Below are 114,829 nucleotides of genomic sequence, written 5' to 3'. Positions count from 1 at the left end.
CAAGGTTTTTGGTGGCTGGCAAAAGCAATATACCCACCCGTCTGCGGTGCTGGGCTGCGATATGCGCTTTGCGATCTTTTTGCCACCGCAAGCTGGCAACGGCACCAAGGTCCCGGTCATGTACTGGCTGTCGGGGCTGACATGCACCGATGAAAACTTCATGCAGAAGGCCGGTGCGTTTCGCATTGCCGCCGAACTGGGCATTGCCATCGTTGCCCCGGACACCAGCCCGCGCGGCGACCATGTGCCCGATGACGAAAACGAAGCCTATGATTTCGGCAAGGGGGCGGGCTTTTACGTCAACGCCACCCAAGAACCGTGGGCACGCAATTATCGCATGTATGATTACGTGACCAAGGAACTGCCCGACCTGATCAAGGATCACTTCCCGGTCAATGGTGACGCGGTGATTTCCGGTCATTCGATGGGGGGGCACGGCGCACTGATGATTGCACTGCGCAATCCCGGTACGTTTAAATCTGTGACCGCCTTTTCACCGATCACCAACCCGGTCAATTGCCCATGGGGCCAAAAGGCACTGGGGAATTATCTGGGTGATGACAAATCAGCCTGGAAAGACTGGGACAGTTCGGAATTGATGAAGGCCGCAACATCGGCTGATGTTCAAACCCCGGCACTGGTCGACCAGGGTGCGGCTGATGGCTTTTTGGCCGAACAACTTAAACCCGAAGTGCTTGAAGCTGCGGCCAAGACATCGGGTTATCCACTGACTTTGCGGATGCAGGATGGCTATGACCATAGCTACTACTTCATCTCAACCTTCATCGAAGATCATATCCGCTTCCATGCCAAACATCTTGGCCTGTAGTTGATTGCACCACGATCTTCGACTTCCCCGGCGCGCCGCCACCTCCCCCCCCTTAGGCGTGCCGGGGCTTTTCTTTTGAAAGCTCATTGGCGTTCGGGGCTAATCAAAACTACGCGCATCAATCGCATCGGCGACATCATCCGCCATTTTAAGCGTGCGGATGATCAGCGGCACCACCATCGCGACAATGGATCGATCAAGGCCGCGTGCGCGTTGGGCATCACGAATTTCCGATGCCACGGTGGCAATCACCGGGATAAAGCGCAGCACCATGGAAATCGCCAGACTGACCTTTTCAGGGTTCACGCCAATCGGGCGCAGGGGCAGCATGGCGCGTTCAAGCGCGGCCAGAAGATCGGATGTTTTGGTGGTCAGGGTCACAAGCGATGCAAACATCACAATCGCCGCAATCCGGGTGACGACCAACACCGCCGCCTGCCAGTCATTCAGCCACATCTGAACGGCAAAAAAGATCACCAGCAACCACAGGATCGGTTTGATCTGTGCCCAGATGATGCGTGGGCCAAATCCCGATACCGGATACAGCAGCACAACCGTCGCCAGAACGAATGCCACCACCGGCCAATCGGGGATCAGGAAAACCCCGGTCCCAAGGGCGATCATGGCAAGGATCTTTGCCCCGGCTGCTGCGCGATGCAGGGCGGATGTGCCATCAATATAAAGGCCCGCGATCACGCCATCATCTCCCGATATTTCGGAAGTACGTCACTTGGCTCACCATCCAGCACGACCTTGCCGTCCTCAAACGCCAGTATGCGGTCGTAATCGGCAATCAGATCAAGATCATGCGATACCGTGATCACGGTTTGATCCAATTCGGCAATGGCACGCGCCACACGGTTGCGATTGCGCAAATCCAGAAGCGTGGTTGGCTCGTCAAATACGATATAGCGCGGCGCCATCACCAACACGCCCGAAATCGCAAGCAACTGCTTTTGCCCACCGCTCAGCAAATGGCTTGGGTGGGTTTTAAAATCGCTCAGATCATAACGCGCCAAAATCTCGTCAATTCGGCGGGTGGCCTCATCCTTTGGCAGCTTCAGGGCTTTCAGGCCAAAGGCGATGTCTTCCTCGACCACCGGATAAACAATCTGGTTATCGGGATTTTGAAACACGAACCCGACATGCCGCCGAAGTTTCCGACCATCCTTTGCCGCGTCCAAATCATCGACAAGAACCCGGCCCGATGTCGCGGCTTGAAGCCCGTTAAGCAACCGCACGAACGTGCTTTTGCCCGATCCGTTGGCCCCGACAATCCCGATCCGCTTTTCGCTCAGCGTCAGGTCAATGTCTGACAGCGCGCGTCGCTGATCAAATTCGACCGAAACATTTTCAATGCGGATCATGGGGTGTTTGTCCGGGGTTCTATCGCGGGATCAGGATTAAGCGCGGCATTTGGGCATAAAACGGGCGCAAGCACTTGAGCGCTTGCGCCCATAAGACGTTAGCCCGCCTTGGAAATCAAGGGGTAGGCGCGCCGAACCGCAAGGCACACAGCAGTCGCAATCGCAACCTTGATCGCATCACCGATCAGGAAGGGTGCTGCACCGACAGTTGCCTGCCAATAGCTGATTTCGGCCACGACCGCGACCCAGGCATTGCCAATGGCATAGAGCACGACAATTCCGCCAAACGCAATGGAAAGCGCAGCATTGATGACGTTAAGCCGGTTCCAGAACTTTTCAATCAAAAGCCCAATGACAAAGGCCGAAATGGCCCAGCCAAAAATAAACCCGCCGGTCACACCGATCATCACGCCAAAGCCACCGCGCCCGCCGGACAAAAGCGGCAAGCCAACAGCAACCAGCACAAGGAACAGAACAATCGAAAGCCCGCCGCGTCGCGCCCCTAAAATGGCCCCGGCCAGCATCGGGCCAAGCGATTGTGCCGTCACCGGCACACCGGTTACCGGAAGTGTGATTGGCGGAAACAAGCCCAGAACGGCGGTCAAGGCCGCGAACAGGGCGATATAGACAATATCTTTGGTCTTCATGTAACGGTTTCCCATTCCCGTTATAAGGCAGGCCCGCAATCAACCCCTTGCGCAGGACTTGCCTTTCGTTAACCGGTCCGCCCGACCGGCTCAACGCGATATGGGATAACCGCAAATGTCATCAACGCCAAGCAAAATGACATGGCTTTGACGACATCAAATGCGGCAGCCTTACTAATATGCGAGGAGTTTCAACATCTTACTCCTCGTCATCTTCGACAAAGGACTTAAGCCGCATCAGGGCAGATTCCCAACGTCCCGCGACCTGATCAAGATAGGCGCGTGCCTGTGCCAACTGATCGGGGCAAAAGGCATATTGGCTTTCGCGCCCGACCCGATGGTTTTGCACGAGGCCTGCGGCCTCCAGCACACGCAAATGCTTGGTCACGGCCTGACGGGTCATGTCTGCATCATCGGACAGGGTGGAAATCGACCGCGGCCGACCATCGGCCAGCCGATCAAAGATCGCCAGACGGGTGGGATCGCCCAAGGCGGCAAACATGGCAGAGAAATCATCGCCATGTTTGCCAATATCCGGAATGTTTTCAGTTTTCGACATGTTTCTTGATGTTTTCAAGCTGGAAGCCCCAGCCGTTTGTATTGGCCCGCAGCGCATCAGCAATGCGATGGGGTGGTAGATTATCAAATCCGGTTTCCCGCACCTTTACCGATGTCGTACCGGACGTTTCTTCCAGCCAGAATTCGACAAGGGTTTCGGGTTCCCCACTGTAATCGACTTCGGGGTCCACAGCATAGGGATGCCATGTATAGGCAAAGTAAGCTGGCTCCTCCATGGCCTTGATTGTGGAGTTCCACGGCACATGGGTGAAACCTTCGATGGTCATCATGCCCCTGGATACCTCGCCAACGGCAAACGGGGCCTTGATATCAATCCCGAACCATGTGCCAAACTCCTGATGGTCTGTCAGGGCCTGCCAGACACGTGAACGGGACGCTTTGATTTCAATCGACTTCTCAATTGTATTTGACATAATGCAACCTCCTGGTTGCGCTTAATCTGCCAGAAGATATTTCATTATGCAACTAAAAAGTTGCACTTTATATTTCTGCTCCAAAAACACAAACGCCCGGCCATTCGGCCGGGCGATGCGTGCTCCCGTCATCCTTGGGTCAATGCCGCTACTCATGTCGCTGGCAAAGCCCGTGCAGCTTTCCTTTTATCCCCATATCAGGATGCTGCGGATTGGCGGAGCCCCCCTGTCTCGATGATGAAGTTTTTGACGTCATCAAGGCCGTCCATCGCCTTGAGATTGGTAAACAGGAACGGACGATCCCGACGCATTTTCTTGGCATCGCGGTCCATCACGCCCAGATCAGCCCCCACCAGCGGCGCCAGATCGGTCTTGTTGATCACAAGCAAGTCAGACCGCGTAATGCCCGGTCCGCCTTTACGCGGGATTTTATCGCCGGCGGAAACGTCAATGACGTAAATCGTGATATCGGCCAGTTCCGGTGAAAAAGTCGCCGAAAGGTTATCGCCACCCGATTCAATAAAGATCGCCTCAAGCCCCGCATGTTTTTCGGCCATGTCTTCGACTGCGGCAAGATTGATCGATGCATCTTCGCGAATGGCCGTATGCGGGCAGCCACCGGTTTCAACACCGGCAATGCGGTCAGCCGCCAGTGCGCCCGAACGGGTCATGAATTCGGCATCCTCGCGGGTGTAGATGTCATTGGTGATGGCTGCGATGTTGAAATCATCGCGCATCGCCTTGCACAGACGCTCCAGAAGGGCTGTTTTACCGGACCCGACCGGGCCACCAATGCCGATACGAAGGGGAGAGCTCATGATCTAAATAGCCTCGTATATTGGGTTTCATGTTTCATCGATGTCCAATCGACCATCGGGGCCGCAGCACCAAGGTCGGCAAGATCGGTTTTCATGGCGTGATCCACCGCAATGCAAACACCCCGATCAAGTGATGACAGCGACCGGACACCATCGGTCTGGCCCAGTGGCACCAAACGCACGGCACTGGACACAAGATTTGCCGCCATCGCATGAAGATACGCTGTTAAGGCATCGCGCAGGGGTACTTTTGCCTCGGCTGCGGCAATGCCAACCGCCACCGGATAGGACGGCAACCGATCATCCGAACGCATGGCCCCGGCCCAGCGGGTTACAATGCCATCGCCCCAGACTTTTCCGGTGGTCGACACAAATGCGCGGCCCTGTGCGGTTGCCTCCAGCGCCATTTCAGATGTCCCGCGCCAACAGTCGGCCTCAACCCCGATGTCAAACAGGGCATCTTCATCACCGGCCAGTGCCGCCCGCCATGCTGCGCAAAACAGCACCGCATCAATCCGCCCGGCACCAAATTCCAAAACCCCTTCAACCCAGTTGATCAGGGTCTCTGCTGATCCCACCCGGCCATCCTCAACCGCATATTCCACGCCATGCGAATAGGTATAGGCGCCCACCGGGAATGACGGACTGAGCCAGGTCATCAACCGCATCAGGCCCGCAGGGTTAAGCTGAAGGTCATCGGCATTAGTGGTCATGGGGTTTCCCCGCCGCATGGGCATGGGCATGGGCATGCGCAGTCTCGTGATCATGACGTTCGTAATGTTCGCTATGACCCCCATGATCGAAATGATCATTCCCGTGGCTGTGACCATGTGCCCCGCCAAGGCCGTGATAGGCCCCGTTTAGCGGATCAAACGGCGCAATTTCATTTTCCACCACACCGCCAAGCCCGGTGATCATATCGCGCATCACATGGTCATCGATGATGCGCAACCGCCCGTCATCAAGGACCTGAACCGGGGTATGGCGGTTGCCGATATGCCAGGCCAGTTTCGCGGTCGCGATTGGCCCGGCTGCGGTGATGGTCAGAACCGGTTCGTCGGCCGCACGCACCACAATCACCCCGCCATCACGCAGGCGTAACCGATCGCCATCCGCCAACCGCACTGCATGGGGCAGATCAAGCAGGAACGGCTCCCCCGCATCATCATGCAGACGAAAACGGCGGCGATGCCGGTCAGAAAAGGCAAGGGTTACCGTGCCGCGCACCTCAGAAGTGTCGGCAAGATCAACCGCGATATGTTCAATGGCATGACGCATGATGGTTTTGATCCGATCAGAACAGGAAGTAACGTTGCGCCATCGGCACAACATCAACCGGCTGACAGGTCAGAAGTTCGCCATCTGCCGTCACCTGATAGGTTTCCGGATCAACTTCCATCACCGGCAACGCATCATTTAGCTTCATGTCCTTCTTGCCGATATTGCGCGTGTTCGACACGGCCAGAAGATCCTTGGCGAGGCCAAATTCATTGGCAATTCCCGCATCAATGCCGGCTTGTGACACGAACGAGAAGCTCGATTTCGCAATCGCGTTGCCATATGCGCCAAACATCGGGCGATAATGCACCGGCTGCGGCGTTGGGATCGATGCGTTCGGATCGCCCATTGCAGCGGCAACAATCATGCCGGCCTTGATCACCAGGTCCGGCTTGGTGCCAAAGAACATCGGTTTCCAAACCACCAAATCGGCGATTTTGCCCACTTCGATGGAGCCAACATGCGCGCCAATCCCCTGCGCAATCGCCGGGTTAATGGTGTATTTCGCGACATAACGTTTGGCGCGGAAGTTATCGTTGTCCGCCCCCGCATCCTCGGGCAGCGCCCCGCGCTGCTTTTTCATCTTGTCTGCCGTCTGCCAGGTGCGGGTGATGACCTCACCGACACGGCCCATGGCCTGACTGTCTGACGAGATGATCGAAAATGCACCAAGGTCATGCAGGATATCCTCAGCCGCGATGGTTTCGCGGCGGATACGGCTTTCGGCAAAGGCGACGTCTTCGGGAATTTTCGGATCAAGGTGATGGCAGACCATCAACATGTCCAGATGCTCGTCAATCGTATTGACCGTAAACGGACGGGTCGGATTGGTCGAACTTGGCAGGACATTGGCCTCACCACACAGCTTGATGATATCTGGCGCGTGGCCGCCACCGGCCCCCTCGGTGTGGAAGGTGTGAATGGTACGGCCCTTGAACGATGCGCGGGTATGCTCGACAAAACCGCTTTCATTGAGCGTATCGGTATGGATCATGACCTGCACATCAAGGTCATCAGCCACCGACAGGCAGGTATCAATCGCTGCTGGCGTCGTACCCCAGTCTTCATGAAGCTTAAGCCCACAGGCACCCGCCTTGACCTGTTCTTCAAGCGACCCGGGCAGGGTCGCGTTGCCCTTGCCAAAGAAACCGATATTCATCGGAATGCCGTCTGCGGCCTGCAGCATCCGGGCAATATGCCAGGGCCCAGGCGTACAGGTGGTGGCGTTCGTGCCCGCTGCCGGGCCGGTCCCGCCGCCCAGCATACTGGTCACACCCGAATAAAGTGCATCTTCAACCTGCTGCGGACAAATCCAGTGAATATGGGCATCAATGCCGCCCGCAGTGATGATGTTGCCTTCCCCGGCGATCACCTCGGTCCCCGGACCGATAATGATATCAACACCGGGCTGCACATCGGGGTTCCCGGCCTTGCCAACGGCGGCAATCCGGCCATCACGAATGCCGATATCGGCCTTGATGATGCCGGTGTAATCAAGGATCAGCGCATTGGTGATCACGGTATCAACCGCACCATTGGCACGCGTTGCCTGTGACTGGCCCATGCCATCACGGATCACCTTGCCACCGCCAAATTTGACTTCCTCGCCAAGGGTGGTGAAGTCTTTCTCGACCTCGATGATCAGGTCGGTATCGGCCAGACGGACCTTGTCGCCGACGGTCGGGCCAAACATTGCCGCATAGGACGGACGATCAATTTCATAAGCCATTTATTCCATCCCCCCGCTTAAAGCTTGCCGTTGATTTTGGCATTGAAACCATAAACCGTGCCGGTTCCGGCATATTTGACCAGATTGACCTCGCGCGACTGACCCGGTTCGAACCGCACCGCAGTACCCGCCGGGATATCAAGCCGGAAACCCCGTGCGGCTTCGCGGTCAAAATCAAGCCCCGGATTTGTTTCATAGAAATGATAATGCGACCCCACCTGCACCGGACGATCCCCGGTATTGGCAACGGTGATGGTTTTGGTTTCGCGCCCCTCATTAAGGATGAGGCTGCCTTCCTTGGTAATGATTTCACCTGGAATCATGGCCTGTCTCCTTAGCGAATGGGTTCATGAACGGTCACAAGCTTCGTCCCGTCGGGGAAGGTTGCTTCGACCTGAATTTCGTGGATCATTTCGGCAATGCCATCCATCACCTGATCGCGCTTGATCACGGTCGCCCCGTCGCGCATCAGATCGGCAACGGACCGCCCGTCGCGCGCACCTTCAACGACATAGTCGGTAATGATCGCGATGGCTTCGGGGTGGTTGAGTTTCACCCCCCGCTCAAGGCGGTTGCGCGCCACCATGGCGGCAACCGAAACCAGCAATTTGTCTTTTTCGCGTGGCGTCAGATTCATGCCTGCCTACTCCTTGGATCCATCGTTTAAATCTCCCACAAACGCGGCAAGCGTTCGGGAAGCCCCCGTGTTTGATGGCGGAATTTTTTCCACCACGCGCCGTACACCCGGCGCAATTTCATCGGATCACGCGCCATGAAACGCGCAATCACAATTCCCTTCATCGCGGTCGCGGCACACAGAACGTCCTTGTCTGCCAAACCGTCCACCGCGTGATCCAGACAATCGCGCGCCTGATCAAGATGATCCTCTGCGCCCTGTCCGACCAAAATGGCGGTCGCATTGGCGCGTGCCCCGTCAAAGGCCGCTGCGTGATCAAGCATGCGCAAAACGTCGCCTTCAAGATGCAGCGCATCGCGCCAGATCGGCCGTCCGTCAATCGACACATCCCATGCATCGCGGGCAAGGCCGGTTGTGAATACTTCTCCGCGGGCCAAACGCCCAAACACCATCATCTCACCGGCCAGAACCATGCCGGTTCCCGTCGCGCTTACTGTGGTTTTGCGTTTGAGCCGCGCCTGATCAAACAGGATGGTTTCATGGGGCAACCATTCCAGCCAGCCCCCATCGGCGACATCCAGATCGACCGCCATGTCACAATCGGGTCCGACTGACCGGTAAATCTTTTCGGCCGCTTGGGCGGTAAACAGGGCGGATGCACCGGCTTCGACCTTTCCGGCAAAGGCCAATTTATCGCCGCCAACCATCCCGCCCGATGTCGTCACCAGAACAGCCGTGGTCAGATCCCCGGCCATCGGACGCGGGAACAGGATCTTCATCGGATCGCGGTAATAAAGATGATCTAGTGCTGCATGCCCGCCCTGATGGGCGGGGCCGGTGCCCGAACGAAACGTGACCTCAGCCCGGCCATCGGTGATGATGCGCTGGGCGGTTTTGGTCATTTCTGTCTCCACGGCTTCTGACGCGGAGACCGGAGTTTCAAGTTTGCGAAGCTGCACAAGGCCACCTGATTAAATCGGTCTTTTCTGGACCGGATACCGTTTTCCGGCAAATCCACGGGCCATAACAGCAAGATGCGGGCCAACCCCAAAATCCCGGCCAATGCACGGATTTCAGGGCCAGATGGCCTGCCTCAGATCGCAAAATTTGCGCAAATTTTTGGCAAATGCTGATCAAACAGTCAGATAGGCGCGCACTTTTTCACGATCAAGCGTGTCCTTTGCGCCGGACAAAACCACCTCACCGCGTTCCAGCACGACAATCTCGTCTGCCAGTTCATGGGCAAACTCGAAATATTGCTCCACCAGAAGGATCGCCATATCACCGCGATCTGCCAGTTGTTTGATCACGCGCTGAATGTCCTTGATGATCGATGGCTGAATGCCTTCGGTCGGCTCATCTAGCACCAACAACCTTGGACGGGTTACAAGCGCACGCCCGATGGCCAACTGCTGTTGCTGCCCGCCCGAAAGATCACCACCGCGACGCCCCAGCATGTCGCGCAGCACCGGAAATAGTTCAAAAATCTCGTCGGGGATATGACGCAGGGCACGCGGCAATGCGGCAAAACCGGTTTCCAGATTTTCCTTAACGGTCAGAAGCGGGAAAATCTCGCGCCCTTGCGGGACAATCGCGATGCCATTTGCAGAACGCCGCCACGACGGATCGCGTGAGATATCCTTACCTTCCCATTTGATATTGCCATCGGCAATCGGGTGCTGACCGACAACCGCACGCATCAGGGATGTTTTGCCAACCCCGTTACGCCCCAGAACCGCTGTGACCTTGCCGGTTTCGGCATTCAGCGACACCTGACGCAGGGCATGGGACGCGCCATAGAACAGATCAATTTTACTGACATCAAGCATGATCGATATCCCTCCTAGCGGCCCAGATAAACTTCAATGACCCGTGGGTCTTTCTGCACGTGATCAAGCCGCCCCTCGGCCAGAACCGATCCTTCGTGCAGGACGGTCACCTTGCAATCAAGGTCGCGGACGAATTCCATGTCATGTTCGACGACGACAACGGAATACTCCTTGGAAATTGACCGTAAAAGCTTCGCCGTTTCTTCGGTTTCAGAGTCCGTCATCCCGGCGACAGGCTCATCCACCAGAAGAAGTTCGGGCTCCTGCATCAACAGCATGCCGATTTCCAGCCACTGTTTCTGCCCGTGCGAAAGATTGGCCGCCATTTCATCACGCTTGTCTTCCAGCATAATGGTGACCAGCGTCTTTTCAATCTTGATCTTTTCCGCATCAGAAAGGCGATGAAACAGCGCCTGAAACACGCCGCGCCCGCCAGATGCCGCCAAAAGCAGGTTATCAAACACCGTATGGCTTTCAAACACGGTCGGCTTCTGGAACTTGCGACCAATGCCCAGATTGGCAATCTCGGCCTCGTCCATCTTGGTCAGGTCAATCTCGCTTTTAAACAGGACATCGCCGGTATCGGGCCGGGTTTTGCCGGTGATGATATCCATCATCGTTGTCTTGCCGGCCCCATTAGGGCCAATGATGGCGCGAAGTTCGCCCGGCTCGACATAAAAGGACAGATTGTTGAGCGCCCGGAAACCGTCAAAGGTCACCGACACCCCGTCAACATACAGGATGGTTTCCGACCGGGCGGATTTGACCTGTTCCTCGTCAGAGGCATTCATTTCAACAGTCATTGCGTCGTTCATGCCTTGCCTCCTTCATTTGCGCGGCGTTCTGCAAGGCGCTTGCGCCATGTGGTGATGATGGATTGTCGATCCGCCGCCCCGAATGCCGGAATGGCACCAATCACCCCTTTTGGCAGGAACAGGGTGACGGCAATGAACAATCCCCCCAGGAAGAACAGCCAGAAGTCGGGCATCGCCCCGGTAAAGAAGGTCTTGGCGTAATTCACGATAAAGGCCCCAAGCACCGCGCCATAAAGCGTGCCACGCCCGCCAACCGCGACCCAGATGACGATCTCAATCGACAGGGCCGGCGCAAATTCGCCCGGATTGATGATACCGACCTGCGGCACATAAAGTGCACCGGCAATGCCCGCCATCACGGCCGAAACGGTAAAGACAAACAGCTTGTAATACTCAACACGGTAGCCCGTGAAACGCACTCGGCTTTCGGCATCACGAATGGCAATCAGCACCTTGCCAAGCCGCGACTGGGTGATGCCGCGCGCCACGACATAACAAATCCCAAGGAACACACAGGACGCGACAAACAGCCCGGCACGCGTGCCATCCGATTGCAACGAATAGCCCAGCAAGTCCTTGAAATCAGTCAGGCCGTTATTGCCGCCAAAGCCCATATCATTGCGGAAGAACGCCAACAAAAGCGCATAGGTCATCGCCTGCGTGATGATCGAAAGATACACCCCCGTCACACGCGACCGGAAGGCGAGGAAACCAAACACAAAGGCCAGAAGTCCGGGCACAAACATCGCCATGACGATGGCAAACCAGAACATGTCAAAGCCATACCAGTACCAGGGCAGCTCCTGCCAGTTCAGGAAGACCATAAAGTCCGGCAGGACCGGGTCACCATAAACACCGCGATCGCCGATTTGACGCATCAGATACATGCCCATGGCATAGCCGCCAAGCGCGAAGAACGCCCCATGACCCAGCGACAAAATCCCGCAGAACCCCCAGATCAGATCGACACTCAAGGCCAGAAGCGCATAGCACAGATATTTGCCAAGCAGACTGATCATCCAGGTCGGCACATGGAAGGCCGAGCTTTCCGGCAACAACAGGTTACTTGCCGGAACCAGAATGGACGCCGCAATCAGGATGCCCAAAAGGATCATTCCGCCACGATCATTCAGCAACCAGCCAACAACCGGCGTCATTTGATATTTTTGACGATAATCGGTCATGGATCAGGCCTCCACCGCGCGGCCCTTAAGGGCAAACAGCCCCTTGGGTCGTTTCTGGATAAACAGGATCAGGGCAATCAGAACAAAGATTTTGGCAAGCACGGCACCCGCGACCGGCTCAAGGAACTTATTGACAATACCAAGACTGAAAGCGCCAAGCACCGTCCCCCAAAGGTTCCCGACCCCGCCAAACACGACGACCATAAAGCTATCAATGATGTAGGTCTGACCAAGGTTCGGGCTGACGTTTGAAATCTGGCTGAGCGCCACACCGGCAATGCCGGCAATCCCCGATCCCAAACCAAAGGTCAGCGCATCGACATAACCGGTACGAATGCCAACCGACCCGGCCATGCGGCGGTTTTGCGTCACCGCCCGCATCTGAAGACCAAAGGCGGTATAGCGCAACACCGCGGCAATGCCTGCCACCACAATCACACTAAACAGAATGATCCAAAGCCGGTTGTACGTCAGGACAAGACCGGTAGAAAATTCGACAGCACCGCTCATGAAATCGGGTGCCATGACCTGCTGGTTGGTTGCGCCAAAGATTGTCCGGATCGCCTGCTGCAAAACAAGGCTAACCCCCCATGTCGCAAGAAGCGTTTCAAGCGGACGACCATAAAGGAAACGGATCACGGATCGTTCAATCACAACCCCGACCGCGCCAGCCACCAAGAAAGCGGCTGGCACTGAAATCGCAAGCGACCAAGCCGACCCTGATGGCAGAATTGATCCCAGCGCCTGCTGCACCATAAAGGTGGTATAGGCACCGATCATGATCATTTCACCATGCGCCATATTGATCACCCCCATCACACCAAAGGTGATGGCAAGTCCAACAGCGGCGAGTAACAGAACCGACCCCAGACTGATGCCGCGATAAACATCGCCCACCGTCTGCCAGGTCGACAGGCGACCTTCGACGGATTTCAGCGCATCCTTGGCAGCTGCAACCACTTCGGGCTCAAAGCCTTCGGCATCGGCACTGGCGACAAATTGCGATAGAACCGCGCGGATTTGCGGGGTGGTTTCACTGGCAAGAACGTCAATCGCCGCAAGCCGTTCTTCAGTGTTTTCACCCGCGGCCAGTGCCATGGTGGCCTTGGCCAATTCCATGCGCGCCAAAAGTGTTTCATCTTCTTCACGGTCAATTGCGCGCAACAGCAGCGGCAACATGGCCGGATCGCGCGCATCCATGACTTGTTCGACCGCATTCGAACGCACGGCCAAATCCGGGCTGAACAGGTTCAGGGTCGCCAACGCATCGCGCAACACTCCGCGCAAACGGTTATTGACCTTGATCTTGGAAATTTCCTTGGAGCCGCTTTCCCCGATCACCTCGCCGCTGACGATGTCGATATGGGAATAAACCTTGCCCTGTTTGGCGGTGATGACGACATGTTCGTCGCTATCGCGCACATAAAGGTTCCCGTCCAGCATCGCCCGCAGGATCGGCGCAACACGAGGGTCCCCGTCTGCGGCCATTTCTTCGATCACTGCGATTTTTTGGGTAGAACTTTTGACATTCAGGCGTTCGGACACATTGCGCAATTCTTCGTCGCTGTAGGCCATTGCGCGTTCGGGCAGCGCAAACACAGCAACGATCAGACAGACAAGAAAGGCGCCAAGACACAAGAAAGCCTTGCGGGACTGTTGCGCCAAGAACGGAGAACGGCGCAGCACTGAAAACATGTCATTGCGCATGATCACCAAACCTTTGAATTCAATATGGAAAATTGGATAAAGAAAACGCGGACAGCAGTCTGTTGCTGCTTGCGTTAAAAATGAACAGGCCGGTCGTGTTGCCACAACCGGCCCATCCGAAACCAATTAGTACATCGGTTTTTCACAGTTGCCGCAGACCCACGGATAGGTCCAGTCGGCGGTCAGCTTTGCGCTTTCCGGCAGGAAGTCCGACCATGCATCGCCAACGACGGTGCCATCGGTTTCCCAAACGATGTCGAACTGACCATCATCCTGAACTTCGCCGATCAGAACCGGCTTGGACAGGTGGTGGTTGGTGTTCATGACAGCCGTACCACCGGTCAGGTTTGCAACTTCCTGGCCATACATTGCCTGACGAACGGCATCGACTTCGGTGGTGCCAGCCTGCTCGACAGCCTGTTTCCACATGTTAAAGCCGATATAGGTTGCTTCCATCGGGTCGTTGGTTACACGCGACTCATCACCGATGAAGGCATGCCATTTTTCGATGAAGGCCGTGTTGGCATCAGCTTCAACCGACTGGAAATAGTTCCAGGCAGCAAGATGACCAACCAGCGGCGCGGTATCGATACCAGCAAGCTCTTCTTCACCAACAGAGAAGGCAACAACCGGAATGTCTTCGGCCTTGATGCCCTGGTTTGCCAGTTCCTTGTAGAACGGAACGTTCGCATCACCATTAATGGTCGAAACAACGGCGGTCTTCTTGCCTGCGGATGCGAATGCTTTCACATCAGCAACAATCGACTGCCAGTCAGAATGACCGAACGGGGTGTAGTTCTCCATGATGTCTTCATCGGAGATACCCTTGCCGTTCAGGTAAGAACGCAGGATCTTGTTGGTCGTACGCGGGTAAACATAATCCGTACCCAGAAGAACGATACGCTCGGCAGAACCGCCATCTTCGCTCATCAGGTAATCAACAGCCGGAATGGCCTGCTGGTTCGGCGCTGCACCGGTATAAAATACGTTACGTGAGCTTTCCTCACCTTCGTACTGAACCGGATAGAACAGCATGCTGTTGAGTTCTTCAAAGACCGGCAGAACCGATTTACGCGAAACCGACGTCCAGCAGCCGAACACAACATCTACCTGTTCCTGTTCGATCAACTCACGTGCTTTTTCGGCGAAAAGCGGCCAATCAGATGCCGGATCAACGACAACTGCTTCGACTTCCTTGCCAAGAAGGCCGCCATTTTTGTTGAGATCATCGACCAGCATCAGGACCGTGTCCTTCAGCGTGGTTTCAGAAATCGCCATCGTTCCGGAAAGAGAGTGCAGCACACCAACTTTAATGGTTTCTGCTGCTTGTGCGGCTGACATTGCCATCGCTGACACTGCCAAGGCCCCAGCGCCGACAAGCGCTTGAAGCTTCTTATTCATTTATCGCCTCCACTGCGTTTTTATTGCACCGCAGTGTCACTAGCTAAAACCGTGCCAGATTCCCGACGCAATAGAATAAAATCAAGAATCGAGGGATTCTCACGCAATAAGCGACTATTCCACAGACTATTTTTGGGAAATATTTGCGCGACGGCGATTTATGGTGTCTATTTTTCGATCACAGATTGAAATTTGACCATTTTTTAATCACATTGACGCCACAGTTTTAGCCGCCTATGTGAAGGATGGAACGTTCGCCTTCACTGCGGTTATTGCACCACAATTGCCTTGTGCTGGTTGACTTCCCGCCCCGTCGGTTTTCCGGCGGGGCGTTATTGGTTTAAGGCCCGCCTATTCAGCCGCTTCCATCTCGTGGGCCGGATCAATCAATCTGATCACGGTTCGGATTTGCTCGCGCAACCAAACCAGCCCGACATCCTTGTCCGACCACACCGCCCAGTTCATTGTCACCGGGGGAAAGTCGATATCAATCGGCATCGGGCAACATGACAGACCGAACAACGGGGCATATTGCGATGCGATCCGGCAGGGTACCGTTGCAATTACCGGTGTATTGCGGGCCGCAGCCAAAAGCGGCATGAAATCGGGGGCCGCCATGACCACGTCCAGATCAATCCCGACCGCCTGCAGGGCAACACCAACACACCCCGCAACATTTTCCGTCTGCGACAGCACCGCATGACGTGATCCCAGATATTGCTTGCGCGACAACGGCCCGGTCATCCCGACCAGATCGGGGTTAAAGCAACAGGCAACCTCTGACTGAAACAGAATTTCGCTGAATGCGCCCGATTGCAGCTGACTTTTACAGCCAATGGCCAAATCGACCTCACCACCCGCAATCATCGCATCGACGGTTTCGGCGGTAACCTGTCGGCTCAGCAACTTCAGGCCGGGCGCATTTTTCTGCACATGACTTAACAAGACCGGCAGCAGGATCATTTCCATTTCACCCGTCACGCCAAGGCGAAACACGCGGCTTGCCGTGGCCGGGTCAAAACTGTCGGTTGCATGCAGGGCATTTTGCGCCTGCGACAAGGCGGCGCGCACCGGCCCGGCAAGGGCGCGGGCCTTCGCAGTTGGCTGCATCTTTTGACCAACACGGACAAACAACTCATCGGCCAGCAACATCCGAAGCGTGGATAAATTGTGGCTCATTGCTGACTGACCAATGCGCAATTTTTCCGCAGCTTTGGTGACGCTCATTTCTTGCATCATTGCGTCAAACGCAATCATGAGGTTGAGGTCAAAGGACCGTAAATTGAAATGATCAATATTATCCATGATTTGCATCGATTTGATTACTGACTGATCGCACTATAGCCTTTCCTCATCAGCTTACAACCCGCCGGTTCCCCACCGGCATGATTTGAGGGAAAGAATAATGATATCACGTCGTGATTTGCTCAAAAGCACATTGGCCGCCGGTGCGGTTGGCGCCGTTGGCAGCACCGTATTTGTTCCCCTTGGCGCGCAGGCCAAGGCACCATTCGCGGGCACGCAGGCACCGGGCTATTACCGCCTGATGGTCGGTGATGTTGAAGTCACCGCCCTTTCTGATGGCACCGGCCAGTTCCCGATTGCCGATCTTTATGTCAACACCACCCCCGAACAGGCCCGCCTTGCACTGGCCAATGCGTTTCAGGGAACCCCAACCTATTTGTCGGTGAATGCCTATTTGCTGAATTTCGGAGATCGTCTTGTCCTGCTTGATGCCGGGACGAGTGATCTGATGGGCCCGTCCCTTGGCAAACTGCCTGCAAATATCATCGCATCGGGCTATCACCCAGATCAGATTGATGATGTCGTAATTACCCATATTCACCCCGATCATACGGGCGGCCTGACGCTGGGCGGCAACAAGGTCTTTAGAAACGCGACGGTGCATGTCCCCGACGCTGACAGGGACTTCTGGCTCAGTGGCGAAAACAAGGCCAATGCACCAGAAGACGCCAAGGCATTCTTTGATCAGGCGGCCGCCTCGCTCAAACCTTACATCGACAGCAACACCCTTGAAACCTATGCCCCGGATGCGCCGGCCATTCCGGGCATGGTCAACACCACCTTCCGCCCGGGCCATACACCGGGCCACAGCGCGCTTTGGATTGAAAGCAAGGGTGAAAAACTTGTCTATTGGGGCGACATCACCCATGGCGATGTCGTGCAGTTTGACGAACCCGATGTTGCCATTGCCTTTGACGTCGATCCCAATCAGGCCATCAAATCCCGCGAGGCTGCCTTTACCGAGGCGGTGCAGGAAAAATATCTGGTGGCCGGGTGCCACATTGCCTTCCCGGGCATTGGTCACGTGCGCGAAGACGAAACCATGTATGACTGGGTTCCCATGAACTACCGCGCTGACGTCTAGAGCAATTCCCGCCAGTTTCAGTCCGGTACGTCAACGCAAAAGGGCGGCCGCATCACGCGACCGCCCTTTTATCATTTCGCTGTATGGAGGCTTATTCCGGCATCCCTGCCCGGATCCACTGACCGAGCTGCGCGCGTTCTTCGTCGGTCATTTCCGTCAGATTACCAAGCGGCATGGCCCGCCCGATCACCGATTGCGCCAGAACACGCTGCGCATTGGCTTCGATCTGGGCAAGATCATCAAACATCACACCTGCCGGAGCTTCATCAAACCCCTCGTCACTTGGATTGGCCGAATGACAGGTCGAACAACGGGTCTGCACAATCGCCAAGGCATGGTCCGATGTAATGATGTCTTCTTCGGCCAGTTCCACCGCGTCTGGATCATAGGATGCGAACATCGCCAGCACCGCCATGCCCACCGCCGCAGCGGGAAGTTGCCATGCAATGGCCTTGCCCGTACCACCGGCATTGCGGGTATTAAAGAAATGGCGCACCAATCCGCCAATGATCAGGATAAGGCCAACAATCAGCCAGGATTGATCATGGGAAAACAGCATCGAATAGTGATTGCTGATCATCATCAGCAACACCGGCAGGGTCAGATAGTTGTTATGGGTTGATCGCTGTTTGGCCTGCAGCCCCAATGCGGGATCAGGCGTTTCACCGGCCATCAGGCTGGCGACGACCTTTTTCTGATTGGGGATGATGATGCGAAATACGTTGGCGGCCATGATGGTGCCGATCATCGCCCCAACATGGATAAACGCACCACGCCCGCTAAACACATGGGTAAACAGATAGCTTGCCGCCATGATCAGGATAAACAGCGCTATCGCCAGCTTGCCGGTGCTGTTGCCAATCGGGCTTTTGCAGATGATGTCATAGATGACCCAGCCGGCAAACAGGCTGCCAAGACCAATCAGGATCGCATCCGTCTTGGTCAGCGCCAGAACGCTTGGATCAATCAGATAACTTTCGGCACTCCAGTAATACATGGTGACCAAAAGCGCAAAGCCGGTCAGCCAGGTAAAGTACGCCTCGTATTTGAACCAGTGCAGTTCGGGTGGCATTGAGCTGGGCGCAACCATCCATTTATTGACGTGATAGAACCCGCCGCCATGAACCATCCATGCTTCGCCGTAGACGCCTTCATCCATGCCTGGGCGCTTGCGCAAGCTCAGATCCAGCCAGACAAAATAAAACGATGACCCGATCCAGGCGATGCCCGTAATCAAGTGCGCCCAGCGCAGGATCAGGTTGATCCAGTCCTGAAACAGAATATCCACGGTGCTTGAAACCTCCGTCTCGCCAAGCGCGTCCTAGCGCATTGACGGCCCCTCCTTGCTGATATCCGGACAGCGCGGGTCGCGCTGTGCCATTCCGGAATCATGCCAGTCAATCTCTTACCTTCTCCTAACATACCGCCCCTGCCGCCTCTATTATTAAGGGGCTGAACATAATCGAAATGACTTTCAAGTTATTCTTTAAAATGGCACAGTGGGCACCGTTAAATTGAATATCAAACAACAATAAACGCCAGCAATCACGTTAGTTCAGGAGCTTCCCGCGCCATGTCCGACTTTGAGGACATCCAGATTTTTGTCCGTGTTGCCGAACTTGGCAATCTGTCTGCTGCCGGGCGTGAACTGCGCCATTCCGCAGCCGTTGTGTCAAACCGGATCGCGCGCCTTGAAGAACGCCTGGGTGTGCGTTTACTCAACCGCACCACGCGCCGGGTCAATCTGACCACCGAAGGTGACGTTTACTATCGCCATTGCCTGCGCATTTTATCGGAAATGCAAGAAGCCGAAAACGCGATTGCCAATCAGAAAAACACCACACGCGGTCCGGTCACTCTGACCTGCCCGGTGGCATTCGGCAACAAATACGTCGCTCCGATCATCCCGAAATTCGTCGAACAGAACCCCGATGTGCAAGTCCGGCTGCATCTGTCTGATCGCTTGTTTGACCTTTTGCAAGACAAGGTCGATCTTGCCATCCGCATTGCCGAGCTTAAGGAAAGCTCGCTGATTGTCCGAAAGCTCGCCGCAAACAAGCGCATGCTGGTCGCAAGTCCGGCCTATCTGGAAAAGCACGGCACGCCAAAGGTTCCAGCCGACCTGTTAAACCACAATTGCCTGCTGCTGCGCTTCCCCGGATCCCAGCAATATCAATGGACATTGCAAGGTTCCGACGATGATGCACCGGTGACATTGGCAGTTGCCGGGTCCATGGATTCTGATAACAGCGAAGTCCTGACGCGCTGGTGCCTTGACGGGCACGGCATTGCACTGAAATCAAACTGGGAAATTGGCGAGTATCTTCGCGATGGCAGACTCAATGTCGTCTTACCCGATTATCAACTGCCCTCACATGCGGTCTATACGCTCTATCCGGAAAACCGGTATTTGCCGACCCGTGTGCGCGCCTTTGTTGATTTTCTGGTATCCGAATTTGGCGGCACGCCGCCGTGGGAACGCTAAACGCTAAACGTTTAACCCGATACAAAAAACCAAACGCCCCGGCAAGCTGCACGGGGCGTTTGGTTTTAAAGCATTGATTTGATCAGCTTTTCGCCTGTTCGAGATATCCCGAAAGAACCGCGGCCACGTTATGGCCGATCACGTCATGGGCATAACCGCCTTCCATGACGAACACGGTCTTAAGGCCCAGTCGGCCAATCATCTGCCCAATACGGTTAAAATCATCGGTCTGGAGTTTGAAATCACAGATCGGTTCCGCCTCATGGGCATCAACACCCAGGGCCACCACCAGCGCATCGGGCTGCCATGTCACGAGTTTCTGCATTGCCTTGGCAAAGCCCTGCCCCCACGCCCCGAAATCACTGCCGCCGGGCAGCGGAATATTCAGGTTCGCACCCTGCCCGTCATTGCGTCCGGTTTCATTGGCATAACCCATGAAAAACGGGAACTGGTGGGTCGGATCGGCATGGATCGAAATGGTCAGAACATCGCCACGTTCATAGAAAATATCCTGCGTACCATTGCCATGGTGGTAGTCGATATCAAAAATCGCGACCTTTTTGGCCCCCTTGGCAATCATCTGCTGGGCAGCAATGGCGGAATTATTCAGGAAGCAATATCCACCATATCTGTTGGCATGGGCATGATGTCCCGGTGGCCGGGTCAGCGCAAAGGATGCTTCGCCATCATTCCATGTGGCGTCCGCAGCCGAGGCAACGGTCTGCGCCCCCCAATAGGCCGCTTTCCATGTGCCTTGCGTGATCGGCGTGTCTGATGAAATGGCAAACTGTCCCAAGCGGGCGCTGATATGTTCAGGCTTGCCACCGGAAAAACCGGCCGTCGGCCAGACATAGGGGAAAGCATCCCCGGTATTGCCCGCCTTGGTCCAATGCGCCCAGGCATTTTCGATGAAATCCAAATAGTCCGGATCATGGATCGCCCGGATCGGCTCCATACCATGATCGGCGGGATCCACCAGTTGGGCCTTGACCGCATGGGCCACTGCATCGCGAATGATCGGAATGCGGCGCGCATTTTCGAAGCACGGCACCATTTTTCCGTGATGGATTTCCCCCGCGCCATCATGGGCATCGTGACGGGAATTAAAGAAAACACGCATGGCACCGTTCCCCGGTTTCAAAACAAAGGCAGGGCACGATCATAGCGCCCTGCCCACATGGTTGCACCGAGAAAGCGACTATTTCTTGGCAGTATAAAGCAGCTTCTCAATGGTATCGAGGAACCCGCCCAACTGATTGCGCAGGTTTTCGGACTGATCGGCCAGTCGTCCGGCCATGTCACGTGTGGTGTCGGCCGCGTCGCCAGTGCGTCCGGCCATGTCGGAAACCACGGTGATGTTATCGGTCACTTCCTGCGCACCGTTGGATGCCTGTTCGACGTTCTGGGTGATGTTTGATGACAGGCTGGCCTGGGTTTCAACATTGCCCGAAATCGTGTCCGAACGTGCGGCAAGATCATCAATCACACCGGCAATCTCGCGGATTGAGCCAACTGATTGTTCAATCGCTGTCTGGATGTCCTGAACTTTTTCTTCGATGCTTTCGGTCGCCTTGCTGGTCTGATTGGCAAGGCCTTTGACCTCGTTGGCAACCACAGCAAAGCCTTTGCCTGCTTCGCCTGCGCGCGCGGCCTCGATCGTCGCGTTCAGCGCCAGAAGATTGGTCTGGGCGGCAATATCGCGAATGAAGCTGACCACTTCGACAATCTCGCCAGCTGCGGCTTCAAGCTGCCCAATACGGCCATCGGTTTCCTGGGCAAGCCCGTTGGCGCGATTGGCAATTTCAACCGACTCACGCGCCTGATCGGATACGGCACGGATCGACTGGTTCAGTTCCTCAGACGCTGCTGAAACCTCCGACACGTTGCTGGCCGTCTGACGGGCGGCTGCGGCAACATTGGTTGAACGCGAACTGGTTTCATGGGCGATGGTGTTGGCCTCGCCCGATGCATCGGCAAGTGCAGAGGCCGCATTGGCGATTTCATCAACCGCCTCGAACGATCCGCTTTTGAATTCATCAAGGATGTCGGCAAACCCTGAAAGCTTTTGCTCGATCGACGCCGTTGCAGCATTGATCCGCTTGGCCGAGGACAGATATTCCCCAACCAGTCCGGTTTCCACAATGCGGCGGTAATAACGGTTTTCCGAAACGGCCCCCATTGACGCAGCACTTTCGCGCAGGAACGCATCGTTGCGATCAATCAGCCGGTTGATCGCGATATACAGCTCACGCATATGCGGGTGACTGTCGACATTGGTAATGCGGGCTTCGTAATCCCCCTCGGCTGCGGCCAGAACCACATCGAGTGCCTTCTTGATACCTGACTTGGACCCACCAAATAGCGCCATTGCGAACCTCGAACCTTCGATTTGGGACCAGAACCCTTACAGGCCCTGGATGAATTTGTCGTATGCCACACCGGCATCGGAGAGCTTTCTGGCAAGGGCGTCAGATGCGGCCTGCATCCCGTCCTTGCGATTTTGTGTGCTTTCCTCGATCTCGCGGAGTTCCGCATAGAGAGGAATGATCTTGTTTTTTAGAATTTCCGGATCGGCCACGCGACGATTGGAATGATATCCAATGACATTGTGCTGGGCATCAAAGGTCGGCGTTACATGCGCATAGACCCAATAATGGTCGCCGTTTTTGCCCATATTGATCACATAGGCAAAAATCTCTTTGCCCGCCGAAATATGATCCCACAGCAATTTGAAAACACACCGCGGCATATCAGGATGGCGGATCATCGAATGTGGCTGACCAAGCACTTCCTTTTCCGAATAATCCGAAAGACGCAGGAACACCTCATTGGCATAGGTAATACGACCCTTGAGGTCGGTCTTGCTGACGATCAGCTCCTCTGGCTTGAAGAGCCGCTCTTTGCCCGACGGCTGGATGCCTGAACGCTTTTCACTCACCTTGATACCCCGTTTATTCTGTTCCTGCCGTGCAGTAACACCATGCCGGCCGATTAAAGAACTCAACTATCATGTAACAAAAGTCCTGCGAAGAAAAAATGTAAATTTTACATGCGCTTCGCCGTGAAATAATGCCGATTTACTTAAGAAGAATTCTAAGAAAATACTGAAACATCTGAACGCAGATGAGACACCACCCGCGATACTTCCTGCCCTGTTGGCCGTTTGCGCACACGACTTGATCATTTAGACTCTCGCATCGGTAGAGTCGGTTAAACCGCGACAAACGTCCTTGAATGTGAATACGCTCATGCGACAGGATACATACATCCAAAGGAAGGGCCGACAATGCAAGACTTGCAGAAGTTTCCATATCGCGTGGTTATTCACGAAAAACATGCTGCCCAGCCGGTATTGGATTGGCTCGATCAAAATGTGCGCAGCACCCTATGGACCATGGGCATTCGCAACATCGAACTGCCACGCTCCGATCAGTCCGCTCCGTTTGTCGATATGGTGATCTATTTCGCCCGGCGTGATGACATGGACCTGTTTCGCGAACGCTGGGCTGGCAAAGCCCGCGAACATAAGGTCAAGCTGCGTGGCTGGCGAGCGGCCCTCTATGCGCTGCGCCATCCCAAGGTCGAGATGGTGGCATACAAACAAGAACCTGCCCCCAAGCCAAATAGCCTTCATCGAAAAGAAAGAGATGGAAAGGGACCTCTGTGAAGTTGAGTCTGAGGTCCCTGAGATTCTGCATGGGCGCCGGACTTGGAACGTCGATAGTTTTTGCCCTAATCGACTTTTCCATGGGAGTTCGCTTTATGGGGGATACTGGGTGGTGCCTTCATCTGCTTCTGGCAGCTTACAATATTGGAATCACATTCACCCACTTTATCGCGACGATGCAGGTTCCTAGTGTACGTGACGCACGATTGTCCGTTGGAAAAGGTATGGCGACAGCCCGAACACAGAACCTCCGAGAAACAATACTGCGTACATTGGATCGTAAATACGCTTATATCAGGATTCCGGATCGTGGCGCGGCATTTGCTGGTATCCTGTTGTCGCTTTTCTTTACAAAAGTCACTGTACTTGACCACCCGGACTCACGACCGTTCCTTCAACTGTTTGCATATGTATTTGGTTACGAATTAGGTGTCATTGCCTTCTTGACCCCTTGGCTATTCAAACCAAGTTGCGCACTGGTCAATCGTGTCGTCGAAATCAAAAAAAAGCCCCGCGCAGGTTAATGCGCGGGGCTGTGTCACAAGCCGATCCGACCGGACCGGAAAGCTGACTTATTTCGGCAGTTCAGCATCAATGCCCTGGACGTACCAATTCATTCCCAGAAGCATGCCGTCATCAGCAACTTCGCCTTCTGCTACGCGCAGTTCGCCAGCCTGGTCATAGATCGGGCCGGTGAACGGGTGGAATTCACCCGAAGAAATCTTGGCAGCGGTTTCTGCTGCCAGTGCTTTCACGTCGTCTGGCATGTTGGTGTACGGTGCCATTTCGACCATACCGGTATTGATGCCACCCCAGGTGTCCTGCGACTCCCAGGTACCATCAACAACAGCCTTGGCACGCGCGACATAGTAGCTGTCCCAGTTATCAATGATCGCGGTCAACTGTGCTTTCGGCGCGAACTTGATCATGTCAGAAGCCTGACCGAAACCAAGAACACCGCGGTTTTCAGCAACCTGAAGCGGTGCCGGGCTGTCGGTGTGCTGAACCATGATGTCTGCACCCTGGTCAATCAGGGCCTTGGCCGCGTCGCCTTCCTTGCCCGGATCATACCAGGTGTTGGCCCAAACGATTTTGACTTCGACGTCCGGGTTAACCGACCATGCACCCATCATGAAGGAGTTGATGCCACGAACAACTTCCGGAATCGGGAAGGAACCGACATAGCCAACAACGTTCGACTTGGTCATTTTACCGGCGATCACACCAGCAACATAACGACCTTCATAGAAACGGGCAGCGTAGGTCGAGACGTTGTCTTCGCGCTTATGCCCAGTTGCATGTTCGAACTTCACGTTCGGGAACTGTTTGGCAACCTTGACCGTAGGATTCATGTAGCCGTAAGAGGTGGTGAAGATCAGGTTATGGCCAGTCTGGGCCAGCTGACGAATCACGCGCTCCGCATCGGCACCCTCAGGTACGCTTTCAACGAAACTGGTGGTCGCCGAATCACCGAGTTCGGCTTCAATCGCCTGACGGCCGATGTCATGACGATAGGACCAGCCGTGGTCACCAATCGGGCCGACATAGACGAAACCGACTTTAACGTCTTCGGCCTGGGCGGCACCCATGCCGGTTGCGAGGGCACCCACAGCCGCGACTGCGGCAAGTGTGCGCTTCACGAAGCTTGCATTCATAGTGTTAGTCTCCCTGTTAGACACTCAATCAGGATTTATTACGTAATTCCTGATCGCAATCAATGACGCGTTCCTGCGCACACCAAAACTCAGACAAACCGGCCCGTCAAAGTCATCGCCCGGCTTGTGTGAGGTTTGGCAAGCACAGTCTTCCTCCCGATGGGCCGGAACATCATTGGGTGTGTTCCGGTCCCACATGCAAGGCCGCCAACCCTATTGGGCGGCCCTGAACGCCTGCCCGATACAGGCCGGCGCATTCAATCTGATTTTCGCACGGTCACTGGAAATAATCACCAGAACAATCACCGTCGCCAGATACGGCAGCATCGACATGAACTGACTTGGCACATGAATGCCCGCCCCCTGCGCATGCAACTGCATGACAGAAATCAGGCCAAACATATAGGCACCCGCCACCAAACGCCCCGGACGCCACGTGGCAAACACCACCAGCGCAAGCGCGATCCAGCCACGACCAGCGGTCATGTTTTCCGCCCACATCGGCGTATAGGACAACGAAAGATACGCACCACCAAGGCCCGCCATCGCCCCGCCAAACATGGTCGCAAGATAACGGATCTTGATCACGGAATAGCCAATCGCATGGGCCGAATGATGGGAATCCCCAACCGCCTTAAGCACAAGCCCCGCCCGTGAACGGGCCAGAAACCAACCCACCCCGATCACAGCGACGATCGAAAGATACACCAGAAAATCCTGCCCAAACAGGATCGGGCCAATGATGGGAATGGCACTGATCCCCGGAATCGAAAGTCCCGGCAGCGGATCAATGGCAAAACCAACAAAGCCAGACCCGACAAGGGCCGAGAACCCGACCCCGAAAATGGTCAGTGCAAGCCCCGTCGCCACCTGATTGGCCATCAGTGTCAGGGTCAAAAAGGCAAAGATCAGCGACATCAGGGTCCCGGCAATCACAGCTGCGATAATGCCAAGTCCGGCCGATCCGCTTGATGCGGTCACGGCAAATCCTGCAATCGCCCCCACCAGCATCATGCCTTCAACACCAAGGTTCAACACGCCCGATTTCTCGGTCACCAGTTCCCCGGTTGCAGCAAGCAAAAGCGGGGTCGATGCGGTAATAACCGTCAGAAAGAAAGGAACGATCCATTCCATTATGCGGTTCTCCCTTTTGCCGCGATTGAACCGAAACGAACACGGTATTTGGTCAAAACGTCACAGGCCAGCAGGAAGAACAGCAAGATCCCCTGAAACAGCCCGGTCACCGCATTGGGCAGCCCCAGCGTAATCTGGGCCAATTCACCCCCCAGATAGGTCAGCGCCATGATCAGACCACCAAACAAAATCCCCACCGGATGCAAACGGCCCAAAAAGGCAACAATAATCGCGGTAAAGCCATAGCCCGGTGAAATGGATGGCTGTAGCTGACCAATCGGACCGGCCACCTCGAACAATCCGGCAAGACCGGCAAGACCACCACTTAGCAGCAGGGTAAACCAGATCATGCGTTTTTGACGGAAACCAACGTGGCGGGCCGCCTGCGGGGCCTTGCCAACCACACGCAACTGGAAACCGATCACTGATTTTGACAGCAACAACCAACCGGCAATCACCACCAGAACCGCAACGGCAGTACCAAGATGAACACGCGTGCCATCATAAATCACCGGCAGCAGGCCCGCATCCGGGAACGGACGTGATTCCGGGAAGTTAAATCCTTCCGGGTTACGCCACGGACCATGCACAAGGAAGCTCAGGAACAGCGTTGCAACATAGGTCAGCATCAGGCTGGTCAGAATTTCATTGGCATTGAACCGTGTGCGCAGCAATGCGGGAATTGCGCCCCAGAACGCGCCCCCCAGCGCGCCCAGCACAAACATGGCCGGCAGCAAAAACACGCTTTCGCTGTCATAGAAATACAGCGCAAGCCCCCCGCCGAAAATCGCCCCCATGGTCAACTGGCCTTCGGCCCCGATGTTCCAGACATTGGCCCGGAACCCCATGGCAAGACCGACTGCAATAATGACAAGCGGGGTTGCCTTCACAAACAGCTCGGACAGGCCATAGCTGTTATTGATCGGCAGAATGAAGAACGTATAAAGCGCATCAAGCGGGTTCTTGCCCATAAAGGCAAAAATGATCCCGCCGACAACAAGCGTCATAAGGATTGCCAGAACCGGCGACAGATAAACCATCGACTGGGAATGCTGGCGACGGGGTTCAAGCCTGACCAACGCGACCTCCTTCAACTTCCAGGTTGTTCGCCGGGGTCACGTCACCTTCAAGATCATGAAGCCCCCCCATCAACAGACCAATTTCTTCAATGCTGACATCGGCCATCGGACGCGGCTTGGACATTTTGCCCTCTGCCATCACGACAACAGAATCACAGATGGCAAAAATCTCGTCCAAGTCCTGTGAAATCACCAGAACCGCCGTGCCCTTGGCCGCCAGATCCAGCAACGCCTGATGAATGGCACTCGCCGCACCGGCATCAACCCCCCAGGTCGGTTGGGAAATCACCAGAACTCCCGGGTCCTGAAGGATTTCACGCCCAACGATAAATTTCTGAAGGTTCCCGCCCGAAAGCGATCCGGCCTCGGCCCCCGTCCCCGTGGTTCGGACGTCAAATGTCTTGATGATGTTATCGGCAAAGGATTTGGTCGGCATTTCGCGGATCAGGCCCTTGGCCGACAGCGCCATGCGCCGAAAAGCGGTCAAAAACCCGTTTTCCGACAGGCTCATATCGGGCACCGCCCCGTGACCATTGCGTTCTTCGGGAACGAATGTCGCCCCCAAACGACGACGACGGCGCGGGCCGAAATGCGCCACCGACTTGCCATCGATCTTGATGGTATCGGGGGCGGCTTCCTGTTCGGTTTCCCCGGCAAGGGCACGGAACAATTCGTTCTGACCGTTGCCTGCAACCCCGGCAACACCCATGATTTCACCGCCTCGGACCTCAAGATTGATGTCCTTAAGGTGTGTGCCAAACTGCTCGTCACTCAAAAGCGACAGGTTCGAAACATCCAGTCGCACATCACCAAACGTGCGCGACTCCCCCCGATCCGGGGCGGTCAGTTTCTGGCCGATCATCATTTCGGCCATGGACTTCGCAGTTTCTTCGCGTGGGTCACAGCCACCAACAACCTTGCCACCGCGCAGCACGGTTGCTTTTTGGCACAGGGCTTTTACTTCGTGAAGCTTGTGGCTGATATACAGGATCGCACAGCCTTCATCGGCCAGACGCCGCAGCGTTTCAAACAGCTTTTCAACTTCCTGCGGTGTTAAAACCGAGGTCGGCTCATCAAGGATCAGCAGTTTGGGGTTTTGCAGCAGGCAGCGCACGATTTCGATGCGTTGGCGTTCACCCACCGACAGGGTGTAAACATGGCGATCCGGATCAAGCGGCAGGCCATAGGTTTTTTCAACCTCTTCGACCTGCTTGCGCAGCGCATCCATGTCGCGCACGTCATTCATCGCAAGTGCAATGTTTTCCAGAACCGTCATGGTTTCAAACAGCGAGAAATGCTGGAACACCAGACCGATCCCCATTTCGCGCGCATCATGCGGGCTTTGGATCGTCACCGGTGCACCTTCCCAGATCAGTTCGCCCTGATCGGCCTGCAACACACCATAGATGATTTTCACAAGCGTACTTTTGCCCGCACCATTTTCGCCAAGCAGCGCATGGATTTCACCAGGCTCAATACGGAAACTGATATCGTCGTTGGCCAGACAGCCCGGAAAGGCCTTGGTCACACCGCGCACCTCAAGCTGCGCAGGCCCCGCCCCCTTTATCGCTTCTGTCCCGGCATCACCGGTCGTTGACGTCACTGTTGCCACCCCCATTTAGCGATCTGATTTGTAACGCTCTCGCGGTTTTACCGCAGAACGCGCTGCAATCAAACGGTCTCAATATGCGATCTTGTCACTTTTGGCATCCCAAGCGGCGAATACTTCGCGTGCTTCGGGCAAATCGACATGAACAATTGGCAAGGAACGATCATCAATCGGCTTTGCCACCTCATCATACAGGAACTGATCATCAAAACCGATGGCAGCAGCATCATCGCGGCCATTGGCATAATAAATCTTGTCCAGACGGGCCCAATAGATCGCCGAAAGGCACATCGGGCAGGGTTCGCAACTGGTGTAGATTTCACACCCCGACAGATTAAACGTCCCAAGCTTTTCACAGGCCGCACGAATGGCGCTGACCTCTGCATGGGCGGTCGGGTCGTTATTGGATGTGACGTTGTTCCATCCTTCAGCAATCACTTCGCCATTGCGAACAATGATCGCCCCGAACGGACCACCGCATCCCTCATCCATTTTTTGCCGCGACAAATCCACGGCATGGCGCATATGGCCTTTGGCGTCACACACTGCCAAATCTCCTTTACGAAGCCCCTGATTGGGCCGTCATTTCGCGGCCCTTTATCACTAAAAACACCTTCAATGAAGGTTTTATAATCAGCCAATCCCGTCTGATGCGGATTTGATCGGCTGACTTTGTGTCCTCTGTGCTTCGCGCACCGACAACACCTGCGCGGCAACGGATGCCGCAATAACAACCGGCTGTTTGCCGGTAATCCCTTGAATTCCAATCGGACAGGTCAACCGCCCGATCTCGGACGGGTTCAACCCCCGGTCTTTAAGCCGTCGGACAAAGCGTGCACGCTTGGTTTGGCTACCGATCATGCCAATAAAACCAAGATCACCCCGCATCAAAGCCGCCCGGCAGATGTCAAAATCAAGCGCATGGTTATGCGTCAGAATCAAAACATGCGCCCCTGACGGGATATCGGCGACCTCTTCTTCAGGCTTATCACTTTGATAAATATGGAATTTTTCACGTTCTGACAGACCCAGATATTCTTCACGCGAATCGACCAAATGCACATCAAACGGCAAGGGCGCCAATGCCTGAACCACCGCCTGACCAACATGACCTGCACCAAAAATCCAGATCGGCGTCAGCGCCTCGTCAAGGCGCAGACACAGTGTTTCCACGCCATTCAGCGACACAATACCGCCACGCGCCGTGCCAAAACCTGACGCCAGCATAGCTGCCTGCGCGCTATCGGCCTGCGCAATCAGTTGTGCTGAATTGCCTTGGCTTTGCGGCCCAATTGGCAGCATCACCCAACGGCCTGCCTCGGACACCGGCTGATCAAGGATGGACGTCAGCGCCCCGGACAGTTCCGCTTTTTGGTCATCTGTCAGCAGATGAAACCCAACCTCGACCGACCCGCCGCAACATTGACCAAGCCCCGGCCCCAGCGGGAAACGTTTCACCGCTGCGCGGTCAATTTCCGACGGGCCATCTGCAAAGGCGTCACGCACCTGTCGCGTCACCTGATGTTCCAGATTGCCACCCCCAACCGTGCCTGCGGTTCGGGTTGGCGTGATCAGCATAAACGCCCCGACTTCACGCGGGGTCGACCCTTTGATCGCCGCAACCGATACCAGCATCACCGGATCGGGTGCTGACAGCAGTTCAATATGATCATGCAGGGTCAATGACATGGTTTTATTCCCCTGCCATCGCATTGGACGCACGGGTTTGGTCCGCATGGCTATTTTCGATCATGCGTTTGGCAACATCGGCAACAGAATGCAAAACGGCTTCTGGCGTTGCTGGCGTATCAAGGTTCGGAATGACCTTGTACCCGCCAACCGATGCCACCGCATCGGCAATGGCACGATGGACTGAAATCGCCAGCATCAAGGGCGGTTCCCCCACCGCCTTGGACCGATGAATGGTTTTTTCTGCATTACGGCCCGATGACCAAAGCTCAAGCCGGAAATCATCCGGGCGATCCGAACAGGCGGGGATTTTATAGGTCGACGGCGCATGGGTGCGCAGACTGCCTTTGTCATCCCACCAGAGTTCCTCGGACGTCAGCCAGCCCATCCCCTGAATGAAACCACCTTCTATCTGGCCAAGGTCAATCGCCGGGTTCAACGACCGACCGACATCATGAATGATATCAACCCGTGTCACCTTGTATTCCCCGGTCAATGTGTCGATCAAAACTTCCGAACACGCCATGCCATAGGCAAAGTAATAGAACGGCCGTCCCGATGCGCTTTCGCGGTCGTAATGGATTTTCGGCGTCGCGTAATAGCCAGTCGCGGACAACGACACACGCGCCAGATAGGCCTGCTTGATCAGATCGGCAAACGCGAGCTCTTCCTTGTCACCGACAATGACCTTGCCCGGTACAAACCGCACGGCACTTTCCGCAACACCGTATTTCTCGGCGACAAATTCGATCAGGCGGTTCTTGATGGTCATCGCCGCATCGCGCGCGGCCATGCCGTTCATGTCCGCCCCGCTGGATGCCGCGGTTGCCGATGTGTTGGGCACCTTGCCGGTATTGGTCGGCGTGATCTTGATCTGATCCAGATCGATCTGGAATTCCTCGGCCACGACCTGGGCGACCTTGATAAACAGGCCCTGCCCCATTTCCGTCCCGCCATGGTTCAGATGCACCGAGCCATCCTGATAGACATGGATCAGCGCACCCGCCTGATTAAGGAACGTGGTGGTAAAGGAAATCCCGAACTTCACCGGGGTCAGCGACAGCCCCTTTTTCAAAACCGGGCTTTCGGCATTAAACGCGGTGATCTCTTCGCGGCGCTTGCGATAATCGCTGGCTTTGACGATATCGTTGGTCAGTTCCGGCAAAACGTTATCTTCGACCACCATATGGTACGGTGTCGTATTGCGGTCCTTGCTGCCATAATAGTTGGCAATCCGCACATCCAACGGATCACGGCCAACCGTCATCGCAATTTCATCAATAATCCGCTCAATTGCGACCATCCCTTGCGGTCCGCCAAAGCCCCGGAAAGCTGTGTTGGACACAAGGTTGGTCTTGCAGCGATAGGACCTGATTTCGACATCGCCAAGGTAATAGGCATTGTCGGTATGGAACATCGCTCGGTCGGCAATCGCCGCCGACAAATCAGCCGAAAAACCGCAATTGGCGGCATATTGGATATCCAGCCCGCAAATCCGCCCGTCATCATCAAAGCCGACATCGTAATCAACAATGAAATCATGACGCTTGCCGGTCATGACCATGTCGTCATCCCGATCAAGCCGGAACTTGGCCGGACGTCCTGTTTTGGTCGCAACGATGGCGGCCAGTGCCGCCCATTGCATGGCCTGTGTTTCCTTGCCGCCGAACCCGCCGCCCATGCGGCGCACCTCGACCGTCACCGCATTGGCCGGACGACCAAGGACATTGGCAATATTGTGCTGCACCTCGGACGGATGCTGGGTGGAGCAATGCAGCAAAACATCGCCATCCTCGCCCGGAATGGCAAAGCTGATATGGCCTTCAAGGTAGAAATGATCCTGCCCGCCAATATCCATCCGACCAGTTTGGCGATGCTTGGCACGCGAAAGCGCCGATTTGGCATCGCCCTGCTTCATCACATGCGGGGGTGCTACGAAAAGCTGCTTTTCAAGTGCCTCGGCCACATCCAGAACGGCAGGCAGTTCTTCATACTCAATCTCGGCCAGTTTTGCGGCCGCACGCGCCTGCGCACGGGTTTCGGCCGCCACACAAAAGACCGGCTGACCATAAAACTGCACGATGCCATCGGGCAAAACCGGCTCGTCATGGGTATGGGCTGGCGAAACGTCATTCACACTGGGGATGTCATCGGCCGTCAGAACACACACCACACCGGGTGCCGAACGCACCTTTGACAGGTCCAGTTTGGTGATCTTGCCATGCGCAATGCTTGATGCACCCGGTGCCAGATGAAGCGTGCCAAACGGTTCATTGATGTCATCAATATAAACAGCTTCACCCGCCACATGTTTCGGACCGCTATCATGTTTGGAGCTTGACCGTACCCCACCGCTTAGGCCCGCGGTCGGTGCAATCACCTCGTCATTATCGGCTTTTAAAACCTGATCAGACATGGGCGGCCTCCTTGCCAACAAGGCGGGTGGCAACGTCGGGCGCACTGGTTTCGATAAACAGCTTGGTCAACAGGTTTTGCGCCACCAACATGCGATATTCCTTGGAGGCACGCATATCGCTCATCGGCTCAAATTCGTTGGCCAGTGCCACTTGTGCGGCATTAAGGTTGGCTTCATTCCAATCCTTGCCAATCAAAGCTGCTTCGCATTTTTTGGCCCGCATCGGCGTTCCTGCCATACCACCAAACGCCGCGCGGAATTCCGAAACCTTGCCCGAATCGTCGACCTTGATCGCAAAGGCCGCCAAGACAGCCGTGATATCCTGGTCAAACCGTTTGGAGATTTTATAAGCCTTGAACACCAGCCCATTTTTGGTTTTGGGCACAATCACGCTTTCAACAAACTCGCCCGCAACCCGGTCCTGCTTGCCATAGGTGATAAAGAATTCTTCGAGCGGCACTTCACGCCGGACATCGCCCATGCGCAAAACGATCTTCGCACCCAACGCGATCAATGCTGGCGGCGTGTCACCAATCGGCGAACCGTTGGCAATATTGCCGCCCAAAGTCCCGGCATTACGGATTTGCCGTGATCCGATGCGGCGCACAAGTTCGCCAACATCACTTGCCACCCGTCCCAGCGCCTCATGCGCCCGGCTATAGGTCACACCCGCCCCGATAATCAGCGCATCTTCGGTTTCATAAACCGATTGGATATCGGCGACATCGCCAATGTAAATGATCGGATCAAGACGCTTGAGCATCTTGGTCACCCAAAGCCCGACATCCGTGCCCCCGGCCAGAACCGTCGCATCCGGGTGCGCTACCAGCAGTTCGGCAAGTTCGTCCGACGTGCGCGGCGCAAAATAACGCCCCGCCGGATGTTCAAGTGCAAGCGTGCCTTCATCCGCGACCATCGCGGTCAGTTTGGCGGCAATATCAGCCCGGCGTTTTTGCTCTGCACTGTCATTGGCGGCAACACCACCTGCCTTGCGCGCAGCCTCGATAATCGGGCCATAGCCGGTGCAGCGGCACAGGTTCCCGGCCAACGCATCATTGATCGCACCCCGGTCATCCTCGCCACCATCAAGCCACAGCTGATACAGGCTCATGACAAAACCCGGCGTGCAGAAACCGCATTGCGAACCGTGGGTGTCGACCATCGCCTGCTGCACCGGATGCAGGGTGCCATCGGTGGATTTAAGGTGCTCGACGGTCAAAAGCTGCTTGCCATCAAGGGTCGGGACAAACTGGATACAGGCATTGACCGTGCGGTACGCCATGCCGCCCTTGTCATCCGGTTCGCCTAGAACAACCGTGCAGGCGCCGCAATCCCCCTCGGCACAGCCTTCCTTGGTGCCGACCTTGCGCTCATCAAGGCGCAGATATTCAAGAACCGTCATCTGCGGATCAATATCGCGCAGGCTGCGTTCCTCGTCTCCCAGCAGGAAACGGATATCAGAACGAAGGGATCCGGTCGCACTTGCCATGTCTGACCTCAGCTGCCGCGATAGGTGGAATAGCCAAACGGCGACAGCAACAGCGGCACATGATAATGCGCCTGCCCGTCGGAAATTCCGAAGCGGATCACGACCTGATCCAGGAATTTAGGATCGGGAAGCTCGGCACCGCTGGCATCCAGATAGTCACCAGCATGGAAAACAAGCTGATACTGCCCCGGTTTGAACGAGGCGCCTTCAAGCATCGGCTTGTCGGTGCGGCCATCGGCATTGGTTACCGCCTCGGCAACCATATCATCATGGCCATTGCCAAAGCGATGCAGCTCAATGCGGATTCCAGCAGCCGGGCAGCCTTTCGCCGTATCCAGTACATGGGTGGTCAGTCGTCCCATGCCGGGCCTCCTCTCTCGTTCTCTTAATTCTATTTATATGAGCGGTCGCTTCTCCCCGTGGTCGGCATTCTGTTTGTGTTTTGTGCCGAACCAATTTTTAAGCGATTTAAAATCGTCGCATTACACCCCGTCCGGGGGAAAGAGGCGATAAAGTGAAACTATATCAACAATTCTTTGAAAAACGAATACAGCAGTTTCAGGCACTATGAACGGAAACGCAGGCGAAATGCCTTGATAGACCGCGAAAAACGTGGCTCAAATCTGATCCCGTCCAGGAACATTATCAAAACAGTCTTGATAGTGCGGCACGTCGTAGGCCTCTAACGCACAGGTTTCTTTCTTGCTGCACTGCGGCCAATGGTTAATGCTACACCAAACAGGCTCGACAACAAAGCCGGGCGTACGGGATCAATCCCACAGAATTCAGGAGAAGGTTCGCATGAACGACCAGACATATGCGCGCGATTTAATCGGTTATGGGGAAAACCCGCCCAAGGCCAACTGGCCGAACAAGGCGCGTGTCGCGGTTCAGTTCGTGTTGAATTACGAAGAAGGCGGTGAAAACTGCATCCTGCATGGCGACAAGGCCTCGGAGGCCTTCCTGTCTGAAATCATTGGGGCCGACATGCGCGAAGGTGTCCGCCATATGAGCATGGAGTCGATCTATGAATATGGTTCGCGGGTCGGTGTCTGGCGCATCCTGAACCTGTTCCGCGAACGCCAGATTCCAATCACGATCTTTGCGGTTGCCATGGCGCTTGCCCGCCACCCAAGGGTCGGCGAAGTCGCAATGAAAGACGGCCACGAGATTTGCTCGCACGGCTATCGCTGGATTGATTACCAATACATGGCCGAGGATCAGGAACGCGAACACCTGCACACGGCGATTGAAATCATCAAGGATGTGACGGGCGAACGCCCGCTTGGCTGGTACACCGGGCGCACCAGCCCCAATACCCGCCGTCTGGTGGCAGAAGAAGGTGGGTTCCTTTATGACGCCGATGATTACAGCGACGAACTTCCGTTCTGGAGCACCCAGACAGAAACGCCGCACCTGATCGTGCCCTACACCCTTGATGCCAACGACATGCGCTTTGCCGCCATGCAGGGTTTCAATTCCGGCGAACAGTATTTCCAGTATCTCAAGGACAGCTTCGACACGCTTTATGACGAAGGTGCTGAAACCCCGCGCATGATGTCGATCGGCCTGCATTGCCGTCTGGTCGGGCGTCCGGGCCGGTTCGCAGCGCTGAAGCGCTTTGTTGATTATGTCCAAAGCCATGACAATGTCTGGTTTGCCCGCCGGATTGATATTGCACGCCACTGGCGCGAACATCATCCCTTTGGCGGCTGATTAAAAAAAGAACACAAGGTCCCAATGACAGAAACCACTCAATCCCTGTTTGAAACTCGCCCGCCGAGCACCTTGGCCGAAAGCGCACTCGTGTCGCTCTATGGCTGGGTCTATGAACATTCCCCCTGGGTCGCCCATCAGCTCTATGAGCGCGGCATCGCAAAGGATCTCGACACGCCTGCGGCCTTGTCCGATGCCATGGCGGCTGTGGTCAATGGCGCGGTTGATGATGACAAACTCTCACTTTTGCGCGCCCACCCTGATCTGGCGGGCAAGCTCGCACTGGCCGATTTGACCGAGTCATCACAAAGCGAACAAAAGGGTGCCGGGCTTGATCAATGCACGCCCGAAGAACTTGCCCGCTTTACCGAGCTCAATGATCTCTATAAACAGAAGTTCGGCTTTCCGTTCATCTTTGCGGTCAAGGGATATCATCGCACCGACATCCTCGAAGCGTTCGAGCGGCGCGTAAAAAACGATCCCGAAACCGAATTCAACGAGGCGATCAATCAGGTTCACCGCATTGCCAAATTGCGCCTCGAAGCGCTGTAACACGGCATCAAAGCACGCTGACCCGATTGATCACCGAATAATAAACGACAAAATCAGGATTTTAACACCATGAGCCATCTGGAAAACACCGACGCACCGGAATTTACACGTCGATTTGTCAATCTGGCCGATGAACGTCTGGGCGCAGAGGCCATCTTTGCCACCGACGATTTCTTTGCCGACAAACAGCGTATGCTGCAAACGGCCGATGCGGTGTTTTATCCTGATCGCTATGACGATCACGGCAAATGGATGGATGGCTGGGAAAGCCGCCGCAAACGCGTCGAAGGCCATGATTACTGCGTGGTCCGTCTGGCAACATCCGGGCGTATTCATGGTGTGGATATCGACACCAGCCACTTCACCGGCAACTTCCCGCCCGCAGCCTCGCTTGAAGGCAGCTATTGCCCGGACGGCGATCCCGGCGATGACACCAAATGGGATGAAATCGTTGCCCCGATGGGCCTTGGGGCGAGTGCGCATCACTATGCCGATGTGACATCGGATGCCATTTACACCCATGTCCGCCTGCACATTTATCCTGATGGCGGTGTCGCCCGCCTGCGTGTTTACGGTCGCCCGAACCGCGACTGGACGGAAATGGCCGCCAAGGGCGAACAGGTCGATCTGGCTGCCATGATCAATGGCGGCGTGGTTGTTGACTGGTCAGATGCCCATTACGGCAATCCGAATGCCATTCTGTCACCGGGGCGCGGGGTCAATATGGGCGATGGCTGGGAAACCAGCCGCCGTCGTGAACCGGGCAATGAATGGCTGCTTGTCGAACTTGGCCATCCCGGAGAGATCGAAAAAATCATCGTCGATACCTGCCACTTCAAGGGCAACTATCCCGACCGCGTTTCCATTCAGGGTGCCTTTGTGGATGGTGAAAAGGACAAGTCGCTTCGGGCCCGCTCGATGTTCTGGTCAACCATCCTTCCCGAAAGCAAAATGCAGGCAGATCACATTCATGAATTTGACGCATCCGCGCTCACCGTCAATGGCCCGGTCACCCACCTGCGGGTGAATTCGATCCCCGATGGCGGCATCAGCCGTCTGCGCATCCTTGGCAAGCCGACAAAGTAACGGGGCAGATTGATGCAGCTACCCATCGAACATCTAACCCCGGATGCCTTCGCCCCGTTTGGCGAGGTCATCTCAACCGCCACCGCACGTGATGCCTACAAGATCAATCAGGGCACCACGACCCGGTTCCATGATATCTCGCGCGTCGATGTCGGGGATGAGGACGGCGCCCCGATCATCAGCATCTTTCGCGGAACGCCCCGACCAAAGCCGATTGAAATCAAGATGATGGAACGTCATCCGCTGGGATCACAGGCCTTCATCCCGCTTGCCGGGCAAAAATTCCTGATCGTTGTCGCATCGGGAACCGACACCCCAAAACCCGAAGACCTGCGCGCCTTCATCACCGATGGAACCCAGGGGGTAACCTATGCCAAAAACGTCTGGCATCACCCGCTTCTGGTGCTTGAAGAAGACAGCGATTTTCTGATCGTCGATCGATCAGGTCCGGGGGAAAACCTGAATGAAGTTGACCTGCCACTGGTTGATGGCGCGGTCATCACCCTTGATTGGGCGTAACTCCATGGGTTCTGTAAGGAAATAGTAAAAATGGATGAAAAGCTAGAATTCACGCCTGATAATCAAGGTCAGGTTGCCGAGCAAGCTGCTTCTATTTATTCTGAAATTGAAGGAAAGTTGCCGAGGGTCCCGTGGTTCTCACATAGTGGCCAACAGCAAGCGTACACGGCGATTTTCGAGCTATGCGCTGAAGAGGCCGAAAAGATTAACGCAAGTGAAAAGGCTCGTCTCGCGATAACATTTTGGGCTTTGGTTCTCATATACGCAAACAAAAGAACGTTCCGGCCAGCAATTGCTAGCGTTAAGAGATCGGGTGGTTATGGCCTACCGAAGATCGCACAGGACTTTGCAATCTGGGCAGGCGAGAACACTCATCCTGGCGTGCCTATTGCTCAGAACATTGATTCTTGGATAACAGAACCGACTCAAAACTGACCCTCAGTTGGGTCAGCATCTACTTGGAATTTGCCCCGTCCTGCAGATCGAGCGCCAACAGGCGCTTCTGAATGGTCTGCGACAGAACCGGCCCGGCCCCGGCCTGTAATGCCCGTTGATAGGCCGCACGCGCCATTTCGGTCTTGCCCATTGCCAACGCATTGTCAGCAAAATGGGCGATATGTTCGGCAGTCGGCATCGCCTTGTTGACGCGGATAAAGATTTCTTCCGCTTCGGCGTAACGTCCTTGGCGATATAAAATCAGCCCATAGGTATCAAGCGCACCGGGATCATCGGGGGCCACCTGCAAGGCCTGCTTGGCAAGGCGTTCGGCCTCCTGCAGGTTTTCACCGCGCACCGCATAATGATAGGCCAGCCAGTTCGCCGCCCCCATATTACCCTGCCCGGCGGCCTGATAGGCCTCTGCCGTCATTGTATCGCGATAGGATGTGATCACGCTTTCAATCGCGGCCTGATCAAGCCCATCAACCCATGTCAGCCCGACCCGCACTGCCTTGCAGCCTTGCGCATTGGCCTGGTTACACATCGCCACCGCATCCTCGACCGCACCGATAACCGTTGCTGTTGGCCCGGCGGCATATTCCTTGCCCGCGTCATCACGTGCCAGAGCCTTGAAATCAATCATTGCGCGATAACGATCATCAAGCTTCTGCTCGGTCGGAGCAGCGAACATGTCCTGCGGCTCCCAGTTCGAACTGGTGTCTCCGCAGGCAGAAACGCCCAGCAACAAGCCTACGGCCATCACGGCACGCATTGATTGGATGTGAAACAGCCGACGGTCAAACAAGTTTATTATTCCCCATACAGGTGGTTCCAAGACAGTCCTATCATACCCCAATTGCGTAATTTCCGGGTTAACATCCTGATAGACAAAACCTTGTTACATATAAAACTTTGCCAACAGCTAGTATGGGTTCATGGGCACACGCTGGTCACCAATCATGATATCATTATAAACTGGCGGTTCAGACCGGTAGTTTCCAGCCTCGATATCCCTTAGCAATTTCTCGTAATCAACTGCAGGACTTCGCCAGAAACTAGAATTAACCCGCTCCCACTTCCCTTCCGCCTGATCGAAGGTCAGCAAAGCAATCTGGGTCGCACTTTGAAAAAAGATCGCTTCATCAACGCCATCGGCATTCAGGTCTGTCATCAGGATGGCACATTGCCTTTCTTGATAGCAATTTTTTGAATTGAACTCCTGATTCTCCAAAATCTCTTTACGCACCTCCGCTGCATTTTCGTATGAAGCCGGATACAACGAAATGCCGTCAAATGTCTTGAACCGCTCTGCCAGTTCGCGTTCCTCGTCCAATCGAGTTCTTGGCTTTTCAAGTTGGGCAATTTCTTGCTTCGACAGGCCTTGCTGAACGAGGATATCATCCCCCGGGAAGCCAAGCTCTCTTGCCGCAAACTGAAGGTCTGATTTGCTCAATTCCTCCTGCGCAGACAACCGCTCCGACAGACTTCTTGCCGACATGGTAACAGGGTCAATTAACGGCAAATGAACGACAAATGCTCCCACACCAAAACATAACGCTATTCGCCCAAACGTCTCCCGAACAGCCTCGGTACCAGTCCCCTTTTTAAGAAGAATACTCAGAACCAACACCAACGAAGCCGCAAAAACCATTAAGGTCATCCATAAACCGTACACACGTGACGGTGTCAGACCATACATTTCAACCGGTTGCCAAATCGCGTAGACGGAAATCGCAGACAGAGCCAGAGGAATGAACAGGCTTGCGCGAAACACGACATCGGCTTTCTTCCCATAGATCTTCTGATCGCTGTTTTCGAGTTGACTGGCCCCGAACAACAGATAGAGCAACCCGATAGCCGCCCCTGTCACGACCCACCAAACGCTAAAGTCATGATCAAGAAGGGTTTTGAAACCGTCTGAAGCAGCAACGACAAGAAACACTGTAAGCCCGACTGCTTGCAAGGGATAAAGAATACGGAAGAACCACGCGACAACGTGGCGTATCGGGCGCAAAATTGCTCGTTTTTCCTGAGCGACGAGTACGCCTACCGCGAAAGAGAAACCAATCAAGGTAAGCTCGACACGGTCCATCATTAACCATTTGCGAAACAGCTCAATCCCAACCAGCTCAAGCAGAAAGGCCAATCCCATTGTGACCAGATAGATGGCGCTACTTGCCAGTTGGCCAATGAACAAACTGATTTTAATCGACCAAATCTCGGGGACCATCTCGGCCAACCATTTTGCCCCCTCAGCAGCTGGTTGCCAAACTCGATAAGCCGCAATAGCTGTTCCAACCCAAATCACGATTGAGGCGAAAACCATCACCCGAAAAATAATGGATACGTCTTCAAGACCGACAAGTTTCTGCAACGCAAAAACCTGCAATGCTGCGACAATGGCCGTTACGAAAAGAAACACAACATCAACAATTGGCCTGCGTAAACCGCTACCCAGCCAATAGCTCACCGTCAGTACGATCGAAAATGTGAGTAGAAACGTCGATGGTGCATCAAAATGATACGGTGCATCATGCCACACTTTGTCAGTCAAATACCAAGCGAGCAGGCCTAAAATGGCCCCGCTAACGGGGAACAAGACATACGATTTTTTCACGACACACCCATACCTGTTGATTCACGCCAAAGTTGCATAATTTCCAGAGCAGTGGAATAGAAAAAGCCGCCGGGATCAAAGATCCACAGCGGCTTTAACATGCTGGCGCTAAACGCCAATATCAGGGCAACACTGCCATGCGCTTAGGCGCGGCGTTCTGCGATCATCTTTTTGATTTCGGTGATCGCAAGCGCCGGGTTCAGGCCTTTCGGGCAGGTGTTGGTGCAGTTCATGATCGTGTGGCAACGATACAGGCGGAACGGATCTTCGAGTGCATCGAGACGTTCACCGGTATATTCGTCACGCGAATCTGCCAGCCAGCGATAGGCCTGCAGCAGAACTGCCGGGCCAAGGTAACGGTCGGAGTTCCACCAATAGGACGGGCACGCGGTCGAGCAGGAGAAGCACAGAATGCATTCCCACAGACCATCAAGCTTCGCACGTTCTTCACGCGACTGCAGGCGTTCGCCATCGGGCGGGTTCGGGCTGTCAGCCTTAAGCCACGGCTCGATTGAGGCAAGCTGCGCATAGGGCTGCGACAGATCCGGCACCAGATCCTTGACCACTGGCATATGCGGCAGCGGATAGATTTTGACTTCGCCCTTGATGTCATCAATCGGCTTAAGACACGCAAGCGTGTTACGGCCATCAATGTTCATCGCACACGAACCGCAAATGCCTTCACGGCAAGAACGGCGGAAGGTCAGGGTCGCGTCGATCTCGTTTTTAATCTTGATCAGCGCGTCCAGAACCATCGGCCCGCATTTATCCAGGTCGATGTCATAGGTGTCGGTTCGCGGGTTATCGCCACTATCCGGATCAAAACGATAAATCTTGAACGCACGGACATTCTTCGCGTCAGCCGGCGCAGAGAACGTTTTGCCCTCTTTGACGACCGAATTGGCGGGAAGATTGAATTCTACCATCTCTCAAATCCTCTCTTGCCGCGCCTTAATAGACGCGCTCTTTCGGCTCGATATACGACACTTCATCGGTCAGGGTGAAGTTGTTGACCGGACGATAGGTCAGATCAACGCCATACCCCTTTTCAGTGTCGACCGTGGCGATTGTGTGCTTCATCCAGGTTTCGTCATCACGCTTCGGATGATCTTCGTGGGCATGTGCCCCACGCGATTCATGACGCGCTTCTGCCGAATTCATGGTTGCTGCGGCACAGGTCATGAGGTTCTCAAGTTCAAGAGTCTCGACCAGGTCCGAGTTCCAGATAAGGGAGCGATCCGAAACACCGACGTCGGGAAGCGTCTTGGCGGTTTCAGAAAGTTTGTCTTTGCCCTCTTTAAGGATTTCCGAGGTCCGGAACACGCCGCAGTTGCCCTGCATGACGCGCTGCATTTCCAGACGGATATCCGCCGTCGGACGCGAACCCTTGGCCCAGCGCAGACGATCGAAACGTTCAACTGCTTCTTCGCCGTCGGTGGCTTTGAGTTCCTTGAACGATGCCTTGGCATCAACCACTTCGGCCGCATGCATGCCGCACGCCCGGCCAAATACAACCAGATCAAGCAAGGAGTTCGTGCCCAGACGGTTCGCACCATGGACCGACACACAAGCTGCTTCACCTGCCGCCATCAGGCCCGGAACAATGGCGTTCGGGTCTTTGGCAGTCGGACGCAGAACCTCGCCCTTATAGTTGGTCGGAATGCCGCCCATGTTGTAATGGACCGTCGGCAGGACCGGGATCGGTTCCTTGGTCGCATCAACACCGGCAAAGATTTTTGCGGTTTCGGTAATGCCCGGCAGACGTTCCCACAGCACTTCCGAACCAAGATGTTCAAGATGCAGGTGGATGTATTCGCCGTGCTCGCCAACACCACGACCATCACGGATTTCCTGTGCCATACCACGCGACACAACGTCACGCGATGCAAGGTCCTTAACGGTCGGCGCGTAACGTTCCATGAAACGTTCGCCCTCGGAGTTGGTCAGATAGCCACCTTCACCACGTGCACCCTCGGTGATCAGGCAACCTGAACCGTAAATGCCGGTCGGGTGGAACTGAACAAATTCCATGTCCTGCAGGCCAAGACCCGCACGGGCCACCATGCCATGACCGTCACCGGTACAGGTGTGTGCCGAGGTGCAGCTAAAGAATGCGCGGCCATATCCACCAGATGCCAGAATGACCATCTTGGCGTTAAAGCGATGCAGTTCCCCGGTATCAAGATCCCAGGCCATCAGACCTTTGCACGAACCATCGTCATCCATGATCAGATCAAGGGCGATATATTCGACAAAGAATTCTGCTTTGTGCTTCAGGCACTGCTGATACAGGGTATGGAGCATGGCGTGACCGGTACGGTCAGCTGCCGCACAGGCACGTTCCACCGGCGCCTTGCCGTGGTCACGGGTGTGACCACCGAACGGACGCTGATAGATTTTGCCATCTTCGGTCCGCGAGAACGGCATGCCGTAATGTTCAAGTTCATGAACCGCCGGAACGGCGTTACGGCACATATATTCGATCGCGTCCTGATCGCCCAGCCAGTCCGACCCCTTGACGGTGTCATACATATGCCACTGCCAGTGATCCTCGGACATGTTGCCAAGCGATGCACCGATACCGCCCTGGGCAGCAACGGTGTGCGAACGGGTCGGGAAGACCTTGGTGATACATGCGGTTTTAAGCCCGGCTTCAACCGTACCCAGTGTTGCGCGCAAACCGGCACCACCCGCACCCATAACAACGACATCGTAGTTATGGTCGATAATTTTATAAGATTCACTCATTGGCTCAGGCTCCGGCAAAAACGATACGCAACACCGAGATGATCGCAGCAACAGACAGGAATGCTGCCACCGCCTTGATCAACATCAGCGAGATCATTTCCACTTTACGGTTATGCACATAATCTTCGATCACAACCTGCAGACCGTGCGTGAAGTGCACGGCAACGCTGACGATCATCAGGATCATCATGGTCGAATGGAAGTACGAGCCCAGCCAGGCCTGCACGGCATCATAGTCTGCCGTATGCCCGGCAAGAATCGAAACAATGAACCAGATGCCGAGCGGAAGGTTTGCAGCAGCGGTAACGCGCTGGGTCCACCAGTGCGAAGAGCCACTTTTGGCAGAACCGAGACCGCGGACACGGCCCAGATCGGATTGCATCTTCATGACAAGTTTGTCCCCTCTTGCCCGGCCTTAGGCCAGACCGATGATCCAGGTGAGAATGGTCAGCACGACTGCCGCGCCAAGGACGATCGGGTTGCCTTTGGCAGCACCCTCATTCGTCAGGCCGCGACCGGTATCCCAAACAAGGTGACGGATACCATTGCAAGCGTGGTAATAAAAAGCCGCCGTCCAACCGAACAGCAGCAGCAGACCAAACCACGAGGTGAAAAATGCGTGATAGCCTTCAAAGGCATCACGGCCAGCGCCGGCACCAATCAGCCAGGACGCCAAAAATACGAAACCAATGGCAAGGCCGACACCCATCGCACGGAAAGTGATGGACATCATTGCCGTCATCGGAAGCCGGTACACCTGCAAATGCGGAGACAGCGGCCGATTGGCTTTGCTCATAACGGAATTGCCTCTTCTCAAAGTAGCTGGCGGGAAAGCAGGGTTTATTTACCCATGCAGCGGGTTTGAGTCAATCTGAACCCCTTTGAAAACCAAAGATTCCAGTGACAAAACGCCCAAACTGCCTCCGTTAAACTACGTAGGTTGACCTCTCAGACACCGTATACACCCTGCGGGAAGGGCGCTGTAAAAGACACGGGTCATTCACTTACGGCGTAACGTGCTTTTAGCAATCGCACAATTAGACCTTCTTACGCAAGGAAACAGACTTGCGATCAGCTCCAACTCCAGAAAAGATGAGGATTATCCACCTTCCGATCAACTCTCGCCCAAGATATTTTCAACGGGCTGACAGTCATCAAGGGGCAGGACCAAGCAACGCCTGCAAATAATCGGGCGAGAAATCGGTGCGCACTTCGCACCACAGCAATTTGTGATCCGACATCTGGTGCTTGCGGTAGTACCGCTTGAAATAATTGATTTTCTGGTCACGATCACGCACATCTCCGTCGCTATCGCGATCAAATTGCGCACCCCAGACGTTATCAAGATAATGCACTGCATCCCCGTCGCGATACACAACATCAAACATGTCGAACACCCCGGACCGCAGCAACCGGAACCGATCATCTGCCAAGCGAAAAGCGATCTGGTCGTAATGCTTGTTGCCTGAAAGGTTCGATGGCAATTCCTTGATTGGCACCGGAACGTGAAAACCCTCATTCTCAAGGGCTTCCATGGTTTCATGTTCGGGCGAAACGATGTTGAAATCCCCCAACAGGATATAGTTCGCCGCCTTTCCATGCACGGATTGTTCGCGCAGCTGTCGCGCTTTGAGAAAGGCGGCAATTTCGCGAATTTCCTCGCGCCGCTGGGCCATTTCAGGGCTGGTATTGGATGATTTGCCATAAAAGATATGCACGGTGCAAAGCTTGAACTGAAACCACCCGGATTGAAACGCCACCGAAAACGGGGTGCGGGCAAACTGCACCCCCTCCGTTGCAGTCCCGGAACTTCCCGGCATAACAATCTTCTGACCTTTCGGCAGAACAATCTCGCCTGCCTCGCGACGGAACCAGACTTTGGATTTGCGATAAGCAAAGGCAAGCCGCTCGCTATTGCCCGGCCCGCCTTCGGTTGTGTCGGTGACGATATAATCCCACGCCCCGCCAAGGTGATCACGCATCAGGCGATCAAGCGCCTCAAGATTGTCGTTCACTTCCTGAATGGCAACCAAATCGAAATGATCAATGATCTCGGCGATATACATCATCGACTCGGTCTCGCGGGTATAGGCCCCGCCATTGCCGAAATGCATCAGGTTCCATGTTGCCAGACGCAGGCTTTGTGTTTCTGCCTCGGCATCATCAATAACCTCTGCCTTCAGCCGCGCCTTGAGGCGCAACAAAGCTTCCGCCACAAAGCGCCGATGTATGGCGGGTTCGATATCCTGGATGGGTTTGACATTGGTCATCACAAATCTGCCAGATCATTCAAGGAGGATGAATGATCTTACGACATTCAACCCTGAATTAATGTGACAGTTTACAAAACAACCCAGAACAAGACCCCGGGAACAGCACAGACAATCAGCGCGGGATTAACACCGTGTAATCGAAATCAAGCAAGACATCGGAAAGATATTTGCCATCCACGCCACGCAGCGGGAAATCACTGGCCTGATGATCGCGTACTGCAACAAGGCGCAGGCGCAGCGCCCCAAGATCACGCCGCCCCGGCACTTCGAATTTGCCCAATACTTCCGACCAGGCAAAAATCGTATCCCCGGCAAAGGCCGGATTGGCGTGTGCGCCTGCATTGATCGCGGCAATCCGAAACGCATTGCCAAGCCCGTTAAATGACAGCGCCCGGCACAACGAAATGATATGCCCGCCATAAATCAGCCGCTTGCCAAACCGGCCGCCATTGGCGGCCACCTGATCGAAATGGACCTTGGCGGTGTTTTGATAAAGCCGGGTTGCGATCTGGTGTTCGGCTTCTTCAAGGGTCATGCCATCGACATGATCAATTTTCTCGCCGACATAATAGTCATCCCAACGATGGGGCGATCCGGCCAACTGCGTTGAATAGGCCGATACATCAAGCCCGACCGGTATCTGGAATGCTTCGGGGGCGACCACACCGGGCAGTTCCGGCAGAACCGTTTCCGGCGCCGGGGCATTTTCATCGCGTTTGCGCACCATGACCCAGCGATTGTAATCCAGCACCATTTCGCCGCGCTGGTTGCGCCCGACGGAATTGACGTACACCACACCGGTTTTGCCGTTGGAATTTTCCTTGATCCCGGTGACAGTCGAAACCGAACTGACCGTATCACCGGGATAAACCGGAACGCCAAACACGCCCCCGGCATAGCCCAGATTGGCCACCGCATTCAGCGACACATCAGGCACCGTTTTGCCAAACACCATATGAAACGCCAGCAAATCATCGACGGGTGCTGCCTTAAAACCGATGCTTTGGGCAAATTCGTCCGATGACTGCACGGCAAAGCGCGGGCCATACAGCCCGGTATAAAGCGCGACATCCCCGCTTGTGATCGTACGCGGTGTGGCGTGGCGGATTTCCTGTCCGATCTGGAAATCTTCGAAATAATTGCCCGGATTGGTCTTTGACATTGGATTGCCTCCCCCGAAAGGCCGGATTTCTTTGAAATACCGATGCGCGCCACCTTGGCTGTCTCTGATGCAGCCCTTTATTGCTGTTATCTGGCGCGAACCGTTTTATCTGATTGTGTGCTGGTTGTTGTTCTCTGACCCGTCAGGCCCCATCCATTTCCGCGATCAAATCGGCCATCGCGACCAGTTTCTTGGCTGAGACGACATGCAGATTTTCAATCAGCTTGCCATCGACCACGACAACGCCTTTGCCCTCGGAACTGACTTCTTCGTGCGCGGCAATGATCTTGCGTGCCCAGTCGATTTCGGCTTCCGCCGGGGCAAAGGCTTCGTTGGCGCTCGCAATCGTTTTGGGATGAATAAGCGTCTTGCCGTCAAAGCCAAATTCGCGCCCCTGCTTGCAGGATGCGACAAACCCGGCCTCATCAGACAGATCAAGATGCACCCCATCCAAAATCGCCAACCCATAGGCCCGTGCCGCCAACACGCATAAACCAAGGCTTGTCACCATTGGCAGTCGATCCGGGGTATGGGCACAGTTCAAATCCTTGGCCAGATCAGATGTCCCCATAACAAACCCGCCCAGACGCGGATGAGCACCGGCAATTTCCTTGGCATTTAGCATCGCAAGCGGGGTCTCCATCATGCACCAGATCGTCATGCCTGCGTGCGCGCCTTCGGCCTCCATGATATTGGCGACCTGTCGGACCGTATCGGCACTTTCGACCTTGGGCAGCAGGATGGCATCAGCCGATGTCTTGGATGCCGCAACAATGTCGGCATAACCCCACGGCGTATTCAGCCCATTGGTCCTGATCTGGATTTCACGTTTGCCATAGCCGCCCTCGGCAAGCGCGCTGACAATCTGATCCCGCGCCGTATCCTTGGCATCCGGGGCCACCGCATCCTCAAGATCAAGAATAAGCCCGTCGGCCGGAAGCGTTCGGCCCTTTTCAAGGGCACGCGCATTTGATCCCGGCATATACAAAACAGAGCGGCGCGGACGTGGGGCAGCAGCCATCAGGAATCTCCCGTTTGATAATATTCGTTCAATATTTGATGTTTATTTTTACGAAAATTACCGAAACTTGTTTTCCCCTGCAAGCCACTTTTTGCACTGCGGCATATGCCATCCGCAATTTTGGGCGGGTCGCGGTCTACTGCGGATCACCAAACAACCCGGTCATCAGCATGCTGGTGACGGATGGCACCTCATTCAGCGCCCGGCCATTGGACAGGAAAACCACCACCGTTTCTTGCTCCGGGAACCAGGAAAACTCCGCCGAATAACCAAAGTAAATCCCGTCATGGCCCCAGACCGGGCCCCAGTCGCTTGATCCGATCATAAGGCCATAGCCATATGATCCCTCCCCGGTAAAAGCGGTATCGGTGGTCGCACGTTCCAGCGCATTGGGGCCCAAAAGAACCCCGTCAACAAACAGCGCACGGGCAAATTTGACCATGTCTTCAGCCGTCGAGATCACCCCGCCATCTGCCAATTGATCGCCGACATCATAATCGGTGACGTCTTCAAGCTGCCCGTCGCCATTGGCATCATCAAAGCCGCGTGCCAGCAAGGCAGGTCTTGGATAGCGCCCAAAGGATGTATCACGCATGCGGGCCGGTTCAAAAATGCGCCGGTTAAAGACCGCCTTGATATCGGCCCCCTCGACCGCCTCGATCATCACGCCAAGCAAAATGAAATTGCTGTTGGACGCCGCATAACTTTTCCCCGGTGCGAAATAGGCATCCCGATCCGCAATCAACGGCAGCAATTCGACATTGCGCCAGCCATGCTGCGGGTCGCGTCCGACCAGCTCAAAAAAGAACTCACCATCAAGATAATCCGGGATGCCCGAACTGTTGCGCAAAAGGTCACGGATGGTGGCACGGTCGGCATTGGCAATGCGTCCCTGATATTCATCGGGCAGGTATTTGCCAATCGGATCGGCCAGATCAATCCGCTGTTCCGATGCCAGTTGCAAGGTCACGACCGCTGTCATCATCTTGGTCAATGATCCGATGTAAAACTGCCGGTCATCGGTCATGCCGGTTTCCGGGCGGACACTGGCATAGCCGCTTGCCGCATAGCGCACGCGCCCCTCGCCATAGCCAATCGCAACCACACCACCAGGCAACCCGGCATGTGTAATATATTGATGCAGGAATTTTTCCAGCGGATCAGACGGGGCGTCCCTGCTGCCCTTGTTGGCCCCGGATTGCTGCGCCAGCGCAACAGTCGGCAGCACGATCGCCGCTGACACTCCACCAATGCCGCAAATCAGCGCAAGCACCGCCATGCCGTGCAAAACCCCGCGCAAGTGATCGGTCATGCGCCCCATGATGTGCCCGGTTCCTTTTATCGGTCCGAAAACGTTTACTTTATCGTTCATTCTGTCCCCAAGGATATGGGCATTCATTGCCATTTCCCAACCCGTTGTCCAGCCCGCCATGTCCCTGAGCCTAGTCACGTAGTGGAAAGGCCGTATTGATCCGCCCGTCCCGCAAAAGCCCGATCACAATGGTAAAGCGCGACCCGGGATCATCGCCGATGCAAAACCCGTTTACTGCAACATCTGGCACCCCATCCGAACTTTTCGGACGGTTCGGGCCACAGTGCCACCACCCGGGCGCGCCGGGCGGACACGCGTTCTGATGATCAAACGCATATGAGATCGACGCCACAATCTGATCGCGGGTACAGCTATCGGGAAAGATGCTGGAAAACTTGACCGGGTCACGCCCGTTCGGATTGTCAAAGGTCGCCATTCCGGCATAAACGCCATTGTCATTGGCCGGTTTGCTGATGTCAAAATCAATGACTGTCCCGGGGTTTTGCCCGCCGGGGCGCGCATGAAAACCGGCGGCCTTGCTGCCTGATCGCGCTTCGCCGCAAAACACATGATCAAGATTGATCGCCGGATCACTGCTGTTCCACCGCGGCTTGATCGGGCAGGACCGATCGGCTTGCACCTGCCCGGAAATGGCGATTACGGCCACCGCGACCAGCATCCCAAACATTGATTTCAACAGCACAGGACCCACGTCACGATCCCCCTCAAAGCTGCGAAAATTCAAGCCCGATGCGCAGTGCCAACACACTGGCCGGTTCAAAACGCATCGGCACCCCGCCAAGCTTCCCGCCATGCCACTGCGCCTTGGTCAGGACAAAGGCCCCAAGCGGCAGCGCATGACTGCCCCGGAAGTTCACCAATGCGCGAATTTCCTTGGGCTTGCGGATCGGCTCATCGCGCCACAGGCAGTGATAGGCAAACAAAGGCGTGCCCGAGCGACGATCAAGGAACACGAACGGCACTTCATATTGGCCCCAACGCGCGTAATACAGGCTTTCCATGCCCACGCTTGAGGTCAGAAACTGTGTCTGGATGGCGGTTTCGGCCAAACGCGTGATGGTGGATGTATCCGATGCCCGCCCGCCAATCAAACCGGTGCGAAGTCCGGGATGGATAAGATGCACCTTAAACGCCACCGCACGCTGAAACGGTTTGGCGTCCTGATCAACCCGCTCTAACCGGCGCACCAGCCAAGCGCTTTCAAGATATTCAAGGTAACGTCTGAGCGTATTCTTCGCGAGGTCAAGCTCACGCGCCAGCGTCTCGATCGAGAATTCCGACCCGGTGTTATAGGCCAAAAGCGCAAACAACCGATGCAAATCCGATGGGCTTGAAATGCCATGCAACCCCGGCAAATCCGAATGCAGCGACCGATGAATCGCCCCGGCCTCGCCGTTGGCATCGTGGAAGCCGCCCTCGTTGATGTAATCTTCAAAAAGGTCATTTAATTCGATCAAGCCGTCGGGCACATCGGCGGTATAGCGCCCGACATTGGGGGTTTCGGGCAAAACGTCACTGGGGGCCACGCCCTTTTGCTCAAGATATTCGGCAAAGCTGAACGGCGGTAAAAACAGGCTTTGGATATATTCCGCATTATCGCCCGCAGGGGCCAATGCACTGACCGCCACCACGCGCAACATCGGATCAGAGGCCAGCAATTTAACAAGGCTTGCCTCCCAGTCACGCTGATAGGATACCTCGTCAATAAAAAGCCAAAGCGGATGGTCGGCCGAAATACCCCGCATGGACCGCAACAATTTCGGCAGGCGCGGCAGGTCGATTTCCAAAAACAGCGGATGTTCAAGCGACACATAACATACATGCCGGCGCGGCGTGTCGGCATTCAAAAGCTCTGCCACCGCCTGACGCAGCATCACGGTTTTGCCAACCCCGCGCGGCCCCGTCAGAACCAGCGCCTTTTGCCCGTCATTCTTTTCAATTGCCGACCAGAACCGCTTGAAAAACGCCCGATGCGGCAAACCCTGCACCTGATCATCGGTAACGCCATCCCACCACGGATTATCGAGCATCAATCGATGCAGAAAATCCTGTTCCCCCGGATGTTCGATCATGGTCGCCATGATATTTTCCCCACGCGTTCTGCCCTGGAATATGGGCATTTATCCCGCAGCTTGCCGGGAAAACCTTTAAATTAGGTATAGTGATAAACGCTATTTGGGAATTTTTCTGCAAGGACCTGCAAACAAAAAGAAAACCGGACCCGCCCCATGAAAACCGGACCCGCCCCATCCGGGCAAGGTCCAGTAAACTAAAAGTTCGGCCAACTAAAGCTTCGGCAAACTAAATTTCCACCAAAGCCAGATCAGGCGTCGCGATGCCGGTTCAGGAAATCAAGGATCAGGGCGGTGATCTCCCGGGGCTTGTCTTCAAGGGAAAAATGCGCTGCATCTTCGACCATGCTCAGCTCCGAACCCGGAATATCCCCATGCAACCGCGCTGCCCAGTCCGGTGTCTGCCAGATATCCTTGGTTCCCCAGATCAGCTTGACTGGCTTATTGCCAAGCTCGCCCAGACGATCTGCAACCTTCAGGGTATGGATCGGATCATAGTGGCGAATTTGATGCTGAAACAGGCTGGCCTGCCCGATTGGTCCGGAAATGTAATCAACATAGGCATCAAGCGCACCGGCCTCGAACGCCTCAGTATCGACCACGGCTGAGCGCACCCAATCGCGGAAATGCGCCCGGTGTTCCGCGTCCGGCACCTTTGCCAGCACATCAAGCCCAGCCGCCATTTGCTGGCGCGTGCGCTTTGACGGATAGCTGTCATAACTGACCGCATCAATCAGGGTGATGGTTCGCGCCAGTTCGGGCCGCAACACCCCGACCTGCTGCGCAATCGCCCCGCCAAAATCATGGCCGACAATATGCGCCGACGTCAGCCCCCAGTGATCCATCAACCCTTCCAGAATCGGCAACTGCCCACTGATAGAGGTATCAATATCCGGATCCCACGGGCGCTCGGACAGTCCATATCCCAGCAGGTCAAACAAATGCACCCTGTATCCGGCCGCAACCAGCGTATCGATGCTGTGACGCCAGATCAGGGATGATGACGGTGTTCCATGCAACAAAATGACCGGGACGCCATCCCCATAAACGCCATGGGCAATACGGGTGTTGTTGATCAATAGATGGTCTGTTGCGACCGGCTTCATAGGACCCTCCTGAAATCGGGATATTGTTCGATAAACCGATGATGGCCCGGCCTTTGACATGACACAAATGAATAGATATCATTTCTTTATTCAAAACATTCATACAAATAACACCGCACCGGGGATCACATGACACGTCTGGATATCGGAAGCCTCGAAGCCTTGTGTGCTATTGCCGATCATGGCGGCATCACCCGTGCGGCAGATCACCTTGCCCTGTCTCAATCGGCCATTTCGCATAAGATCAAACGTCTGGAAGACGGGCTGGGCTATGCCATTCTCGATCGCCGGGCCGGGGCGTCAAAATTCACCCGCGAAGGTGAACAGTTGCTGGCCTACGGGCGACGTATTCTTGCCATCCACGAAGAAGCCCTGATCAGCCTCACACGTAGGCCGCTCAAGGGCCGCTTGCGCCTTGGCATGACCGAAGACATGGCAAACAACGGTCTGCCCGTGATCCTTGGGCATTTCAAAAAGCTTTATCCCGACGTTTCGGTCAACACCACAACCGGTCAAAGCCTGCACATCGAACAGCAGCTTGAAAACCGCGAGATTGATATCGGCGTATTGGACACTTTTGCGCATCTCAAACGCCCAACAGACAGGGCGTTGCGCCACGCCCCCTTGCATTGGGTCAAGGCACCGGACTTTGAAATTGACCGGTCAAAACCGATCCCGTTTCTGGCATTTGATCCGGATTGCTTTTATCGAAAATGGGCGATGGAAACCGCCCCGGCACAGGACATCGGATTTGAAACCATCCTGACCTGTGCAAGCAGCAATGCCATCATCTCGGCCGTATCATCGGGTCTTGGCGTGGCATTGATTGGCGATCATTGCCTGACAGCGGATATCGATATCATCACCGATGTCTTTGCACAGCCGCCATCGGTGGCAACCGTCATGCGCACATCCCGCCATGCCCGCTCCGAAGCCGCATTGGCGCTTAAAAACTGTATCAGCGATGCCTTTGCACCTTTGGCCCACAAACGCACCGCCTGATCGCAAAAGAAAAGCCGGACTGCCTTTGCAATCCGGCTTATGCCAACGGCTTTAAATGTTTGACGGCGGTCATGCGGGTCAAGACCCGTGCTAACGCGAGGGGGGATTGGGGAAAGCCAAAACCGCCGTCAATCCTTGAAACTTTTGTAACCCGTGGCCTAAGCCTTTGGCGCTTTCGGGGCGTCGGACTTGCCTTCACCATCGGCATCCTCAGAAGCGTCATCCTCTTTCATCTTTTTGAATTCGGATGCCATCTGGTAATCGCCTGATGCGACAAAACCTTCCATTGAGCCGGTACGGCGTTCCAGATCGTCAAACTGTGCCCGCAGGTCTTCCATCCAGCTTTCCTCGTAATCAACACCGACAGTCGGGCGGTCTTCGGCAGCATCGGATGACGCATGGTTGCTTTTTGCCGTGCGTCCGGCCGATGTGGTTTGGCCCTGATCACGCAGTTTCCCGCGCAGACTGGCAAACCATTCCGGGTGATGGACATAGGCCCATGCCAGACCAAACAGCATCACGCCAACCGGGAAGCTGAAGATCAAAACCAGAATGAAGGCAATCAGCACACCTTTGCGCGGAATGCCAAAGGCTTCTGAAATTCCGCGTGTGGTCCGTTTGATCACACCACCGCATTCCTTTTCACCGTGGTTGCTGTTTGAAAATCGGCATCCACCATGCGTGTGTTTCTTGTGACCGCGCTGAAAACCGTTTCCGGCAGCAGCTTGCTGAGCAGTCATATCCTGTTCCTCCATTCGGCAACCTCGGCATCTAACAGGCGTTCAAGTGTTTCGACACGGCTTTCGAGTCGCGCAGCCCGCTGTTTCAGACCAGCCACCATTTCCTTTTCGCGGGTGGCCTGTTCGGGGCTTTGTGTGCGTTGCTCTGCCTTCATGCGTTTCCAGACCGTGATGTAATGAAACACCACCCAGACCGGGCCGACAACGGCTATTAAAACGATAAGGGGTACGGCAATCGCCCACATGTTTGACATCTCAACCTTTACGCTGGCTCACGCGTCGAAACACGAAAACCGTTATTACTTATCTTTCTTCACGTCTTTTTTGACGCGTGCCTTAAGCTCCTTGAGATCATCCTCGATCCCAAGCTCCGCCTCAAGGTCTTCGAACTGATCCTCAAGACTTTGACCGCGGCCAAGCTCCCAGGAATCTGCACCGGCTTCCAGTTCATCAATCCGGCGTTCCATCTGCTCATAGCGCAGAAGCGCTTCATCAATCTGACCGGAATGCAGCTTCTCTTTCATTTTGACACGCTTTTCAGCCGTCTGCATGCGGATTTCAACCGTACGCTGTTTGGCCTTGGCTTCATTGAGCTTGTTCTGAAGCTTGTTGAGGTCCTCGTCATATTTGCCAAGGGTCTCTTCAATCACTTCAAGTTCACGCTCAAGCACAATGCTCTGATCGGCCAGACGACGGCGCGCCATCAGCGCACCCTTGGCCAGATCATCACGGCCCTTGGACACGGCAAACTCTGCCTTGGTGTCCCATTCAACCTGACCGTCATGCAGCTTTTTCAGCTTGCGTTCGACTTCCTTTTTATCGGCAATCGCCTTAACGGCAGCGGAACGGACTTCGACCAGAGTGTCTTCCATTTCCTGGATCATCAACCGCACCATTTTTTCCGGATCTTCGGCACGATCCAGAAGCGAGTTGATGTTGGCATTTACGATATCGGACAAACGCGAAAACACGCCCATTGTCTGATCTCCTTAATTAATCGGGGGACGCTAAACTTGTGCACTCTCCATTTCAAATGCCGTGCCAATTTTGAAATACAATTAAATCAAATACTTAGGTAATCATCAGACTTTTTATTTAACTTTTATCGCGACAATAGTAACGTTTTTCGATAACGTTTTTCGCCAAATGGATAGCTTGCAACCAATATTGGGCGAAGACCCCGTTTTCTTGGCCGCCCTTGAACATGTTTCGCGTCTGGCGCCGATTGAACGCCCGTGTCTGGTGATTGGCGAACGCGGCTCGGGCAAGGAACTGATTGCCGCACGCCTGCATTATCTCTCGCACCGCTGGGGTGGCCCGCTGGTCAAGGTCAATTGCGCGGCGCTTACGGAAAGCCTGCTTGATACCGAGCTATTTGGCCACGAAGCCGGCGCCTTTACCGGGGCGACCAAACGCCATGTCGGGCGGTTCGAACGCGCCCATGGCGGCACCATCATTCTCGATGAAATCGCCACCGCAAGCCCCGTGGTTCAGGAAAAGCTTTTGCGCGTGGTGGAGTACGGCGAGATCGAACGCGTTGGCGGGTCTGAGGTGATCGAGGTCGACACGCGGGTCATTGGTGTGACAAATGAAAATCTCCGCGAACTGGCCAAAACCAACAAGTTCCGCGCTGATTTGCTTGATCGCCTGGCCTTTGACGTCATCGCCGTGCCGCCGCTCCGCCAAAGGTCTGATGATATCCTCTTGCTCGCCGAACAATTCGCGCTTGAGATGACCAAACGCCTGGGGCGCAGCGTTTTTGCCGGCTTTTCCCGCCCGGCTGCCGAACAACTGCTCAGCCACCCTTGGCCCGGCAATATCCGCGAGTTGCGCAACGCGGTTGAACGCAGCATCTATCTTTCTGAGGACGAAGACGCACCACTTGCCGCCATTAAACTCGATCCGTTTGACGGCATCTGGACGGAAACCGGCCGGGACGCCATTTCGCCCGCACATCCCCCCGAATTGTCTGATCCTGACACTGGCATCGACTTCAAATCACAGGTCGCGGATTTCGAAACCAAACTGCTTGAGCAGGCCCTGCGCCAAAACGCCAACAACCAGACCGAAGCTGCCAAGGCGCTTGATCTGAATTACCATCAGTTCCGAAGATTGCTGGACAAGCACGGCCTGCTACCTGCCCGTGAACGGACCACAGCAGCACAGGATTAGAAACGCAAAAAAGACCAATCGCCTGATAAATCCTCGCGATTACATCTCCGAAAAACGGCAACTCTTGATTGTTATTTTTTTATTGCATGTAAATGCGCTCTGTGGAATATATACCTGAAATTGCATAGCTTTTCCGGTCAACAATCATAAAATCAACAGATGCAGGCTGTCAGATGATAAAGCGTCACCCACAAAAAACGCCTTTTTTGATGCGACTAGCATTTATCTTTATGCTGATCAGCGGTCCCTTTCTGACAGACAAAGCCCATGCGCAAGAGGGGTGGCAATTCTCCCCCTATCTTCGCATTGATGCCGGTTATTCCAACACAGTTGATAATACCGGCACACTTTCCGATGCGACCAATACATACGCCGTTGATATGTTCCCCCATACCGGCGGCCGGTTTCAAGCCGGGTTCGGCGCAAAACTTAGTGAATTTCTGCGCACTGATCTGACAGTATCCTACCGCGATAATCTGGCCCGTGCGAACACTGTCCGCTTCCCGAGCGGCACGGAATTTGCCGCACAAGACGGACTTCACGACGTTTCGAACACAACGACCCTCCTCAATCTTTATGTTGATCCATTAACGGCGGTCGGCATTGATACCGGGGCCTTTTCACCTTATCTGCAAGGCGGTATCGGCTGGGCCAGAAACAGCATGAAATCCATGAAGTTCTCGAGTGCAGCAGTAGAAGGCGCAACACACAATGATGTTGCCTGGCAAATTGGTGCGGGCCTGAATTACGGTCTTACCGATCAGTGGAAAATTGATATTTCCTATCGCTTTCTCGATATGGGTCAGGCACGCGGCAGCAAGGACTACATAAACGGCGTCACTCCAAACAGGCTCAGGCATGAAACGCGTTTTGATGTACAAGCCCATGAAGTTTTACTTGGTCTGCAATATCAATTCTGATTTTGGCAAGATTTGATTCTGGCAAAGAGCACGACTTACAGTGCTCTTTGATCGCCAGCGACCTGCCCTAACAATACAGCAATCCTCACCAATCCTGACCAATCCTGACCAATCCTGACCAATCCTGACATACAGTACATTGCTGTTGTATTGCCCCTGCCTGATGGGTATCTGGGACGCACAGATTTCCTTGCGGTTTAGGGCTACACAATGCATTCACAATCTTCAGTACCAGCAAAATTATCCCGTCTTTGCCAGACAGCGATTATCAGCGCCATTGCGCTTTTAAGCATTACCGGGGCAAGCACCCCCGCACATGCAGATAACGAGTGGCTTTTTGCCCCGTATCTGCGTGCAGATCTGGGATATTCCAGCACTGTTGACGATAATGCAGACCTGCTTGACGCCACCCCGGAACGCGATGTTATCGCGAACTCGTCGCAAAATGGCGCCCGCTATCAGATCGGCGCGGGCCTGCAGCTGAACAGCTTCTTGCGCACGGATATGACACTGTCCTATCGCGATGGCCTGACCGAGGCAGAAAGCTACACCGACGCAGACGGCATTGCCAACAAAGCGGCAAACCGTTTGAGCGCAAACACTTTCAAAACATCGAACTGGTCGACAATGCTGAATGTTTATGTCGACCCGATGGCGGCAGCCGGGATCAAGACGGGGGCATTTTCCCCTTATTTACAGGGCGGTATCGGATGGTCACGCAACAAGACCAAAGACCTTGTATTCGCCAATGGTGAAACGCATTTTGGCGCAACCCATAATGATCTCGCATGGCAAGTTGGGGCTGGCCTGAACTACGCCATCACAGACCGCTGGAAAATCGACCTTTCCTATCGCTTTATCGACATGGGCGAAGCACGTGCGAGCAAAAACTTTGTGACCGGTGCCGGCACACCAAATACCTTTGAGCGAGAAGCACGTTTTGACCTGCAGGCCCATGAAGTCCTGCTCGGCCTACAATATCAATTCTGATCACCACACCGCTTGACGACCATACAGCACACAAGGGGCACGTTTGTATCGCGTGCCCCTTTGCTATTCTCAGCCCATCAATCCGCCAAGGCGCTTGACCTGAACCACCACCAGCTCCGAAGATTGCTTGAAAAGCATGGATTATCGCCAAAGCATCAGGGTTGAGCATGATGTACCAGCCAAGAATACCAAACTACCGCAAGAGTGATCCGGTGATGCGCTGGAACCTACCCGATCGCGTCTTCTTTGCCTGCGGCGCCTGCCACATCCTTGCCCATGCATTTCTCATGCGTTATGGCACGGACGACATGACGCCTCTATGGCTTCATCCGCACGCAAGCTTTACCGGCAATCATATTCTCATTGCTTGGGATAACTGGGTTTTCGACTATCACGGCTACAGCCATCGTCAAAAATTCATCGACCACTATTTTCGCCGCGCGCGCCAACGTTGGGCTGGCTGGGATGCAGAGATTAAACCAATCCCGCGCCACGTCCTGATTTCCGAAGAAAAATCACGGCAATTCGATGGGCTGTGGCTACGCGAACCAAAACAATTTCTCCACGATGCCTTGCCGCGCGCCGAACGTTTCCTTGATCGCTTTGCCCCGCCTCCCGTAAATCATCCTCACCTCAAGCCTGAACAAGGATGATAGCACTAACATCAACATTGTCGTTTGGATGATTTCGATCAGACAGGCTCACGCCTCAAGCTCAATCAAGACTACCGTTTGTCTGGTAACCACCCTGAAACTGCTGGAGACCGTAACCCACGCACTGGTTCTGCCGTCACGGTATTTGACACCGCCCAGCGCTTGATGCAGAGCGAGGCGATGCCTCCTGCCAACGTGCTTAATCACTTATTCGCCATTTCGCATAAAATTAAATTATTATCCAAATGACATAAATTATGATTATGCGCCATAATCGATATTGCCTAATTATAAGAAACAGCACATAATTGTGTGTATGAACGAATTGGCACGCACACCAAAGCAGATTGGCAACTCCATCCGTCGCGCGCGAAAAGCCCGCGGCTGGAGCCAGACTATGCTTGGGAAGAAGTCTAATCTGAGACAGGAAACGATCTCTCTCATTGAAACCGGCAATCCCGCAGCACGCATGGACACCATTTTGACCGTCCTTGCTGCACTTGAGCTCGAACTTAGAATTCATCCCCGGTCTCAGAGTACCTCGTCCGATATTGAGGACATATTCTAGTGCCACGAAAAGCCACACATGCCCCGTTAAACGTTTATCTCAATAACCGCCTAGTCGGGCAGCTCAATAAACAGCCTAACGGCGCGATAAAATTCGCATACGATGAGAGCTGGTTAAACTGGGAACACACCTTTCCTATATCCCTCTCTCTACCACTTCGGGAAGACACCTATCGTGGCGAGCCCGTAGTCGCTGTGTTCGACAACCTGCTGCCCGACTCCGATCTTCTACGCAGACGCGTGGCTGAAAAGGTTGGGGCACGGGGAACTGATGCTTACAACCTACTTGCAGCAATTGGGCGCGATTGCGTCGGTGCCCTTCAATTTATGCCCGATGAAACCCCACCAAGCACCGACAGCACCACAATTGATGGAGAACCCGTTTCCGAACAGGAAATTGAAAAAATTCTCAACAATTTGGCGCGAACACCACTAGGACTTCAACAGGACGACGATTTCCGAATTTCCGTAGCTGGTGTGCAGGAAAAGACCGCTTTTCTTCACCACGAGGGAAGATGGCTAAAACCAAAAGGTACAACCCCAACAACACACCTTTTCAAAACTCAAATCGGGCATCTACCAGAGGATCTTGACCTAACGAACAGTGTTGAAAACGAGTTTTATTGCCTCCAACTTCTCAAAGCATTTGGCCTTCCGGTTAACAATGCAGAAATCAAGATCTTTGGCAAAACCAAAGCCCTTGTCATCGAGAGGTTTGATAGACGCTGGACAAAAGATGGGCGACTGCTTCGTCTGCCGCAAGAAGACTGCTGCCAAGCTCTCTCGATCCCGCCAACGATGAAATATCAAAATCAAGGCGGTCCGGGGATTACCGATATTCTTGCCTTCCTTAAGGGAAGTGATAATCCCGCCGATGATCAAATTCGCTTTCTCAAGGCACAGATCCTTTTCTGGTTGATTGGCGCAACCGATGGTCACGCCAAAAATTTTAGTGTTTTCTTGGGCCCCGGTGGAGGCTATTCGCTCACACCGTTCTATGACGTACTGACAACACAACCATGCCTGGACGCGAACCAAATCACACGACGCCAGATGAAACTGGCAATGTCTGTTGGCAACAGCCGCCACTATCGAATTGACGAAATTCACGCGCGCCACTTCATCCAGACGTCCGACACCGCAGGCCTGCCAAGAGAAATCATTCTGGGTACGATTGACGAACTTATCGAAACAGCACCCAAAGCCATTTCAAAACTTGAAAGAGCGCTGCCGGACGATTTCCCGGACGACATTCACGTCTCCGTTCAGAAGGCAATAAACCGGCGCCTCGAAAGCCTTAAGCTGCCAAAAGAGATTTAAGCTCAATCCGCCAATGCCCGTGCAATTACCATCCGCTGGATATCAGATGTGCCCTCATAGATCTGGCACACCCGGACATCGCGATAGATGCGTTCGACCGGGAAGTCCTTGAGATAGCCATAGCCGCCATGAATCTGGATCGCGGCCGAGCAGACTTCCTCGGCAATTTCAGACGCGTACATTTTCGCCATACAGGCCTCGGTCAGGCAGGGCTTGTGATCATCACGGAGTTCTGCGGCGCGATGCACCAACAACCTTGCGGCATCGATCTTGGTCGCCATATCGGCCAGGCGAAACGCCACCGCCTGATGTTCGATGATCTTTTTGCCAAATGTTTCGCGTTCGTTGGCATAGTCCTTGGCGGCCTCGAACGCGGCACGCGCCATGCCGACAGATTGCGCCGCAATGCCGATGCGCCCGCCTTCAAGGTTGGCAAGGGCAATTTTATAACCCTGCCCTTCCTCGCCCAGCATGTTTTCCGCTGGAACCCGGCATTCAACAAAGGTGATCTGGCAAGTGTCCGAGGCATTCTGACCCAGTTTTTCCTCAACCCGGGATACGACATAGCCCGGCGTATCGGTCGGGACGATAAAGGCGGAAATGCCGCGTTTGCCCGCATCCGGGTCGGTGACGGCAAAGACAATCGCCACATCACCTTCGGAGCCCGATGTGATGAACTGCTTGGCACCGTTGATAATCCAGTGATCGCCATCGCGCACCGCACGCGTTTTAAGCGCACTGGCGTCCGATCCGGCCTGCGGTTCGGTCAGGCAGAACGCGCCGATCTTTTCGCCTTGTGCCATGGGCACAAGGAATTCCTGCTTTTGCGAATCAGACCCGAATTTCAGGATCGGCATGCAGCCAACCGAATTATGCACCGACATGATGGTCGATGTTGCCCCGTCACCGGCGGCAATTTCTTCAAGGGCAAGCGCATAGGCAACATGATCCATGCCCGCCCCGCCATACTCATCGGGTACCAGCATACCCAAAAAGCCAAGCTCGCCCAGGCCGGCAACAGCCTCGGCCGGGAAGGTATGGTGGGTATCCCATTTTGCGGCATTGGGTTTGAGTTCATTTTCGGCGAACTCGCGCGCGGTATCGCGCACCATGATCTGATGTTCTTCCAACCGCATGGCGGCACCCTCCCGTTTGGGCAGCACCGGCCATGCGATCAGATAAGAAGCACGCTGCCGGGCCTACAGCCCTTCAATAAATTCATCCTTGGCGCTGTCATACTGCCAAAGAATGCCTTCTTTCATGCCGTACCACCAGCCATGCAGCTTGAGGTCACCGATCTCGACCCGTTCCTTGATGAACGGGAAGGTCATCAGGTTGCCCAGCGAATTGGCCACCGACTGACGGGAAACTTCATCAACATCCGGACCATGATGCAGGCAGCATTTCGCCATGCTGACCCACTCGCCGATAAAGTCCCGATCCGGCACCTTGCCTGCTTCGCCGTGCTCGACCAGGGCCTGCATGCCACCGCAGGCCGAATGGCCGAGAATGACGATGTCCTTGACCTTCAGGTCGCGCACCGCAAATTCAATCGCCGAGGACGTCCCGTGATAATTTTCATCGGGCTCATAGGGCGGGACAAGGTTTGCCACGTTACGAATGACAAACATCTCGCCCGGTTCGGCGTTGGTCAGGATGGCGGGATCAACACGTGAATCCGAACAGGCAATCAGAAGAACCTCGGGTTTCTGGCCCATATTGACCAGATCCTCGACGCGCTCCGGGCGCTGTTCGTAATACATCGCCTTGAAGCTTTTAAACCCGGCAAGCATCCGGTCGACGGTCCGTTTTGGCATCGCGCGAATTCCCTATTTCTGCGTTATCTCTGGCGACAAAATAGGGTGAATTCGCACAAGTTGGTACCCCTCAATCAAAGACTTTTAAAACACTTATAAACTGCTTCACACCAGTTCGATGGCAACAGCGGTCGCTTCCCCCCCGCCGATGCACAGCGATGCCACACCCTTGGTCCCGCCATGGGTCTTAAGCGCGTGGATCAAGGTCACAAGCAAACGCGCCCCGGTCGCGCCAATCGGATGGCCCAATGCGCAGGCTCCGCCATGGACGTTGACCTTGCCATGATCCAGTTCAAGATCGCGGATGGCAGCCATCGCCACCACCGCAAAGGCTTCGTTGATTTCCCAAAGATCGACATCGTCTTTTGCCCAGCCTGCCTTTGCCAGCACCTTCTTGATCGCATCAATCGGGGCGGTCGTGAACCAGCAGGGTTCCTGCGCATGGGTTGACTGACCAACGATTTTGGCAAGCGGCTTAAGCCCGCGTTTTTCCGCTTCAGACGCACGCATCATGACAAGGGCGGCCGCCCCGTCTGAAATCGATGCCGAATGGGCGGCTGTCACCGTGCCATCCTTGGCAAAGGCCGGACGCAGGGTCGGAATTTTTTCCGGTTTGGCTTTTGGCGGCTGCTCGTCAGCATCAATCGTGACCTCGCCCTTGCGGGTCGCATAGGTCACCGGGGTGATTTCATCGGCAAAATGGCCCGACGTGGCGGCGTTTTGCGCGCGGGTCAGCGAGGTGATGGCGTAATCATCCTGCTCTTGGCGGGTGAAGCCATATTTTTCGGCGGTCGCCTCGGCAAAGGTGCCCATCGAGCGGCCCTTGTCATAGGCATCTTCCAGACCATCCAGCGCCATGTGGTCATAAACCTTCTCATGGCCGTATTTATGACCCGAACGCATTTTCGGCAGCAAAAACGGCGCATTGGTCATGCTTTCCATACCGCCGACCATCATGACATCGGCCGAACCGGCCGCCAGTATGTCATGGGCAAACATCACGGCCTTCATGCCCGATCCGCACATCTTGTTGATCGTCGTCGCCCCTGCTGCACGGGGGATACCGGCATTCCATGCCGCCTGACGGGCGGGCGCCTGCCCCTGACCGGCGGGCAGGACATTGCCCATGATGACTTCATCAATGTCATCGGGCGAAACCCCGCCACGTTCAAGGGCCGCCTTGATGGCAACACCGCCCAGCTCCGGCGCGGTGACAGTGGCAAAATCGCCCTGCATGCCGCCCATCGGGGTACGCGCACAGGAAACAATGACGATCGGATCAGAAGTACTCATGGTCAGGGTCCGTTTTCTTTGTGGGACGAATTTCGGTTTTGTCGGGCTCAGGCGGTTTCGCCAAACAGTTCGCGACCAATCAGCATGCGGCGGATTTCGCTGGTGCCGGCACCGATTTCATAGAGCTTGGCATCGCGCAGCAGACGGCCGGTCGGATATTCATTGATATAGCCGTTACCGCCCAGCGTCTGAATGGCTTCAAGCGCCATCCAGGTGGCTTTTTCGGCGGCATACAGGATCACACCGGCCGCATCCTTGCGCGAGGTTTCATCGCGGTCACAGGCCTTGGCGACCTCGTAAACATAGGCGCGGCACGCATTCATGGTGGTGTACATATCGGCAATCTTGCCCTGCATCAGCTGGAACTCGCCAATCGCCTTGCCGAACTGTTTGCGTTCATGGATATAGGGCACAACCACATCCATGCAGGCGCGCATGATCCCGGTCGGACCGGCGGCCAGAACGGCCCGTTCGTAATCAAGGCCACTCATGAGAACGCGCACCCCGCCATTCAGCTGACCCAGAATGTTTTCCTCGGGCACTTCGCAATCTTCAAACACCAGTTCACAAGTGTTTGAGCCGCGCATCCCCAGCTTGTCGAGCTTTTGCGCGGTCGAGAATCCCTTGAATGTTTTTTCGATGATAAAGGCGGTAATGCCCTTGGCGCCAAGATCAGGATCGGTTTTGGCATAGACCACCAGTGTGTCGGCATCCGGGCCGTTGGTGATCCACATTTTATTGCCATTCAGGATGTAACGATCACCCTTTTTCACCGCACGCAGCTTCATCGACACCACGTCCGAACCCGCGCCCGGCTCGCTCATGGCAAGCGCACCGATATGTTCGCCGGTCATCAGTTTGGGCAGGTATTTGGCCTTTTGTTCCGCTGTGGCGTTGCGTTTGATCTGATTGACGCACAGGTTGGAATGCGCGCCATAGGACAATGCGACAGAGGCCGAGGCACGGCTGATTTCCTCCATGGCAATCACATGTTCGAGATAACCAAGGCCGGTGCCGCCATCTTCTTCGGAGACGGTCATGCCGAGCAGGCCAAGATCACCGAATTTGCGCCACAGATCGCCCGGGAACTGGTTGGTTTCATCGATCTCGGCCGCACGCGGGGCGATTTCGGCCTCGGCAAAGGACGAAACGGTTTCGCGGATCGCATTTGCGGTCTCGCCAAGATCAAATTTCAGTCCGGGAAATTCGAAAAATGCCATGGTGATTATCCTGCCCTGAGTGCTGTTTGGTTATTTGATAAAAGTGAATAATCCCTGCGATTATGCAGCATCACTTAATAATTCCGATGGAAGCTTCATGACCTTGAGCGTCTGAAGCGAGGTGGCACAGAGAACCGAATTCTCATTCCTCATACCAAAGACATCAATGCGGGTGACAATGATCGACCGACCGCGTGAAACAACTTCGCCAACCGCCCGCAGATGATCCCCCAAGCCCGGTGCAACGATGTTGAGCTTATATTCGATTGTCAGCATGCCCTGATCGGCCTCAACCAGACTCCAGCCGGCGAAACCACCGGCGATATCAGCAAGACCCGCAATCAGACCGCCGTGGAAATAGCCATTGTGCTGAAGAAGGTCATCGCGTGCTGGCAAGATCACTTCGACCCGGCCGGGCTGCACATCGGAAACTTCCGCCCCGATGGACATATTATAGGGTTGCTGGGCGAAGCGTTTGCGCACTTCGGCATTGTAATCGGGATTTTGCGGTTCAAACGCGGCCATGAAGCGATCCTGACAAAAATCGGCACGGTCATTGTGAACGCACCGTGATTTGAAGCGACTCCCTTGTAGTTGACGTTAACGTTAACGTCAAATTAAATCCGCATCGCGATACCACTTTATTCCCGAAAGCTTGCAAAAGCCATGGGATGAACAGCCAACGACCGCATGTTTCCGGCGCTGAAAACCTGCTTGGGCCGACATGACCAAGGGGCGGCCGACAGTGAGACTGAGGCCAGGTTGGCGGCGAGACAGCGAGACAGCGAAACGGGGAAACGGGGGGCTGGCGCGCGAAAAGGTGCCTCCGATGAAGACGGCGTCAAAGAACAGACAGCCTAGTTGGTGTTGTCACCCCAGCGCTCGATATTGGCTTCGAGCATTTCTTGCATCGCGTTTTCGCTTACCAGTTCGAACACGGCACGTGCAATCTTGCCGCGCAACTCGCCGGTATTGCAGGCCGATTTGTGCGACATGGTGAGATGAAGGTCTTCCTCGCTGACCGGGGTGCCGTAGCTGCGGATATTGGTAATGCCTTCGCGGGCCGCGTATGCCTTGCCGGGGAATTCTTCGTAGATTAGATATTCCGCCCGGCTGCGAGCCAGCATACCAAGCCCCTGTGCAAGACTGGGCACTTCGGTAATCGACAGGTTTTCTTCTGCGTAACTGTCAAAGGCCTGACCAAAACTGTTGTTGATTACGGTAAGGCCCCCGATACCTTTCAGGTCGGACCATCGCTGATACTTCAGATCAAGATTGTCACGCGTCCAGATGACCGTGCGCGTTCCCTGAAACGGCGGGTAGAAATAATCCATGTATTCCAGACGCGGCAAGGTAAAGAAGGCCCCGGCAATCAGATCAAGCGTGCCTTCGCGCATATTGTGCTGCACACGGCCCCAGTTACCGGCATTGATCACTTTGATATCAATACCGGCACGCTCGCCAACGCGGGCAAGAAAGTCCGCTGCCGCACCTTCAAGAGTGCGTCCGTCTTTTGAGATCCAAAGATAAGGCGGGTAGTCCGGATTGCCCGACGCCAGCAACTGAGTGCAGTCACGCGATCCATCCGCATTCAGCGTAAAATCCCCTGCGCCGTGCTGGGCAGATGCGCCAGCAGCGCCAAACGCCCATGACAGTGCCGCAGTCAGGATGATCTTCATCACCTTCATGAAGGTAAACTTTCCTTTCAGTCCAAATCTGAAATGCAGACCACTTTAGATGTGGTGTGGCGCAGCGAAACATCCACCTTAAGAATAGGAAATCCGAAAATATTCTAACCGAATGTTATAGACGTCGCGGCATCAAAGCACGTCAAAAAGCAAAAGAGCCGGTTTGATACAACCGGCTCTTCTGAAAATCATCTGGCGACAGCAGCCCGGCCCAAAGGGCCAAACTGCCGGTCATATGGTGTTAGGCAGAGCGACGCTTCATGCCCTGATTGCCACCCCGGTTTTCGTTGCGGCCTTCGGTACGACGCGGACGGTCATTGAAGTCACGACGCGCACCATCACGGCCCCCATCGCGACCGCCATCACGGCCACGGAAGTTGCCACCACCACGCGGCTTGTCTGCAAAGCGACGCTCGTCGCGGTTGCCGCCGTCGCGCTGATCACGGTTGCCACCTTCACCACGGGGGCGGAAGTTGCCACCACGGCCACCACCATTGCGCTCTTCACGATCGCCACGCGGTGCGCGGTCATCATTGTCAAAGCGCGGTTTGCGGAAATCACCGCCATCACGACGCGGACGATCATTGAAATCACGACGTGCACCATCGCGACTGTCGCCACGCGCACCGTCACGACCACCGAAACTGCGTGCAGCGCGATCACCTTCTACGCGGGCGCCATCACGGCCACCATCACGCGGGCCGCCGAAACCACGACCGCGACCACCGTCACGGGAATCGCCACGGGCACCATCGCGACCGCCATCACGACCACCGCCGAAGCCACCACGACCACGACCACCATCACGGCCGCCAAAACCACCGCGACCGCCGCCGCCGAAGCCACGACCACCGTCACGGCCACCACGACCGCGACCACCGCCACCGAATGAACGGGGCGGGGGTGCTGCATGGAATTCGTGATCTTCGTCGATAGCGACATCCTGTTTGATCAGGCGTTCGATGTTGCGCAGCAAACGAATGTCGCGCGGTTCACAGAACGAAATTGCGATACCTTCGGCACTGCCACGACCGGTACGACCGATACGGTGAACGTAGCTGTCCGCATCTTGGGGCAGATCATAGTTCACAACGTGGGTAATGCCCGGAACGTCGATACCACGTGCAGCGACATCGGTCGCAATCAGCACCGGGAAACGGCCATTGCGGAAGTTGCGCAGGATTTTCTGACGGATGCGTTGCTGTTTGTCGCCATGGATGGCATCGCTATCAATGCCTTCATCGCGCAGCTGGAACGACAGTTCGTCGGCATCGGCCTTGGTTTTGGTAAAGACCAGAACGCGGTCGGTGTCATCACGGTTGAGAATCTGAACCAGAAGCTTGGTCTTGTCGTGACGTTTCACGAACATGCCAACCTGGGTCACACGTTCGGTGACACTTGCCTGCGGTGCGGTTTCAACCTTGACCGGGTCTTTGAGAAGACGGTCGGTCAGATGTTTGACTTCGGCCGGCATGGTTGCCGAGAACATCACCGTCTGGTGATTGTTCGGCAGCAATTCAGCAACGGTCAGAACATCTTCGGAGAAGCCCATGTCGAGCATACGGTCAGCTTCATCAAGGATGAAGACTTCGACATCGTCGAAACGCACCGTGTTACGCGACATGTGGTCAAGCAGACGGCCCGGGGTCGCAACCAGGATATCAACGCCACGGCGCAGTTCCTGAATCTGCGGGCCCATCGGGGAGCCGCCAAAGACAACAGAAGAAAACAGGCGGATGCCTTTTTTGAAATCACGCAGGCACTGGCCAATCTGGGTTGCCAGTTCGCGGGTCGGCGCAAGAATGACTGCGCGCGGCTGACCCGGCTTGGGACGTTGCGGATTTTCAGCAAGGCGCTGCAGCAACGGAAGGCAGAATGCGGCTGTTTTACCGCCACCCGTATGGGAAATACCCATCAGGTCCTTGCCTTCGAGAAGGGCCGGGATCGTGGCGGCCTGAATTTCGGTCGGCGCCGTGAAACCGGTAGCTTCAACATTACGCAGCAGGGGCTCGATAAGGTTGAGCCCATTAAAATCGGTCATAAAGGAAAGTCCTTCGTTTATCCGGTCGGCGACATGTTAACGCCTGGTGAGCCTGCTCAAAACGCAGTCAAGACCGGTGCGCGGCAAAGAACAGCCACTGCGTCGGACCCTGCATGAGAGGCAAATGATGTGAGGCCCCAACGTCATCACGCCAGAGCCGCCCTCGCCTTTTCATACAGTTCCTGACAGCTGATTCTGTCTTTGCAAGCGAAGGAATGAGCCGGGTGATACAGGTGCCTGAACAATAAGTCAATCAAAGCCGACGCCCATCAGCCATGCAAAAACGCCGTAAACGGAAAAATATCCTGAATCGTTAACCAATTTAACGCCCATAGGTTGCTAATAACATAGACGTCACAATCGCTTATAAGGGGATAACCATGCGGTTTCGTGTTGTAACAGGGATTTTTTCAATCCCGGCAATTTGCCTTTTGACCTTGCTTGCGATCATTTTCACTGTCGCGCTGAATTATCAATCCAGCCTGCGCACCGCGAAATATGAACAGATTTCGCACCTGACCGAAGGCGCGGTTTCGATTGTTAATACCTATATTTCGAAAGCCCAAAACGGTGAAATGACTGTCGAGGAGGCCCAGGCTGCGGCCCTTGGCATTCTTGATCAATATCGCTTTGACGGTGAAAACTATATCTATGCCACCGATTACAGCCACTGCATGGTGCTTGACCCGCTAAGCCCGGAAGATGTTGGCAAATGCAACCCGGACAGCAAAGTCCGCACTATGATTGTCAAAACCGCCAAGGACGGTGGCGGCATTATTACCTATGAAACCAAAAAACCCGGCGAAGGCGACAGGCTGATCGAAAAGGCCGCCTATGTGCGCCCGATCCCTGAATGGAACTGGGCCATGGGTGCCGGTGTATATATGGATGATGTCGCGTCAGAATTTGCCTCTGTCATTCAGAACATCGCCATTATTTCATTCATCGCGATTGTCATTGCCGGGGTTTTGTCCTGGCTTGTGGGTACGCGCATAACCCGCAGCATCGTGCAGCTTAACGACAGCATCCGCGCCATTGCCGATGGTGATTACAAGACTGCGGTCGAAACCGAGTCCCGATTCGTTGAAATCAACGATATGGCAAGCGGGATTCTTGCCCTGCGTGACAAGTCGGCACAGGCCCAGCAACTTGAAGCCGATGCCGCGGTTCAAAAACAAAAGGCAGAAGAAGAACGACGCGCGAGTATCCGTTCGATTGCCGAAAAACTCGAAACGGGAGTCGGCAGCATTGCCAGCGCACTTAACAGTTCGGTTGCACGCAGCAATGATCTGGCGATCAGCATGGCCCATAATGCCGACGGTATTCTCGGACAGAGCCAGCAAGCGGCAACGGCAGCAGGAAGCGTTTCAGAAAATGTCGATGCGGTTGCAGCCGCCACCGAGGAGCTGTCATCGTCAATCACGGAAATCAATGTCCAGATTTCGCAGATGTCCAATACGGTCGAACGGGCAACCGATGAAAGCCAGAGCGCATCAAACGATGTCGCTGGCCTGTCCGAGACGGTAGAAAAGATCAAGGAAATCATTGGTCTGATCAATGACATTGCCGGTCAAACCAATCTGCTTGCACTGAATGCCACCATCGAAGCCGCCCGTGCGGGCGAAGCCGGGAAAGGCTTTGCTGTTGTTGCCAACGAGGTCAAGAACCTTGCCACACAGACAGCAAAGGCAACCGACGAGATCGCGGCCCAGATCAACGATATCGTTGATGGCACCGAACGCGCTGTAACCGGCATTTCACGTGTTTCGGAAACCATCGAACAGGTGCGCGGGGCCTCCACCGCGATTGCAGCCGCCATTGAACAGCAAGGTGCAGCAACACAGGAAATCTCGGGCAATGCGAATCGCAGTGCGGATGGCGTGAAACAGATTTCCTATAGCGTTGATGAGACGATGACGAATGCACAACGCACGACCGAAGATGCGGAAGAACTGAAATCGGCCTCGGCCGAACTTTCCGATCGTTCGGCCGAGCTGAGCCAGATCATTCAGCGTTTCTCGGGTGATTTGAAAAAGCAGGCTGAAAGCTAAGCCGCTTTTTTCGCCACAATGAAAAAGAAAGGCCGGACATTCCAATGTCCGGCCTTTTGTCTTTGTTCATCAGTCCCCGAAACTGCCCCCTGATGGCTTTTGCCATCCCCAGATAAGGCAACCTGATTTTCAGACACCTTTTTTTGAGACAGGGACAATCCGTTTGCCCGTTTGTTGCAGGAAGACACCAATCAAAATCGCAATCATTGCAAAGACATCAAGCATGGCAATCGGTTCCCCGACCAGAACGCCCCCGACCGCCATTGCCACCAATGGCGGCAGATAGGTCACCCCCGAAGCCGCCATGGCACCGAGCTTCGCAACAATGAAATAATACAGAATATATGCCAGGCCGGTGCCCAGAATGCCCAGCCCGACCACAAGCCCCCAAGCGGCTTTTGGATCGGAAAACACGAGGTCGATGTTTGTGTAATCCGTGGCGACGGCAAAGATCAGCGTCGCGATACCAATCTGATAAGTCGAAAGTGACACCGCAGACAGTTTGAGTGGCGTTATGAATTTGCGGGCATAAACAAATGAACAACCGACACTAAGCGCCCCGGCAACCATATAGGCCGTACCGACCAGACTGACCCCGCCATCTGCCATCTGGGCACCATCAAGCTGCCAGGGACGGGCAATCAGAACGACCCCGGCAAAGCCCAAAGCCAACCCGGTGAGCGATTTGGGTGTCGACCGTTCTTCGCGCAGGAACAGCAAGGCAGTTACAAAAGTGAAAAGCGGAATGGCACCGCTGAGCATTCCGGCGACACTCGAAAGCAAAAGTGCCGCCCCCTTGGCAAAGGCGAAATAGTAAATTGCCGTCGCCAACAGCGCCATCACCACGAAATGATGGATATGGCGCATATCACGAAGGCGGATTTCGCCACGGATCACAGCAAAAACCAATAACGGTATAAACCCGAAGACCACCCGCAAAAAGGCAACTTGTTGCGGGGTAATGTATTCGGCTGCCCATTTCATGAAGATGAAGTTGCTTCCCCAGATCACACCGAGCAAGACAAAGGCAAAATAGGCAATTGTTTTCATTTCACAGACTGTTCTTATCAAATGGTTTGATCCCGCATCATCGTCGATAAAACAAGATGCGATCACACCCAAACAGGCAACGCCAAACAAACGGCATTGCCTGTCATTTTTAAGGTTGGCTACCGGTCAAACCGGGATAGGTGCAAGATTATCTGATCAGACGGAGCGGGTGATGCCGCCATCCACGCGAAGGTTCTGACCGGTAATATAGCCTGCCCCGTCAGAGGCAAGGAAAGCAATGGTGGCGGCGATTTCCTCGCTTTTGCCGTAGCGTCCCATCGGCACCCGGTCACGACGTTCATCGGTTTCGGGCAGACTGTCGATAAAGCCGGGAAGAACATTGTTCATACGGATGTTCTCAGGCGCATATTTATCGGCAAACAGTTTGGTAAAGGCCGCAAGCCCGGCACGGAAAACGCCAGATGTCGGAAATACCGGATCGGGCTCAAAGGCCGCAAAGGTCGAGATATTGATGATCACGCCACCGCCCTGCTTTTGCATGATCGGGGTTACCATCCGGGCCGGACGCACGGCATTGAGGAAATAAACATCCATGCCGGTGTGCCAATCATCATCGGTCAGATCCAGCACCGCCTTGCGCGGGCCATGCCCGGCGGAATTGACCAGCACATCAATCCGGCCCCATTTTTCCATCGCCAGATCGACCAGCTTTTGCAGATCATCATTTGACTGGTTCGAGCCGGTCACACCGATCCCGCCAAGCTCGGCGGCCAGGGCTTCGCCCTTGCCCGACGAGGACAGGATGGCGACCTTGTAGCCATCGTCAGCCAATTTACGTGCGGCATCCGCACCCATACCGCTACCGCCTGCGGTGATCAGGGCTACTTTTTCTACTGTCATGACGACTCCTTTTATCTGCGAGATTGTCGCATCGGGAAACTCTGTTACACTTAGGATATGGGGTGATTGCAATTTCGACCAATCAGAATTTCGACGTTGATGGTGTAGAAAAACTATTGATAAATGACTCAGACAAACCGCTCCCGCCGTTAAATGCCCTGCGTGCCTTTGATGCGGCGGGACGTCATTTGAATTTCCGGATTGCGGCAGAAGAACTTGGCGTGACTCAAGGGGCCGTGGCCCAGCATATACGTGGCCTGGAGGCCTATCTTGGGCTGAAACTGTTTGACCGGTTGCCGCGCACATTGGCTCTCACCGGAAACGGGCATCGCTATCACGCAGAAATCAGCCGGGCGTTTGCCATCATGCATACGGCCACCCGGACACTTCAGCCGCAGGCGACGCATCTGACCATCAGCACCACACCAACATTTGCGGCCAAATGGCTGATCCCGCGCCTATCGGATTTCGCAGCCGAGAACCCGCAAATCGAATTGCGCATCGTCGCAACGGAAAAGGCATCAAATTTTCATTCTGACGGTGTCGATCTGGCGGTGCGCCAAACCAGTTCGAGCTTTGCAGCCGGGCTTCTGGCCGATTTGCTGTTCAAACAGGATATTGTTGCGATTTGCAGCCCGGGGCTTCTGAGCAATTTCCCCGACCGGTTGAACGTTGGCGATCTTGACCGGCTGGTTCTTATTCACGACTCGCACAATCTGTGGCCGGAATATCTGAAAACCGTGTTCGGGCATGAAACCCCGGACCCGCCCAAAAATGTGCGGCTGAACCAGACGGCACTGGCGATTGATGCCGCCTTGTCCGGGCAAGGCATTGCGCTTGCCAGTCGGTTTCTGGTCGAACAGGATTTAGCCGCCGGTCGGCTGGTGCAACCCTTTGGTCATGTCCTGCGCGGGACACGCGACTTTTATCTGGTCAGCCCGCGTGACGGCAAAAACCAGGCGGCCTGCGATCAGGTACGCACATGGATGCTGAAATGGCGTGAAACCGAAACAGCATCTGCCCGCGACTAAAGACTGAAAACGCCTATTCCGCCGGAAGGTTGTTTTCCTTGCGGAAAGAATGTGCGGGATAAACGCCAAGAATGCGGACCTCATGCGAGAAGAATTGCAGTTCTTCCAGTGCATGGCGCAGGCCAAGCTGTTCGGGGTGGGCTTCGACTTCGGCAAAGAACTGGGTCGCGGTGAAGTGGCCTTCGACCATATAGCTTTCAAGCTTGGTCATATTGATGCCATTGGTGGCAAAACCGCCCAGTGCCTTATAAAGGGCGGCGGCCACGTTGCGCACACGAAAGACAAAGCTTGTCACCACCGGGGTGCCGTCATTGGCAATATTGAGCGGTTCGCGCGCGAGGACAATAAAGCGCGTGGTGTTATGGGCGGCGTCTTCGACCTCGGTGCGCAGGATATCAAGACCATAAATCTCGGCCGCCAGGGCCGGGGCGATGGCAGCAATTGATTTATCACCGCGATCAGCGACTTCCTTGGCACAGCCTGCGGTATCAGGACCAACCACGGCATTTACGCCAAGTTCCTTGCGGATTTTGCGGCATTGGCCGAGCGCATGGACGTGGCTGTGGATTTCCTTGATGTCTTCGATCTTGGTGCCCGGTACCGCAACCAGTGCATGGTTAATGCGCAGGAAGGTTTCACCGATAATATGCACACCCGATTCCGGCAGGATGTGGTGCACATCGGCCACACGCCCGGCCAGCGTGTTGTCAATCGGGATTACCGCCAGATCGACATCGCCATTTTCCAATGCGCTAAAGGCGCCTTCAAAGGTTCTGTAGGGAACAGTCGCGGCCCCCGGAAAGGCGCGACGGGCTGCCTGATCGGAATAGGCACCGTGCATCCCCTGAAAAGCGATCCTTTGTTGCGCAGTCATCTGGCTGTTTCCTGACGTGTTCGTAAAGACTTGTTATAGAGCCGCACCCCTTTTCGATGCGGCCAGATAGAAAACCCCAATTACGCGCCCAAGACAAGTCGTGCGCGTTCAAGGTCTTCGGGGGTATCGACACCCAGCGGCACACCATCGACCAGGGCGACCGCGATCACCATACCGTTTTCAAGCGCGCGCAGCTGTTCGAGCTTTTCGCGTTGTTCCAGTTCGGCAGGCGGCAGCGAAACAAAGCGATCAAGAGCAGCACGGCGATAGGTATAAAGGCCGATGTGATGATAGAGCGGCCCATCGCCATAAGGGGCGGTTGCGCGGGTGAAATAAAGCGCACGTGCGACCCGCCCGGTGCCAAAAGCCGCGACCGCCTTGACCACATTGGGGTTGTTGCGTTCTTCGTCGCGTTTGATTTCCGCAGCAAGGGTCGCGATATCGACATCGGGATCGGCAAGCGGTTCAAACACGGCACGGATGTCTGCGGCATCGATGGTGGGCAAATCGCCCTGCACATTGACCACCGCATCATATTTGCCATCCGGATCAAACGTTTCGAGCGCCTGATGCACCCGGTCCGAGCCACTTGGCAAATCGGGATCGGTCAGAACCGCGATGCCGCCCGCTGCAGTGACCGCATCGGCAATTTCCTGTTCGGCGCAGGCGACAAGTACCGGGCCGATTCCCGCTTCGAGCGCGCGGCGCCAGACCTGTACGATCATGGGTTCCCCACAGATGTCAGCCAGCGGCTTGTTGGGCAGGCGCATAGAGGCCATGCGGGCAGGGATAACAACAACGGGATTGCGTGGCGTCGACATTTTCAAGCTCCGGTCAGGCATAAACGCCCTGTATTTTGATCTTGTATTTGATCTTGCGCAAAGCACGGTTCAGGCAAGCGATGGCACAAAACATCCGGATCAGGACATATTAAACAAACAGGTTCTGACCCTAAAACGGCGCGACATTAGCCGGTTTTGGGGCACAGATGAAAGACGGAATCGCCTTTCATCGGGCAGCAGGGTAAAAACTTATTGCCATGACCGGTGCGATCATATGCATGGGTTTTGGCCCTAGACGAAAGTTTTAAAGCATCTGCTTTCGCCTTGGTGTTTAAGAAAGGTTGATGCAAATCGCTGAAACGTATAGTTTCCCTGCGACCAGTTTTGCCAGCGGTTACGTGTGAGTTGCTCATTGATGAGAACTGCTTGGGGCTTTTGGGCAAACTGCGTAAATATATTATAATTGAGAAACCTGAGAGTGATTAGGCTGTAACGGGGTCCCGTCATGAACACGATGGAAATCAACAAGATCGTCGCCGGAGTCATTTGCGCCGTGCTTTTGGTAGTTGTTGTCGGCAAGATCGGCAACGCGCTGGTTCATCCCGATGAACTTGAAGCACCGGTGTATCCGTTCTCCGAAGACGTACTGGCGGGAGCAAATGCCCCTGCTGCGGCACCGGCCGCACCGGCGGGTCCGGAACCGATTCTGGCGATGTTGGCATCTGCTGACCTTGGTCAGGGTGAAAAAGTATTCAAAAAGTGCGCATCTTGCCACGAAGCTGAAAAAGGCGGTCCGAACAAAACCGGCCCGAACCTTTATGGTGTTGTTGGTGCGGCGTTTGGCCACGTTGGGGACTTCTCTTATTCCGATGGCATCGCCAACCATGGCGGCACCTGGGGCTTTGAAGAGCTGAACGAGTTCCTTTACAAGCCGCGTGACTATATCGATGGCACGAAGATGAGCTTTGGCGGCCTTAAGAAGGCATCTGACCGTGCAGCTGTGATTGCATGGCTCAACAGCAAGTCAGACAATCCGCTTGCGCTTCCGGATCCGGCAGCAGTTGAAGCCGCCAACGCGGCGGAAGAAGCTGTTGATGGCGCAGCCGATGCTGTTGAAGAAGCGGTCGCGCAGTAAGCTTATTCAAACCTGACCAGTTGTTTCTGATCAGAGATTGATTTTACAGGGGACAGGAAACTGTCCCCTGTTTGCGTATGCAGACCTTGCCTTATCGGGCCAAAGCGGAAATATTACCGCCCAGATCACATCCGCCCCCACTGCCTGCAGGAACGCATTTTTATGGAAAATCTCGACCCATTTCTGGAAATCGCCCACAAATTGGCCGATGCCGCGCGCCCTGTTGTGCGCAAATATTACCGCACTCCGGTGGCCGTGGATGTGAAGGCCGATGACAGTCCGGTCACGATTGCCGATCGGGAAGTCGAACGCACCATGCGCGATATCCTCAATGCCGAATTGCCCGATCACGGCATTCTTGGCGAGGAACACGGACGTGAAAATACGGATGCGGAATATGTCTGGGTGCTTGATCCGATTGATGGCACCAAATCATTCATTTCCGGCAAGCCAAGCTTTGCGACCCTGATTGCGCTTTGCCATAACGGCAAACCTGTTTTGGGCGTGATTGATCAGGCGATTACCGATGAACGCTGGGTCGGTGTTATGGGGCAGGCCAGCACCATGAATGGCGTGGAAATCAGTGCGCGCGAATGCGAAGACCTTGACCGCGCCACATTTTTCACCACCGCGCCGGAATTGTTCACCGGGGACTCGCAAAAGGCCTATGCGGCGATTGCGGAAAAATGCCGGGTGCCGATGTATGGCGTGGATGCCTATGCCTATGGCCTGACCGCACTTGGCCTGGCCGATACGGTGGTGGAAATAGGGCTTCAGGCTTATGATTTTTGTGCGCTTGTGCCCGTTGTTGAAGGGGCCGGTGGCGTCGTGACCGATTGGTCGGGCACCGCACTTACCATGGATAGCCGGGGCGACGTGATTGCCAGTGGCGATGCGCGCTGCCATCAGGATGTTCTGACCACGATCAAGGCGGCGATGGCGTAACCTTCGCCCTATGTCCCGCGACCAACTCCCTTGCCCGACACAGGAAATCCCATGATCAACAGTCACCCGTTTCTTGCCATGGCCCACAAACTGGCGGATGCCGCGCGCCCGGTTTTGCAAAGCTATTTCCGCAAGCCGCTTGCGATTGACGAGAAGGGGGATGCCAGCCTTGTGACCGATGCCGACCGGGCGATTGAACGCACCATGCGCGATCTGATCAATGCCGAACTGCCCGATCATGGCATTCTGGGCGAGGAATACGGCCCGGAAAACCTTGATGCCGAGTACGTCTGGATCCTTGATCCGATTGACGGCACCAAATCATTCATCACCGGCAAGCCCAGCTTCAACACCCTGATTTCGCTGTGTCAGAATGGCAAACCGATTTTAGGGGTGATTGATCAGGCGATTTTGGATGAACGCTGGATCGGGATCGAGGGGCAACCAACGACCTTGAACGACAAAGTGGTCACAGCGCGCGCATGCGCACACCTGAAAGACGCCACCATTTTCACCACAGGCCCGGATCTTTTCATCGAAGAAAAGGCAATTGCCGGATATGAAGCGGCCTTTAGCTCTGCCAAGCAACCAATTTACGGCATTGATTCATACGGCTATGGCCTGATTGCCATGGGGTTTGGCGATGTCCTGGTGGAATCCAATCTGCAGCCTTATGATTTTTGTGCCGCTGTTCCGGTGATTGAAGGGGCTGGCGGGGTGATTACCGACTGGAACGGTAAAAGCCTTACGATCGACAGTGGGGATTTGGTGATTGCCAGTGGCGATACGCGTTGCCATCAGGAAGGCTTGGCGGTTTTGCAAAAGGCGATTGCCTGATCACCGCGTCGTTTGCACAAAGCAATATGCCCAAGGCATGTGACTGAACCATTTGGTGATTTATCCTCTTTGAGGCAAAATCATCTGAATTGGCAACAAGTTGGACCGTGCGATGTTCGAGTGGGTGATCATCCTGTTTCTGGGATCGGGGCTGGTGTACGGGTTGCAGTCACGGCGCCTGCAACGGCGCAACATATCCTCGCCGATGATGATGTTGCTGGCCGGATTGCTGGTTGCCCTGCCGCTTGGCATCTGGCATGGCGCGCCGCTTGATGCGCTTTCGGGCAGCATTCATTTTGCCACCGCCTTTGCCGAGATGACGCTGGCGATCATTTTGTTTCTTGATGCAGCCGTCCTTGATTATCGCAAGGAAAACCCGGCGCGCAGAATTGCCACGCGGTTGCTTCTGGTTGGCTTGCCGCTGACCATCGGGGTGACATGGGCCTTTATTGTCGGACTTGATCCAACAGTTGGACTTGTACCCGCACTTATCCTTGCGCTGATTGTCAGCCCGACCGATGCCGCCCTTGGCCGTCCGGTTCTGGAAAACAAGGGCGTGCCCGAACCGGTGCGCCAGGGCATCAATATTGAAAGCGGGCTGAATGACGGGCTGGTTTTGCCGGTCTTTACCACGGCGGTCATGCTTGAAGCCGATCTTCTGGGCAACGGCGGCGACGGCTGGATCAAGGATGCCATCTTTGAAATTTCCATTGGGGCCGGTGTCGGGGTCCTTTGCGGCGTTGTCCTTGGCAAGGCCGTCAACCATGCGGTGATCCGCGATACCATTGTCGATCGGTTTGAACGGTTGCTTGGCGTTTTGGCCGCCCTTTTCATCTTCCTTCTGACAGAAGAGCTTGGCGGCAACGGATTTGTTGCGGCCTTTGCGGGGGGCCTTGCGCTTAATATCTCAAGCGAGAAGGTGCGCGATACGATCGAAAGCTTTGGCGAGGCCGAGTCAGAGCTTCTGACCATGCTGACGTTCTTTGTCTTTGGCCTGATCATTGTGCCGGCCGTGTTTGATAGCTGGACCTGGCCGATGCTGGTGTTCTCGGTCACAAGCCTTGTACTGCTGCGCCCGATTTGCGTATGGGTCTGCATGATCGGCAGCCCCTATAGCTTTGGCGAGAAACTTTATATCGGCTGGTTCGGGCCACGCGGCATTGCATCGGTGATTTACATGCTGATCATGGCGACCATGATTGACCCCAAAGAGTTCGAACCCCTGATCGCGGCGGGCACCATGATCATCTGTATCAGCATCGTCGCACACGGCATTTCCGCCGCCCCGGCATCACAGGCACTGGTGCGCTATCTGGCCAAAAAATCCTAAGAACGGCGCGGGTCAGGCGGGGAGAGAACAGACACGGATTCTATTGCTGGCTGAGCGCAAGGCGAATGCCAAGTGCGATGAACATGGCACCAAGCGCACGATGCAGCCAGGCCCCCAGGCGTTGACGGCCCTTTATCCGGACTGCGGCCGATGCAACGGCAATGACCAGCATGCCTTCGACCAGAAATGCGATCAAAAGCACCATCAGGCCAAGCACCAGAAATTGAAGCCCGGCATTGCCCATGGCGGGATCAACAAATTGCGGCAAAAAGGCCATGAAGAAAATCGCGACCTTGGGATTGAGCACATCAATCATCACCCCCTGTCGCCAGGCAACAAAGGCGGTGATGGATTTGCGTGGAATGGTGATGTCCGATTTCGGTTCAGATTCGTCTGCCTGCTGGTCCTTGCGGGCAAAACTGCTGCGCAAAGCGCCAATCCCCAACCAAACCAGATAGGCCACCCCAACCCATTTGACGATGGCAAAGGCCAGTGCCGATGTCGCAAGGATGGCCGACAGGCCAAAGGTGGCTGCCAGAACATGGACAAATGCGCCCGAAATCACGCCCAAACTGGAAAACAATCCAATCTTGCGACCATGAACGGCCGTTTGCCCGACAATATAGGCCATGTCCGGCCCGGGCGAGATATTGAGCAAAAGGGCCGCAATCAGAAACGGCGTATAGGCAACAAGCAGATCAATCATCACAATTGTTCCCGCCCATAGTAAATCAGATCGATTTCAAGCGGACCAGATCCGGCTTCAAGCAGCATGTTGGAAAGCTGCCCGCGATGGTGGGTCTGATGGTTAAACATATGCGCCAGTATCAGATCGCGCGGCATGGTATAGGCCCCGGCGGAAACCGACTGATAGGTCAGGTCCGATGTGACATCGCTGTCTGTCAGGCCACGGGTGAACTCAAGGATCACCTGATCCTGTTCATGACGTGCAGTGCGCAATTCATCAAAGTTTTCATAAAGCACGGTATCAAGTGCCATGGTAACCGGGGTGCCCAAAAGCCGGCCCATCCACAATTGATCGGCAACAACAAGATGGTTCAGCGTGCGCAAAATCGACGGAAAGAAGGCCGTCCGGGGTGCGATGAGCTCAGATTGGGGCAGCTTGGCACAGGCGTCATAGGCATGGCCATTGGCCCAGATATTATATTGCGCCATGCGCTCGAAATAGGCTGCACCATTCATCTTTATTCTCCGTCAATTCTGGGGCCCGATGACCCGGCACAGGCAGACAACCTGTGTGTAACAATCGATAATTTAGGGCAGTTTCGCGATGCCCCCAAACCAGCATTTTTAATCCCGGCATTAGACAGGCTAGGGTCAGAACCCTGATCAATCGGATGCCTTTGATGGTTTGTCCTTTGGCGGCACATCATCCTGTGGCTGTGACTGATTGGCCACCACCTCATCAGTTTCCCGCCCGTTTTGACTTTCCGGACCCTGTTCTTCGGGGTCTTGATTTTCGGAGCCTTGATTTTCGGGCGCATCAAGCGCGTCGGGTATGGTCGCCGGGGGGTTCAGGAGGGCGTTCTTTTGCGCACGTTTGCGTTTTTGCCAGTCTTTCCAGATTGCAAGTAATTCGCTGCGCGACTGGAAGATCGGAATGCGGCGTTTGGGTTGGGTTGTTTGCTGTTCAACCGCAAGGCCGACTTCGATCACCCCATGTTCGTCATCGGTTCGGCGCACAATCAATTCCACCGTGCCATAGGGCAACCGGTCGCCAAGTTCGACGTCGCCCGCCAGATCGCGTTTGAGAATGTCAGCAGCGCTTAGTTCGATATCTTTTTCATCAACGGCAAAGCCATAAAGCCGACCGATATCGGCAATCATGGTATCGGGCGGGAAGCTGAAATCGCCAAACAGTTCGACGTCATTGGCCCCTTCGGCCGGGCCCGCAAACAACTGATCAAGCAGTTCGACATGGCGCGGCGGGGTAATGATATAGACCCGGTCACCGGCCTGAATCGGCCCCGCAGAATGCGGGCGAAGCGACGCCCCGTCGCGCAAAATCAGACTGGGCCGCGCCCAACGGGGGATGCGTTGTCCGGTGGCCACCGCACTTTGTTCATGGACGCGGTAAACAACGACTTCCTGATTGGCATTGCCGGGCAGTTCCAGATCAATACGGTCCACCGGACCATGGCGCGTCGGCACAATGATGCCAAGCCATTTGGCGACCCTGCGAATGGTCCAGCCCTGGAGCAAAAGCGAGGTGATCACGACGATAAAGGCAGTGTTAAACAAAAGCTGCCCTTCGGGCACGCCTTCGACCATTGGCACAATGGCCAGCAGGATCGATACCGCCCCGCGCAACCCGACCCAGGAAATAAACGCCGTGTCATTGCGCGAGAAATTGAAAAACATCAGGCACAGCCAGACCGCGACCGGACGGGCGACAAACACCAGAACCAGTGCCAGAATCACACCGGGAATAATGACATCGCCAAATTCCGACGGGGTCGCAAGCAGACCAAGGGTGACAAACATGGCGATCTGGGCAAGCCAGGTGGTGACATGCTGAAAGCGCCGGACACCGACGCTCATTTGCATTTTGCTGTTGCCGGCATAGAGGCCTGCGACATAGACCGCCAAGAACCCGCTGCCACCAAGAATGCTGGTGGCGCCAAACAGCGAAAGCGCAAGCGCAATGGTAATGATCGGCACCAGACCCGGTTCGAGCTTGACCCGGTTGATCATCCAGACCAGCGCATAACCGCCTGCCAAACCGAAAATCCCGCCCAGACCGATCTGCAGAACGAAGCGCTGCAACAGTTCAAGCGCGATATTTTCGCCCCCACCCAGAATGATCAGTTCGACCAGGGATATGGTCAGAAACACTGCCATCGGGTCGTTGGAGCCGGATTCAACTTCAAGCGTGCTGCGCGTGCGATCACGCAGATTTATGCCCCCGACCCGCAACAGGAAAAACACCGCCGCCGCATCGGTCGAACTGACAATCGCCCCGAACAAAAGAGCCACCAGCCACGGCACATCAAGCACCAGCCAGGTCACCCCGCCGATGACGCCCGTGGTGATCACCACCCCGAAGGTTGCCAGAACCAGCGAAGGCCCGGCGGCGATTTTTAACGTTCGAAGCTGGGTTTCAAAGCCACTGTCAAACAGGATCAGGGCAAGCGCGATGGAGCCGATAAAATAGGCCAGCGGCGCATTGTCAAACATGATGCCGCCGATACCGTCCTCGCCAGCCCCCAGACCGACAAACAGAAAGACCAGCAGCAAGGGCGCGCCGACCCGGAAGCTGACCAGGCTGGTGAAAACAGCAACCACCACCAGAATCGATGCAATCAGGATTACCAGATTCATCGATTCAATCATGTTGGGGCTCCTGTCCTAGGGCGTTAGTTTGGGTTCGGTTGGCTTCTCACAAAACAATATCACATCAGATACTTAGGAAATGATGACTGGCAATGCCATCATCCCCGAAAAATTATCAAATTTCGGCTTTGCTCTGAAAATTGATCAGTCTGATTCCGATTGTGCCGGAACAAACATGGTTTCTTTTGAAGTCGACAGGGCAATTTCTGGCAAAACTTCGACAACACCCTGCATTTCCTTGATGGTATCGGAAATGAAACTTTCGAGATGAGCAGTATCGCGCAGGCGCAGTTTGACAAGGAAATCAAAGCGCCCGGTCATGTGGTGACATTCCAGAACTTCGTCCGCCTTGATCAATGATTTGACCAGCTTCTTGTTGCCCTTGGCCGGGTCGGTGCGCAGCCAGACCATTGCGGTTAACGCCCGACCAATGGCGTGCGGGTCCACAGCAATGCGATACGCCTGAATGATCCCCTGTTCACGCAGTTTGCGCACGCGATCATTCACTGCAGAAACCGACAAACCGACCTTGGTTCCGAGAACCGAATAGGACAGTGACGCGTCTTCCTGCAGGATATCGATCAATTTGCGATCAATAGCATCCATTTATCTTCCCCCTGATGGATTCCTGTCGACGGCGGATCTTACACGAAAAACCGCAGAGCGCGAACCGTTCCCCATATTTGCCGGGGCTGCCATGCGTCACAACCATACAATATCTCTTTCGTGAGGCTGGATTTTTTCCGGATAGCTGCGTAAACCTTTACGAGTAATGATTTTACCTCGCCCCTCCGCCGACAATGCAGCCCTTATGGGTGCCCTGCTGATGATCAGCGCTGCAATGTGTTTTGCGGTGATGGCGGTTTTCATCCGCTATGTCACCGCAGACCTGCATCCGTTTGAGGCATCGTTTTTCCGTAACCTGTTTGGCTTGTTGCCGATGGTGCCGTGGATGGTGCGCCACGGGCGGAGCGGATTAAAGACAGAGCGATTCAAACTGCATTTCCTACGCGGTGTACTTGGTTTCGGGGCGATGTCGTGCATTTTCACAGCCCTGGCGCTGACCCCGGCAGCCCAAGTCATTGCAATCAACTTTACCCTGCCGATCCTGACCACGATTCTTGCTGCCGTAGTCGTGCGCGAAACCGTGCGTGCACGACGCTGGAGTGCGATCGCGATTGGCTTTGTCGGCGCGATGATCGTGATCCGTCCGTTCGGTCAAAGTTTTGAGACCGGCGCGATCCTTGCCCTTGGCGCGACCGTTTTCATGGCCTGCGCGATGACCACGGTCAAAATGCTGTCGCGAACCGAAAGTGCCAACGCCATTGTGACGTGGATGGGGCTGATCATGACGCCGCTGTCGCTGATCCCGGCCCTGATATACTGGCAGGGGCCGAGCGTTTGGCAGATGTTCATTCTGTTGGTGATCGCGGTCACCGGAACGGCGGGGCAGCAATTGCTGGTGCGGGCCTATCGCACGGCCGATCAGTCCTATGTGATGATCTTTGATTTCCTGCGCCTGCCGTTTGTCGCGGCATTGGCCTATGTCATGTTTGGCGAGGTGGTTGATTTCTGGACGTGGGCCGGGGCGGGTTTGATTATCGGATCGTCTTTGTATATCGCCCGGCGCGAGGCGGTTCTGGCGAAAAGGGCCAAGGCGCAACTTCGAACACCCACCACAGCGCCTGCCGACCCGCAAGCAATCCCCATCACCCCGATTGATCGTGATGACAGCGCAAAGGACAAACCCGATGCGTGACTGGTTTAATGGTCTGCCACCCTATTTGCAGGCAACCGCCTTTGGCCTGATGGCGTCGATCAGTGCGGCGATCTTTTCGGTGTTTGTGCGCCTTGCGACCGAACATATTCACCCGCTTCAGGCGGTGTTTTTTCGCAATTTCTTTGGCCTTCTGTTCATCGCACCACTGGCACTTAGAGCCGGTCTGGTCCCGCTTAAGACCAAACGTTTTCCGATGTTTTGCCTGCGCGCGGTTTTGTCGATGGGGGCGATGAGCTTCTGGTTTTCGGCCATTGCCTATATGCCCTTGGCCGAGGCCACCGCGCTTAACTTTACCGTGCCGCTATTTGGTACCCTTTTGGCGGCGATTTTTCTGGGCGAGAAAATCCGAAAATACCGAATTGCCGCCCTTTTTGTCGGTTTTTGCGGGGTTTTGGTCATCATCCGTCCGGGGGATGACACGGTGCAACTGGCAAGCCTGTTGCCGATTGCAGCGGCCATCTGCATGGCCAGTGCGGGGCTTACCATCAAATCCCTGTCGCGGACCGAAAACCCGACCACCATCCTGCTTTATATGATGGTGATGACCACGCCAATGACCTTGATCCCGGCATTGTTTGTCTGGGAACCCCCCAGCCTTGAGGCGATCTTGCTTATGGTGGCGGGGGCGTTTATGGCCAACCTGACCCAGATCGGCAACACCAATGCATTCCGGGTTTATGATTACAGCTTTGTCATCGGGTTCAATTACCTGCGCCTGCCGTTTGTTTCGGTGATCGCGCTGGTGATGTTTGGTGAAGTGCCGGAAATCTGGCTTGTGCCCGGTGCCGCCTTGATTGTCGGATCCGCGCTTTATATTGCGCGGCGCGAGGCAAAGCTGAACCGCGAAGCCAACCGCATCAAACGCGGCCTTTCATCCACCGCCAGTGATCTTGATCCGCCTGTTTCGCGGCGTTAACCCGCACGACAAGAGCAAGGTGTGAAAGCCGACCACCACAATTCGTGGCGCACCTATTTCCGATCCAGATATTTCCGATCCAATTTCACACGGCAGAAAGCACCTTGCCCGATAAAGATATAATTTGGTATATAAATACCAATTAATCATATTATCGATATCGCGGAGGCTTCACGTCATGCAGATCAAGGGTTCCATTGCCATTGTCACCGGGGCTGCATCCGGTCTGGGTGCAGCGACGGCAGAGGTGCTGGCAGGTGCGGGTGCGCGTATTGTTGCCTTTGATCTGAATGAAGACGGGGCCAAGGCGACCGCCGAAAAGCTTGGCGGTGTCGGTTTTGGCGTTGATGTTTCAGATGCCCAAAGCGTTGAAACAGCCGTTGCCGAGGTCGTCAAAACCATCGGACGCCCAACGATTGCCGTGAATTGTGCGGGGATTGTGCATGGCGAACGCATTGTCGGGCGCGAAGGCCCTGCTGATCTTGACGCGTTTTCCAAGGTGATTTCGGTCAATCTGATCGGCACATTCAACATGATGCGGGTCACAGCCAACGCCATGAGCCAGAACGATCCATCCGGGTCCGGCGAGCGCGGGGTGATTATCAACACCGCATCCATCGCGGCCTTTGAAGGGCAGATCGGACAGGCCGCCTATGCCGCGTCCAAGGGCGGGGTGGCATCGCTTACGCTTCCGGCGGCGCGTGAGTTGGCGCGCCATGGGGTTCGGGTGATCTCAATCGCGCCGGGTCTGTTTGGCACGCCGATGCTGATGGGCCTGCCCGATGAGATTCAGGAAAGCCTGGCTGCCAATACGCCGTTCCCGAAACGGTTGGGCGATCCGTATGAGTATGGCCGTCTGGCGATGCATATTTGTGAAAATGAAATGATCAATGGCGAGACCATTCGCATTGATGGCGCGGTCCGGCTGGAACCGAAATAGTCCCGCAAAAACGGTCAGCCATAGATACCGCTGCCTCATGCCCTGCCGTTCCCCCAGCGGCAGGGCAATTTCGTAACCGGCTGTCGTCATTTGCGCGATCTTGGCCTGTTTATTTGTCGACCACGGTTTCGCAGAACGTGGCAAGGTCGATATCCTTTTGCGTGACTCCACCGGCATCATGGGTGGTCAGTGTCACGCCGACCTTGTTGTAAACATTGAACCATTCGGGATGGTGATCCATTTTTTCGGCCATCATCGCCACACGGGTCATAAAGCCGAATGCGGAATTGAAATCACCAAACATATAGACGCGGCCAATCGACAGGCCGTCTTCGGCAAGTTCCCAGTTGGGAAGGTCTTTAAGGGCGGTTTGGATTGCAGATTTTTCGAGTTTGCTCATGCTTTTTGCCTCCTTGTTTTCGGTCGGGGCGAAGAAGCATTGGAACATAAAAATCACCCGCCTAAAAGAGCGGCCACTTTCATGCGCAAGACTGGCAGAAGATCGCTTTCAAACCATGGATTCTTTTTCATCCATGCGGTATTGCGCCAGCTTGGATGGGGCATGGGCAGGATGTTTTCAGGCAGAAATTCGCCAAATCGCTGCACGGTTTCGGTCATGGTTCTCGACCGGCGCGTGCCAAGATAATATCCTTGGGCGTATTGCCCGATCAAAAGTGTTAAGCCGATATCAGGCAGGTGTTCGCGCAGGGCATCATGCCATTCGGGTGCACATTCGGGGCGGGGCGGCAAATCCCCGCCGCGCTCAAACCGGCCGGGATAACAAAAGCCCATCGGCATGATGGCAAGTTTCCCCGGATCATAAAAATCATCGACCGGCATATCGAGCCAATCGCGCAAGCGATCCCCCGAAGCATCATTCCACGGCAAACCGGTTTCATGCACCCGCGTGCCGGGGGCCTGCCCGATGATCAGGATGCGGGCCCGTTTTGCCATGCGCACCACCGGACGCGGACCAAGTGGGAGGCTTTCGGCGCAAATGCGGCAGGCGCGGACGTTTTCGAGCAAACGGTCAAGCGCCGCATCGCCGCCCATTGGATCAATTTCGGGTAATTTTCCGCTCAGTCCAGCCACGACTAGTCCAATTCGACATTATCCATCACCCATTCCTCGGCCCCGGCGGCATCGTACCAGTCCTTCATTTCCGGCAGGGCCAGAATGGTTTCCATATAGGCATTGCCGATGGGATCAAGGGTAACATCGTAGGTTTTGAAACGCGAAACAACCGGTGCAAACATTGCGTCTGCAATAGAGAAGTGACCAAACAGGAAGTCCCCGCCCTGCCCGAACTGGGTGCGGCACATTTTGAAAATTTCGGTGATGCGGGCGATGTCCTTTTCCACATCCGGCGCACGGCCCCGACCGGGCAGGCTTTTGCGGCAATTCATCGGCATGTGGGACCGCAACGGGCCAAACCCGCCATGCATTTCAAGTGACACCGACCGCGCCACGGCACGCACATCCATATCAAGCGGCCAGAGCATGGTATCGGGCCTGCTATCAGCGATATATTCAAGAATGCCAAGCGCCTCCCAGATGGTTTTTTGCCCGTCAAAGTAGGCCGGCACCTTGGCAGTTGGTGAAAAGACCGGGGCCTTGGCATGCCATTCTTCGCTTAAGAGCGGGACAAGCTTTTCGTCAAAGGCGATGCCTGCGACTTTGAGGCCAAGCCAGGCGCGCAGCGACCAGGATGAGTAGTTTTTATTGCCGATATAGAGAACGGGAAGCTTTTCCATGGCGGATCGGGACCTTTGTGCTTTGGCAAGGGGGTCACTATCAGCTTTTCGCCGCCCATGTTCAAGCGGATCGAAAAGCGTTGATTACGCCAGTCATCGTCGGGTTTTGTTTCGTCAATTGCCCTTGCGCGATGGCAACCGTAAGATCAGGTAACATATTCTGGATGTTCTGCTTTGGCAGCCTGCACCGTCAGGGGAAAATCAGGCTGTCAGCGATCCAGGCCCAGATTACCAAGCCCAGACCACCAACAAGGAAGTTCGAAATTGTTCGATCACATCATCACCCGCGACCACACCACCAACCCGATCACCATCACCCCGATTGCCGAAAGCGACTTTGGAAGCTGGCTTTCACATCAGTCCGCCACTACCAAGGCATGGATTGAAGCCAACGGGTATGAGGCCAAGCGCGGCACGCATTTGGCCTTGCCCGGGTCGGACGGGGCGGTTGGATCGGTTCTGATCGGATATGTTGATGATGCCAAGGCGATCTGGGATTTCGCCGGATTGCCCGCCAATCTGGCGGAGGGCACCTATGGCCTTTCTGACAGCATCAGCGACAATGGGGCACTTTATGAAAAGGCCGCCCTTGGGCTTTATCTTGGCGGCTACCGGTTTGATCGGTATCGCAAGGATGACGGCAAAAAAGCCAAACGCGCCAAAATTGCCCTGCATGACAATGACGCCGCTGCGCGGGCCGAAAACATTGCGCGTGGGATTGGACTTGCGCGCGATTTGATCAATGTGCCGGCCAATGACATGGGGCCTGCCGAGCTTGAAGGTGCGGCCAAAAGCCTTGGGGCGGAATTTGGCGCCAACGTCCGTGCGATTGTCGGATCAGATTTGCTCAAACAGAACTATCCGGCCATTCACACGGTTGGTCATGGCAGCGAACGTGACCCGCGCCTGATTGACCTTAAATGGGGCGATGAAAACGCGCCCAAAATCACCCTTGTTGGCAAGGGGGTCTGTTTTGATACCGGGGGGTATGACCTGAAACCGTCAAGCAACATGATCCTGATGAAAAAGGACATGGGGGGATCGGCACAGGTTTTGGGTCTTGCGCGCATGATCATGGCGGCCGGTTTGCCCGTCCGGTTGCGGGTTCTGATCCCGGCGGTTGAAAACATGGTTTCGGGCCGTGCCTATCGCCCGAGTGATATTTTGCAAACACGTAAAGGGATTACGGTCGAGGTTGGCAATACCGATGCCGAAGGACGCATTGTTCTGGCCGATGCCCTGACCGAGGCCGCATCGGAAGACCCCGAGATGCTGCTTGATTTCGCCACCCTGACGGGTGCTGCCCGTGTGGCCCTTGGTCTTGGCCTGCCCGCCCTGTTTTCCAATGATGATGATCTGGCAAACGGATTGATGGAAACGGGCCTTAAGGAAAATGATCCGCTGTGGCGTTTGCCGCTGTGGGAGGATTACCGCAGCCAGCTTGATAGCAAGGCAGCAGACATGAACAACATTTCCGGCAGCCCGTTTGGCGGGGCGATCATTGCCGCGCTGTTCCTTGATCGTTTTGCCGACGGGGCGAAAAGCTGGGCGCATATTGATTTGATGGCCTGGAACCCCTCCGACCGCCCCGGTCGCCCGACTGGGGGCGAAGCCCAGGGCATCCGTGCGGCATTCAAGCTGATCGCGGATCGTTACGGAAAGTAAACTAAAGCGGAAATTACATTTTTCCCAATTACACCTTTGACATCAGTGCAGGGGTCAGGTAGAGATTACGTATCCGTAACAAATAAATTGTGGGCACAAGCATGTCGATCGACATCAAGCCGTCTCAGGCGCTCGACCTTTGGCGTATCGCGATTGTTGAAAGTGTGCGTCGGGACTCTCCCGACCTGTCAGCCCGACAAATGGCCTTGTTGCTCAGCGTTTACCTGACCCCTGCCCCGCATACCGTGCGCGGCCTTTCTGACGCGCTAAACATTTCCAAACCGGCCATTACCCGTGCCCTGGATCGTTTAAGTTCACTTGGCATGGTCAAACGCAAGGTCGACGAAGAAGACCGCCGTTCGGTTCTGGTACAGCGTACCGTCAAGGGATCGGTCTTCCTGCGTGAGTTTGGCGATATCATCGTCGCTGCCGGCATTGAAACCGAATAATCCGGCCTGAAAACACTGTGACCTGCTGCCGATCACAGGCCCAGACAAGGCCCTAAACGCACCAAATTTTTCCCGCATCCCGGGAATTGGGTGATTTAGGACAGCAAATCTTCCCCTTTTTAAATGCGCCCCTGCTTATATGGCGAAAATCCACTATATACAGACCAGTTGGTTTGTATTGCGGTCAAACAACCTGCTTTTAACGCCGGTTTATTTTCGTTTGTTTTCAAAAGATTATGATGATTCTTGGCCGCCACGGCCGTTCGCCAGACGCCAAGAATCAACAAGACAGGTGGCTTGGGTGCCTTGCTATTGACGCGGACCAGCAACGGATTCCGGCATCTCAATCAGCGCCAAAATCCCGGCTGCAATGATCAAAACCCCGCCTGACAGCCGGGCAATGACATTATTGCCACCGCGTTTGACCAGCCAGGGCATGACGCGCGCAGCGCCCATCGCGTAAATCATTACGAATGTGTAATCAAGAACAACGAAGGTTGCGCCAAGGATCAGTAACTGGGGTGCCAGCGGACTGGTTGGATCAACAAATTGCGGGAACAGGGCCCCAAAAAAGGCAATGGCCTTGGGATTTCCTGCTGCCACCAGAAACCCTTCGCGGAACAGACGAGTGCCTTTGGCAACTTCATAGCCCGCCGCAGATTTCGTTTCGATATCGTTCTTGTTGCTGATTTTACTGGGCTTGCGAAAGAATGACATCAAACCGATGCCCAGCAAAAAGGCCACCCCGCACCATTTCACAATCGCAAATGCCGTGATCGACGTTGCCAAGACAGCGCCCAATCCAAGGGCGGCAATCACCATCTGGAGCATATTGGCGGTGACATCGCCAAGGGCGGTCATCAATGTCGTGCGCGCGCCATAGCGCATCGCATGGGACATGCCAATCAGGATGCTTGGCCCCGGTGTCAGGACGAGCAGGAACACAAGAAACGTAAAACTAAGCCAGATTTCAAAAGACATTGGGGCAACTCCGGTGACGCTGCTCAGCAGATATCACATCCCCGTCCAGAAACAAGTGCACGTTTTGCAATGCTTATGCGCCAACGGTTGCAAATCAAGGCACAACCCCGGTTGTTACGTCAATGCCCCGCCCCGGCCATAGTCCGAAGCATCATTTGGCATCGCCAGGCCAGAAATCATAGAACATGCGCACCTGCACCGAGCGGAGCGTATCAGGCGGTGAAACGCCCTGCCCGGTGCGCAAAAGTTTCTTCTGAAGGGCCGCGAAATAACGGTTGGTGACCGGCGCAAACGGGCTGAAGGGAGGTTCCTTGACAATTTCTTCGCCGTTTTCAGCGGCAACTTCCGCTGCTTCGGCTTCGGCAGCAAGTTCTTCTTCAGTCTTTGGCGGCGGCGGGGGCAAAAGATCGGGTGCGGTATATTTAAAGCCGCGCTTGCCCGGTTCGCGTTTTTCAAAACGCTGCTGGGTGTCGTGATACATCAGGCGTTGCAAATCCACGAGAAAGGCATTGATGACCTTGGGCAATTTCTGTTCGATCACCGGGACGGCCTGTCTGCTGGTGGCTTCCAGCCAGATCGTAAAGACGACCTGGCGAATGGTGCCTGATTTGGGCAGGACCACCGAAAGCGACACCGGGTCGGGCACGATCACTGTATCGGGGATTTGCGGAACGGCGGGCGCATCAGATTTTTCGGCTTCGGACGTATCAGATGATGGTTCACTGGCGTGCGCCGTCGGTGCGCTGATCGCAGCAAACCCCATTGCCAGCACCATGACAAGTGCTGCAGCCCAAAGCCGATGCCCGGTTCGATTGTTGATCATACGTGACAACATATCCACCTTTACTTCCTGCCTTTTCGGTCGTGTTATTTTTATGTCTTCAAAGATGTTCTAGCGGGCCTGAGGGCAAAATTCTGCGTTTAGTTCCTGACAAAATCTGTCCCGGCAGCCTTAAGATCAAGGGCTGCTGCCAGCAACGCCTTGGTGTAGGGCTGCTGAGGGTTGTCAAACACATCTGCCGCCGCCCCGCTTTCAACCAGTTTCCCGCCCTTCATCACCATCACACGATGGGATAATGCCCGTACAACGCGCAAATCGTGGCTGATGAACAAGTATGCCATCTTGTGACGCGCCTGCAAATCACGCAGTAAATCAACGATTTGTGCCTGCACAGACATATCAAGAGCCGATGTTGGTTCATCTAATACGATGAAACGCGGCTTTAGGACCAATGCGCGGGCAATTGAAATGCGCTGACGCTGTCCGCCGGAAAATTCATGCGGATAGCGGTCCATGGCATTTTGCGGCAGATCGACTTCAGAAAGCGCCTCGGCAATGCGGGCTTCGCGTTCAGCCTTGGTCAGGGAGGGCTCGTGGATTTCAAGCCCTTCGCCGACAATCTGGGCGATGGACATGCGTGGGCTGAGTGATCCGAACGGATCCTGAAACACAACCTGCATATCGCGGCGCAGCTTGCGCAGGTCTGCCCCGGAAAACCCGCGAATATCCTGACCATCAAAGCTGATGTCGCCACTTGATTTCAACAGGCGCAGGATCGCCATGGCAAGGGTGGTTTTACCCGATCCGCTTTCCCCGACAATGCCAAGGGTCTCGCCTTGTTTCAGGGTCAGCGAAATCTGATCAACCGCATTCAGATAATGATCCGGACGCCCCAGAATACCTTTGCGGCCAATGGGGAATTGTACTTGAATGTTACTGGTTTCAAGCAATCCTGTTGCGTTTGCAGGTAGCTTGGGGGCCTCGCCACCTGGCACGGCTGAAAGCAGCTTTTTGGTGTAGGCATGTTTGGGATTGTCAAAAAGTTTGCGTCCGTCGCCCGCCTCGACAATCTCGCCATCCTTCATCACACAAACGGTTTGCGCCATTTTCTGCACGATCTGAAGATCATGGGTGATCAGCAACAACGCCATGCCAAGCTTGGCCTGCAAGTCCTTGAGCAATTCAAGGATTTGCGCCTGAATGGTGACATCAAGAGCCGTGGTCGGTTCATCGGCAATCAGCAGTTCCGGTTCGTTGGCAAGCGCCATGGCGATCATCACACGCTGTCGCTGCCCGCCGGAAAGTTCATGCGGAAGGGCCTTAAGGCGCGATTGCGGATCGGGAATGCCAACAAGTTCGAGCAATTCAAGAATGCGCGCACGCGCCTTGGCACCGCGCAAGCCTTTGTGGAGCAATAACACCTCGCCGACCTGCTTTTCGATATTGTGTAGCGGGTTCAGCGAGGTCATCGGTTCCTGAAAGATCATGGAAATCCGGTTGCCGCGGATCTTGCGCAGCGTGCGTTCCTTGGCGCCGACCATTTCCTGCCCGTCAAAAATGATCGATCCGGACGGATGGCTGGCACGCGGATAGGGCAGCAATTGCAGGATCGAAAGGGCCGTGACCGATTTACCCGATCCACTTTCACCTACAAGCGCCATGGTTTCACCACGCGCAAGGGTAAAGGAAACATGTTTGACCGCCGACACATCCCCAAAATTGACCGACAGGTCATTGATGGCAAGGAGCGGCTGATGGGCGGATTGCTCTGTCATTTTCCTACTCCTTAAAACGTCTTGCGCGGATCAAACGCATCGCGCACCGCCTCGCCAATAAAGATCAAAAGGCTGAGCATGACAGCAATGGCAAAGAAGGCCGTGATACCAAGCCAGGGGGCCTGAAGGTTGTTCTTGCCCTGGAACAGCAATTCACCAAGCGAGGGCGACCCCGGCGGCATGCCCAGCGACAGGAAGTCGAGGGATGTGAGTGCGACAATCGAACCGTTGAGCACAAACGGCAGGAAGGTGATGGTCGCAACCATCGCATTGGGCAGAACATGGCGATACATGATCCGGGTGTCGGTCATGCCAAGCGCACGGGCCGCCCGGACATATTCGAAATTGCGCGCACGCAGGAATTCGGCACGGACAAGACCGGTCAAACTCATCCAGCTAAACAGCACCAGAATGAACAACAATGTCCAGAAACCCGGTGCAAACAGGCTGGCGAGAATGATCAGGATAAAGAGTTGCGGCAGCCCCGACCAGATTTCAATCACGCGCTGGAAACCCAGATCAACCCAGCCGCCGAAATAGCCCTGCACCGCGCCAGCTGCAATGCCGATGACCGAGCTGACGGCGGTCAATGCCAGACCAAACAGGATCGAAATGCGGAACCCATATATCAGGCGCGCAAGCACATCACGGCCCAACTCATCGGTGCCCAGCCAATGGCGCGTTGAGGGCGGGGCCGGTTGCGGTTCGCGCATTTCAAAATCAATGGTGTCATAGGAAAACGGGATCAACGGCCAGATGGCAAAACCGTTCTCAGATATCTTGCCCTGAATATAGGGATCATAGAAGTCGGTCTCGATGTCGAAATCGCCGCCATATACCGTTTCGGGATGGCTTGATACGATCGGCACATACCAGTCATCGCCGTATTTAACGAAGATCGGTTTGTCATTGGCGACCAGTTCAGCGACAAGGCAGATGACAAACAGAATGGTAAAGATCACAAGCGACCAATAGCCACGCTTGTTGGCCTTGAAGTTTGACAGACGCCGACGGTTCAGCGGTGAGAGAACGTAACTTGCCATGATCAATTCCCCCGCGCTTCAAAGTCGATCCTGGGATCAACGAAATGATAACTCAGGTCACTGATCAAATTCATGATCAGGCCAAACAGCGTAAAGAAGTAAAGCGTTGCAAACATCACCGGATAATCACGCGTCATCACCGCGTTAAAGCCAAGCAATCCAAGCCCGTCGAGCGAGAAGATCACTTCGATCAGGACCGACCCGGTAAACAACATGCCCACCAACGCACTTGGGAAACCGGCAATGATCAAAAGCATGGCATTGCGAAACACATGCCCGTACAGCACACGTTTTTCCGTCAGCCCCTTGGCCCGTGCGGTGACGACATACTGCTTGTTGATTTCATCAAGAAACGAGTTCTTGGTCAGCATGGTCAGCGTTGCGAAACCCGAAATCGTCAGCGCAATGATTGGCAATGTCAGATGCCAGAAGTAATCGAGGATTTTTTCAAACCACGACAATTGTTCCCAGTTGGACGATGTCAGACCGCGCAACGGGAACCAGTCAAAATAGCTGCCCCCGGCAAAGACGACGATCAACATCACGGCAAACAAGAAGCCGGGAATGGCAAAGCCGACAATGATCGCAGCGGACGACCAGATATCGAAATTCGAGCCATCACGCACCGCCTTGGTGATGCCAAGCGGGATCGAGATGATGTAAATGATCAGGGTTGACCAGATCCCAAGCGAAATCGAGACCGGCATTTTATCCAGCACCAGATCGACCACATCGCGGTCCTGAAAATAGCTTTGGCCGAAATCAAAGGTCAGATAGTTCTTCATCATCATCCAGAACCGCTCGTGTGCGGGTTTATCAAAACCAAACTGCACTTCGAGCTGTTTGATGATTTCCGGATCAAGCCCCTGCGCACCGCGATAATCGGACGTCGAGGAAAAATTGTTGCCCGACGCCGACGATGCGGCAGAACCACCACCGCCACTGCCGCTTTCAGCCCCCTGGTTGGTGACACGTGCGGTCGCGGAAACATCGGTTCCCTGCAACTGGGCAATGATCTGTTCAACCGGCCCGCCCGGCGCGAACTGAATGATCGCAAAATTCAGCACCATGATGCCAAACAGGGTTACCGGGATCAGAAGCAAACGCCGAAGAATATAGTTCAGCATGGCCTAGTTCCCCCCCATCTGAAGTTTGGCAGCCTTTTCGGGATCAAACCACCAGCGCATGATCGACATTCCCCTGAGCGGGACATCTTCGGGTCGGCCAAAGATGTTCCACCACACCATGCGATCCCCGCCCAGATACCATTGCGGAATGACATAATCCCCCCACAGCAACACACGGTCGAGCGCGCGGGTCGCGGCGACCAGTTCGTCCCAACTGTCAGCGGATGCAACATGTTCGACCATGGCATCAACCACCGGGTCCTTGATCCCGGCAAAGTTGCGCGAGCCGGGCTGATCGGCGGCTTCCGAGCTCCAGAAAACGCGTTGTTCATTGCCCGGCGTCAGCGATTGCGTCCACCAGAAGGTCGTGGCTTCGAAATCAAAGGCCTGAATACGATTGACCCATTGTCCGGTGTCAATCAGGCGAATGTCCATTTCAACGCCAAGCTGCTTAAGGCGGGATTTGACGACCAGGGCGATCTTCTCAAGCCCCGGTTGGCGAATGATCAGTTCAAACCGGAAGGGTTGCCCGGTTTCCTTATTGACCAGAACCTTGTCACGTACTTCCCAGCCCGCTTCGTTCAGAAGCGTCATGGATTCGCGGAGCGCATCGCGGCGGCCATTGGGCGCATCGAAGTTTGGCAGGGTGTAGGGTTCGTTAAACAACCGTGCAGGCAACTGATCGCGATAAGGTTCAAGCAGGGCCAGTTCATCCCCGGTCGGCACCCCGGTTGCCGCCAGTTCCGAGTTCGCAAAGAAGCTGTCCGTGCGGCTATAGGCACCGTAAAACATTGCACGGTTCAGCCACTGAAAATCCAACCCGTATTGCAGGGCACGTCGCACGCGCCGATCAGAAAACAGCGGATTGCGCACATTCAAAACATAAGCCTGCATACCCGATGGCAGATTGTCGGGCATGAATTCCTTTTGGATATCACCGCGTTCTACCGCAGGCGTATCATAGGCCGTGTTCCAGTCACGCGATGAATGTTCCGAGCGGATCATATATTCCCCGGCAAGGAAGGCCTGGCGCTGCACTTCGGGGTCGAGGTAGGTGTCATACTGGATGGTGTCGAAATTGTTCTGCCCGCGATTGACCGGCAAGTCCGCTGCCCAGTAATCGGGATCACGTTCATAGGTAATGCGACGTCCCGCCTCGATGCTGGCGACTTTATAGGCCCCGCTGCCGACCGGAAGCTCAAAGGTGGTTTTGGAGAAATCCTTACCTTCCCAGAAAGCGCGCGGCATGATCGAAATGCCTGCGACCGTCATCGGTGTTTCGCGGTTGTTGCCCGGCTTGAAGGTGAATTTGACGGTCAATTCGTCAATGACTTCTGCCCCCTCGATTTGCGAGAAAATCTGGCGATAGACCGGGCTGCCCTTTTCAAGCAGTATTTCATAGGAAAACTTCACATCATCGGCGGTGATGTCGCTGCCGTCCTGAAACCTGGCACGCGGATCAATGTGAAAAATCGCAAAGGATCGGTCATTGGGGACTTCGATGGCATGTGCGATCAAGCCATACATCGCATAGGGTTCATCGGCACTTGCAACCATCAGGCTGTCATAGATCAGGCCGATGCCGGCCGCCGCCGATCCCTTCAGCGTAAAGGGATTGAGCGTATCGAACGCGACAATCGAAGACTGGATCAGTTTGCCGCCCTTGGGCGCATCGGGATTCACATAATCAAAATGATGAAAGTCCGGCCCGTATTTCAAATCACCATACAGCGAAATGCCGTGTGATTTTGTCGTCAGCGGTGCCAGATTTGCTTCTTCGACGGCAACCGTTGGCGCAGGGTTGATGTTTGGCGTGTTGCTGTTTTGCGCCAACGCCCCGTCGGCTGGCAACATGCCTGCAAACAGTGCAAACACACCGGCAAACAGCATTGATGTCACTGCCTTGCCCAACCGTTCCCTGACCGGCAAATTCATGCTGGCTGCATACGCAATCATGTGACTAATCGTCTTTCCCCTGATGGCACCGGCCTTTAACGATGGCCCGCTGCCTGTTGTCACGATGTTTTGGCGATGTTTTGGCCCTGATGGTGTCCTGAGCCTAGACACATTTTGGTAAAGATACTCTCTACTAAATGGTTCAATTTCAAGGCATCATCCTGTGAATGGGTTATCACCCTGGCCCGTTAAAGTGTCTTTTTGCGCCAGTTTACGCCGCGCGGTTTCAAGATTGATCTCGCTCATCAACCAATCACGGAAGGCGCGCACCTTGCGCCGTTCCAGGCGCCCGCGCGGATAGCACAGTGAATAGGCATAGGGACTGTCGACCGGTAAATCGAACGGCACAGTCAAGCGGTTGGTGACGACATATTCGCCAATCATCGCCGGATCGGAAATCACCACACCAAAGCCACTTGCCGCGGCCTCCATCGCCATATCAAGAGTGGCAAAGACCGGGCCGCGGTCCCCATTGACGCCCTGAATACCGGTACCCTCAAGCCAGATACGCCAGTCTTCACGTTGGGCGGAACAATGCAACAACGTCACATTGGCGAGGTCGTCGGGGGTTTCAAGTTGCTTGGCCAATGTGGGATGACAGACCGGCAACAGGCGTTCGCCGGTCAGAAATTCGTGGGCAAGCTGATCATCCTGCGTATCGGCAAACCGCACCGCGATATCGACTTCGTTAAAATCAATATCAGAAGAATCGTCATTATAGGTGCCAAGCTGCACCTGAAGGTGGGGATATTCCATCTGGAAACGACCGAGTCTGGGCACGATCCAGCGCATGGAAAAGGTCAGTGGTGCCACCACGGAAAGCTGCGTGTCATCGGCCCGGTCTTCGACCTTGGACACAGCATGTTCGATTTCATCAAAAGCAGGTGTTAGTGATTCCAGAAGGTTACGTCCCGCACGCGTCAACTTGAGGCTTCTGTGATGGCGCTCAAACAGCTTGCGTCCCAGAACCTCTTCCAGATGTTGCACCTGCCGACTGACCGCCCCCTGGGTCACGTTAAGCTCATGTGACGCTTTGGTGAAACTTTCGAGTCTTCCGGCTACTTCGAAGGCACGAAGCGCATTTAACGGCAATGGTCGGCGTTTCATGGCAATGGCTTTGCATGACTAAAACTCATGCAATGATGACAAAAGATGGTTTGAGCGCAAGTGTTTTTAGGCGTAACTCAGGGTTTAACGACATTACACATACGCATCATCGATGCTTGGGCCGCTGAATTGTTGAGAGCTGGCCTGGATTTAAAAGGAATGAGATCATGGTCGCAATCACCAAAGAAACTGCCGCGTTCGTTGCACCACGTCACAGCGACGGTGTTGCCAGCCTGCTGGACCTGCCTCGTGAATGGCTGAAGCGCCACGCCCTGCGTCAGGAGCTTGCAGTTATGGACAGCCGCATCCTGCGCGATATCGGCTGGAACGCATATGACGCACGCAAAGAAGCCGCAAAGCCGTTCTGGAAAGCGTAAATCGCGCAAGCGCGCACAACAGAGTATTTTGTCATGCAGAACAATGTTTCCCCGCTGCAGGGTGCACTTACCTTCCCGCTCACGGTGCTGATCGAAGCGCTGATGGATGCGTGGAAAGGTCTGAGCCTGAAATAAGCCCGTACGACTGATCCCTGAACGCATGTTTTGGCTCCCCCCGCCGAAACATGCGTAATTGGGTTCAGATCCTAAAATGCCGGTTGCACCCCCTGCGACCGGCATTTTTTTTGTCCTGGGCGAAGGGCCCCGTGCGCAAACGCACGAATATCGCCAGACCTACTTTTTGTCGGAATAGCGCAGATACATCAGGTTTGCAGCATTGAGAACGGAATACATCACCGCAAATTGCGCGTTGAATTCAAACTTTTCCGGTTTGGGATCGAACATCTCGTAGATTTCACCAATCGAGCGCTTGCCATCAATCCGCGACAGGATTGCCGGTGATGCCGAGGGCATGGTGCGGGTCACCGCAAGGCCGGTAAAGGTGATCTTGATGTTGCCGGTTTTGGCAACAGAGCGCGCCAATGCCGCCCCGTCAACACGGGTAAAGAAAGGGATGGCATCCTGGGACGGAACCGGTGGCTTGACCTTGTTTTTGGCCTTTACGACGTAAAAGGTGTGTTTGGTGATGTTGCCAGCCATTAGTTCGGCAAGGGCGGCACGTTCGCGAAATGGCACATGCATCGCGCGGTCCAGCACATCATGACGCGAACAATAGGTTGTCGGGTCATAGCGCATCGGTTCGATAAAGTTCTGCAGACGCAATCCGGCCTTTTCAACGAAATCAAACACTTCATCAACGCGGTAGGCACGATCCTGCTGATGAAGCAAAAGGTCATAAAACCCGGCATCCCCACCATGGATGTGATCACCAACAAAGGGATTTCGTTTGAGCCAATTGGTGCCCGGCAGGGAATTAAACAGGGCCTTGCCGAAATTCAGGCGTCTTGATCCGCCCGCCTCGGCATTGAGGCGTTCCATCATTTCCTGCATGTGATAGACGCCCTGACGGCCCAACTCGCCATAGACCATCAACCCCATGCCACCGTTGGGTTTGAGCGAGTCGGTCAAGGCTTTCAGCCCGGCATCGGGGTCTGGCAAATGATGAAGCACACCACAGCAATCAATATAGTCAAACGGGCCATATTCAGAGGCCTGATCAACAAATGATCCGGTGACGAAGGTGACGTTTTTTTCAAGGCCGCGACGCTTGATCCGGGCTTCGGCAATTTCGCGCGAGGTTTCAGACAGATCAATATAAACGATATCTGCCTTGACCTTGCGGTCGCGCGCCTGCTGGGCCAGCATTACCAGCGCATCGCCGGTGCCCCCGCCAGCAACCAGAATTCTGATTTTACCGCTTTTGGTTTGGGCCGTGGGATCACGCCCGCCAAAGACAAAATGAACAACTTCGTCCCAGTTTCCCGGCGAGCCCGTGATCAGGCGCTTATCCTCGTCCTCCGGGTTTCGTGCCGGATAGGGATATGTTTCGTACTGATCACGGGTCTTGGCAGACGATTGCACCGCATCAGGCGTATTTTTGTCGTCAGGCATTAAAGCACATTCCGGCAGAGAGGTGGTTGGGACGCGACCATCCTATACCAACGATTTAATTAAGAAAATCCGACAGTTCATCCATTGGAACGTATTGCTTCAATTAAGCGCCCCCTAGACCCGGATGACAAGCTTCCCGGTCGCAGAACGGTCACGAATGGCATCAAGTGCTTTCATCGCATCATCAAGCGCATAAACCGCCGATATCATCGGATTGATGGCCCCGGATTTCAGAAGACCCAGTAATTCTGTCATGCCCTGGCAGGCGACATCCGGGTTTTGTTCAAGATAGGCGCCGAAGTAAAAGCCAATTGCCGTGACATTCTTGACCAGCAGAATATTGGCCGGAATTTGCGGCACCGTCCCGCTGGCAAAACCGATCAAAAGCATACGCGCCCCCGGTGCCACGCAGCGCAGGCTTTGATCAAAGACATCCCCGCCAACCGGATCATAAACAACATCGACGCCCTTGGGCTGCCCAAGTGTTGCCGTGATGTCGCGAACACGATCACGGATGTTGTCAGATTTATAATCGATGACATGATCCGCGCCATGATCGCGCGCGATCTGGCATTTATCTGCCCCACCGGCTGTTGCGATGACGGTTGCCCCCAGCAATTTGGCACATTCGACCGCGGTTAATCCGACCCCGCCGGCCGCACCATGGATCAGCACAATCTCGCCCGGCTTAAGATCGGCGCGATACTTCAAGGCAAACCAGCTTGTACCGTAGGCGATTTGAAATGCGGCAGACTGATTGAAATCCACGTCCCCGACAAGCGGGGTGACAAGGGCGGCATCGGTAACAACGCGCTCGGCAAATCCGCCCCAATCGGGCAAGGCCATCACCGCATCACCGGGCTTAAGATGGGTCACCCCGTCGCCCACTGCATGGACGGTGCCGCTGACCTCAAAGCCGGGCGAAAACGGCCCGGTCGGGCGTTTTTGATATGTGCCTTTCAGGATCAGGGTATCGGCGAAATTAACCCCGCAGGCCCGGACATCAATCACCACCTGCCCCGGCTTTGCCACCGGATCGGGGGCATCAATCAGTTTGGGGGCTTCACCAAATGCGTTGGAAATCCACGCCTTCATCCCTGCTTCCTGTTTCTTGTTGTGTCACATGCGCACAGTGTGGCGACTGCGCCAAGCACAGACAAGCCGACATTGGGCTAAACACGCCCGATGCAGGGTAAAAATCAGGAAAAGGAAATGTCAGAAAATGCGCTGTCGTTTGCGTTTGCGGGTCAGCAACAACAGGATCACGGATGGCACCAGCAAAACCACAAGTGCCGGTGCAAGCAGGACCGGCACAAACACTGTGTCCCAGATCCAGACGGAAATGTAGCGCTGAATGACCGATTGCAGCAGGTTCAGGCTTCCGGCATCAAGGCGATACCAGAGCTCACCGGCGGCGACCAGTCGAAAGCTTCCTGTTTGAAGGGCTGTGATGGAGTCATCAACCAGCACCGCGATGCTGGCAAAGAGCAGGACCCACCCCAACGCCCGGAAAAACCACATTATCGTCTCCAAACTACCTGTAAGGGTTGGTATATTAGTAAATTACACCTGCACCCTAACGGGTCAGGACCACCAGCGTAAAGGTCTGCATCCAAAGATGTCTGTTACACGTGATGGCAAACAACCCTGACCTGAAACCTTACGGATGAGACATCAACAAGAAGTAAAGATTATCGAAAAGCATTCATTTCCAACGACTTCAGCCTGATCATCCTGCACTGGCGACGCAGTTTCACAGGCACAGTTCGCATGATTACAGCAAAGTGAAAAAAGAGGCTGATTGGCCCTTGTCAAGCGCGGGCGTCTCGGCTAATGTCCGCCCGCTTTCGCGATATAGACAAGATCGCATGTGGAGAGGTGGCCGAGTGGTTTAAGGCGCACGCCTGGAAAGCGTGTTGGGGTGTAAGCCCCTCAGGGGTTCGAATCCCCTCCTCTCTGCCACTGATTTGAAAAGCATTTTCCAAGCCATACAGACAAGACCATCCAGCGCATAACGTTGTGAACGGTGCTGAGTGCCATGCATTTGGCGCGGTTCCTGACGGCAGCCATTGCGTTCGCGCACTGCATACCGCGCACGCCATCGTTCGCAATGACAATGGTAGGCTGATCGCCCGAGCCGAACAGGCGGATGGATCGGGCAGGTATGCGTTTGAAATCACAGGCTTTAAACTTTTAAGTCCCAGGATCGTTTATGATTGATCGCGGGTTAAAGTTCAGAGTCTGAGTTCATCGCCGCCAGCCATTTACGCAAAAGACCATCAAGTTGTTCACGTTCGTCACGGCTTAGCCCCTCGAGCATGCGGTGCTGATTGGCGACATGATCGGTGACAGCAGCATCAATCAGCTCAAACCCCTGATCCGTAAGCGCAATAACAAAGCCACGGCCATCATCCGGGTTGCGCTTGCGTGTGACCAGCCCCGCCTTTTCCAGTTTATCCAGACGGTTGGTCATGGTGCCCGATGTCACCATCGTCCAATCAATCAGGTCTGACGGGCTGAGCGCAAAGGGTGGGCCGGATCGGCGTAATGTGGCGAGAACATCAAAGCTTGCCGGCGACAGATCGTATTTCTTGAACACACGTTCATGTTCAGCACTCAGTCGATTGCGCAGCCGCCCAACCCGGCCAATCACGCCCATTTGCGCAACATCAAGATCGGGGCGTTCGCGGCGCCATTGCGCCAGGATACGGTCAATTTTGTCGGGTATGTTTTCCATGGTTTGAAGTCATGCCGAAAATTTATCTTGACGTCAAGATTTATGAAAGTATCTTGACGTCAAGATTTATGAAAGTATCTTGACGTCAAGATAAATGGAGAAGCCACCATGAACCGAACAACCGATTTATTCCTGACCGCGATTGCGCCGGTCATCTGGGGCAGCAGCTATATCGTTGCCACCGAACTGTTGCCGCATGGATATCCGCTGACCGTTTCTTTGTTGCGCGCCCTGCCGGCCGGTCTGATCCTGTTGCTTGTTGTCCGCCAATTGCCGCCTGCCGGCTGGCGCGGACGGGTCTTGATCTTGGGCGCGCTGAATTTTGCCGTGTTCTGGTCAATGTTATTTGTCGCGGCCTATCGCCTGCCGGGCGGGGTTGCCGCAACCCTTGGTGCCGTGCAGCCGTTGCTTGTGCTGTTTCTGGCCCGCTTTGCCCTGGGCAATACGATCACGGTGCTTGGCATCATTGCTGCCCTGTCGGGATTGATTGGTGTGGCGATGCTGGTGCTGGGCCCAACGGCAAGCCTTGATCCCATTGGCATTATCGCCGCCCTGCTTGGTGCGGCATCCATGGCGGCCGGTACCGTTTTGACCCGCAAGTGGCAGCCGCCGGTATCGCCGCTGACCTTTACCGCCTGGCAATTGACCGCGGGTGGTTTGCTTTTGATCCCTGTTGCGCTGATCGTCGAGCCGGGCTTTCCGATGCCGACCCTGACCAATCTGGCCGGCCTGATTTGGCTGGGCCTGATTGGGGCGGCGCTCACCTATTACCTGTGGTTTCGTGGCATTGCGCGGCTTGGTCCAACCACGGTGACAAGCTTTGGCTTTCTCAGCCCGACCAGCGCGGTGTTGCTTGGCTGGTTCGTTCTGGGCGAAGCGCTTTCAACCCTTCAGATCACAGGCGTTGTCGTTGTCCTGATCAGCATCTGGCTTGGTCAGCGGGCGGCAGCGACACCAACCCCTGCACCGCAAGACATTCCAACCCCTCGCACCACCTGAAATCAATTTTGAAGCCCCGCATACAATAAGGAACAGCCCCATGAAAATTGTCATCTTTGGCGCCACTGGCGATGTTGGCAGCGCCACAATCCTTGAAGCCGTTCACCGCGGCAATGACGTTACCGCCGTTGCGCGCAATGCCAATAAACTGGCAGCCCTGCCCGATCAGGTGGAACGTGAAAGCCTTGATGTGCTGACCCAGCCCGCAAAAGTTGCGGAACTGATGGCACGCCATGATATTGCCATCAGCGCCCTTCGCCCCGCCAGCGGATCAGAAGGATTGCTGGTAGATATGAGCCAGATTTTGCTCGATGCGGCACGCAAAACCAAAACCCCGATCTATTTGACCGGCGGAGCGGCGACCCTGAAGCTGGCTGATGGCAGCGGGCATACGGTGTTAAGCGCGCCGGGCTTCCTGCCCGATGCCGTTCGCCCGATTGCAAAGGCCTGTGCGGCGCAGGATGCGCTGTTTGATCAGTATGAAGACGTGCAATGGACCTGCCTGCGTCCGCCCGCGATGCTGTTTTCCGGTGAGAAGACCGGTCACTACGTGCGCGGCACCGATACGCTGATTCCCGACCATGACGGGATGGCACGGATTTCCTTTGCCGATTTCGGAGTGGCGATGGTTGATCTGGTGGAGGACGACACGCCCACCCAGCAGCGTTTCACGGTTGGCTATCAAACCCAAGCGGCTGTAGCCTGAGCCAATGCCCCCAAACAGGCCCGGTATCATCCGCCTGTTTGGGGGTTATTGTTTTAGCCGCCTTTAGAGGCGGCCTTGACCCGGGCAAAGACTTCATCAAGGGCTGTATGGATGGCCGCACCGCCCTTTTCACGCAGGAAAGTTTGCGCGACCTGATCATTAAGGCCGCCTGCAGTGATGTGGCCTTCGTAAAGATCGGCAAAGCCTTGATCGGGGGATTTGGCGGTATTTTCGGAAAGGCCGGCAAAAAGAGCGGCCAGATAACGCCGGGCATCGGCATAATCCGAGCCCTGCGCCACCATCCATTGCGCCGCATTTTCCAGCACCGTGAAATAGGTCCCCATCAGGGCGCTTCCGGTGGCATAGCCATCAAAGGCATCAATGGTTTTGGCCGCAACCGCCCCGCCCAGTTTTTCAAAAAGCGCCATAACATCAGGTGAGCCAGGGTAAACCGCAGTAACACAGCTATGATGTTCGACCGGGGGCAACGGGATCGCCCGGTCAAACCGGGCATCGGTATCAAGCCATGCCTTCATATCGGCAATCGGAATGGTGGCGATCAGGCTAACGACCTTTTTGTCATCAGGCATGTGAAGGCCTGAGAGGATTTCTTTGCTCAGCTGCGGCAAGACGGCCAAAAAGATCACGTCGGCCTGATCAATGATTGCCTGATTGTCATCTTCGACACGCACGCGGTCAAAATCGGCGGCAAGCTTTTGCGATATATGTTCGCTGCGCCGCGAGACGATGATTTCATCCACCGCGCAATCAGATCTCAGCACGCCGCGAATGACTGCATCGCTGATGGCACCCGTGCCAACAAAGCCAAGTTTCATTGAAAATCCTCTGTTGCAAATTCATCCGCCAAATCCGGTTGCGGGCGGGGTTCGTCCGATCCGTCGTAGGCGGCAATGACGCGAAATTCCGGGCCATCGGTTGTGGAATGGCTTTCATACAAGCAAAAACGATCCACGGTGAACACCCGTGATGTTACGTCCGCATGATCGGCAATGGCTTGCTCGACCGAGGCACGCGCAGCCGTTCGGTTCCGCCCCAGCGTGATATGCGGGGTGAATTTGCGCACATCCATATCCGGGCATTCTTCGAGCGCCAGCAGCGCGTTTTCAACCTTGTTCGCCAATCGGTTCATCACGGGCTGATCTTTCACACCAGCCCAGAAAATGCGGACCTTGCGGCTTGAGGAAAACATATCAAGGCCAGACACCTGCAAATCAAAGGGTTCAAACGCAATCTGCGAGAGCGCCTGATCAATTTCACCGGCCAAGCCCGGATCGACATTGCCGATGAATTTCAGCGTGATGTGCATGTTTTCCGGGGTCTGGGCATCAAGGCCCTTGATCCCGCGCGCAAGTGGATAAAGATCGGTGGCGATATCGTGGGGAATTTCCACACCAACAAATAAACGCATCATGTGGGTATCCAATTCTATCCTGATGGTCCGTTCGGGCGATGCACTGTTCAGCCTGTCTGGCTTTGCCATACTTTGCCAATCTTTGGAGATCAGCCTTTGGACGACACCGGCAATGGCAGAATATCGTCTTCGCCATCGATCTGCGGGAAATTGCCCGATGCCCAATCGGCCTTGGCCTTTTCGATCCGGTCTTTTGAACTGGCGACGAAATTCCACCACAGATGCCGTTTACCCAACGGCAATCCGCCCAGAAGCATCACCCGGCTGTCGCCTTGTGCGACGATATCGGGAATTTCTTCGGGTGCGACATAGACAAAGCTTTCCGGGCCATAGGTTTCGCCGTCAATCGCGACACTGCCCGAAACCACATAAACAGCCCCTTCCTGATTTTCACCGGGCAACAGAAGTTGCGCGCCTTCGTCCATTTGGACATCAAGATAATAAAGCTTGGACTTCACCGGAACCGGGGCGGTTTTGCCAAATGCCTCACCGGCAATCAGACGCATATGAAGACCGGCATCCTCGATGATCGGAAGGTCGTTTTTTGAAACATGATAAAAGGCCGGATCGGATTCTTCTTCGGCCTCGGGAAGGGCGACCCACAGCTGCAGCCCATCAAGTTCATGAACCGAATTGCGCACCGCCGGGGTTTCACGTTCGGAATGGGTGATGCCATGCCCGGCATTCATCCAGTTCAAATCCCCCGGCGTGATTTCAAGGTTGCTGCCCAGACTATCGCGGTGCAGGACCGCGCCCTTGAACAAATAGGTCACGGTTGCAAGGCAAACATGGGGATGGGGGGGAACATCAATGCCATCGCCTGGCTGAAATTCTGCCGGGCCCATATGATCAAAAAACACAAATGGCCCAACCGAACGCACATCACGATGGGGCAGAACGCGGCGCACGGAAAAGGCACCAAGATCGGTTTCCTTGCCAGAAATGAGCTTTACCATGCGCTGCCTCCTTTTAAAGCGGTCGGGTACGGTAGCCCCAAATGGACTACCGTACTTTACGTTATATATGTGCCATCGTGCCGCCGATTAAGGGCAAGGATATGGCCAGGTCTGATGGATGGCTTCAATTTCACTGAGCACATCTTCAGAAAGCGTGATGTTGGCAGAACCGATATTGGTCTTGAGCTGTTCCATGCTGGTCGCGCCAATGATGTTTGACGTCAGGAACGGGCGCGAATTGACATAGGCCAGCGCCATCTGCGACGGATCAAGGCCGTGATCACGGGCAAGCTTTACATAGGCCTCGGTCGATTTGACGCCGTTTTCTTTCAGAAAACGGCCGAAGTACTGCGGCCATTTGGTCACACGTGCACCTTCCGGGCGCGCACCGCCAAGATATTTACCCGACAACGCCCCGCCCCCAAGCGGTGAATAGGCCAGAAGGCCCGCGTCTTCGCGGATGGAACATTCCGCCATGCCGACCTCATATTGGCGGGTCAGCAGGCTGTAGGGGTTCTGAACCGACACAACACGCGGCCAGCCGTTCTTTTCGGCCAGCTCAAGGAACTTCATCAGGCCCCAGGGATTTTCGTTCGACAAGCCGATATGACGGACCTTGCCTGACTTGACCAATTCGTCGAGTGCTTCGAGGCTTTCTTCGATCGGGGTGAAATCCTCGTTCTCGTCATGGACATAGCCAAGCTTGCCAAAGAAGTTGGAATTCCGGTCCGGCCAGTGAAGCTGATAAAGATCGACATAGTCGGTTTTCAGACGCTTGAGCGATCCGTCGATGGCCTCAAAGATTTGCCCACGGGACAAACGCGGACCACCGCGCACATAGGGAAACCGTTCTGCCGGACCGACAATCTTGGTGGCGATCACAAGGTCATCACGACGCCCACGTTTTTCAAGCCAGTTGCCGATGATGGTTTCGGTTTTGGTAAAGGTCTCTTCCATCGCCGGGACCGGATACATTTCGGCGGTGTCGATGAAATTGACTTCGTTGGACGTGGCATAGTCAAGTTGCTCGAAAGCTTCGTCCTGCGTGTTTTGTTGACCCCATGTCATGGTGCCCAGGCAAATAACACTGACATCAATGTCAGTACGCCCCAATCGACGATATTCCATTTAACAATCCCCATTTGCATGGCTGCGCCGCATAGCTGACTGCAGACATGCGTATTTTCACGATGGCTTGAATATATCCGCTCAGGGCCTTGATGAAACCGCCCAAGGTAAAATTTCTTGGCTTTGCAGGTAATTGTCACACCGCAGCACAGGTTAAGCTGGCTACATGAACAGGGTCAGAACGCCGGTATATCCATAAAAGCGGTCGTTGCAGATCTCGCCATTGCCATAAAAACCGGTCAGTGGCAGATCGCCCAATTCATCACGGATGATCATCATTTCACGACTTTCCGTGCCAAACAGATGCGGTCCACGGGCGACACAACTGCAATAAAGCGCACCACGCGGTTTGCCCGGCAGGCGGGTTTGCAATTCGCCCAACATGCGGCGCAAATCCTGTTCGGCGGCAGCGCCATCGCGGCGGACAAAGCGGATGGCATCGCCTGCCTCTACATCATCGCTAATGGCGATCATGTGGTTATGGGGATCAATCCCCATCAGATTGCGCACGACAAAATCACCGGTATCTGATCCGGGGACCATCAGGGCTGCATGATAACGGCCCGATGCCATCGAATGTTCACCACCATCGGATTCAAGTTCTTCCTTCAGCACATCAAGCGCGGGGCGATCATCGAGGGTGGAGACAATACCTTCGCGGCCTTCGGTCACGCGGTGAACCGGGCCCACCGGGGTGCAGGCCTGACTGATGCCGACCTGAACGCTAGTGTTAGCGTCAAACAAAACGCCCGATAACCCGCCACCGACGACACGGTCGGCAATTTGCGGTGCGCCGCGTTCCCCCGATGCAATTCCCCCCACCAGATAGGTCGAGCCCATGCGCGCCAGTTCGGAAAGCTGCCCAAGACTTTCGGGCGCACCGGGATCACCATGCACCAGCCCAAAGATCGGTTGCAGACGATCAATCGCCTTTTGCAAGTCGGGCGCATCCAGATCGGCATCAACCTTGAGCGGTTCGAAAACATGAAAGGCGTCACTGGCAAAGGGCGCGACCATCACCGATGCCGCCGGCACCCCGAAATAGGCACGACCCGACCCGCAGACACCGATACCGACGGTGCCGGTCCAATGTTCGATCGATAACCGGGAACGCAGAAAGGTCAGGATGCTGCCAAGGTCTTCGGCCAATGCTTCGGTGACATACAAAAAAGCCAAGGCCTGTTCTGGTAATGGCTCTTTTTCGAGAAGGTCTGCAAGCTCGGATGCGACCGAGGCCCAGTTTTCACCGCTGGCATGGGCCGCCCGAAATTCTGCCGTCATGCTGTCTCCCGTTGCTGGCTGGTCTTGCGCGCCGATGTTTATCCGGGTATGTGACCCTGTAACGCGTGAACACTATCTAAGCATTGCACCACACCTTCCACAAGGGTTTGCGCAGTCGTGTCTCCCAACTTTCCCCAAAGTTTCCGACATCGGCGCGAACAGGGGTCAGGAAACGTGTTTGCGCAAAATTTCCATCGCGGCATTCAGCTGTGTCATGCGTTGATGCGAACCATAGTTGCTGTCGGGATGGTGAATGGCGGCAAGTACACGGTATTTCGCCCGGATCGCCCGCACATCAGGCCGGGCATTTGGCGCAAAGCCCATGACATGCAGGGCTTCGTTAAAGGTTGTGACGCCACGATCGAGCGGATCGAAGGCCAGATTATCAACGATCTGACGCAAACGTTCGAGTTCTTCGCGCGATTGCAAAAGTTCGACAGGCGGTTCTGCCTGCCGTTTCTTCATCGCCCGTGCTTCTTCAAGGGCAGCACGTTCGGCGGCAAGAACATCTGATTTCTCGATGCGGATATTTACATCACCTGAATCGAAATCAATCGCCATATTCAATGCCTTACGCACAGTGACGACGGAAAATCCCGGCGGCAAACGCAACTGCAGGCGCGGTTTGCGCCGCCACGGGCGCCCTTCTGCCGGGCCGGATTTCAACACAATGGTTTCACGGTCACCCTTGGGCGGGTCCCCCGGGTCCTGATATTCCTCAATCGCCTTTTCCGGTACAATCAGCATGACAGAACGGGCAAGGTCCGCGGCATTCACACCGCGCCGCTCTGCAAGCTGCAAGACAGCATCACGAAAGACTGAAGAACATGGAATGGTATAGGACTGTTTGACAGTTGAAGAGGTCGACACGTAAAATCCTGTTAACTTATTGATTTAAAACATCAAAAATTCAACATCATTCAAACAGTTACCGCCCGCCTGGTGCGATTCAACGCCTGATAACGAAAAGTGTATAGACGGATTCCGCCCCCTGCAACTGCGTTTGCAGTCAAAATTGAATCGCTTCCGATTCATTCACAGCCCCATTTAGCGATCCACATGCAGCACTGAAATCCGATTTCCCTCTCTAGTTCATTGATAAAAAACAATAAATCAAAACACCCGATCAATGAGACAGCATTTTCAGAACATCGAACACCTTAATTTTATCCACAGGCATCGTTAAGATATTGGCCGCACCGTAATTTGACAAGTTATTGATATTAAACGATTTATTTTTCACCCCATGACCCAAATAGGTTAACGCGACAGCTGCACACCGGTCCCTGTGGCAGTAAAATCCATCCTCTGGCAGAGGACCAACGTCATCAAAAACCACGTATGCAGTTAGCGCGGTTATTATTCGGAACATAACCGAAAGTAAATGAGGTGTTAATTTTACATCATTTGCGGTGTTTTCACCCAAAACCGGGCTTTTTTCATCTATTTTCCGGCTTCCTGGATAGCCCGAAAAATCCACTCAAATCATTGATATATATACCATACTTCGACATCAAATGCATCGCAACAGATGCTATACACTGACGAGGTGCATTCGTTTCGGGTTGTTGATGTTTTCTATCTACTTATGCAGTTTTATTGCATGATTCCGCGCCTGAACTTGCAAGGATCAGCGTTCTCGCGAATTTTTATGACCGGCTACGATCAAAGTAACCCATTGGGAACGGGGTGTTTTTTAAAAGGAGCTGTGAAATGCCGGTAATTTGACATGTGCTGCTGGCGCGCATGTCCGCATGTCGCGGATCACGTCGCAAACATCCATGCTGACATTAAGGGATTTAGGGCAGCCTCAGGAGCAAGCCGAAACTCGGGGTCTAGGAAGCGTCCCCGTTCAGCAGATCGATCACGTCAGGCAGAATGCGTTTGACGATGACCTCAACCCCATCGGCATTGGGATGCATGCCGTCATCCTGATTAAGATCGGGTTCTGCTGCGACGCCATCAAGGAAAAACGGATATAAATCAATCTGGTATCGGCCAGACAGGTCGGAGTAGATGCTGTTGAACTCTGCGCCATAGGTCTTGCCCATATTGGGCGGCGCCATCATGCCCGCCAACAAGACCTTTACATCCTTGGCACGCAGGTTTTCGATGATCTGGGCCAGATTTTCACGGGTTTGCGATGGTTCAATGCCGCGCAGGGCATCGTTTGCACCAAGTTCCAGCAAGACGGCATCGGGTTTATCAACAAGCGCCCAGTCCAAGCGTGCAAGCCCGGCCGCCGTAGTATCGCCCGAGACAGAACTGTTGACCACCTGAACGTCGTATCCGGCATCCTTTAAGGCGGCCTGGAGCTTGGGTGCAAAGCCATCCTCATGAGACAGGCCATATCCTGCCATCAGGCTATCACCAAACAAAACAAGGGTTTGCGGCGTTTCGTCTGCGCTTTGAGCATGGCTTTTTGCCCCGCCAAGGGTGGCAATCGTCAGGCCGGTCAATGCAATGAGCGCCAGGGTGCGCAGGTGCGCTGTCAGTGTTTGCGTGAACTTGATTACAGTACGACCTTGCCCAAACGCCAAATTCATTACAACTCTCACCATAATTATGCCGCATCCTTGCCCGAATGGTTAACAACCGTTTACCCTTGGGCTGCGCATTCCAACGATAAGATGCATGAGGCCAAGGCCTACGCACCAAGGTTGAACCAAAAACGTCCTGACCCGTAAACCTATGTAACCTGCTTTGTTGATCTTGCAACAGACAACCCGATAGGACCAGAAATGAGTGTGACCGAAACCACGACGATACCGGAACAAAATGTCGTCGCGTCTGGTGAAATGCCAAAAAAGACAATTGATGTGCAAAACCTGAAACTGCGGCTTCAGGGCCCGGCCGGGATTGTTGAAATTCTAAAAGGGGTTGATCTGTCGATTGGCGCGGGCGAGCGGGTATCACTGGTCGGACCATCCGGATCCGGCAAAACATCGCTTTTGATGGTTATTGCCGGACTGGAACAAGCCCAGGAAGGTGTGGTGAAGGTCTGCGATAATGATCTGCGCGCCCTGGATGAAGACGGGCTGGCATTGTATCGCCGTCACCATGTCGGCATCGTGTTTCAGGACTTCCATCTGATCCCGACCATGAGCGCACTGGAAAACGTTGCACTTCCGATGGAGTTTGCCGGGCGCAGCGACGCCTTCGAAAAGGCACGCGCGGAACTTGAACTTGTCGGACTTGGGCATCGC

Annotated in this window: 117 protein-coding genes and 1 tRNA gene (2 of these 118 only partly in view); 34 read left to right on the top strand and 84 right to left on the bottom strand. The window is 54.9% G+C overall.

Annotated features, from left to right (window positions below):
* Positions 1-829: the 3' portion of an S-formylglutathione hydrolase gene (fghA, locus tag JF44_RS0119640; RefSeq protein WP_033070558.1), read on the top strand. It extends 26 nt beyond the left edge of the window; 829 of the gene's 855 nt are visible here — the last part of the coding sequence; the start codon falls outside the window, past its left edge; it ends in the stop codon at positions 827-829.
* Positions 830-928: 99 nt separating this feature from the next.
* Here the strand turns inward: fghA and JF44_RS0119635 are convergent, their stop codons facing one another.
* The 18 genes from JF44_RS0119635 to JF44_RS0119550 all read right to left on the bottom strand — a co-directional run bounded on the left by JF44_RS0119635 (position 929) and on the right by JF44_RS0119550 (position 16,490).
* On the bottom strand, positions 929-1,525 hold the full coding sequence (locus JF44_RS0119635) for an energy-coupling factor transporter transmembrane component T family protein (RefSeq protein ID WP_033070557.1): 597 nt from the start codon (positions 1,523-1,525) through the stop codon (positions 929-931).
* A complete protein-coding gene (locus tag JF44_RS0119630; RefSeq protein WP_033070556.1) occupies positions 1,522-2,196 on the bottom strand; it encodes an energy-coupling factor ABC transporter ATP-binding protein in 675 nt (224 codons plus the stop codon). The genes JF44_RS0119635 and JF44_RS0119630 overlap by 4 nt, the downstream gene beginning before the upstream one ends.
* Before the next feature lie 98 nt (positions 2,197-2,294).
* Entirely contained in the window at positions 2,295-2,843 is a 549-nt protein-coding gene (locus JF44_RS0119625) for a biotin transporter BioY (RefSeq protein ID WP_033070555.1), read from the bottom strand.
* A gap of 199 nt (positions 2,844-3,042) precedes the next feature.
* Positions 3,043-3,402 carry an ArsR/SmtB family transcription factor gene (locus tag JF44_RS0119620; protein WP_052066061.1) on the bottom strand — a complete coding sequence of 120 codons (360 nt, stop codon included), beginning with the start codon at positions 3,400-3,402 and terminating at the stop codon, positions 3,043-3,045.
* Complete coding sequence (locus tag JF44_RS0119615) at positions 3,389-3,835, bottom strand: SRPBCC family protein (RefSeq protein WP_033070554.1); 447 nt, start codon at positions 3,833-3,835, stop codon at positions 3,389-3,391. The genes JF44_RS0119620 and JF44_RS0119615 overlap by 14 nt, the downstream gene beginning before the upstream one ends.
* Positions 3,836-4,032: 197 nt before the next feature.
* Positions 4,033-4,653, bottom strand: coding sequence for an urease accessory protein UreG (gene ureG, locus JF44_RS0119610; protein ID WP_033070553.1), 621 nt, complete (start codon positions 4,651-4,653; stop codon positions 4,033-4,035).
* Positions 4,650-5,366 (bottom strand): urease accessory protein UreF, encoded by a 717-nt coding sequence (locus JF44_RS0119605; RefSeq protein WP_033070552.1) that lies wholly within the window; start codon positions 5,364-5,366, stop codon positions 4,650-4,652. The genes ureG and JF44_RS0119605 overlap by 4 nt, the downstream gene beginning before the upstream one ends.
* Positions 5,356-5,931, bottom strand: a complete 576-nt coding sequence (locus JF44_RS0119600; protein WP_033070551.1) for an urease accessory protein UreE — start codon at positions 5,929-5,931, stop codon at positions 5,356-5,358. Before JF44_RS0119600 ends, JF44_RS0119605 begins: the two co-directional genes overlap by 11 nt.
* Positions 5,932-5,947: 16 nt before the next feature.
* A complete protein-coding gene (gene ureC / locus JF44_RS0119595) occupies positions 5,948-7,660 on the bottom strand; it encodes an urease subunit alpha (RefSeq protein WP_033070550.1) in 1,713 nt (570 codons plus the stop codon).
* A 17-nt stretch (positions 7,661-7,677) separates the two neighbouring features.
* Positions 7,678-7,983, bottom strand: coding sequence for an urease subunit beta (locus JF44_RS0119590; RefSeq protein ID WP_008888419.1), 306 nt, complete (start codon positions 7,981-7,983; stop codon positions 7,678-7,680).
* A gap of 11 nt (positions 7,984-7,994) precedes the next feature.
* Complete coding sequence (locus JF44_RS0119585; RefSeq protein ID WP_033070549.1) at positions 7,995-8,297, bottom strand: urease subunit gamma; 303 nt, start codon at positions 8,295-8,297, stop codon at positions 7,995-7,997.
* 26 nt (positions 8,298-8,323) lie between these two features.
* Complete coding sequence (locus JF44_RS0119580; RefSeq protein ID WP_238318519.1) at positions 8,324-9,199, bottom strand: urease accessory protein UreD; 876 nt, start codon at positions 9,197-9,199, stop codon at positions 8,324-8,326.
* Between the two features lie 231 nt (positions 9,200-9,430).
* Positions 9,431-10,126, bottom strand: coding sequence for an urea ABC transporter ATP-binding subunit UrtE (urtE, locus tag JF44_RS0119575; RefSeq protein ID WP_033070547.1), 696 nt, complete (start codon positions 10,124-10,126; stop codon positions 9,431-9,433).
* 14 nt (positions 10,127-10,140) lie between these two features.
* Positions 10,141-10,917, bottom strand: a complete 777-nt coding sequence (urtD, locus tag JF44_RS0119570) for an urea ABC transporter ATP-binding protein UrtD (protein WP_033070748.1) — start codon at positions 10,915-10,917, stop codon at positions 10,141-10,143.
* Positions 10,918-10,937: 20 nt separating this feature from the next.
* The gene (gene urtC / locus JF44_RS0119565) at positions 10,938-12,125 is read right to left on the bottom strand and encodes an urea ABC transporter permease subunit UrtC (protein ID WP_033070546.1); all 1,188 of its coding nucleotides are present in this window, start codon (positions 12,123-12,125) and stop codon (positions 10,938-10,940) included.
* A 3-nt stretch (positions 12,126-12,128) separates the two neighbouring features.
* Positions 12,129-13,832, bottom strand: a complete 1,704-nt coding sequence (gene urtB, locus JF44_RS0119560; RefSeq protein WP_081944524.1) for an urea ABC transporter permease subunit UrtB — start codon at positions 13,830-13,832, stop codon at positions 12,129-12,131.
* A gap of 126 nt (positions 13,833-13,958) precedes the next feature.
* Positions 13,959-15,233 (bottom strand): urea ABC transporter substrate-binding protein, encoded by a 1,275-nt coding sequence (gene urtA / locus JF44_RS0119555; protein WP_033070545.1) that lies wholly within the window; start codon positions 15,231-15,233, stop codon positions 13,959-13,961.
* A 351-nt stretch (positions 15,234-15,584) separates the two neighbouring features.
* Positions 15,585-16,490, bottom strand: coding sequence for a LysR family transcriptional regulator (locus tag JF44_RS0119550; RefSeq protein WP_272945647.1), 906 nt, complete (start codon positions 16,488-16,490; stop codon positions 15,585-15,587).
* Between the two features lie 148 nt (positions 16,491-16,638).
* Here JF44_RS0119550 and JF44_RS0119545 point away from each other — a divergent pair, with 148 nt between their 5' ends.
* Complete coding sequence (locus JF44_RS0119545) at positions 16,639-17,622, top strand: MBL fold metallo-hydrolase (RefSeq protein ID WP_033070544.1); 984 nt, start codon at positions 16,639-16,641, stop codon at positions 17,620-17,622.
* A 91-nt stretch (positions 17,623-17,713) separates the two neighbouring features.
* Here JF44_RS0119545 and JF44_RS0119540 read toward each other — a convergent pair whose 3' ends face one another.
* Positions 17,714-18,910 (bottom strand): urate hydroxylase PuuD, encoded by a 1,197-nt coding sequence (locus JF44_RS0119540; RefSeq protein WP_033070543.1) that lies wholly within the window; start codon positions 18,908-18,910, stop codon positions 17,714-17,716.
* A gap of 285 nt (positions 18,911-19,195) precedes the next feature.
* Here JF44_RS0119540 and JF44_RS0119535 point away from each other — a divergent pair, with 285 nt between their 5' ends.
* On the top strand, positions 19,196-20,107 hold the full coding sequence (locus JF44_RS0119535; RefSeq protein ID WP_033070542.1) for a LysR family transcriptional regulator: 912 nt from the start codon (positions 19,196-19,198) through the stop codon (positions 20,105-20,107).
* Positions 20,108-20,189: 82 nt separating this feature from the next.
* Here the strand turns inward: JF44_RS0119535 and JF44_RS0119530 are convergent, their stop codons facing one another.
* The 3 genes from JF44_RS0119530 to JF44_RS0119520 all read right to left on the bottom strand — a co-directional run bounded on the left by JF44_RS0119530 (position 20,190) and on the right by JF44_RS0119520 (position 23,045).
* Positions 20,190-21,227 (bottom strand): histone deacetylase family protein, encoded by a 1,038-nt coding sequence (locus tag JF44_RS0119530; protein WP_033070541.1) that lies wholly within the window; start codon positions 21,225-21,227, stop codon positions 20,190-20,192.
* Between the two features lie 78 nt (positions 21,228-21,305).
* Positions 21,306-22,475, bottom strand: a complete 1,170-nt coding sequence (locus tag JF44_RS0119525; protein WP_033070540.1) for a methyl-accepting chemotaxis protein — start codon at positions 22,473-22,475, stop codon at positions 21,306-21,308.
* Between the two features lie 36 nt (positions 22,476-22,511).
* Positions 22,512-23,045 (bottom strand): PAS domain-containing protein, encoded by a 534-nt coding sequence (locus tag JF44_RS0119520; protein ID WP_033070745.1) that lies wholly within the window; start codon positions 23,043-23,045, stop codon positions 22,512-22,514.
* Between the two features lie 348 nt (positions 23,046-23,393).
* Here JF44_RS0119520 and JF44_RS0119515 point away from each other — a divergent pair, with 348 nt between their 5' ends.
* The gene (locus tag JF44_RS0119515) at positions 23,394-23,774 is read left to right on the top strand and encodes a hypothetical protein (protein ID WP_052066060.1); all 381 of its coding nucleotides are present in this window, start codon (positions 23,394-23,396) and stop codon (positions 23,772-23,774) included.
* A 29-nt stretch (positions 23,775-23,803) separates the two neighbouring features.
* Entirely contained in the window at positions 23,804-24,298 is a 495-nt protein-coding gene (locus JF44_RS0119510; protein WP_033070539.1) for a hypothetical protein, read from the top strand.
* Between the two features lie 48 nt (positions 24,299-24,346).
* Here JF44_RS0119510 and JF44_RS0119505 read toward each other — a convergent pair whose 3' ends face one another.
* The 9 genes from JF44_RS0119505 to uraH form a co-directional block, all read right to left on the bottom strand.
* Entirely contained in the window at positions 24,347-25,429 is a 1,083-nt protein-coding gene (locus JF44_RS0119505; RefSeq protein ID WP_238318517.1) for a BMP family ABC transporter substrate-binding protein, read from the bottom strand.
* Positions 25,430-25,642: 213 nt separating this feature from the next.
* Positions 25,643-26,563 (bottom strand): ABC transporter permease, encoded by a 921-nt coding sequence (locus tag JF44_RS0119500; protein WP_052066059.1) that lies wholly within the window; start codon positions 26,561-26,563, stop codon positions 25,643-25,645.
* A complete protein-coding gene (locus JF44_RS0119495; protein ID WP_156111726.1) occupies positions 26,563-27,642 on the bottom strand; it encodes an ABC transporter permease in 1,080 nt (359 codons plus the stop codon). The genes JF44_RS0119500 and JF44_RS0119495 overlap by 1 nt, the downstream gene beginning before the upstream one ends.
* On the bottom strand, positions 27,629-29,260 hold the full coding sequence (locus JF44_RS0119490) for an ABC transporter ATP-binding protein (RefSeq protein WP_052066057.1): 1,632 nt from the start codon (positions 29,258-29,260) through the stop codon (positions 27,629-27,631). The genes JF44_RS0119495 and JF44_RS0119490 overlap by 14 nt, the downstream gene beginning before the upstream one ends.
* 63 nt (positions 29,261-29,323) lie before the next feature.
* Entirely contained in the window at positions 29,324-29,797 is a 474-nt protein-coding gene (locus tag JF44_RS0119485) for a nucleoside deaminase (protein WP_202901538.1), read from the bottom strand.
* 87 nt (positions 29,798-29,884) lie between these two features.
* Complete coding sequence (gene xdhC, locus JF44_RS0119480) at positions 29,885-30,940, bottom strand: xanthine dehydrogenase accessory protein XdhC (protein ID WP_033070740.1); 1,056 nt, start codon at positions 30,938-30,940, stop codon at positions 29,885-29,887.
* Between the two features lie 4 nt (positions 30,941-30,944).
* Complete coding sequence (gene xdhB / locus JF44_RS0119475; RefSeq protein ID WP_033070536.1) at positions 30,945-33,356, bottom strand: xanthine dehydrogenase molybdopterin binding subunit; 2,412 nt, start codon at positions 33,354-33,356, stop codon at positions 30,945-30,947.
* A complete protein-coding gene (xdhA, locus tag JF44_RS0119470; protein WP_033070535.1) occupies positions 33,349-34,845 on the bottom strand; it encodes a xanthine dehydrogenase small subunit in 1,497 nt (498 codons plus the stop codon). The genes xdhB and xdhA overlap by 8 nt, the downstream gene beginning before the upstream one ends.
* A gap of 8 nt (positions 34,846-34,853) precedes the next feature.
* Positions 34,854-35,207: a hydroxyisourate hydrolase gene (uraH, locus tag JF44_RS0119465; RefSeq protein WP_033070534.1), complete on the bottom strand. Its 354-nt coding sequence runs from the start codon at positions 35,205-35,207 to the stop codon at positions 34,854-34,856.
* 439 nt (positions 35,208-35,646) lie between these two features.
* Between uraH and puuE the strand changes: the two genes are divergently transcribed.
* The 5 genes from puuE to JF44_RS0119440 all read left to right on the top strand — a co-directional run bounded on the left by puuE (position 35,647) and on the right by JF44_RS0119440 (position 39,153).
* The gene (gene puuE, locus JF44_RS0119460; RefSeq protein WP_033070533.1) at positions 35,647-36,561 is read left to right on the top strand and encodes an allantoinase PuuE; all 915 of its coding nucleotides are present in this window, start codon (positions 35,647-35,649) and stop codon (positions 36,559-36,561) included.
* A gap of 24 nt (positions 36,562-36,585) precedes the next feature.
* Positions 36,586-37,113 (top strand): 2-oxo-4-hydroxy-4-carboxy-5-ureidoimidazoline decarboxylase, encoded by a 528-nt coding sequence (uraD, locus tag JF44_RS0119455; RefSeq protein ID WP_033070532.1) that lies wholly within the window; start codon positions 36,586-36,588, stop codon positions 37,111-37,113.
* Positions 37,114-37,182: 69 nt separating this feature from the next.
* Positions 37,183-38,199, top strand: a complete 1,017-nt coding sequence (gene alc / locus JF44_RS0119450; RefSeq protein ID WP_033070531.1) for an allantoicase — start codon at positions 37,183-37,185, stop codon at positions 38,197-38,199.
* 12 nt (positions 38,200-38,211) lie between these two features.
* Positions 38,212-38,718 carry an ureidoglycolate lyase gene (locus JF44_RS0119445; RefSeq protein ID WP_033070530.1) on the top strand — a complete coding sequence of 169 codons (507 nt, stop codon included), beginning with the start codon at positions 38,212-38,214 and terminating at the stop codon, positions 38,716-38,718.
* Between the two features lie 30 nt (positions 38,719-38,748).
* On the top strand, positions 38,749-39,153 hold the full coding sequence (locus JF44_RS0119440) for a hypothetical protein (RefSeq protein WP_033070529.1): 405 nt from the start codon (positions 38,749-38,751) through the stop codon (positions 39,151-39,153).
* Positions 39,154-39,172: 19 nt separating this feature from the next.
* Here the strand turns inward: JF44_RS0119440 and JF44_RS0119435 are convergent, their stop codons facing one another.
* From JF44_RS0119435 to JF44_RS0119375, 13 genes are all read right to left on the bottom strand, one after another.
* The gene (locus JF44_RS0119435) at positions 39,173-39,961 is read right to left on the bottom strand and encodes a tetratricopeptide repeat protein (protein ID WP_238318516.1); all 789 of its coding nucleotides are present in this window, start codon (positions 39,959-39,961) and stop codon (positions 39,173-39,175) included.
* 117 nt (positions 39,962-40,078) lie between these two features.
* On the bottom strand, positions 40,079-41,773 hold the full coding sequence (locus JF44_RS0119430) for a DUF4153 domain-containing protein (RefSeq protein WP_033070527.1): 1,695 nt from the start codon (positions 41,771-41,773) through the stop codon (positions 40,079-40,081).
* Between the two features lie 143 nt (positions 41,774-41,916).
* Complete coding sequence (locus JF44_RS0119425; RefSeq protein WP_033070526.1) at positions 41,917-42,699, bottom strand: succinate dehydrogenase iron-sulfur subunit; 783 nt, start codon at positions 42,697-42,699, stop codon at positions 41,917-41,919.
* 25 nt (positions 42,700-42,724) lie between these two features.
* Positions 42,725-44,521, bottom strand: coding sequence for a succinate dehydrogenase flavoprotein subunit (gene sdhA, locus JF44_RS0119420; RefSeq protein WP_033070525.1), 1,797 nt, complete (start codon positions 44,519-44,521; stop codon positions 42,725-42,727).
* A gap of 4 nt (positions 44,522-44,525) precedes the next feature.
* Positions 44,526-44,909 carry a succinate dehydrogenase, hydrophobic membrane anchor protein gene (gene sdhD / locus JF44_RS0119415; RefSeq protein ID WP_033070524.1) on the bottom strand — a complete coding sequence of 128 codons (384 nt, stop codon included), beginning with the start codon at positions 44,907-44,909 and terminating at the stop codon, positions 44,526-44,528.
* A 27-nt stretch (positions 44,910-44,936) separates the two neighbouring features.
* A complete protein-coding gene (gene sdhC / locus JF44_RS0119410) occupies positions 44,937-45,317 on the bottom strand; it encodes a succinate dehydrogenase, cytochrome b556 subunit (RefSeq protein WP_033070523.1) in 381 nt (126 codons plus the stop codon).
* A 358-nt stretch (positions 45,318-45,675) separates the two neighbouring features.
* Positions 45,676-46,791 (bottom strand): endonuclease/exonuclease/phosphatase family protein, encoded by a 1,116-nt coding sequence (locus JF44_RS0119405; RefSeq protein WP_033070522.1) that lies wholly within the window; start codon positions 46,789-46,791, stop codon positions 45,676-45,678.
* A 115-nt stretch (positions 46,792-46,906) separates the two neighbouring features.
* The gene (locus JF44_RS0119400; protein ID WP_033070521.1) at positions 46,907-47,956 is read right to left on the bottom strand and encodes a MaoC family dehydratase; all 1,050 of its coding nucleotides are present in this window, start codon (positions 47,954-47,956) and stop codon (positions 46,907-46,909) included.
* Between the two features lie 142 nt (positions 47,957-48,098).
* Entirely contained in the window at positions 48,099-48,977 is an 879-nt protein-coding gene (locus JF44_RS0119395; protein WP_033070520.1) for an HpcH/HpaI aldolase/citrate lyase family protein, read from the bottom strand.
* Between the two features lie 136 nt (positions 48,978-49,113).
* Positions 49,114-50,349 (bottom strand): serine hydrolase domain-containing protein, encoded by a 1,236-nt coding sequence (locus JF44_RS0119390; RefSeq protein WP_238318515.1) that lies wholly within the window; start codon positions 50,347-50,349, stop codon positions 49,114-49,116.
* Positions 50,350-50,419: 70 nt separating this feature from the next.
* Entirely contained in the window at positions 50,420-51,001 is a 582-nt protein-coding gene (locus JF44_RS0119385) for an EndoU domain-containing protein (protein ID WP_162181424.1), read from the bottom strand.
* A 13-nt stretch (positions 51,002-51,014) separates the two neighbouring features.
* Complete coding sequence (locus JF44_RS0119380) at positions 51,015-52,391, bottom strand: ATP-binding protein (protein WP_033070737.1); 1,377 nt, start codon at positions 52,389-52,391, stop codon at positions 51,015-51,017.
* Positions 52,392-52,633: 242 nt separating this feature from the next.
* Positions 52,634-53,488: an alpha/beta fold hydrolase gene (locus JF44_RS0119375; protein WP_033070519.1), complete on the bottom strand. Its 855-nt coding sequence runs from the start codon at positions 53,486-53,488 to the stop codon at positions 52,634-52,636.
* Between the two features lie 129 nt (positions 53,489-53,617).
* Here JF44_RS0119375 and JF44_RS0119370 point away from each other — a divergent pair, with 129 nt between their 5' ends.
* Positions 53,618-54,490 carry a LysR family transcriptional regulator gene (locus tag JF44_RS0119370; RefSeq protein WP_033070518.1) on the top strand — a complete coding sequence of 291 codons (873 nt, stop codon included), beginning with the start codon at positions 53,618-53,620 and terminating at the stop codon, positions 54,488-54,490.
* Between the two features lie 158 nt (positions 54,491-54,648).
* Here the strand turns inward: JF44_RS0119370 and JF44_RS0119365 are convergent, their stop codons facing one another.
* From JF44_RS0119365 to pspA, 3 genes are read right to left on the bottom strand one after another with little or no spacing between them, the layout of a single operon-like run.
* Entirely contained in the window at positions 54,649-55,230 is a 582-nt protein-coding gene (locus JF44_RS0119365) for a hypothetical protein (protein ID WP_238318514.1), read from the bottom strand.
* Positions 55,227-55,475 carry an envelope stress response membrane protein PspB gene (pspB, locus tag JF44_RS0119360; RefSeq protein WP_033070735.1) on the bottom strand — a complete coding sequence of 83 codons (249 nt, stop codon included), beginning with the start codon at positions 55,473-55,475 and terminating at the stop codon, positions 55,227-55,229. The genes JF44_RS0119365 and pspB overlap by 4 nt, the downstream gene beginning before the upstream one ends.
* Positions 55,476-55,529: 54 nt before the next feature.
* Positions 55,530-56,207 carry a phage shock protein PspA gene (pspA, locus tag JF44_RS0119355; RefSeq protein WP_033070517.1) on the bottom strand — a complete coding sequence of 226 codons (678 nt, stop codon included), beginning with the start codon at positions 56,205-56,207 and terminating at the stop codon, positions 55,530-55,532.
* 169 nt (positions 56,208-56,376) lie between these two features.
* Here pspA and pspF point away from each other — a divergent pair, with 169 nt between their 5' ends.
* The 7 genes from pspF (at position 56,377) to JF44_RS0119325 (ending at position 61,852) form a co-directional block, all read left to right on the top strand.
* Positions 56,377-57,402 carry a phage shock protein operon transcriptional activator gene (pspF, locus tag JF44_RS0119350; protein WP_033070516.1) on the top strand — a complete coding sequence of 342 codons (1,026 nt, stop codon included), beginning with the start codon at positions 56,377-56,379 and terminating at the stop codon, positions 57,400-57,402.
* Positions 57,403-57,575: 173 nt separating this feature from the next.
* Positions 57,576-58,322 carry an outer membrane protein gene (locus JF44_RS0119345; protein ID WP_081944512.1) on the top strand — a complete coding sequence of 249 codons (747 nt, stop codon included), beginning with the start codon at positions 57,576-57,578 and terminating at the stop codon, positions 58,320-58,322.
* Positions 58,323-58,532: 210 nt separating this feature from the next.
* Positions 58,533-59,312 (top strand): outer membrane protein, encoded by a 780-nt coding sequence (locus tag JF44_RS0119340; protein ID WP_033070514.1) that lies wholly within the window; start codon positions 58,533-58,535, stop codon positions 59,310-59,312.
* Between the two features lie 167 nt (positions 59,313-59,479).
* On the top strand, positions 59,480-59,965 hold the full coding sequence (locus JF44_RS0119335) for a hypothetical protein (protein ID WP_238318513.1): 486 nt from the start codon (positions 59,480-59,482) through the stop codon (positions 59,963-59,965).
* A 24-nt stretch (positions 59,966-59,989) separates the two neighbouring features.
* Positions 59,990-60,214: a hypothetical protein gene (locus tag JF44_RS20420; RefSeq protein ID WP_156111725.1), complete on the top strand. Its 225-nt coding sequence runs from the start codon at positions 59,990-59,992 to the stop codon at positions 60,212-60,214.
* A gap of 67 nt (positions 60,215-60,281) precedes the next feature.
* On the top strand, positions 60,282-60,533 hold the full coding sequence (locus JF44_RS20695; protein ID WP_033070513.1) for a helix-turn-helix domain-containing protein: 252 nt from the start codon (positions 60,282-60,284) through the stop codon (positions 60,531-60,533).
* Entirely contained in the window at positions 60,533-61,852 is a 1,320-nt protein-coding gene (locus tag JF44_RS0119325) for a type II toxin-antitoxin system HipA family toxin (protein WP_033070512.1), read from the top strand. The genes JF44_RS20695 and JF44_RS0119325 overlap by 1 nt, the downstream gene beginning before the upstream one ends.
* Positions 61,853-61,854: 2 nt before the next feature.
* Here the strand turns inward: JF44_RS0119325 and JF44_RS0119320 are convergent, their stop codons facing one another.
* The 7 genes from JF44_RS0119320 to JF44_RS0119290 all read right to left on the bottom strand — a co-directional run bounded on the left by JF44_RS0119320 (position 61,855) and on the right by JF44_RS0119290 (position 69,911).
* Entirely contained in the window at positions 61,855-62,988 is a 1,134-nt protein-coding gene (locus tag JF44_RS0119320) for an acyl-CoA dehydrogenase (RefSeq protein ID WP_033070733.1), read from the bottom strand.
* A gap of 63 nt (positions 62,989-63,051) precedes the next feature.
* Positions 63,052-63,669 carry a carbonic anhydrase gene (locus tag JF44_RS0119315; protein ID WP_033070511.1) on the bottom strand — a complete coding sequence of 206 codons (618 nt, stop codon included), beginning with the start codon at positions 63,667-63,669 and terminating at the stop codon, positions 63,052-63,054.
* 105 nt (positions 63,670-63,774) lie between these two features.
* Positions 63,775-64,962 (bottom strand): acetyl-CoA C-acyltransferase, encoded by a 1,188-nt coding sequence (locus tag JF44_RS0119310; RefSeq protein ID WP_033070510.1) that lies wholly within the window; start codon positions 64,960-64,962, stop codon positions 63,775-63,777.
* A 47-nt stretch (positions 64,963-65,009) separates the two neighbouring features.
* Entirely contained in the window at positions 65,010-66,182 is a 1,173-nt protein-coding gene (locus tag JF44_RS0119305) for an isovaleryl-CoA dehydrogenase (protein ID WP_033070509.1), read from the bottom strand.
* A gap of 60 nt (positions 66,183-66,242) precedes the next feature.
* Positions 66,243-66,707 (bottom strand): PaaI family thioesterase, encoded by a 465-nt coding sequence (locus JF44_RS0119300; protein WP_033070508.1) that lies wholly within the window; start codon positions 66,705-66,707, stop codon positions 66,243-66,245.
* Positions 66,708-67,039: 332 nt separating this feature from the next.
* On the bottom strand, positions 67,040-67,870 hold the full coding sequence (locus JF44_RS0119295) for a substrate-binding periplasmic protein (RefSeq protein ID WP_081944510.1): 831 nt from the start codon (positions 67,868-67,870) through the stop codon (positions 67,040-67,042).
* A gap of 241 nt (positions 67,871-68,111) precedes the next feature.
* The gene (locus tag JF44_RS0119290) at positions 68,112-69,911 is read right to left on the bottom strand and encodes a DEAD/DEAH box helicase (protein WP_033070507.1); all 1,800 of its coding nucleotides are present in this window, start codon (positions 69,909-69,911) and stop codon (positions 68,112-68,114) included.
* 380 nt (positions 69,912-70,291) lie between these two features.
* On the opposite strand from JF44_RS0119290, the gene JF44_RS0119285 reads away from it, so the two are divergent.
* Positions 70,292-71,962, top strand: a complete 1,671-nt coding sequence (locus JF44_RS0119285) for a methyl-accepting chemotaxis protein (protein WP_033070506.1) — start codon at positions 70,292-70,294, stop codon at positions 71,960-71,962.
* A 129-nt stretch (positions 71,963-72,091) separates the two neighbouring features.
* Here the strand turns inward: JF44_RS0119285 and JF44_RS0119280 are convergent, their stop codons facing one another.
* On the bottom strand, positions 72,092-73,012 hold the full coding sequence (locus JF44_RS0119280) for a DMT family transporter (RefSeq protein WP_033070505.1): 921 nt from the start codon (positions 73,010-73,012) through the stop codon (positions 72,092-72,094).
* Positions 73,013-73,168: 156 nt separating this feature from the next.
* Entirely contained in the window at positions 73,169-73,873 is a 705-nt protein-coding gene (locus JF44_RS0119275) for an SDR family oxidoreductase (RefSeq protein ID WP_033070504.1), read from the bottom strand.
* A 62-nt stretch (positions 73,874-73,935) separates the two neighbouring features.
* Between JF44_RS0119275 and JF44_RS0119270 the strand changes: the two genes are divergently transcribed.
* Positions 73,936-74,904, top strand: coding sequence for a LysR substrate-binding domain-containing protein (locus tag JF44_RS0119270; protein ID WP_238318512.1), 969 nt, complete (start codon positions 73,936-73,938; stop codon positions 74,902-74,904).
* A 13-nt stretch (positions 74,905-74,917) separates the two neighbouring features.
* Here the strand turns inward: JF44_RS0119270 and JF44_RS0119265 are convergent, their stop codons facing one another.
* Positions 74,918-75,778, bottom strand: a complete 861-nt coding sequence (locus JF44_RS0119265) for a prephenate dehydratase (protein ID WP_033070503.1) — start codon at positions 75,776-75,778, stop codon at positions 74,918-74,920.
* An 80-nt stretch (positions 75,779-75,858) separates the two neighbouring features.
* Positions 75,859-76,599 carry a 3-deoxy-manno-octulosonate cytidylyltransferase gene (locus tag JF44_RS0119260; protein ID WP_033070502.1) on the bottom strand — a complete coding sequence of 247 codons (741 nt, stop codon included), beginning with the start codon at positions 76,597-76,599 and terminating at the stop codon, positions 75,859-75,861.
* Between the two features lie 466 nt (positions 76,600-77,065).
* On the opposite strand from JF44_RS0119260, the gene JF44_RS0119245 reads away from it, so the two are divergent.
* From JF44_RS0119245 to JF44_RS0119230, 4 genes are all read left to right on the top strand, one after another.
* Positions 77,066-77,695: a c-type cytochrome gene (locus JF44_RS0119245; protein ID WP_081944509.1), complete on the top strand. Its 630-nt coding sequence runs from the start codon at positions 77,066-77,068 to the stop codon at positions 77,693-77,695.
* A 162-nt stretch (positions 77,696-77,857) separates the two neighbouring features.
* Entirely contained in the window at positions 77,858-78,640 is a 783-nt protein-coding gene (gene hisN, locus JF44_RS0119240) for a histidinol-phosphatase (protein WP_033070499.1), read from the top strand.
* Positions 78,641-78,691: 51 nt separating this feature from the next.
* Positions 78,692-79,477, top strand: coding sequence for an inositol monophosphatase family protein (locus JF44_RS0119235; RefSeq protein WP_033070498.1), 786 nt, complete (start codon positions 78,692-78,694; stop codon positions 79,475-79,477).
* A 112-nt stretch (positions 79,478-79,589) separates the two neighbouring features.
* Positions 79,590-80,807 (top strand): cation:proton antiporter, encoded by a 1,218-nt coding sequence (locus JF44_RS0119230; protein ID WP_033070497.1) that lies wholly within the window; start codon positions 79,590-79,592, stop codon positions 80,805-80,807.
* Positions 80,808-80,847: 40 nt separating this feature from the next.
* Here the strand turns inward: JF44_RS0119230 and JF44_RS0119225 are convergent, their stop codons facing one another.
* The 4 genes from JF44_RS0119225 to JF44_RS0119210 form a co-directional block, all read right to left on the bottom strand.
* Positions 80,848-81,513, bottom strand: a complete 666-nt coding sequence (locus tag JF44_RS0119225; RefSeq protein ID WP_033070496.1) for a LysE family translocator — start codon at positions 81,511-81,513, stop codon at positions 80,848-80,850.
* Complete coding sequence (locus JF44_RS0119220; RefSeq protein ID WP_033070495.1) at positions 81,513-82,010, bottom strand: DinB family protein; 498 nt, start codon at positions 82,008-82,010, stop codon at positions 81,513-81,515. Before JF44_RS0119220 ends, JF44_RS0119225 begins: the two co-directional genes overlap by 1 nt.
* A 147-nt stretch (positions 82,011-82,157) precedes the next feature.
* Positions 82,158-84,161: a potassium/proton antiporter gene (locus tag JF44_RS0119215; protein WP_081944508.1), complete on the bottom strand. Its 2,004-nt coding sequence runs from the start codon at positions 84,159-84,161 to the stop codon at positions 82,158-82,160.
* A 144-nt stretch (positions 84,162-84,305) separates the two neighbouring features.
* Positions 84,306-84,767, bottom strand: a complete 462-nt coding sequence (locus JF44_RS0119210) for an Lrp/AsnC family transcriptional regulator (RefSeq protein ID WP_033070494.1) — start codon at positions 84,765-84,767, stop codon at positions 84,306-84,308.
* A gap of 166 nt (positions 84,768-84,933) precedes the next feature.
* Here JF44_RS0119210 and JF44_RS0119205 point away from each other — a divergent pair, with 166 nt between their 5' ends.
* From JF44_RS0119205 to JF44_RS0119195, 3 genes are all read left to right on the top strand, one after another.
* Positions 84,934-85,920 (top strand): DMT family transporter, encoded by a 987-nt coding sequence (locus JF44_RS0119205; protein ID WP_052066054.1) that lies wholly within the window; start codon positions 84,934-84,936, stop codon positions 85,918-85,920.
* Positions 85,913-86,857, top strand: a complete 945-nt coding sequence (locus tag JF44_RS0119200; protein WP_033070493.1) for a DMT family transporter — start codon at positions 85,913-85,915, stop codon at positions 86,855-86,857. The genes JF44_RS0119205 and JF44_RS0119200 overlap by 8 nt, the downstream gene beginning before the upstream one ends.
* A gap of 178 nt (positions 86,858-87,035) precedes the next feature.
* Positions 87,036-87,797 carry an SDR family NAD(P)-dependent oxidoreductase gene (locus JF44_RS0119195; protein WP_033070492.1) on the top strand — a complete coding sequence of 254 codons (762 nt, stop codon included), beginning with the start codon at positions 87,036-87,038 and terminating at the stop codon, positions 87,795-87,797.
* Between the two features lie 109 nt (positions 87,798-87,906).
* Here JF44_RS0119195 and JF44_RS0119190 read toward each other — a convergent pair whose 3' ends face one another.
* From JF44_RS0119190 to JF44_RS0119180, 3 genes are read right to left on the bottom strand one after another with little or no spacing between them, the layout of a single operon-like run.
* Positions 87,907-88,197, bottom strand: a complete 291-nt coding sequence (locus JF44_RS0119190) for a 4a-hydroxytetrahydrobiopterin dehydratase (protein ID WP_033070727.1) — start codon at positions 88,195-88,197, stop codon at positions 87,907-87,909.
* Between the two features lie 53 nt (positions 88,198-88,250).
* Complete coding sequence (locus JF44_RS0119185) at positions 88,251-88,889, bottom strand: uracil-DNA glycosylase family protein (RefSeq protein ID WP_156111724.1); 639 nt, start codon at positions 88,887-88,889, stop codon at positions 88,251-88,253.
* 2 nt (positions 88,890-88,891) lie between these two features.
* Positions 88,892-89,551, bottom strand: coding sequence for a glutathione S-transferase family protein (locus JF44_RS0119180; RefSeq protein WP_033070490.1), 660 nt, complete (start codon positions 89,549-89,551; stop codon positions 88,892-88,894).
* 264 nt (positions 89,552-89,815) lie between these two features.
* On the opposite strand from JF44_RS0119180, the gene JF44_RS0119175 reads away from it, so the two are divergent.
* Together JF44_RS0119175 and JF44_RS0119170 are read left to right on the top strand one after the other, a co-directional pair.
* The gene (locus tag JF44_RS0119175; RefSeq protein WP_052066053.1) at positions 89,816-91,216 is read left to right on the top strand and encodes a leucyl aminopeptidase family protein; all 1,401 of its coding nucleotides are present in this window, start codon (positions 89,816-89,818) and stop codon (positions 91,214-91,216) included.
* A gap of 101 nt (positions 91,217-91,317) precedes the next feature.
* Complete coding sequence (locus JF44_RS0119170) at positions 91,318-91,665, top strand: MarR family transcriptional regulator (protein WP_033070489.1); 348 nt, start codon at positions 91,318-91,320, stop codon at positions 91,663-91,665.
* A gap of 309 nt (positions 91,666-91,974) precedes the next feature.
* Here the strand turns inward: JF44_RS0119170 and JF44_RS0119160 are convergent, their stop codons facing one another.
* The 7 genes from JF44_RS0119160 to JF44_RS0119130 all read right to left on the bottom strand — a co-directional run bounded on the left by JF44_RS0119160 (position 91,975) and on the right by JF44_RS0119130 (position 100,435).
* Positions 91,975-92,646 carry a LysE family translocator gene (locus JF44_RS0119160; protein ID WP_033070487.1) on the bottom strand — a complete coding sequence of 224 codons (672 nt, stop codon included), beginning with the start codon at positions 92,644-92,646 and terminating at the stop codon, positions 91,975-91,977.
* 151 nt (positions 92,647-92,797) lie between these two features.
* Positions 92,798-93,481, bottom strand: coding sequence for a hypothetical protein (locus JF44_RS0119155; protein ID WP_033070486.1), 684 nt, complete (start codon positions 93,479-93,481; stop codon positions 92,798-92,800).
* Positions 93,482-93,567: 86 nt separating this feature from the next.
* The gene (locus JF44_RS0119150; protein ID WP_033070485.1) at positions 93,568-95,202 is read right to left on the bottom strand and encodes an ABC transporter ATP-binding protein; all 1,635 of its coding nucleotides are present in this window, start codon (positions 95,200-95,202) and stop codon (positions 93,568-93,570) included.
* A gap of 11 nt (positions 95,203-95,213) precedes the next feature.
* Complete coding sequence (locus JF44_RS0119145; RefSeq protein ID WP_033070484.1) at positions 95,214-96,245, bottom strand: ABC transporter permease; 1,032 nt, start codon at positions 96,243-96,245, stop codon at positions 95,214-95,216.
* Positions 96,246-96,247: 2 nt separating this feature from the next.
* A complete protein-coding gene (locus JF44_RS0119140; RefSeq protein ID WP_033070483.1) occupies positions 96,248-97,372 on the bottom strand; it encodes a microcin C ABC transporter permease YejB in 1,125 nt (374 codons plus the stop codon).
* A 3-nt stretch (positions 97,373-97,375) separates the two neighbouring features.
* A complete protein-coding gene (locus JF44_RS0119135) occupies positions 97,376-99,328 on the bottom strand; it encodes an extracellular solute-binding protein (protein ID WP_238318510.1) in 1,953 nt (650 codons plus the stop codon).
* A gap of 156 nt (positions 99,329-99,484) precedes the next feature.
* Positions 99,485-100,435 (bottom strand): LysR substrate-binding domain-containing protein, encoded by a 951-nt coding sequence (locus JF44_RS0119130; protein WP_033070482.1) that lies wholly within the window; start codon positions 100,433-100,435, stop codon positions 99,485-99,487.
* A gap of 167 nt (positions 100,436-100,602) precedes the next feature.
* Between JF44_RS0119130 and JF44_RS0119125 the strand changes: the two genes are divergently transcribed.
* On the top strand, positions 100,603-100,812 hold the full coding sequence (locus JF44_RS0119125; RefSeq protein WP_033070481.1) for a DUF1127 domain-containing protein: 210 nt from the start codon (positions 100,603-100,605) through the stop codon (positions 100,810-100,812).
* 294 nt (positions 100,813-101,106) lie between these two features.
* Here JF44_RS0119125 and JF44_RS0119120 read toward each other — a convergent pair whose 3' ends face one another.
* The 3 genes from JF44_RS0119120 to JF44_RS0119110 all read right to left on the bottom strand — a co-directional run bounded on the left by JF44_RS0119120 (position 101,107) and on the right by JF44_RS0119110 (position 103,905).
* On the bottom strand, positions 101,107-102,384 hold the full coding sequence (locus tag JF44_RS0119120) for a class I SAM-dependent methyltransferase (RefSeq protein ID WP_033070480.1): 1,278 nt from the start codon (positions 102,382-102,384) through the stop codon (positions 101,107-101,109).
* A 114-nt stretch (positions 102,385-102,498) separates the two neighbouring features.
* Positions 102,499-103,479: an NADPH:quinone oxidoreductase family protein gene (locus JF44_RS0119115; RefSeq protein WP_033070479.1), complete on the bottom strand. Its 981-nt coding sequence runs from the start codon at positions 103,477-103,479 to the stop codon at positions 102,499-102,501.
* Positions 103,480-103,599: 120 nt separating this feature from the next.
* Positions 103,600-103,905, bottom strand: a complete 306-nt coding sequence (locus JF44_RS0119110; protein ID WP_033070478.1) for a hypothetical protein — start codon at positions 103,903-103,905, stop codon at positions 103,600-103,602.
* Between the two features lie 351 nt (positions 103,906-104,256).
* On the opposite strand from JF44_RS0119110, the gene JF44_RS0119105 reads away from it, so the two are divergent.
* Positions 104,257-104,346, top strand: a tRNA-Ser gene (locus JF44_RS0119105).
* A gap of 265 nt (positions 104,347-104,611) precedes the next feature.
* Here the strand turns inward: JF44_RS0119105 and JF44_RS0119100 are convergent.
* A complete protein-coding gene (locus tag JF44_RS0119100; RefSeq protein ID WP_033070477.1) occupies positions 104,612-105,121 on the bottom strand; it encodes a MarR family winged helix-turn-helix transcriptional regulator in 510 nt (169 codons plus the stop codon).
* A 108-nt stretch (positions 105,122-105,229) separates the two neighbouring features.
* Here JF44_RS0119100 and JF44_RS0119095 point away from each other — a divergent pair, with 108 nt between their 5' ends.
* Together JF44_RS0119095 and JF44_RS0119090 are read left to right on the top strand one after the other, a co-directional pair.
* Positions 105,230-106,120: an EamA family transporter gene (locus JF44_RS0119095; RefSeq protein WP_033070476.1), complete on the top strand. Its 891-nt coding sequence runs from the start codon at positions 105,230-105,232 to the stop codon at positions 106,118-106,120.
* A 40-nt stretch (positions 106,121-106,160) separates the two neighbouring features.
* A complete protein-coding gene (locus tag JF44_RS0119090) occupies positions 106,161-106,826 on the top strand; it encodes an NAD(P)-dependent oxidoreductase (protein WP_033070475.1) in 666 nt (221 codons plus the stop codon).
* A gap of 53 nt (positions 106,827-106,879) precedes the next feature.
* Here the strand turns inward: JF44_RS0119090 and JF44_RS0119085 are convergent, their stop codons facing one another.
* The 8 genes from JF44_RS0119085 to JF44_RS0119050 form a co-directional block, all read right to left on the bottom strand.
* Positions 106,880-107,662 (bottom strand): pyrroline-5-carboxylate reductase, encoded by a 783-nt coding sequence (locus JF44_RS0119085; protein WP_033070474.1) that lies wholly within the window; start codon positions 107,660-107,662, stop codon positions 106,880-106,882.
* Positions 107,659-108,258, bottom strand: coding sequence for an RNA 2',3'-cyclic phosphodiesterase (gene thpR, locus JF44_RS0119080; RefSeq protein WP_238318509.1), 600 nt, complete (start codon positions 108,256-108,258; stop codon positions 107,659-107,661). Before thpR ends, JF44_RS0119085 begins: the two co-directional genes overlap by 4 nt.
* 89 nt (positions 108,259-108,347) lie before the next feature.
* Positions 108,348-109,214 carry a pirin family protein gene (locus JF44_RS0119075; protein ID WP_033070473.1) on the bottom strand — a complete coding sequence of 289 codons (867 nt, stop codon included), beginning with the start codon at positions 109,212-109,214 and terminating at the stop codon, positions 108,348-108,350.
* Positions 109,215-109,301: 87 nt separating this feature from the next.
* Entirely contained in the window at positions 109,302-110,342 is a 1,041-nt protein-coding gene (locus JF44_RS0119070; RefSeq protein ID WP_033070472.1) for an NADP(H)-dependent aldo-keto reductase, read from the bottom strand.
* Positions 110,343-110,504: 162 nt separating this feature from the next.
* Positions 110,505-111,623 carry an FIST signal transduction protein gene (locus JF44_RS0119065; protein ID WP_033070471.1) on the bottom strand — a complete coding sequence of 373 codons (1,119 nt, stop codon included), beginning with the start codon at positions 111,621-111,623 and terminating at the stop codon, positions 110,505-110,507.
* A 165-nt stretch (positions 111,624-111,788) separates the two neighbouring features.
* A complete protein-coding gene (locus JF44_RS0119060; protein WP_033070470.1) occupies positions 111,789-112,493 on the bottom strand; it encodes a J domain-containing protein in 705 nt (234 codons plus the stop codon).
* Between the two features lie 256 nt (positions 112,494-112,749).
* Positions 112,750-113,103: a hypothetical protein gene (locus JF44_RS0119055; protein WP_156111723.1), complete on the bottom strand. Its 354-nt coding sequence runs from the start codon at positions 113,101-113,103 to the stop codon at positions 112,750-112,752.
* A 355-nt stretch (positions 113,104-113,458) separates the two neighbouring features.
* Positions 113,459-114,169 carry an arylesterase gene (locus tag JF44_RS0119050; protein WP_033070468.1) on the bottom strand — a complete coding sequence of 237 codons (711 nt, stop codon included), beginning with the start codon at positions 114,167-114,169 and terminating at the stop codon, positions 113,459-113,461.
* 252 nt (positions 114,170-114,421) lie between these two features.
* Here JF44_RS0119050 and JF44_RS0119045 point away from each other — a divergent pair, with 252 nt between their 5' ends.
* Positions 114,422-114,829 carry the 5' portion of an ABC transporter ATP-binding protein gene (locus tag JF44_RS0119045; RefSeq protein ID WP_033070723.1) on the top strand. 282 nt of this gene lie beyond the right edge of the window, so only the first 408 of its 690 coding nucleotides appear in the window; the start codon lies at positions 114,422-114,424; its stop codon lies off the right edge, out of view.

Origin of the sequence: Thalassospira australica (assembly GCF_000763295.1) — a bacterium.
Classification (GTDB): Bacteria; Pseudomonadota; Alphaproteobacteria; order Rhodospirillales; family Thalassospiraceae; genus Thalassospira; species Thalassospira australica.
This window is presented reverse-complemented; position numbering and strand designations above follow the sequence as displayed.

Excerpts from the sequence above, each read along its gene's own strand:
- JF44_RS0119630 (WP_033070556.1), bottom strand. The coding sequence starts at position 2,196 with ATGATCCGCATTGAAAATGTTTCGGTCGAATTTGATCAGCGACGCGCG.
- JF44_RS0119625 (WP_033070555.1), bottom strand. The coding sequence starts at position 2,843 with ATGAAGACCAAAGATATTGTCTATATCGCCCTGTTCGCGGCCTTGACC.
- JF44_RS0119620 (WP_052066061.1), bottom strand. The coding sequence starts at position 3,402 with ATGTCGAAAACTGAAAACATTCCGGATATTGGCAAACATGGCGATGAT.
- JF44_RS0119615 (WP_033070554.1), bottom strand. The coding sequence starts at position 3,835 with ATGTCAAATACAATTGAGAAGTCGATTGAAATCAAAGCGTCCCGTTCA.
- ureG (WP_033070553.1), bottom strand. The coding sequence starts at position 4,653 with ATGAGCTCTCCCCTTCGTATCGGCATTGGTGGCCCGGTCGGGTCCGGT.
- JF44_RS0119605 (WP_033070552.1), bottom strand. The coding sequence starts at position 5,366 with ATGACCACTAATGCCGATGACCTTCAGCTTAACCCTGCGGGCCTGATG.
- JF44_RS0119600 (WP_033070551.1), bottom strand. The coding sequence starts at position 5,931 with ATGCGTCATGCCATTGAACATATCGCGGTTGATCTTGCCGACACTTCT.
- ureC (WP_033070550.1), bottom strand. The coding sequence starts at position 7,660 with ATGGCTTATGAAATTGATCGTCCGTCCTATGCGGCAATGTTTGGCCCG.
- JF44_RS0119590 (WP_008888419.1), bottom strand. The coding sequence starts at position 7,983 with ATGATTCCAGGTGAAATCATTACCAAGGAAGGCAGCCTCATCCTTAAT.
- JF44_RS0119585 (WP_033070549.1), bottom strand. The coding sequence starts at position 8,297 with ATGAATCTGACGCCACGCGAAAAAGACAAATTGCTGGTTTCGGTTGCC.
- JF44_RS0119580 (WP_238318519.1), bottom strand. The coding sequence starts at position 9,199 with ATGACCAAAACCGCCCAGCGCATCATCACCGATGGCCGGGCTGAGGTC.
- urtE (WP_033070547.1), bottom strand. The coding sequence starts at position 10,126 with ATGCTTGATGTCAGTAAAATTGATCTGTTCTATGGCGCGTCCCATGCC.
- urtD (WP_033070748.1), bottom strand. The coding sequence starts at position 10,917 with ATGAATGCCTCTGACGAGGAACAGGTCAAATCCGCCCGGTCGGAAACC.
- urtC (WP_033070546.1), bottom strand. The coding sequence starts at position 12,125 with ATGACCGATTATCGTCAAAAATATCAAATGACGCCGGTTGTTGGCTGG.
- urtB (WP_081944524.1), bottom strand. The coding sequence starts at position 13,832 with ATGCGCAATGACATGTTTTCAGTGCTGCGCCGTTCTCCGTTCTTGGCG.
- urtA (WP_033070545.1), bottom strand. The coding sequence starts at position 15,233 with ATGAATAAGAAGCTTCAAGCGCTTGTCGGCGCTGGGGCCTTGGCAGTG.
- JF44_RS0119550 (WP_272945647.1), bottom strand. The coding sequence starts at position 16,490 with ATGATTGCGTTTGACGCAATGATGCAAGAAATGAGCGTCACCAAAGCT.
- JF44_RS0119545 (WP_033070544.1), top strand. The coding sequence starts at position 16,639 with ATGATATCACGTCGTGATTTGCTCAAAAGCACATTGGCCGCCGGTGCG.
- JF44_RS0119535 (WP_033070542.1), top strand. The coding sequence starts at position 19,196 with ATGTCCGACTTTGAGGACATCCAGATTTTTGTCCGTGTTGCCGAACTT.
- JF44_RS0119530 (WP_033070541.1), bottom strand. The coding sequence starts at position 21,227 with ATGCGTGTTTTCTTTAATTCCCGTCACGATGCCCATGATGGCGCGGGG.
- JF44_RS0119525 (WP_033070540.1), bottom strand. The coding sequence starts at position 22,475 with ATGGCGCTATTTGGTGGGTCCAAGTCAGGTATCAAGAAGGCACTCGAT.
- JF44_RS0119515 (WP_052066060.1), top strand. The coding sequence starts at position 23,394 with ATGCAAGACTTGCAGAAGTTTCCATATCGCGTGGTTATTCACGAAAAA.
- JF44_RS0119510 (WP_033070539.1), top strand. The coding sequence starts at position 23,804 with ATGGGCGCCGGACTTGGAACGTCGATAGTTTTTGCCCTAATCGACTTT.
- JF44_RS0119505 (WP_238318517.1), bottom strand. The coding sequence starts at position 25,429 with ATGAATGCAAGCTTCGTGAAGCGCACACTTGCCGCAGTCGCGGCTGTG.
- JF44_RS0119500 (WP_052066059.1), bottom strand. The coding sequence starts at position 26,563 with ATGGAATGGATCGTTCCTTTCTTTCTGACGGTTATTACCGCATCGACC.
- JF44_RS0119490 (WP_052066057.1), bottom strand. The coding sequence starts at position 29,260 with ATGGGGGTGGCAACAGTGACGTCAACGACCGGTGATGCCGGGACAGAA.
- xdhC (WP_033070740.1), bottom strand. The coding sequence starts at position 30,940 with ATGTCATTGACCCTGCATGATCATATTGAACTGCTGTCAGCACCCGAT.
- xdhB (WP_033070536.1), bottom strand. The coding sequence starts at position 33,356 with ATGTCTGATCAGGTTTTAAAAGCCGATAATGACGAGGTGATTGCACCG.
- xdhA (WP_033070535.1), bottom strand. The coding sequence starts at position 34,845 with ATGGCAAGTGCGACCGGATCCCTTCGTTCTGATATCCGTTTCCTGCTG.
- uraH (WP_033070534.1), bottom strand. The coding sequence starts at position 35,207 with ATGGGACGACTGACCACCCATGTACTGGATACGGCGAAAGGCTGCCCG.
- puuE (WP_033070533.1), top strand. The coding sequence starts at position 35,647 with ATGAACGACCAGACATATGCGCGCGATTTAATCGGTTATGGGGAAAAC.
- uraD (WP_033070532.1), top strand. The coding sequence starts at position 36,586 with ATGACAGAAACCACTCAATCCCTGTTTGAAACTCGCCCGCCGAGCACC.
- alc (WP_033070531.1), top strand. The coding sequence starts at position 37,183 with ATGAGCCATCTGGAAAACACCGACGCACCGGAATTTACACGTCGATTT.
- JF44_RS0119445 (WP_033070530.1), top strand. The coding sequence starts at position 38,212 with ATGCAGCTACCCATCGAACATCTAACCCCGGATGCCTTCGCCCCGTTT.
- JF44_RS0119440 (WP_033070529.1), top strand. The coding sequence starts at position 38,749 with ATGGATGAAAAGCTAGAATTCACGCCTGATAATCAAGGTCAGGTTGCC.
- JF44_RS0119425 (WP_033070526.1), bottom strand. The coding sequence starts at position 42,699 with ATGGTAGAATTCAATCTTCCCGCCAATTCGGTCGTCAAAGAGGGCAAA.
- sdhA (WP_033070525.1), bottom strand. The coding sequence starts at position 44,521 with ATGAGTGAATCTTATAAAATTATCGACCATAACTACGATGTCGTTGTT.
- sdhD (WP_033070524.1), bottom strand. The coding sequence starts at position 44,909 with ATGAAGATGCAATCCGATCTGGGCCGTGTCCGCGGTCTCGGTTCTGCC.
- sdhC (WP_033070523.1), bottom strand. The coding sequence starts at position 45,317 with ATGAGCAAAGCCAATCGGCCGCTGTCTCCGCATTTGCAGGTGTACCGG.
- JF44_RS0119405 (WP_033070522.1), bottom strand. The coding sequence starts at position 46,791 with ATGACCAATGTCAAACCCATCCAGGATATCGAACCCGCCATACATCGG.
- JF44_RS0119400 (WP_033070521.1), bottom strand. The coding sequence starts at position 47,956 with ATGTCAAAGACCAATCCGGGCAATTATTTCGAAGATTTCCAGATCGGA.
- JF44_RS0119395 (WP_033070520.1), bottom strand. The coding sequence starts at position 48,977 with ATGGCTGCTGCCCCACGTCCGCGCCGCTCTGTTTTGTATATGCCGGGA.
- JF44_RS0119390 (WP_238318515.1), bottom strand. The coding sequence starts at position 50,349 with ATGAACGATAAAGTAAACGTTTTCGGACCGATAAAAGGAACCGGGCAC.
- JF44_RS0119380 (WP_033070737.1), bottom strand. The coding sequence starts at position 52,391 with ATGGCGACCATGATCGAACATCCGGGGGAACAGGATTTTCTGCATCGA.
- JF44_RS0119375 (WP_033070519.1), bottom strand. The coding sequence starts at position 53,488 with ATGAAGCCGGTCGCAACAGACCATCTATTGATCAACAACACCCGTATT.
- JF44_RS0119370 (WP_033070518.1), top strand. The coding sequence starts at position 53,618 with ATGACACGTCTGGATATCGGAAGCCTCGAAGCCTTGTGTGCTATTGCC.
- JF44_RS0119365 (WP_238318514.1), bottom strand. The coding sequence starts at position 55,230 with ATGACTGCTCAGCAAGCTGCTGCCGGAAACGGTTTTCAGCGCGGTCAC.
- pspB (WP_033070735.1), bottom strand. The coding sequence starts at position 55,475 with ATGTGGGCGATTGCCGTACCCCTTATCGTTTTAATAGCCGTTGTCGGC.
- pspA (WP_033070517.1), bottom strand. The coding sequence starts at position 56,207 with ATGGGCGTGTTTTCGCGTTTGTCCGATATCGTAAATGCCAACATCAAC.
- pspF (WP_033070516.1), top strand. The coding sequence starts at position 56,377 with ATGGATAGCTTGCAACCAATATTGGGCGAAGACCCCGTTTTCTTGGCC.
- JF44_RS0119345 (WP_081944512.1), top strand. The coding sequence starts at position 57,576 with ATGATAAAGCGTCACCCACAAAAAACGCCTTTTTTGATGCGACTAGCA.
- JF44_RS0119340 (WP_033070514.1), top strand. The coding sequence starts at position 58,533 with ATGCATTCACAATCTTCAGTACCAGCAAAATTATCCCGTCTTTGCCAG.
- JF44_RS0119335 (WP_238318513.1), top strand. The coding sequence starts at position 59,480 with ATGATGTACCAGCCAAGAATACCAAACTACCGCAAGAGTGATCCGGTG.
- JF44_RS20695 (WP_033070513.1), top strand. The coding sequence starts at position 60,282 with ATGAACGAATTGGCACGCACACCAAAGCAGATTGGCAACTCCATCCGT.
- JF44_RS0119320 (WP_033070733.1), bottom strand. The coding sequence starts at position 62,988 with ATGCGGTTGGAAGAACATCAGATCATGGTGCGCGATACCGCGCGCGAG.
- JF44_RS0119315 (WP_033070511.1), bottom strand. The coding sequence starts at position 63,669 with ATGCCAAAACGGACCGTCGACCGGATGCTTGCCGGGTTTAAAAGCTTC.
- JF44_RS0119310 (WP_033070510.1), bottom strand. The coding sequence starts at position 64,962 with ATGAGTACTTCTGATCCGATCGTCATTGTTTCCTGTGCGCGTACCCCG.
- JF44_RS0119305 (WP_033070509.1), bottom strand. The coding sequence starts at position 66,182 with ATGGCATTTTTCGAATTTCCCGGACTGAAATTTGATCTTGGCGAGACC.
- JF44_RS0119300 (WP_033070508.1), bottom strand. The coding sequence starts at position 66,707 with ATGGCCGCGTTTGAACCGCAAAATCCCGATTACAATGCCGAAGTGCGC.
- JF44_RS0119295 (WP_081944510.1), bottom strand. The coding sequence starts at position 67,870 with ATGAAGGTGATGAAGATCATCCTGACTGCGGCACTGTCATGGGCGTTT.
- JF44_RS0119290 (WP_033070507.1), bottom strand. The coding sequence starts at position 69,911 with ATGACCGATTTTAATGGGCTCAACCTTATCGAGCCCCTGCTGCGTAAT.
- JF44_RS0119285 (WP_033070506.1), top strand. The coding sequence starts at position 70,292 with ATGCGGTTTCGTGTTGTAACAGGGATTTTTTCAATCCCGGCAATTTGC.
- JF44_RS0119280 (WP_033070505.1), bottom strand. The coding sequence starts at position 73,012 with ATGAAAACAATTGCCTATTTTGCCTTTGTCTTGCTCGGTGTGATCTGG.
- JF44_RS0119275 (WP_033070504.1), bottom strand. The coding sequence starts at position 73,873 with ATGACAGTAGAAAAAGTAGCCCTGATCACCGCAGGCGGTAGCGGTATG.
- JF44_RS0119265 (WP_033070503.1), bottom strand. The coding sequence starts at position 75,778 with ATGACTGCGCAACAAAGGATCGCTTTTCAGGGGATGCACGGTGCCTAT.
- JF44_RS0119260 (WP_033070502.1), bottom strand. The coding sequence starts at position 76,599 with ATGTCGACGCCACGCAATCCCGTTGTTGTTATCCCTGCCCGCATGGCC.
- JF44_RS0119245 (WP_081944509.1), top strand. The coding sequence starts at position 77,066 with ATGAACACGATGGAAATCAACAAGATCGTCGCCGGAGTCATTTGCGCC.
- hisN (WP_033070499.1), top strand. The coding sequence starts at position 77,858 with ATGGAAAATCTCGACCCATTTCTGGAAATCGCCCACAAATTGGCCGAT.
- JF44_RS0119235 (WP_033070498.1), top strand. The coding sequence starts at position 78,692 with ATGATCAACAGTCACCCGTTTCTTGCCATGGCCCACAAACTGGCGGAT.
- JF44_RS0119230 (WP_033070497.1), top strand. The coding sequence starts at position 79,590 with ATGTTCGAGTGGGTGATCATCCTGTTTCTGGGATCGGGGCTGGTGTAC.
- JF44_RS0119225 (WP_033070496.1), bottom strand. The coding sequence starts at position 81,513 with ATGATTGATCTGCTTGTTGCCTATACGCCGTTTCTGATTGCGGCCCTT.
- JF44_RS0119220 (WP_033070495.1), bottom strand. The coding sequence starts at position 82,010 with ATGAATGGTGCAGCCTATTTCGAGCGCATGGCGCAATATAATATCTGG.
- JF44_RS0119215 (WP_081944508.1), bottom strand. The coding sequence starts at position 84,161 with ATGATTGAATCGATGAATCTGGTAATCCTGATTGCATCGATTCTGGTG.
- JF44_RS0119210 (WP_033070494.1), bottom strand. The coding sequence starts at position 84,767 with ATGGATGCTATTGATCGCAAATTGATCGATATCCTGCAGGAAGACGCG.
- JF44_RS0119205 (WP_052066054.1), top strand. The coding sequence starts at position 84,934 with ATGATTTTACCTCGCCCCTCCGCCGACAATGCAGCCCTTATGGGTGCC.
- JF44_RS0119200 (WP_033070493.1), top strand. The coding sequence starts at position 85,913 with ATGCGTGACTGGTTTAATGGTCTGCCACCCTATTTGCAGGCAACCGCC.
- JF44_RS0119195 (WP_033070492.1), top strand. The coding sequence starts at position 87,036 with ATGCAGATCAAGGGTTCCATTGCCATTGTCACCGGGGCTGCATCCGGT.
- JF44_RS0119190 (WP_033070727.1), bottom strand. The coding sequence starts at position 88,197 with ATGAGCAAACTCGAAAAATCTGCAATCCAAACCGCCCTTAAAGACCTT.
- JF44_RS0119180 (WP_033070490.1), bottom strand. The coding sequence starts at position 89,551 with ATGGAAAAGCTTCCCGTTCTCTATATCGGCAATAAAAACTACTCATCC.
- JF44_RS0119170 (WP_033070489.1), top strand. The coding sequence starts at position 91,318 with ATGTCGATCGACATCAAGCCGTCTCAGGCGCTCGACCTTTGGCGTATC.
- JF44_RS0119160 (WP_033070487.1), bottom strand. The coding sequence starts at position 92,646 with ATGTCTTTTGAAATCTGGCTTAGTTTTACGTTTCTTGTGTTCCTGCTC.
- JF44_RS0119155 (WP_033070486.1), bottom strand. The coding sequence starts at position 93,481 with ATGTTGTCACGTATGATCAACAATCGAACCGGGCATCGGCTTTGGGCT.
- JF44_RS0119150 (WP_033070485.1), bottom strand. The coding sequence starts at position 95,202 with ATGACAGAGCAATCCGCCCATCAGCCGCTCCTTGCCATCAATGACCTG.
- JF44_RS0119145 (WP_033070484.1), bottom strand. The coding sequence starts at position 96,245 with ATGGCAAGTTACGTTCTCTCACCGCTGAACCGTCGGCGTCTGTCAAAC.
- JF44_RS0119140 (WP_033070483.1), bottom strand. The coding sequence starts at position 97,372 with ATGCTGAACTATATTCTTCGGCGTTTGCTTCTGATCCCGGTAACCCTG.
- JF44_RS0119135 (WP_238318510.1), bottom strand. The coding sequence starts at position 99,328 with ATGATTGCGTATGCAGCCAGCATGAATTTGCCGGTCAGGGAACGGTTG.
- JF44_RS0119130 (WP_033070482.1), bottom strand. The coding sequence starts at position 100,435 with ATGAAACGCCGACCATTGCCGTTAAATGCGCTTCGTGCCTTCGAAGTA.
- JF44_RS0119125 (WP_033070481.1), top strand. The coding sequence starts at position 100,603 with ATGGTCGCAATCACCAAAGAAACTGCCGCGTTCGTTGCACCACGTCAC.
- JF44_RS0119120 (WP_033070480.1), bottom strand. The coding sequence starts at position 102,384 with ATGCCTGACGACAAAAATACGCCTGATGCGGTGCAATCGTCTGCCAAG.
- JF44_RS0119115 (WP_033070479.1), bottom strand. The coding sequence starts at position 103,479 with ATGAAGGCGTGGATTTCCAACGCATTTGGTGAAGCCCCCAAACTGATT.
- JF44_RS0119110 (WP_033070478.1), bottom strand. The coding sequence starts at position 103,905 with ATGTGGTTTTTCCGGGCGTTGGGGTGGGTCCTGCTCTTTGCCAGCATC.
- JF44_RS0119100 (WP_033070477.1), bottom strand. The coding sequence starts at position 105,121 with ATGGAAAACATACCCGACAAAATTGACCGTATCCTGGCGCAATGGCGC.
- JF44_RS0119095 (WP_033070476.1), top strand. The coding sequence starts at position 105,230 with ATGAACCGAACAACCGATTTATTCCTGACCGCGATTGCGCCGGTCATC.
- JF44_RS0119090 (WP_033070475.1), top strand. The coding sequence starts at position 106,161 with ATGAAAATTGTCATCTTTGGCGCCACTGGCGATGTTGGCAGCGCCACA.
- JF44_RS0119085 (WP_033070474.1), bottom strand. The coding sequence starts at position 107,662 with ATGAAACTTGGCTTTGTTGGCACGGGTGCCATCAGCGATGCAGTCATT.
- thpR (WP_238318509.1), bottom strand. The coding sequence starts at position 108,258 with ATGATGCGTTTATTTGTTGGTGTGGAAATTCCCCACGATATCGCCACC.
- JF44_RS0119075 (WP_033070473.1), bottom strand. The coding sequence starts at position 109,214 with ATGGTAAAGCTCATTTCTGGCAAGGAAACCGATCTTGGTGCCTTTTCC.
- JF44_RS0119070 (WP_033070472.1), bottom strand. The coding sequence starts at position 110,342 with ATGGAATATCGTCGATTGGGGCGTACTGACATTGATGTCAGTGTTATT.
- JF44_RS0119065 (WP_033070471.1), bottom strand. The coding sequence starts at position 111,623 with ATGACGGCAGAATTTCGGGCGGCCCATGCCAGCGGTGAAAACTGGGCC.
- JF44_RS0119050 (WP_033070468.1), bottom strand. The coding sequence starts at position 114,169 with ATGAATTTGGCGTTTGGGCAAGGTCGTACTGTAATCAAGTTCACGCAA.